The 115343-nt window shown below is 61.3% G+C and carries 96 protein-coding genes, 2 tRNA genes and 1 pseudogene (1 of these 99 running past the window's edge); 50 read left to right on the top strand and 49 right to left on the bottom strand.

The window, feature by feature from the left end; genetic code table 11:
* Positions 1–515 precede the first annotated feature (515 nt).
* From ACNAZA_RS08560 to ACNAZA_RS08590, 7 genes are all read right to left on the bottom strand, one after another.
* A complete protein-coding gene (locus ACNAZA_RS08560) occupies positions 516–1607 on the bottom strand; it encodes a ribonucleotide-diphosphate reductase subunit beta (protein WP_415796111.1) in 1092 nt (363 codons plus the stop codon).
* Between the two features lie 209 nt (positions 1608–1816).
* Positions 1817–4732, bottom strand: a complete 2916-nt coding sequence (locus tag ACNAZA_RS08565; RefSeq protein ID WP_415796112.1) for a ribonucleoside-diphosphate reductase subunit alpha — start codon at positions 4730–4732, stop codon at positions 1817–1819.
* 622 nt (positions 4733–5354) lie between these two features.
* Entirely contained in the window at positions 5355–5960 is a 606-nt protein-coding gene (gene ampD / locus ACNAZA_RS08570; RefSeq protein WP_415796113.1) for a 1,6-anhydro-N-acetylmuramyl-L-alanine amidase AmpD, read from the bottom strand.
* Positions 5941–7464: a sigma-54-dependent transcriptional regulator gene (locus tag ACNAZA_RS08575; protein ID WP_415796388.1), complete on the bottom strand. Its 1524-nt coding sequence runs from the start codon at positions 7462–7464 to the stop codon at positions 5941–5943. The genes ampD and ACNAZA_RS08575 overlap by 20 nt, the downstream gene beginning before the upstream one ends.
* A gap of 47 nt (positions 7465–7511) precedes the next feature.
* Positions 7512–9254 (bottom strand): sensor histidine kinase, encoded by a 1743-nt coding sequence (locus tag ACNAZA_RS08580; protein ID WP_415796389.1) that lies wholly within the window; start codon positions 9252–9254, stop codon positions 7512–7514.
* A gap of 38 nt (positions 9255–9292) precedes the next feature.
* Entirely contained in the window at positions 9293–9529 is a 237-nt protein-coding gene (locus ACNAZA_RS08585) for a PP0621 family protein (protein WP_415796115.1), read from the bottom strand.
* Positions 9526–10338: a cytochrome C assembly family protein gene (locus tag ACNAZA_RS08590; protein ID WP_415796117.1), complete on the bottom strand. Its 813-nt coding sequence runs from the start codon at positions 10336–10338 to the stop codon at positions 9526–9528. Before ACNAZA_RS08590 ends, ACNAZA_RS08585 begins: the two co-directional genes overlap by 4 nt.
* A 425-nt stretch (positions 10339–10763) precedes the next feature.
* Here ACNAZA_RS08590 and ffh point away from each other — a divergent pair, with 425 nt between their 5' ends.
* Both ffh and ACNAZA_RS08600 read left to right on the top strand, forming a co-directional pair.
* Positions 10764–12152 (top strand): signal recognition particle protein, encoded by a 1389-nt coding sequence (gene ffh / locus ACNAZA_RS08595; RefSeq protein ID WP_415796118.1) that lies wholly within the window; start codon positions 10764–10766, stop codon positions 12150–12152.
* Between the two features lie 261 nt (positions 12153–12413).
* On the top strand, positions 12414–12968 hold the full coding sequence (locus ACNAZA_RS08600; RefSeq protein WP_415796119.1) for a C40 family peptidase: 555 nt from the start codon (positions 12414–12416) through the stop codon (positions 12966–12968).
* Positions 12969–13057: 89 nt separating this feature from the next.
* On the opposite strand, the gene ACNAZA_RS08605 is transcribed toward ACNAZA_RS08600, so the two are convergent.
* The 9 genes from ACNAZA_RS08605 to modA all read right to left on the bottom strand — a co-directional run bounded on the left by ACNAZA_RS08605 (position 13058) and on the right by modA (position 23202).
* Entirely contained in the window at positions 13058–13777 is a 720-nt protein-coding gene (locus tag ACNAZA_RS08605; protein WP_415796120.1) for a DUF1266 domain-containing protein, read from the bottom strand.
* Positions 13774–14976, bottom strand: a complete 1203-nt coding sequence (locus ACNAZA_RS08610; RefSeq protein WP_415796121.1) for a hypothetical protein — start codon at positions 14974–14976, stop codon at positions 13774–13776. The genes ACNAZA_RS08605 and ACNAZA_RS08610 overlap by 4 nt, the downstream gene beginning before the upstream one ends.
* Positions 14958–17294, bottom strand: a complete 2337-nt coding sequence (locus tag ACNAZA_RS08615) for a hypothetical protein (RefSeq protein ID WP_415796123.1) — start codon at positions 17292–17294, stop codon at positions 14958–14960. Before ACNAZA_RS08615 ends, ACNAZA_RS08610 begins: the two co-directional genes overlap by 19 nt.
* Before the next feature lie 231 nt (positions 17295–17525).
* Positions 17526–18854 carry a tRNA (N6-isopentenyl adenosine(37)-C2)-methylthiotransferase MiaB gene (miaB, locus tag ACNAZA_RS08620; RefSeq protein WP_120971471.1) on the bottom strand — a complete coding sequence of 443 codons (1329 nt, stop codon included), beginning with the start codon at positions 18852–18854 and terminating at the stop codon, positions 17526–17528.
* Between the two features lie 149 nt (positions 18855–19003).
* The gene (locus ACNAZA_RS08625; RefSeq protein WP_415796124.1) at positions 19004–19411 is read right to left on the bottom strand and encodes a hypothetical protein; all 408 of its coding nucleotides are present in this window, start codon (positions 19409–19411) and stop codon (positions 19004–19006) included.
* An 88-nt stretch (positions 19412–19499) separates the two neighbouring features.
* Positions 19500–20393 carry a formate dehydrogenase accessory sulfurtransferase FdhD gene (fdhD, locus tag ACNAZA_RS08630; protein ID WP_415796125.1) on the bottom strand — a complete coding sequence of 298 codons (894 nt, stop codon included), beginning with the start codon at positions 20391–20393 and terminating at the stop codon, positions 19500–19502.
* Between the two features lie 33 nt (positions 20394–20426).
* Positions 20427–21512 carry a molybdenum ABC transporter ATP-binding protein gene (gene modC, locus ACNAZA_RS08635; RefSeq protein WP_415796126.1) on the bottom strand — a complete coding sequence of 362 codons (1086 nt, stop codon included), beginning with the start codon at positions 21510–21512 and terminating at the stop codon, positions 20427–20429.
* 94 nt (positions 21513–21606) lie between these two features.
* On the bottom strand, positions 21607–22275 hold the full coding sequence (gene modB / locus ACNAZA_RS08640) for a molybdate ABC transporter permease subunit (RefSeq protein WP_120971891.1): 669 nt from the start codon (positions 22273–22275) through the stop codon (positions 21607–21609).
* A 120-nt stretch (positions 22276–22395) separates the two neighbouring features.
* Positions 22396–23202, bottom strand: a complete 807-nt coding sequence (modA, locus tag ACNAZA_RS08645; protein ID WP_415796128.1) for a molybdate ABC transporter substrate-binding protein — start codon at positions 23200–23202, stop codon at positions 22396–22398.
* A 96-nt stretch (positions 23203–23298) separates the two neighbouring features.
* Here modA and ACNAZA_RS08650 point away from each other — a divergent pair, with 96 nt between their 5' ends.
* The gene (locus ACNAZA_RS08650; RefSeq protein ID WP_415796129.1) at positions 23299–24162 is read left to right on the top strand and encodes a TOBE domain-containing protein; all 864 of its coding nucleotides are present in this window, start codon (positions 23299–23301) and stop codon (positions 24160–24162) included.
* Positions 24163–24236: 74 nt separating this feature from the next.
* Here the strand turns inward: ACNAZA_RS08650 and ACNAZA_RS08655 are convergent, their stop codons facing one another.
* Positions 24237–25238, bottom strand: a complete 1002-nt coding sequence (locus ACNAZA_RS08655; RefSeq protein ID WP_415796131.1) for a Bug family tripartite tricarboxylate transporter substrate binding protein — start codon at positions 25236–25238, stop codon at positions 24237–24239.
* Between the two features lie 47 nt (positions 25239–25285).
* Positions 25286–26914: a benzoylformate decarboxylase gene (gene mdlC, locus ACNAZA_RS08660; protein WP_415796133.1), complete on the bottom strand. Its 1629-nt coding sequence runs from the start codon at positions 26912–26914 to the stop codon at positions 25286–25288.
* Between the two features lie 110 nt (positions 26915–27024).
* Here mdlC and ACNAZA_RS08665 point away from each other — a divergent pair, with 110 nt between their 5' ends.
* Positions 27025–27930, top strand: a complete 906-nt coding sequence (locus tag ACNAZA_RS08665; RefSeq protein WP_415796135.1) for a LysR family transcriptional regulator — start codon at positions 27025–27027, stop codon at positions 27928–27930.
* Between the two features lie 73 nt (positions 27931–28003).
* Here the strand turns inward: ACNAZA_RS08665 and ACNAZA_RS08670 are convergent, their stop codons facing one another.
* The 7 genes from ACNAZA_RS08670 to ACNAZA_RS08700 all read right to left on the bottom strand — a co-directional run bounded on the left by ACNAZA_RS08670 (position 28004) and on the right by ACNAZA_RS08700 (position 34678).
* Positions 28004–29173, bottom strand: coding sequence for an MFS transporter (locus ACNAZA_RS08670; protein WP_415796390.1), 1170 nt, complete (start codon positions 29171–29173; stop codon positions 28004–28006).
* Between the two features lie 353 nt (positions 29174–29526).
* Positions 29527–29603, bottom strand: a tRNA-Met gene (locus tag ACNAZA_RS08675).
* 124 nt (positions 29604–29727) lie between these two features.
* A tRNA-Met gene (locus ACNAZA_RS08680) sits at positions 29728–29804 on the bottom strand.
* A 24-nt stretch (positions 29805–29828) separates the two neighbouring features.
* A complete protein-coding gene (locus ACNAZA_RS08685) occupies positions 29829–30608 on the bottom strand; it encodes an enoyl-CoA hydratase (RefSeq protein WP_415796136.1) in 780 nt (259 codons plus the stop codon).
* A gap of 106 nt (positions 30609–30714) precedes the next feature.
* Entirely contained in the window at positions 30715–32568 is a 1854-nt protein-coding gene (locus ACNAZA_RS08690) for a M61 family metallopeptidase (protein ID WP_415796137.1), read from the bottom strand.
* A gap of 108 nt (positions 32569–32676) precedes the next feature.
* A complete protein-coding gene (locus ACNAZA_RS08695) occupies positions 32677–33381 on the bottom strand; it encodes a DsbC family protein (RefSeq protein ID WP_415796138.1) in 705 nt (234 codons plus the stop codon).
* Positions 33382–33538: 157 nt separating this feature from the next.
* On the bottom strand, positions 33539–34678 hold the full coding sequence (locus ACNAZA_RS08700) for an FAD-dependent monooxygenase (protein ID WP_415796391.1): 1140 nt from the start codon (positions 34676–34678) through the stop codon (positions 33539–33541).
* 151 nt (positions 34679–34829) lie between these two features.
* Between ACNAZA_RS08700 and ACNAZA_RS08705 the strand changes: the two genes are divergently transcribed.
* The 6 genes from ACNAZA_RS08705 to ACNAZA_RS08730 all read left to right on the top strand — a co-directional run bounded on the left by ACNAZA_RS08705 (position 34830) and on the right by ACNAZA_RS08730 (position 40974).
* Entirely contained in the window at positions 34830–35717 is an 888-nt protein-coding gene (locus ACNAZA_RS08705) for an MOSC domain-containing protein (RefSeq protein WP_415796139.1), read from the top strand.
* Positions 35718–35971: 254 nt separating this feature from the next.
* Positions 35972–37066 (top strand): redox-regulated ATPase YchF, encoded by a 1095-nt coding sequence (ychF, locus tag ACNAZA_RS08710; protein WP_415796141.1) that lies wholly within the window; start codon positions 35972–35974, stop codon positions 37064–37066.
* Between the two features lie 10 nt (positions 37067–37076).
* On the top strand, positions 37077–38015 hold the full coding sequence (locus ACNAZA_RS08715) for an NUDIX hydrolase (protein WP_415796142.1): 939 nt from the start codon (positions 37077–37079) through the stop codon (positions 38013–38015).
* Between the two features lie 118 nt (positions 38016–38133).
* Entirely contained in the window at positions 38134–39006 is an 873-nt protein-coding gene (nadC, locus tag ACNAZA_RS08720; RefSeq protein WP_415796143.1) for a carboxylating nicotinate-nucleotide diphosphorylase, read from the top strand.
* Positions 39007–39139: 133 nt separating this feature from the next.
* Positions 39140–40138: a tripartite tricarboxylate transporter substrate binding protein gene (locus ACNAZA_RS08725; protein ID WP_415796144.1), complete on the top strand. Its 999-nt coding sequence runs from the start codon at positions 39140–39142 to the stop codon at positions 40136–40138.
* Between the two features lie 101 nt (positions 40139–40239).
* The gene (locus ACNAZA_RS08730; RefSeq protein WP_415796145.1) at positions 40240–40974 is read left to right on the top strand and encodes a hypothetical protein; all 735 of its coding nucleotides are present in this window, start codon (positions 40240–40242) and stop codon (positions 40972–40974) included.
* A 7-nt stretch (positions 40975–40981) separates the two neighbouring features.
* Here ACNAZA_RS08730 and ACNAZA_RS08735 read toward each other — a convergent pair whose 3' ends face one another.
* Positions 40982–41509, bottom strand: a complete 528-nt coding sequence (locus ACNAZA_RS08735) for a YqaA family protein (protein ID WP_415796146.1) — start codon at positions 41507–41509, stop codon at positions 40982–40984.
* A gap of 241 nt (positions 41510–41750) precedes the next feature.
* On the opposite strand from ACNAZA_RS08735, the gene ACNAZA_RS08740 reads away from it, so the two are divergent.
* From ACNAZA_RS08740 to ACNAZA_RS08775, 8 genes are all read left to right on the top strand, one after another.
* Positions 41751–42425 (top strand): M15 family metallopeptidase, encoded by a 675-nt coding sequence (locus tag ACNAZA_RS08740; protein WP_415796148.1) that lies wholly within the window; start codon positions 41751–41753, stop codon positions 42423–42425.
* A 145-nt stretch (positions 42426–42570) separates the two neighbouring features.
* Entirely contained in the window at positions 42571–43635 is a 1065-nt protein-coding gene (gene dusB / locus ACNAZA_RS08745) for a tRNA dihydrouridine synthase DusB (protein ID WP_415796149.1), read from the top strand.
* Positions 43632–43865, top strand: a complete 234-nt coding sequence (locus ACNAZA_RS08750; RefSeq protein WP_066477459.1) for a Fis family transcriptional regulator — start codon at positions 43632–43634, stop codon at positions 43863–43865. Before dusB ends, ACNAZA_RS08750 begins: the two co-directional genes overlap by 4 nt.
* A gap of 107 nt (positions 43866–43972) precedes the next feature.
* The gene (gene purH / locus ACNAZA_RS08755) at positions 43973–45571 is read left to right on the top strand and encodes a bifunctional phosphoribosylaminoimidazolecarboxamide formyltransferase/IMP cyclohydrolase (RefSeq protein WP_415796151.1); all 1599 of its coding nucleotides are present in this window, start codon (positions 43973–43975) and stop codon (positions 45569–45571) included.
* Between the two features lie 164 nt (positions 45572–45735).
* Complete coding sequence (locus ACNAZA_RS08760) at positions 45736–46179, top strand: c-type cytochrome (protein ID WP_415796152.1); 444 nt, start codon at positions 45736–45738, stop codon at positions 46177–46179.
* 111 nt (positions 46180–46290) lie between these two features.
* Entirely contained in the window at positions 46291–46941 is a 651-nt protein-coding gene (locus tag ACNAZA_RS08765; protein WP_415796154.1) for a phosphatase PAP2 family protein, read from the top strand.
* A 379-nt stretch (positions 46942–47320) separates the two neighbouring features.
* A complete protein-coding gene (locus ACNAZA_RS08770) occupies positions 47321–48721 on the top strand; it encodes an amino acid permease (RefSeq protein ID WP_415796155.1) in 1401 nt (466 codons plus the stop codon).
* 115 nt (positions 48722–48836) lie between these two features.
* Positions 48837–49442: a DNA-3-methyladenine glycosylase I gene (locus tag ACNAZA_RS08775; protein ID WP_415796156.1), complete on the top strand. Its 606-nt coding sequence runs from the start codon at positions 48837–48839 to the stop codon at positions 49440–49442.
* On the opposite strand, the gene ACNAZA_RS08780 is transcribed toward ACNAZA_RS08775, so the two are convergent.
* The gene (locus ACNAZA_RS08780; RefSeq protein ID WP_415796158.1) at positions 49443–50717 is read right to left on the bottom strand and encodes a Zn-dependent hydrolase; all 1275 of its coding nucleotides are present in this window, start codon (positions 50715–50717) and stop codon (positions 49443–49445) included.
* 48 nt (positions 50718–50765) lie between these two features.
* Here ACNAZA_RS08780 and ACNAZA_RS08785 point away from each other — a divergent pair, with 48 nt between their 5' ends.
* Positions 50766–51692, top strand: a complete 927-nt coding sequence (locus ACNAZA_RS08785) for a LysR family transcriptional regulator (protein WP_415796159.1) — start codon at positions 50766–50768, stop codon at positions 51690–51692.
* 57 nt (positions 51693–51749) lie between these two features.
* On the opposite strand, the gene hemL is transcribed toward ACNAZA_RS08785, so the two are convergent.
* Complete coding sequence (gene hemL, locus ACNAZA_RS08790) at positions 51750–53054, bottom strand: glutamate-1-semialdehyde 2,1-aminomutase (RefSeq protein WP_415796160.1); 1305 nt, start codon at positions 53052–53054, stop codon at positions 51750–51752.
* Entirely contained in the window at positions 53038–54000 is a 963-nt protein-coding gene (gene thiD / locus ACNAZA_RS08795; protein WP_415796161.1) for a bifunctional hydroxymethylpyrimidine kinase/phosphomethylpyrimidine kinase, read from the bottom strand. The genes hemL and thiD overlap by 17 nt, the downstream gene beginning before the upstream one ends.
* A 115-nt stretch (positions 54001–54115) precedes the next feature.
* On the opposite strand from thiD, the gene ACNAZA_RS08800 reads away from it, so the two are divergent.
* The 6 genes from ACNAZA_RS08800 to ACNAZA_RS08825 are packed head-to-tail and all read left to right on the top strand — an operon-like array spanning position 54116 to position 64549.
* On the top strand, positions 54116–54268 hold the full coding sequence (locus tag ACNAZA_RS08800) for a rubredoxin (protein ID WP_120971885.1): 153 nt from the start codon (positions 54116–54118) through the stop codon (positions 54266–54268).
* A gap of 50 nt (positions 54269–54318) precedes the next feature.
* Complete coding sequence (locus ACNAZA_RS08805; protein WP_415796162.1) at positions 54319–54723, top strand: response regulator; 405 nt, start codon at positions 54319–54321, stop codon at positions 54721–54723.
* On the top strand, positions 54723–55085 hold the full coding sequence (locus tag ACNAZA_RS08810) for a response regulator (protein WP_120971444.1): 363 nt from the start codon (positions 54723–54725) through the stop codon (positions 55083–55085). The genes ACNAZA_RS08805 and ACNAZA_RS08810 overlap by 1 nt, the downstream gene beginning before the upstream one ends.
* A gap of 15 nt (positions 55086–55100) precedes the next feature.
* A complete protein-coding gene (locus ACNAZA_RS08815; RefSeq protein WP_415796164.1) occupies positions 55101–55628 on the top strand; it encodes a chemotaxis protein CheW in 528 nt (175 codons plus the stop codon).
* Positions 55629–55647: 19 nt separating this feature from the next.
* Positions 55648–57876: a methyl-accepting chemotaxis protein gene (locus tag ACNAZA_RS08820; RefSeq protein ID WP_415796166.1), complete on the top strand. Its 2229-nt coding sequence runs from the start codon at positions 55648–55650 to the stop codon at positions 57874–57876.
* Between the two features lie 46 nt (positions 57877–57922).
* Positions 57923–64549 carry a hybrid sensor histidine kinase/response regulator gene (locus tag ACNAZA_RS08825; RefSeq protein WP_415796167.1) on the top strand — a complete coding sequence of 2209 codons (6627 nt, stop codon included), beginning with the start codon at positions 57923–57925 and terminating at the stop codon, positions 64547–64549.
* Positions 64550–64651: 102 nt separating this feature from the next.
* Here ACNAZA_RS08825 and ACNAZA_RS08830 read toward each other — a convergent pair whose 3' ends face one another.
* Complete coding sequence (locus ACNAZA_RS08830; RefSeq protein ID WP_415796168.1) at positions 64652–66154, bottom strand: cryptochrome/photolyase family protein; 1503 nt, start codon at positions 66152–66154, stop codon at positions 64652–64654.
* A gap of 23 nt (positions 66155–66177) precedes the next feature.
* On the opposite strand from ACNAZA_RS08830, the gene ACNAZA_RS08835 reads away from it, so the two are divergent.
* The 6 genes from ACNAZA_RS08835 (at position 66178) to ACNAZA_RS08860 (ending at position 71191) form a co-directional block, all read left to right on the top strand.
* Positions 66178–66777, top strand: a complete 600-nt coding sequence (locus ACNAZA_RS08835; protein WP_120971439.1) for a YqgE/AlgH family protein — start codon at positions 66178–66180, stop codon at positions 66775–66777.
* Positions 66774–67286: a Holliday junction resolvase RuvX gene (gene ruvX, locus ACNAZA_RS08840; RefSeq protein WP_415796169.1), complete on the top strand. Its 513-nt coding sequence runs from the start codon at positions 66774–66776 to the stop codon at positions 67284–67286. The genes ACNAZA_RS08835 and ruvX overlap by 4 nt, the downstream gene beginning before the upstream one ends.
* Positions 67283–67813 (top strand): bifunctional pyr operon transcriptional regulator/uracil phosphoribosyltransferase PyrR, encoded by a 531-nt coding sequence (gene pyrR, locus ACNAZA_RS08845; RefSeq protein ID WP_120971437.1) that lies wholly within the window; start codon positions 67283–67285, stop codon positions 67811–67813. The genes ruvX and pyrR overlap by 4 nt, the downstream gene beginning before the upstream one ends.
* Positions 67814–67815: 2 nt before the next feature.
* Positions 67816–68778: an aspartate carbamoyltransferase catalytic subunit gene (locus ACNAZA_RS08850; protein ID WP_120971436.1), complete on the top strand. Its 963-nt coding sequence runs from the start codon at positions 67816–67818 to the stop codon at positions 68776–68778.
* 223 nt (positions 68779–69001) lie between these two features.
* Complete coding sequence (locus ACNAZA_RS08855; RefSeq protein WP_415796170.1) at positions 69002–70300, top strand: dihydroorotase; 1299 nt, start codon at positions 69002–69004, stop codon at positions 70298–70300.
* Between the two features lie 129 nt (positions 70301–70429).
* Positions 70430–71191: a lysophospholipid acyltransferase family protein gene (locus ACNAZA_RS08860; protein ID WP_415796171.1), complete on the top strand. Its 762-nt coding sequence runs from the start codon at positions 70430–70432 to the stop codon at positions 71189–71191.
* 39 nt (positions 71192–71230) lie between these two features.
* On the opposite strand, the gene ACNAZA_RS08865 is transcribed toward ACNAZA_RS08860, so the two are convergent.
* Positions 71231–72244: a Bug family tripartite tricarboxylate transporter substrate binding protein gene (locus tag ACNAZA_RS08865; RefSeq protein WP_415796172.1), complete on the bottom strand. Its 1014-nt coding sequence runs from the start codon at positions 72242–72244 to the stop codon at positions 71231–71233.
* Positions 72245–72380: 136 nt separating this feature from the next.
* On the opposite strand from ACNAZA_RS08865, the gene ACNAZA_RS08870 reads away from it, so the two are divergent.
* The 12 genes from ACNAZA_RS08870 to ACNAZA_RS08925 all read left to right on the top strand — a co-directional run bounded on the left by ACNAZA_RS08870 (position 72381) and on the right by ACNAZA_RS08925 (position 87787).
* Positions 72381–73286, top strand: a complete 906-nt coding sequence (locus ACNAZA_RS08870; protein ID WP_415796174.1) for a LysR family transcriptional regulator — start codon at positions 72381–72383, stop codon at positions 73284–73286.
* A 111-nt stretch (positions 73287–73397) separates the two neighbouring features.
* On the top strand, positions 73398–74783 hold the full coding sequence (locus ACNAZA_RS08875) for an 8-oxoguanine deaminase (RefSeq protein WP_415796176.1): 1386 nt from the start codon (positions 73398–73400) through the stop codon (positions 74781–74783).
* 92 nt (positions 74784–74875) lie between these two features.
* Positions 74876–76189, top strand: a complete 1314-nt coding sequence (locus ACNAZA_RS08880; RefSeq protein WP_415796177.1) for a nucleobase:cation symporter-2 family protein — start codon at positions 74876–74878, stop codon at positions 76187–76189.
* Between the two features lie 49 nt (positions 76190–76238).
* Positions 76239–76625, top strand: a complete 387-nt coding sequence (gene arsC / locus ACNAZA_RS08885) for an arsenate reductase (glutaredoxin) (RefSeq protein ID WP_415796178.1) — start codon at positions 76239–76241, stop codon at positions 76623–76625.
* A gap of 207 nt (positions 76626–76832) precedes the next feature.
* A complete protein-coding gene (locus ACNAZA_RS08890; protein WP_415796180.1) occupies positions 76833–78365 on the top strand; it encodes a Do family serine endopeptidase in 1533 nt (510 codons plus the stop codon).
* A gap of 386 nt (positions 78366–78751) precedes the next feature.
* Positions 78752–80320, top strand: coding sequence for a phosphatase domain-containing protein (locus ACNAZA_RS08895; protein WP_415796181.1), 1569 nt, complete (start codon positions 78752–78754; stop codon positions 80318–80320).
* 31 nt (positions 80321–80351) lie between these two features.
* Positions 80352–80756 carry a hypothetical protein gene (locus ACNAZA_RS08900; RefSeq protein ID WP_120971427.1) on the top strand — a complete coding sequence of 135 codons (405 nt, stop codon included), beginning with the start codon at positions 80352–80354 and terminating at the stop codon, positions 80754–80756.
* Between the two features lie 109 nt (positions 80757–80865).
* Positions 80866–81525 carry a response regulator gene (locus ACNAZA_RS08905; protein ID WP_415796182.1) on the top strand — a complete coding sequence of 220 codons (660 nt, stop codon included), beginning with the start codon at positions 80866–80868 and terminating at the stop codon, positions 81523–81525.
* Positions 81522–82907, top strand: a complete 1386-nt coding sequence (locus tag ACNAZA_RS08910) for an ATP-binding protein (RefSeq protein WP_415796184.1) — start codon at positions 81522–81524, stop codon at positions 82905–82907. The genes ACNAZA_RS08905 and ACNAZA_RS08910 overlap by 4 nt, the downstream gene beginning before the upstream one ends.
* Positions 82908–83082: 175 nt before the next feature.
* Positions 83083–84111: a GGDEF domain-containing protein gene (locus ACNAZA_RS08915; protein WP_415796186.1), complete on the top strand. Its 1029-nt coding sequence runs from the start codon at positions 83083–83085 to the stop codon at positions 84109–84111.
* 338 nt (positions 84112–84449) lie between these two features.
* On the top strand, positions 84450–86018 hold the full coding sequence (locus ACNAZA_RS08920) for an EAL domain-containing protein (RefSeq protein ID WP_415796188.1): 1569 nt from the start codon (positions 84450–84452) through the stop codon (positions 86016–86018).
* A 299-nt stretch (positions 86019–86317) separates the two neighbouring features.
* Positions 86318–87787: a sensor domain-containing diguanylate cyclase gene (locus tag ACNAZA_RS08925; RefSeq protein ID WP_415796189.1), complete on the top strand. Its 1470-nt coding sequence runs from the start codon at positions 86318–86320 to the stop codon at positions 87785–87787.
* A 217-nt stretch (positions 87788–88004) separates the two neighbouring features.
* On the opposite strand, the gene ACNAZA_RS08930 is transcribed toward ACNAZA_RS08925, so the two are convergent.
* The 11 genes from ACNAZA_RS08930 to ACNAZA_RS08980 form a co-directional block, all read right to left on the bottom strand.
* Positions 88005–88757 (bottom strand): SDR family oxidoreductase, encoded by a 753-nt coding sequence (locus ACNAZA_RS08930; RefSeq protein WP_415796191.1) that lies wholly within the window; start codon positions 88755–88757, stop codon positions 88005–88007.
* A gap of 15 nt (positions 88758–88772) precedes the next feature.
* Positions 88773–90209, bottom strand: coding sequence for an aldehyde dehydrogenase family protein (locus tag ACNAZA_RS08935; RefSeq protein WP_415796193.1), 1437 nt, complete (start codon positions 90207–90209; stop codon positions 88773–88775).
* Between the two features lie 108 nt (positions 90210–90317).
* The gene (locus ACNAZA_RS08940; protein WP_415796194.1) at positions 90318–91409 is read right to left on the bottom strand and encodes an isopenicillin N synthase family dioxygenase; all 1092 of its coding nucleotides are present in this window, start codon (positions 91407–91409) and stop codon (positions 90318–90320) included.
* A gap of 80 nt (positions 91410–91489) precedes the next feature.
* Complete coding sequence (locus tag ACNAZA_RS08945) at positions 91490–92743, bottom strand: ABC transporter substrate-binding protein (RefSeq protein ID WP_415796196.1); 1254 nt, start codon at positions 92741–92743, stop codon at positions 91490–91492.
* Between the two features lie 36 nt (positions 92744–92779).
* The gene (locus ACNAZA_RS08950; RefSeq protein WP_415796198.1) at positions 92780–93085 is read right to left on the bottom strand and encodes a hypothetical protein; all 306 of its coding nucleotides are present in this window, start codon (positions 93083–93085) and stop codon (positions 92780–92782) included.
* On the bottom strand, positions 93086–94051 hold the full coding sequence (locus ACNAZA_RS08955; RefSeq protein WP_415796200.1) for a Bug family tripartite tricarboxylate transporter substrate binding protein: 966 nt from the start codon (positions 94049–94051) through the stop codon (positions 93086–93088).
* Positions 94045–94983 carry an ArgK/MeaB family GTPase gene (locus tag ACNAZA_RS08960; protein ID WP_415796201.1) on the bottom strand — a complete coding sequence of 313 codons (939 nt, stop codon included), beginning with the start codon at positions 94981–94983 and terminating at the stop codon, positions 94045–94047. Before ACNAZA_RS08960 ends, ACNAZA_RS08955 begins: the two co-directional genes overlap by 7 nt.
* Positions 94977–96107: a CaiB/BaiF CoA transferase family protein gene (locus ACNAZA_RS08965; protein WP_415796203.1), complete on the bottom strand. Its 1131-nt coding sequence runs from the start codon at positions 96105–96107 to the stop codon at positions 94977–94979. The genes ACNAZA_RS08960 and ACNAZA_RS08965 overlap by 7 nt, the downstream gene beginning before the upstream one ends.
* On the bottom strand, positions 96104–96520 hold the full coding sequence (locus ACNAZA_RS08970; protein WP_415796204.1) for a cobalamin B12-binding domain-containing protein: 417 nt from the start codon (positions 96518–96520) through the stop codon (positions 96104–96106). The genes ACNAZA_RS08965 and ACNAZA_RS08970 overlap by 4 nt, the downstream gene beginning before the upstream one ends.
* Positions 96517–98139: an acyl-CoA mutase large subunit family protein gene (locus ACNAZA_RS08975; RefSeq protein ID WP_415796205.1), complete on the bottom strand. Its 1623-nt coding sequence runs from the start codon at positions 98137–98139 to the stop codon at positions 96517–96519. Before ACNAZA_RS08975 ends, ACNAZA_RS08970 begins: the two co-directional genes overlap by 4 nt.
* Positions 98136–98915, bottom strand: coding sequence for an enoyl-CoA hydratase/isomerase family protein (locus ACNAZA_RS08980; protein WP_415796207.1), 780 nt, complete (start codon positions 98913–98915; stop codon positions 98136–98138). The genes ACNAZA_RS08975 and ACNAZA_RS08980 overlap by 4 nt, the downstream gene beginning before the upstream one ends.
* A gap of 181 nt (positions 98916–99096) precedes the next feature.
* Here ACNAZA_RS08980 and ACNAZA_RS08985 point away from each other — a divergent pair, with 181 nt between their 5' ends.
* On the top strand, positions 99097–99849 hold the full coding sequence (locus ACNAZA_RS08985) for an IclR family transcriptional regulator (protein ID WP_415796208.1): 753 nt from the start codon (positions 99097–99099) through the stop codon (positions 99847–99849).
* Positions 99850–100556: 707 nt separating this feature from the next.
* Here ACNAZA_RS08985 and ACNAZA_RS08990 read toward each other — a convergent pair.
* Positions 100557–101448: IS3 family transposase (locus ACNAZA_RS08990; RefSeq protein WP_415796210.1), on the bottom strand; the 892-nt coding region annotated here is incomplete at its 5' end.
* Position 101449: 1 nt separating this feature from the next.
* Positions 101450–101645: pseudogene (locus ACNAZA_RS08995) on the bottom strand (transposase); the annotation flags it as partial.
* 260 nt (positions 101646–101905) lie between these two features.
* Here ACNAZA_RS08995 and ACNAZA_RS09000 point away from each other — a divergent pair.
* From ACNAZA_RS09000 to ACNAZA_RS09010, 3 genes are all read left to right on the top strand, one after another.
* Entirely contained in the window at positions 101906–102328 is a 423-nt protein-coding gene (locus tag ACNAZA_RS09000) for a DUF5990 family protein (protein ID WP_415796392.1), read from the top strand.
* A 527-nt stretch (positions 102329–102855) separates the two neighbouring features.
* Entirely contained in the window at positions 102856–103863 is a 1008-nt protein-coding gene (locus ACNAZA_RS09005) for a GGDEF domain-containing protein (protein ID WP_415796212.1), read from the top strand.
* 398 nt (positions 103864–104261) lie between these two features.
* Positions 104262–105257: a porin gene (locus tag ACNAZA_RS09010; RefSeq protein ID WP_415796214.1), complete on the top strand. Its 996-nt coding sequence runs from the start codon at positions 104262–104264 to the stop codon at positions 105255–105257.
* Positions 105258–105439: 182 nt separating this feature from the next.
* On the opposite strand, the gene ACNAZA_RS09015 is transcribed toward ACNAZA_RS09010, so the two are convergent.
* The 3 genes from ACNAZA_RS09015 to ACNAZA_RS09025 all read right to left on the bottom strand — a co-directional run bounded on the left by ACNAZA_RS09015 (position 105440) and on the right by ACNAZA_RS09025 (position 109599).
* Complete coding sequence (locus tag ACNAZA_RS09015; RefSeq protein ID WP_415796216.1) at positions 105440–107728, bottom strand: Orn/Lys/Arg family decarboxylase; 2289 nt, start codon at positions 107726–107728, stop codon at positions 105440–105442.
* Positions 107729–107777: 49 nt separating this feature from the next.
* The gene (gene potE, locus ACNAZA_RS09020) at positions 107778–109115 is read right to left on the bottom strand and encodes a putrescine-ornithine antiporter (RefSeq protein WP_415796218.1); all 1338 of its coding nucleotides are present in this window, start codon (positions 109113–109115) and stop codon (positions 107778–107780) included.
* Positions 109116–109263: 148 nt separating this feature from the next.
* The gene (locus tag ACNAZA_RS09025) at positions 109264–109599 is read right to left on the bottom strand and encodes a hypothetical protein (RefSeq protein ID WP_415796220.1); all 336 of its coding nucleotides are present in this window, start codon (positions 109597–109599) and stop codon (positions 109264–109266) included.
* Between the two features lie 103 nt (positions 109600–109702).
* Between ACNAZA_RS09025 and ACNAZA_RS09030 the strand changes: the two genes are divergently transcribed.
* Together ACNAZA_RS09030 and ACNAZA_RS09035 are read left to right on the top strand one after the other, a co-directional pair.
* Positions 109703–109936 (top strand): putative hemolysin, encoded by a 234-nt coding sequence (locus ACNAZA_RS09030; protein ID WP_415796222.1) that lies wholly within the window; start codon positions 109703–109705, stop codon positions 109934–109936.
* Between the two features lie 377 nt (positions 109937–110313).
* Positions 110314–110589: a hypothetical protein gene (locus tag ACNAZA_RS09035; protein ID WP_415796224.1), complete on the top strand. Its 276-nt coding sequence runs from the start codon at positions 110314–110316 to the stop codon at positions 110587–110589.
* A 589-nt stretch (positions 110590–111178) separates the two neighbouring features.
* Here ACNAZA_RS09035 and ACNAZA_RS09040 read toward each other — a convergent pair.
* Complete coding sequence (locus tag ACNAZA_RS09040) at positions 111179–114334, bottom strand: multidrug efflux RND transporter permease subunit (RefSeq protein WP_415796226.1); 3156 nt, start codon at positions 114332–114334, stop codon at positions 111179–111181.
* Between the two features lie 413 nt (positions 114335–114747).
* On the opposite strand from ACNAZA_RS09040, the gene ACNAZA_RS09045 reads away from it, so the two are divergent.
* On the top strand, positions 114748–115107 hold the full coding sequence (locus tag ACNAZA_RS09045) for a hypothetical protein (RefSeq protein WP_415796227.1): 360 nt from the start codon (positions 114748–114750) through the stop codon (positions 115105–115107).
* Between the two features lie 77 nt (positions 115108–115184).
* Here the strand turns inward: ACNAZA_RS09045 and ACNAZA_RS09050 are convergent, their stop codons facing one another.
* Positions 115185–115343: the end of an alpha/beta hydrolase gene (locus ACNAZA_RS09050; RefSeq protein WP_415796229.1), read on the bottom strand. Its footprint extends 534 nt past the window's final position; 159 of the gene's 693 nt are visible here — the last part of the coding sequence; the start codon falls outside the window, past its right edge; its stop codon occupies positions 115185–115187.

Consider the following 115343-nt stretch of genomic DNA (forward strand, 5'->3'; position numbering starts at 1 on the left):
CTTGGGAGCAGGAGCAGGAGCAGCNGCCTTGGCGGNCACAGNCTTGGTCGCAGCCTTCTTGGGAGCAGGAGCAGGAGCAGCAGCCTTGGCAGTCACAGTCTTGGTTGCAGCCTTCTTGGGGGCAGGAGCAGCAGCCTTGGCGGCCACAGTCTTGGTCGCAGCCTTCTTGGGCGCGGCGGCCTTGACGGCCGTGGTCTTGGTTGCAGCCTTCTTGGGCGCAGCGGCCTTCACGGGTGCAGCCTTCTTCACGGCTTCAGTCTTGGGCGCGGCCGCCTTTTTTACAGACACTTTTTTCTCGGTCGTGGCCTTGGCGGCCGTCTTCTTCGCAGTTGCCATCATTTTCTCCTTAGTTGATTTGCATAAAACGCTTCGCAACTTTTCAGCTGAGAAGCGATTCAAGGCGATGTGGAGTGACGCATCGCAATGAACACGGATCCGCTTCAACCTCAATACGCATTTTTAGTAGCAATGAAGTGAAGCAAGTCATGACTCGCATTGTGCCTGCTAAGAAGCAATTAATCCCAAGAAAGTGCGCCTCCGGTCTGATACTCGATCACTCGTGTCTCAAAGAAGTTACGTTCTTTCTTCAAATCGATCATTTCGCTCATCCAGGGGAAGGGATTTTCTTCGCCAGGAAAGAGTTCTTCCAAACCAATTTGTGTGGCACGGCGGTTGGCGATGTAGCGCAGATAGCCCTTGAACATCGACGCATTCATGCCGAGCACGCCGCGTGGCATGGTGTCTTCTGCGTACTGATATTCGAGCTCCACGGCCTTGCGGAACAGCGCATTGATTTCTTGCTTGAACTCGGCAGTCCACAGGTGCGGATTTTCGAGCTTGAGCTGGTTGATCAAATCGATGCCGAAATTGCAGTGCATGGATTCGTCGCGCAGGATGTACTGGTACTGCTCGGCCGCACCCGTCATCTTGTTCTGACGACCCAAGGCCAGAATTTGCGTGAAGCCCACGTAGAAGAACAGACCTTCCATCAGGCAGGCAAAAACAATCAGGCTCTTGAGCAGGGTCTGGTCGGTTTCGGGGGTGCCGGTGTGGAAGTTGGGGTCCATGATCGCCTCGATGTAAGGGATCAGGAACTCGTCCTTGTCGCGGATGGATTTGACTTCGTTGTAGGCGTTGAAGATTTCCGATTCATCCAGGCCCAGCGATTCCACGATGTACTGGTAGGCGTGGGTGTGAATGGCTTCTTCAAAGGCCTGGCGCAGCAGGAACTGGCGGCATTCAGGCGCGGTGATGTGGCGGTAGGTGCCCAGCACGATGTTGTTGGCAGCCAGAGAGTCGGCCGTCACGAAAAAGCCGAGGTTGCGCTTGACGATGCGGCGCTCGTCTTCGGTCAAACCATTGGGGTCCTTCCACAACGCGATGTCGCGCGTCATGTTCACTTCCTGGGGCATCCAGTGGTTGGCGCAGGTGGCCAGATACTTTTCCCAGGCCCACTTGTACTTGAACGGAACCAGCTGGTTCACATCGGTCTTGGCGTTGATGATGCGCTTGTCTGCGGCATTCACGCGCTTGTGGGTGCTGGTGGCCGCGCCGGCTTCGGCGCTGGCAGCGGAAGGGGCGAAGGTGTCGTCGTCAAAGCTCAGCATTTGGGTATTCCTTATTGGAAAAAGCTGGGTGCATTGCAATCGACATCCAGCTTTTCAATCATTTATTGATGGAGCGGCGCCTCTCAAATATTGGCGCACTCTAAAGCGAGAGACACCGAGGAAGCGCCGCCGCGCACCGAGGGTGTCGTCCCCCTCCCGCGTAGCGAGAGAGGGGGAAGGCGCCTAAGCGCCTCAGGGGGTGTTGCCAGTTACTGGCAGGCTTCGCAGCCTGGGTCGTCAATCGCGCAGAACTTGATGTCCGTGGCGGGAGCCTGGGCACGTGCAGCGGCAGCGGCGGCTTCCAGTGCACTCACTGCTGGCTTGGCAGCGGGGGCCGCGGCAGCCGGAGCGGCGGAGGACACTGCGTTCAGCGTGCGGCTTTGAACCGTCGATTTTTCAATCTGGGTCGCGCTGGTGGTGCGCAGATAGTAGGTGGTCTTGAGACCACGCTGCCATGCCAGCATATAGGTGTCGTTGAGCTTCTTGCCCGATGCGCCGGCCATGTAGATGTTCAGGCTCTGGGCCTGGTCAATCCACTTCTGGCGACGTGCAGCGGCTTCCACCAGCCATTGGGGTTCCACTTCAAACGCGGTGGCGTACAGGCTCTTGATCTCTTCGGGCACGCGGTCGATGGCACGCAGCGAGCCATCAAAGTGCTTGAGGTCCATGACCATGACGTCATCCCACAGACCCAGGCGCTTCAGGTCACGCACCAGATACTGGTTGATGACGGTGAATTCGCCGGACAGGTTGGACTTCACGGAAAGGTTGCCGAACGAAGGCTCGATCGACGCATCCACACCCACGATGTTGGAGATGGTGGCCGTAGGCGCAATCGCCACGCAGTTGCTGTTGCGCATGCCGTCCTTGGAGATCTTGGCGCGCAGAGCATCCCAGTCCAGCTGAGCCGAGCGGTCCACTTCCACATAGCCGCCGCGGGCTTTTTCCAGCAGGTTCAGGGTGTCCAGAGGCAGGATGCCCTGATCCCACAGCGAGCCCTTGAAGGTGGAATAAGTGCCACGCTCCTTGGACAGCTCGGTCGAAGCCCAGTAGGCGTAGTAGCAGATCGCTTCCATGGCCTGGTCGGCAAACTCGACAGCGCCGTCGCTGGCATAGGCCGTGCGCATTTCGTACAGCGAGTCCTGGAAGCCCATCAGGCCCAGGCCCACGGGGCGGTGGCGCAGATTGGAGTCCTTGGCCTTTTGTACGGCGTAGTAGTTGATGTCGATCACGTTGTCGAGCATGCGCATGGCCGTGGTCACGGTCTTGCGCAGCTTGTCATGGTCGAGTTTGCCGTCCTTGATGTGCTGAACCAGATTCACGGAGCCCAGGTTGCAGACCGCGGTTTCGGTGTCGCTGGTGTTCAGTGTGATCTCGGTGCACAGATTGGACGAGTGAACCACGCCCACGTGCTGCTGGGGCGAGCGGATGTTGCAAGGGTCCTTGAAGGTGATCCAGGGGTGGCCGGTCTCGAACAGCATCGAGAGCATCTTGCGCCACATGTCGGTGGCAGGAACCGTTTTGTGCAGCTTGAGCTCGCCCTTGGCGGCCTTGGCTTCGTAGGCGGTGTAAGCCTTTTCGAATTCGGCGCCGAACAGGTCGTGCAGATCGGGAACGTCGGAAGGCGAGAACAGGGTCCACTGGCCTTTTTCCAACACGCGCTTCATGAACAGGTCTGGAATCCAGTTGGCCGTGTTCATGTCGTGGGTGCGGCGGCGGTCATCGCCGGTGTTCTTGCGCAGTTCCAGGAATTCTTCGATGTCCAGGTGCCACGATTCCAGATAGGTGCAGACGGCGCCCTTGCGCTTGCCGCCCTGGTTCACGGCCACGGCCGTGTCGTTGACGACCTTCAGGAAGGGGACCACGCCTTGCGATTCGCCGTTGGTGCCCTTGATGCGGGCACCCAGAGAACGCACGCGCGTCCAGTCATTGCCCAGGCCGCCGGCAAACTTGGACAGCAGAGCGTTTTCCTTGATGGCGTCGTAAATGCCGCCCAGGTCGTCTGGCACGGTGGTCAGATAGCAGCTCGACAGCTGCGAGCGCAGCGTGCCGCTGTTGAACAGCGTGGGCGTGGACGACATGAAGTCGAAAGAGCTCAGCAGTTCATAGAACTCGATAGCACGGGCGTTACGATCCTGTTCATTGAGCGCCAGGCCCATGGCCACGCGCATGAAGAAGGACTGGGGCAGCTCGATGCGTGTCTTGCGTACGTGCAGGAAGTAGCGGTCATACAGCGTCTGTAGACCCAGGTAGTCGAACTGCTGGTCTCGCTCGGCCTTCAGGGCAGCGCCCAGGCGGGGCAGGTCGTACTGGAGCAGTTCGGGGTTGAGCAGCTCGTTGTCCACGCCGTTTTGCACAAAGCCGGGGAAGTACTCGGCATAGGCCGCTGGCATTTCCTCGGGTTGCACGTCGCGGCCCATGACTTCGCGCACGATGGTGTGCAGCAGCAGGCGGGCGGTGACATAGGTGTAGTCGGGGTCTTTCTCGATCAGCGTGCGGGCTGCGAGGATGGAAGCCTTGTACACCTCGGCCAGGGGCACGCCGTCATAGAGGTTGCGCAGCGTCTCGGCGACGATGGGGGCAGCCTGGATGTCGGCATTGAGGTTGCGGCAGGCCGACTCGATCAGTGCCAGCATGCGCTGCTGGTCCAGGGGCACGCGCTGGCCGTTGTCCATCACATGCAGCGAGGGCGCGGGAGCGGCGGCGGCAATGGCGGCGGCTTCGGCAGCCTTCTTTTGCTCGGCACGTTCCTGGTTGCGGCGATCACGGTACAGCACATAGGCGCGGGCCACATCGTGGTGACCACCGCGCATCAGGCCCAGTTCGACCTGATCTTGAATGTCTTCAATATGGAAGGTGCCGCCTTCGGGGCGCGAGCGCAGCAGGGCGCGCACCACGGCTTCGGTCAATTCATTGACGGTATCGCGCACGCTGGCGGATGCAGCGCCCTGGGCCCCGCGCACGGCCAGGAAGGCCTTGGTCAGGGCGATGGCGATCTTCTGAGGGGCAAAAGGCACTACGTCGCCGTTGCGGCGAATGATTTGGTAGTTGTCAGCAGTCGCAAAGGATGCGTTTGCGGCGCCAGTTTGCGCGGCAGAAGACAGGGGATTCAGCACTTCTTGCATAAGTTTCCTCTGGATCGAAATGTGGATAAGGCAGGCAGCGGCCTGCACAGGTGGCAGGCCCTCAAGGAGACGGATCAGCGCTTCGGTTTACACATGGTTTGCACAGGGTGTGCACAACTTGTAAACACTAGATATGGGGTCTGAGGCGCTTTCAAACACTACCGGTAGTGTATCGCTGTTGAATTGAACAGGGTGGCTGAATGCTTGAAATCACCGTGATTCATGGCACTCCGACGCCGCTGGTGAGCACCCAATTACGGCTGCAACCCCCCGTATTTCCGTGCTTTGCGGCGCTTGGCGGCCTGGCTGGAAAATTTGTAAAAAATTCATGTGTTTGCATCAGGCGACAGGCTAGGCCAAGACGCTATTGACAGTACGGAGAATGCCGGTGAATCCGACCGTAAAGCGAAGAGCATGCTAAGGGCGAGTAGCTGTTCGCCCGCATGGCAGGCATGCTGGAATGCATAAAAGATAGCGGCAAGCGCAAGTTATGAAACAGGTTTGGACTTTCTTTACCTTGAATCCAAAGAAATAAAAGTGTTACGTGCTCCTGATTCAAGAGTGCTGTTGGCTTCGCGACTGCGTGTTCAGGCCGTGTTTCTGGCCTGTTGATGCTGCGGGCCTAGACCTGGGAGGGGAATTCCCAGGCGCTGGTCGCTTGGCCCACATGCAGGCTTTGCTGCAATCGCTGCCAGTCAAAGCCGCTGCCCGGATCCTGTTTGCGGCCCGGGGCTATGTGCTCGTGGCCGGCGATATGGCGCACGGGATAGTGTGCGCCTATGGCCTGGCACAGACTATTCAGGGCCCCGTACTGCGCAGCTTCAAACGTCAGGCCTTCCAGGCCCTCCAGCTCTATGCCGATGGAGTCGTCGTTGCAGCGCTCGCGCCCGCGCCATTGGGAGACGCCTGCGTGCCAGGCACGGTCGTCGCAGCTGACGAACTGCCAGATCTCGCCAAGCCGGGTGATAAAGAAGTGCGAGGACACTTCCAGGCCGCGAATGCCCTGGTAGTAAGGGTGGGCGTCCCAGTCAAGCTGGTTGGTGAAGAGCTGCTGCACGGCGCCTGTGCCGTACTGGCCGGGAGGCAGGCTGATCGAGTGCAGCACCACCAGATCAATGTCGGCCCCCGGCGGGCGCAAGCCGTAGTTGGGTGAAGGCAGGTGGCGAGCGGTGTCTAGCCAGCCTTTTTTCCAGCGGCCGGACGAGGACTTATGGATTGCTGCGGTCATGGTCCGGGCTTTCGGAGTCGCCGCGTACGCCATCGCCGGGCAAGCTGATGCCCAGGCGCTCGATGCGGTAGCGGATTTGTCTCAGGCTGATGCCCAGTTTGGCGGCCGTGGCCGTGCGGTTGAAGCCGTGGTCCTGCAAGGCGCGCTCCAAAATAGCGCGCTCCTGGTTGTCCAGCCACGACTGCAGATCGTCAGGCAGCTCGTCGGATGCGGGTTCAAGCGAAGCAGGAGGCGTTGTGGCCGTGGCCACGCCCGGAGGCGGCGGCGGGGTAAAGCCGTTGGCGGCTGGCTGTGTACCGCTTTTCTCGGGAGAGGTTGCCATTTCGGCCGCTGCAGAGGCCAGGGCTTGCTCGGGAATGCGCAGCGGCCCTTCGTCGCCCAGGGCAATGGCGCGGTGCAGCACGTTCTCCAGTTCGCGTACATTGCCTGGTAAGGGAAGCTGGGCGATCTGGGCCAGGCTGGTGGCATCCAGCTCGGGCTCGGGCATCTGGGATTCGCGGGCCAGCCGCGTCAGCAAAGTGCGGCACAGGGCCGGCAGGTCTTCGCGGCGCTCGCGCAGCGGCGGCAGCGCAATCTCGATCACATTGAGCCGGTAGTACAAATCCTGGCGAAAGCGCCCGCTTTGCACATCGGCAGCCAGATCGCGGTGGGTGGCGCTGACGATGCGCACGTCCACCGCCTCCTCCTGGGTGCTGCCCAGAGGGCGAACCTTGCGCTCCTGTATGGCGCGCAGCAACTTGGCCTGCATGGCCAGCGGAAGATCGCCAATTTCATCGAGAAACAGGGTGCCGCCCTGGCCGGCCTGAAAGTAGCCTGGTCTGTCCTGGGTGGCGCCGGTATAAGAGCCTTTGCGGGCGCCAAAGAATTCGGCCTCCAGCAGGTTCTCAGGAATGGCGCCGCAGTTCACGGCAATCAAGGGGCCCTGGCTGCGTTGGCTGCAGGCATGCAAGGCCTGGGCCGCCAGTTCCTTGCCGGTACCCGATTCCCCGTGAATCAGCACGGGAGCCATGCCCTTGGCCACCTTGGCAATGCGTTGCTTGACGGACTGCATCAGTGCCGAGGAGCCGACCAGCGCCAGCAGTGCATCGCCGCCAGCGACAGTGCCGGTATTGGTCGTGTTTGTGGCGGCAGGGGCGGCACCCGGCGGCGGTACGGCGCCAATGCCTTGCACGGCCGAGGCCACGACCTGGCGAAACTGGCGCAGATCCACCGGTTTGGTCAGGTAGTCAAATGCACCGGCGCGCAGCGCTTCCACCGCGTTTTCGGCCGAGCCGTAGGCGGTGATGACGATGCAGCGTTCGCGGCGCTGCTGTTCACGCAGCTCCAGCAGCAGCTCCATGCCGCTGCCGTCAGGCAGGCGCATGTCGGAGATCAGCACATCGAAGCGGCGCGACTGCAGCTGCTCGCGTGCTTCCTGCACGCAGGCGGCGGTTTCCACACGGTAACCTTCCCTCAGCAAGGTCAGCTCGTACAGAGTGCGCAAATCAGGTTCGTCATCGACCACAAGAATCGATGCGCTGGCAGAGGTGGTGGAAATAGAGGTCACAGGGCTTAGACCACAATCAAATCGAACAGGGACTGCGCATTGGCAGGCCCTACGCTGCTGCTGAATACCACGGTGAAGGCATTGCCTTCCTGCATGCCTTGCGGTGTGGGCCGGGGTAGTCGCTGATAGCTGATGGTGGCACCGTAGCGCTGGCACAGCTCACGGCAGATATAAAGGCCCAGGCCGCTGGAGCGGCTCTGGGAAGAGAAGAACGGTTCGAACAAATGCCGCAGCACGCTGCTCTCAAGCGGTGCGCCATCGCTCCAGACCTGCAGCCAGCTTTGCTCTGCCGTGGCAGGGATGAAGGCGCTGACGCCATGCCCGCTGACAATTTGCAGGCTGTGTGCCTGCTGCGCATGGCTGCGGTGGCGTTGGGCATTGTCCAGCAAATTGACCAGCACACGGCGCAGATGCTCCTCGTCAAAGTTCACGACCTGCGCGGGGGCAGCCAGATGGAGCTGCAGCAGAGGTTGCTGCGAGGCCTGGCTTTGCCATTCGCGGCAAGTCTGCGCCGCATGGCGATCCAGCGCCAGCGGCGGGGTCTGGGCCAGAGCATCTTCCTGCTGCACGCGGGCAATATTCAGGATTTCCTCTGCAATGCGGTTGAGCCGCTCGGCATTCTGATTGACGATGTTGCACAGCTGCTGCGCCCCTGGCTGGCCGGCCAGGTCTTCCGCCAGCAAGGCATTGGCTTGGACGATGGCGGCCAGAGGGTTGCGAATCTCGTGGGCGACCGCGGCCGACATGCGGCCCATGGAGGCCAGCTTTTCGGTGCGCAGCTGGGCTTCCATCTCTCGCAAATCATGGAGAAACACCACGCACAGCGAGTCTGCGGATTCGGCATCGCTGGCCATCACTTCGGTAATGCGTGTGCGCAGGTGCAGGCCGGTGCGCCCCTGCTGGGGCGTGGCCTGCAGATGCACCGTGGCCGTGAGAGGACTGTTCTGGGCAAAACTCAGTTGCACGGCATCCATCAGCGGTTCCCAGGCGGTTTGGGTCTGCAGCGAAAAGCTGGGCGGATGGGAGGGCAGCAGGCTCAGCAACCGCAACGCTGCCGGATTGGCTTGCTGTACGCGCAGGCTTTGATCGACGACCAGCACGCCGTCAGACAGGTTGCTGATGACCAGGGCGTTGACCTGCTCCTGTGTCTGCGTGCGCAGACGACTGTGCAGGGCGGCTGCCCGTTCGCGGCGCACGCGGCGCGAGAGATCCTGCGTGAGATAGGCCATGCCGAAATAGCCGGCGCAGGTGAAGGCCGTCTGGTAGTAGGCCTGGGTGGCATCGCTGCCCTGACTGGCATGCAGCCATGAAACCATGGCCAGCAAGAGCAGCGTGACGCTGGCGGCCGTGCCCATGGCCAGCAGCATGCTGCCCAGGGCCGATGCAATCAGAATCGGGATGGCGAGCAGCGCCATGTAGTTGAGGTTGCTCGATTGCAGAATCTGCAGCAAGAAAACCGCCGCAATATCCACGCCTATGACGGGTAGCCACTGCAGGCCGGCCGTAGGCGCGGGCAGGTTGCGCGCTGCGGCCCAGCGCATCACCACGGTCAGCGCGAGATAGCCCAGGCACACCAGCCAGACCAGGGGACTGGCCGTGGCTTGCAGCTGAGTGCTCAGGGCCTGAAGCAGGACCAGGGCTGTGGCCAGCAGCACGCGGCCGCTCAGAAAGGCTTGCCAGATGCGGATAAAGGGCGCATTGAGGCTGGCATCGGCCTGCCGCGTAATCGAGACATCCAGCGGAATCATGGTTTGGGCCCATGGCGACTGGGATGAAGGTTGCTCCATCAGCGACGGGCCGCCTGCGCCTGGTGTTCGGCGCTGCAGTAAAAACGGCTTTTTTCGGTCAGCGCCTCGGCGCGCGGCAGGTGCACTCCGCAGTGGGCGCACTCCACCATGTCCTGCGGCGCAGCCAGCTTGCGCCCGGCGGCGGGCTGGGGGCGCTCCATCTGCGCCTTGCGACGCTTGCTGCGCCAGATGCCGACCGCCACGACGATGACCAGGAGAACCAGCAGGAATTTCATGCGCCACGCCCCAGCAGTACTTCAATCACAAAGCGTGAGCCCACATAGGCCAGCAGCAGCAAGAGCGCGCCGGCATACAGCACGCGCACCGCACTTTGGCCGCGCCAGCCAAAGCGCTTGCGCCCGAACAGCAGCACGGCAAACGTGATCCAGGACAGCAGCGAAAACACGGATTTGTGATTCCACACCCAGGCCTTGCCGTACAGCTGTTCGCCAAACAGCCAGCCTGCCGCTAGCGTGGCCGTAAGAACCGCAAAGCCCGCGCTGACGAAGCGGAAAGTCAGGCGCTCCAGGGTCAGCAACGGCAGGCCGCTGTCATGGTCGCCACCTTGGCGCATATTGCGCTCCGCCCGGTTCATCAGGGCCGCATGCACCACGGCGGCGGCAAACAGGCCATAGGAAGCAATGCCCAAAGCCAGGTGCAAGGGCAGCCAGGGCGATGCATCCACATGCAAGGGCTTACCGGGGAATAAAACCGTGAGCAGCACCGCGATGCTGCCCAGCAAGGAAAGCGGCCAGCGCGAGCGTAGCTGCGGGTACAGCTGCTGCTCCACCACATAGACCGTGAGCACCAGCCAGGCGGTGATGGACAGTGCCGGGGCAAAGCCGAAGTGCGGTTCCTGCGCCAGCAGACCCCAGGCCAGCGCCAAACCGTGCAGAGCCCAGGCCACGCGCAGGCTCAGTCTGGCCACTGTTTCCCGAATCCGTTGGGAGGCCAGCGCTGGAATCGCATAGGCAAGGGCTGCGGCGAGCGCCAGAGCCCAGGCGGAAAGACTGGTGCTGGCTGCAGAATAAGGCATGGAGAGCATGCTTTCTATGATAGCTGCGAGGACTCATAGTCGCCTTTTGTGTGCGGGCCAGGCGAGGACTGATTTTTCAATGACGAGCTTGCTGTCTGGGTGTGGGGCCCGCACACGGCTGCGTCTCTGGGATTTGGCCTTGTGCAGAAGGCTTTGTGGGGAAGGCCGATTTCGGCCGCATTCTGGCGGCACGGCTACACCCGCTTGACGGGCTTGCTGCCGGCCATGGTGACCCTTGCACCGATGAAAGCGCCTACTTTGCAAGGGCAGACCACTGAGAAGCAGGGCAGTTGGTAAAATGGAGTGCTTCGGGCGGGCAGGCACTGCTTTTCCTGCCAGCAATGCTGATTGCGGCCCAAGCCGCCCGACCTCGAGTCTTCCGGGACTCACCCAAAGGCGGCAGCACCGTCTACAACTTCAGAACACTTCTGCTTATGGCCTCCGCACTGACCGACAAACTCTCGCGACTCGTCAAGGAGATGCGTGGCCAGGCCCGCATCACCGAATCCAATGTGCAAGACATGCTGCGCGAAGTGCGCATGGCCTTGCTGGAGGCCGACGTGGCCCTGCCCGTGGTGCGCGACTTCATTGCCCGCGTCAAGGAAAAGGCCCTGGGCCAGGAAGTCATCAGCTCGCTGCAGCCCGGCCAGGTGCTGGTGTCCATCGTCAACAAGGAACTCGCTGCCACCATGGGCGAGGGCGTGGCCGACATCAACCTCAACGCCCAGCCGCCCGCCGTCATCCTGATGGCCGGTCTGCAGGGTGCCGGTAAAACGACGACCACCGCCAAGCTGGCCAAGCATCTGATCGAAAAGCGCAAGAAGAAGGTGCTGACGGTCTCGGGCGACGTGTATCGCCCGGCCGCTATCGAGCAGCTCAAGACCGTGACGGCCCAGGCCGGAGCCGAATGGTTCCCGTCTACGCCCGACCAGAAGCCGCGTGATATTGCCGTGGCCGCCCTCGATTACGCAAAACGTCATTTCTTTGACGTGCTGCTGGTCGATACGGCCGGCCGTCTGGCCATCGACGAATTGCTGATGGCAGAAATCAAGGACTTGCACGCTACCTTGAAGCCCGTCGAAACCCTGTTCGTGGTCGATGCCATGCAGGGTCAGGATGCGATCAACACGGCCAAGGCCTTCAAAGAAGCGCTGCCGCTGACCGGCATCGTGCTGACCAAGCTCGACGGTGACTCGCGCGGTGGTGCGGCCCTGTCGGTGCGCCAGATCACGGGTGCGCCCATCAAGTTTGCCGGTGTCTCGGAAAAGCTCGACGGTCTGGAAGTCTTCGATGCCGACCGCCACGCACAGCGCGTGCTGGGCATGGGCGACATCGTGGCCCTGGTCGAGCAGGTCACCAAGGGCGTGGACATGGAAGCCGCGCAGAAGATGGCCGAGAAGCTCAAGAGCGGCGATGGCTTTGACCTCAACGACTTCCTGGCCCAGCTGCAGCAGATGAAGTCCATGGGCGGCCTGTCCACCCTGATGGACAAGCTGCCGGCCGAGCTGGCGGGCAAGGCCGGTGCCGTGGACATGGACAAGGCCGAGCGCGAGATCAAGCGCAAGGAAGGCATCATCTGCTCCATGACGCTCAAGGAGCGCAAGCACCCGGCCCTCATCAAGGCCACACGCAAGAAGCGCATTGCCGACGGCGCCGGCGTGCAGGTGCAGGAAGTCAACCGCCTGCTCAAGGAATTCGAGCAAATGCAGACCATGATGAAGAAGTTCAAGGGCGGCGGTCTAATGAAGATGATGAAGAAGATGGGCGGAATGAAGGGCATGAAAGGCATGATGGGCGGCGGCATGCCAAAGTTGCCCTTTTAACTCCCCCTGAGGCGCTGCGCGCCTTCCTCCTCTCTGCTTCGCGGAAGGGGACGACGCCATCGCCGCAAGGCGGCTCTTGCTCGGCGTCTCTCGCTTGGAGTGCGTTAGTTTAAAAAGTGAGCTGCTAGTGCTTGTTGAATATGGGTTTAGATAGAAAAACTATCTGAAACCTTGAATTAAAAGGTACTAGCCGCTCACTTTTTTGTAAATAAACGCGCTAAGACTGGCTGCTGCTGCAGCTTTCTGAGAACATGCCTTCCCATGAAGCTACAAGATAGGACTTTCGTGGATGGTGCATCGGCCCAATGCTGGGAGCGCCGTTCTGCGCTGGTGCTGGCGGGCTCGCTGCTGGCGGTGCTAGCTGGCTGTTCCACCAAGCCCCGTCCCGCAGCGCAAGCCGGCGGCACGCGTTCGGCCCAGGCGCTCAATCTGGCTGATGATCTGCGCGAACCTCTGCTGGCGCGCACCATGCTGGTGGTCAACACGCCTTATACCTATGGCGGAAATTCCCCCGAAGGCGGCTTTGACTGCAGCGGCCTGATCCAGTGGGCGGTGGGCGGGATCACCGACAGTCGCCTGCCACGCACCACATCGCAGTGGGCACAGGTCAGCAGTCCCGTGCAGGGGCGATCCCTGATGCGCGGCGACTTTGTGTTCTTCAACACCCTGGGCAAGCCCCATTCGCATATGGGCATTTTTGTAGGCAACGGCCAGTTTGTGCACGCGCCGTCTTCTGGCGGCACGGTGCAGCGGGTGCGCATGGACAATGTCTACTTTGCCAAGCGCTTTACCGAGGCGCGCAGCATTTTTTCATGAGGCCGATGCCATAAAGAAAAGGGACTGCGCGGCAGTCTCTTTGTTTTTGATAGCGGATCACGCTTTCATTTCAAACACTTCAGGCCGATTCAAGCCACAAGCTGTGCCGGGTACTCGGTTGGCGGCGCAGGTGGAGCGGCCAGCGGCAGATTCCAGTCCATGGCATGCCAGGGGTGCTTGGCTTCGGTGACCCACTGGGCCACTTCCTCGGGGGTGAAGGCCTTGCCCAGCACATCGGAGCGGCCCTGGGCCTGCCACTGGGCCCGGCCCTGGGCATGGGCCTGGCCGAAGCTCAGCCAGCTGTCAAAGCACTGCTGGGCGCGCTGGGCGTTGAGCATCAGAATGTCCCAGTGCGTCTCTTCGTCCACCCATTCCAGCAAATAGGCGCAGCGCACAAAAAACGTGACCCGGGCGCATGCAAATGCCATGGCGGCGCGAGGATTGTCGCTGCGGTGCAGGCGTTGCAGATCCAGCATGAACCAGCGCTGACGCATGGCATCCGGCAATTGCTGGCGTATCTGCTCGTCGCCAAGATCGGTGCGCAGGCCCAGATGGTGCAGCACCATGGGGCGCAACTGCCTGGCCAGGGCTTCGTCGGCACCATGGAGCTGGCTGGCAAAGCCGCCTTGCATGGCGTGATAGGCCGTGGGATGGGCCAGCGCCAGAGCCCAGTTGCGCTCGGCGCTACCCGCCTGGTAGCTGATCATGTCGCCGCGGTTTTGGGCTACCTTCAGGTTGCTAAAGCCTCTGCGCAGCATCCAGAAGAACCAGGCCAGCAGCAGGCCCAGAAAAATCCACCAGCCACTCATGCCCGGCCTCCTGCACGCAAAGGCCGCTTGCGGGCCAGTTGCAGGGCCTGCTGCAGCGCTGCAGATTTGGGCATGCGCTCTATGACTTCGCCGTCCACGGCGTCCTTGCGGGCCACCACCATCCACTGCATCAGCGGTGTACGCAGAGGAAGCTGGGGCAGCAGATCCGGATGGTGGTTGAGCAGCCACAGCTGCTCGCTCTCGCTGTGCAACTCGGCCACGGTGCACCAGGGCGTCAGCTGCGAGTTCTCGGCCAATATCTCGGGCGGGCGACGCACAATACCCATGGCCAGTGCGTCGTGCGGAGCTTCGCCGTTGAGCTGCAGATGGTTGAGCAGGGCCACCACGTCGGGCGCATAGCGCGCAATCGGCGGGCGGTTTTGCTTGCCCTTGATCTGCTCGATCTGCAGACTGCCGTCTTTTTGCATCATGGCATTGACGGTGATGCGTGGCTGCGCCGAGCCCGTGCGGTAGCTGAACAAGCGCATCTTGCCGGACTCCAGGCCGCTGGCGTAATGCTCGCCATAGCCGCCGTTGAAGTGCTTGCGGTCCGAGAACTGCCCCACGCAATGGCCCATCATCTGGCTCTCATAAGCCATTTCCTGGCGCAACTGCGGACTCTTGGCGTCGAACTCCACAAAGATGCCCAACTGCCCGCGCACAATGCCGTGCACGGCATTCTTGGAATGCTCCAGCCAGCCCGTGCTCTGTTTTTTCTCAAAGGCCAGATGCTCCAGCGTCCAGCGCGCCAGGGCCTGAGGGCAGTTCACGCGCTGCAGCTTGCCTTGCAGCGAAGTGCCTTTGCGGGTGGAGAGAAACTCCACCAAGCGTGTCTCCAGCGCCAGCACCATGGCTGCATCCGGCTCTATCCACCACAGGTCGGGCAGATCAACGCCCATGGCCTTCTTGCCCAGCCGCTCCAGCGCCCAGGCTGGCGGTTCCTGGCGGCCCAGCAGCAGCTGCAAGCCATGTGCATTGGCAATGCGTTGCAGCACGGGGGGCTCGGTCTGCAGATTGCCAATCACATGGCGGTAGAAATGGTTGGCCAGCCAGGCCGAAATCTCGGGCGCATCGCCGCGTGCGGCGCTGCGCTTGGCGATGGCGTCCTTGATGGCCGGTGCGTTGACCACATCGCGGGCCTGATAGGCGCTGGCGGCGGCTGTGTTGGCTTGGGTTTGACTCACCAAAATTTCCACCATGGCTTGCGGCCGGATGCGGCTTGGCCGCTGGCCGCAGCCTCACGTTCGGCCAGCTTGCGTTCGGTGCGCTCAATGCACTCGCGCGATACGCGGCGCTCGCTCTCGTCGCCGTCGCTGTCTTTGTCCAGATAGCTTTGGGCTTGCTGGTGCAGGGCCAGAGCTTCCTCCAGCAGCTCGGGATAGGCTTCCAGTGCGCAGGCCAGCCGGCGCAGCGGGTAGCAGTCCCGCAGGGCAATGACTTCCTGCTGGTGGCTGCGCAGACGTGGCAGCACCAGCTCGGGGCGGGTGCTGGAGAAAAAATCCAGCATAGCCATCAGTGCGGCCAGATAGTCGCGGCGTTCGCTGCGCTGTTCGGTTTCGTCAAGCTCGTGAAACCATTGATCCAGGCGCTCCGTCCAGATGCTGATTTCGTCATCGCGGTCCAGCCGGTACAGCGCGTAAGCGACAGAGGGCAGGTAGCGGGGCGGATCATGGCGGCCATAGCCATGCTCCTGCGCAAAATGCCACAGGCGCTCGGCCTCCATCACCGTCAGGCTGTAGTCCTCCTTGCCAATCGCGCACCACACCAGGCTGTTGTGATGCTCGGCAAACGGGCTGCTGGCCAGGCCTTGGTGGTGCAGCGCAGCGGCTTCGTCGTAGCGATTCTGAAAGCGGTATTTGATCGCCAGGTTGTTGCACAGCATGGAGTACACATGCACATCGGCATCCTTGAAGGCTCCCTGGCCCGTAGACCAGAAGCTCTCAAAGCGTCGCAAGCTTTCTTCGTAGTAGCGCAAGGCCAGCTGGCTGCGCACTTCGCTGGGCGGCAGCTTTTTCTTGCCGCCCAGCAGCGGGGCCAGTTCTTCATCGTGGTCCAGCGTCACCCCGACGGCATAGCACCAATGGGCGCCGTAGGCCTCGGGGAAAGGGCGGGCCAGTGCTTCCTCCAGCGGCAACACGGCAAAGCGCGCTGCCCAGAGCGCGGCCAGCTTGTCGCCGTCGGCCAGATCCGGGCGCTGGCCCACGGATTGCTCGAGCAAGGGCAAGGCTTTTTCCAGCTGGCGCTTGGCGGCATGGCGCATGCCCTGTGTCATGGCGAGCAGGATGTTCTGCGGCTCGCGTGCGCGTACGAAATCCAGGTAGAAATCGGCGTTGCGGCTTGGCATCTTCTCCTGCGCAAACAGATAGTGCATATCGGTATCTGCGTGGACCATGGCCAGAATCAGCGCCCAGGTGATGGCGCGACCGGTGCCGGCATCGACATCGCTGTCAAAGCGCTGCTGAGCCAGCTTACAGGCGGCGACGGCAGAGATGGGGCGGGCGTGCATCACGCTCTCCAGCGCCAGGGCCGCGGCCTCGTCCAGACGGTCGGCCTGCACCAGCCATTCCAGATGCAAGGCGCTGAAAGGATCGCCCTGGTCATCGGTCAGGCTCACGCGCCCCAGCGGGGCCAGCTGCAAAGCGGCTTCCAGCTGGCCTGCCAGCGCACAGGCCTGGGCCTGCAGCCGCACAACCCTGACTTTGCGATGGGCCTTGATGGCTGGCGAGGGCGGCGGGTTTTCCGTGCGCTGCAATTGCTGCTCGCAGGCCATGAGCAGCGAAGGCAGACTGGCCGTGGCAACGGGCAGGGCGCGGTCGGCCAGTTCCATCCATTGCTCAAAGTCCACCTCCTGCTCGGGGGCGGCATCGCGCAGCGTCTGGATGGCGTTTTGCACATGGCCGGTGGCTGCGCCGGCATTGCCGCGTTTCTGGGCCAGCTCGGCCTTGCGCACCAGGGCCATGGCATCGCCATGGGCCAGATGAGCCTCGTTGTCCGGGTTGGCGCGTTCGCGGGCGCGGTGCAGATCCACGCCCAGCTCGGCAATGTCCCAGGCCTGGGCTTCGTCGGTCATCCACTGCCAGCCGTGCCAGTAGCGATCGGTATCGATGTCCGCCGGCAGCTGGGCAATGGCCTGGGCTGCGGGTAGGAGCAACGCAATGGCCGATGCCTTGTCAAAGCCCAGACGGCTCTGGATATCGCTGAGCGCAATGCGCACCTGTGCATCGGCCGGGCGACGCTCGTCGGACTGCAAGGCGTTTTGGCGATGCGTCTGCAAAAAACGATTGGCAATCTCGGGCTTGTCCAGCATCAGCCAGAAATCGTGCACGCGCTCCAGATCATTGACATTGGCGGGGGCAAAACTCTGCTGCTCCATCAACTCTGCGGCAGCCGCCATGCGGTCCTCGCGATTGATGGCGGACTGGTCTTCGTCGTAATCGTTGAGCAGCTCGTGGGCCTGGTCGATAAAGGCGTGCAGGGCATCGCCCTGCAGAACGGCTGCATTGCTGGGTTGGTTCATGGTGTCCTGATCAGGAAGCGCGAGGCCATCGCAGGCATGGCAAGGCCTCAACAGGCCTTCATACTATCTGTGGATTTTTGCCGATATTTCGTTGGTAACGGTGTTTAACCTTCTGTTACTTGCGCAGTTCGGGTCTTGACAGAACGCAAAAAGCCTGACGGAGAAGACTCCCCGTCAGGCTTGTAGATGGGCGCTTGCGCGCCGGTGCGACGAAGCGCAGAAAGTGGGCGCTCAGTCCTTGAGCACAACCTCGCCGCGCAGCGTGTAGGCCTTGGCTTCGGTAATTTTGACATCGACCAGCTGGCCGATCAGGCGTTCGTTGCCGGGGAAGTTGACCACGCGGTTGCATTCGGTGCGGCCCATCAGCTCGCTGCCGTCGCGTTTGCTCAGGCCTTCGACCAGCAAACGCTGCACGGTGCCCAGGCGTTCTTCGCTGATTTCCTTGATGTTGTTGTTGATCACGGCCTGCAGCTCATGCAGGCGGCGCAGCTTGACTTCGTGCGGCGTGTCGTCGTGCAGATTGGCAGCGGGCGTGCCGGGGCGGGGGCTGAAGATGAAGCTGAACGAGTTGTCAAAGCGCACATCGTGGATGAGCTTCATCATCTTCTGGAAGTCTTCTTCCGTCTCGCCGGGAAAACCCACGATGAAGTCGCTGCTCATGGCCAGATCCGGGCGGATGGCGCGCAGCTTGCGAATCGTGCTCTTGTATTCCATAGCCGTGTAGCCGCGCTTCATGGCCATCAGAATCTTGTCCGAGCCGTGCTGCACGGGCAGGTGCAGATGGCTGACCAGCTTGGGCAGCTTGGCGTAGGCTTCGATCAGGCGTGGCGTGAACTCGTTGGGGTGGCTGGTGGTGTAGCGTATGCGTTCGATGCCGGGGATTTCGGACACGTATTCCAGCAGCAGGGCGAAGTCGGCAATCTCGGCCGTGTCGCCCATCTTGCCCAGATAGGCGTTGACGTTCTGGCCCAGCAGCGTGACTTCCTTGACGCCCTGGTCGGCCAGACCGGCCACTTCCACCAGCACGTCTTCAAACGGACGACTGACTTCTTCGCCGCGCGTATAGGGCACGACGCAGTAGCTGCAGTACTTGGAGCAGCCTTCCATGATGGAGACAAAGGCCGAAGCGCCTTCGACACGGGCGGGCGGCAGGTGGTCGAACTTCTCGATCTCGGGGAAGGAGATATCGACCTGGGGCTTGGCCTTGGCCGCGCGGGCGTTCAACAGATCGGGCAGGCGGTGCAGGGTTTGCGGGCCGAAGACCACGTCCACATAGGGCGCACGCTTGATGATTTCTTCGCCTTCCTGGCTGGCCACGCAGCCGCCCACGCCGATCAGCACGCCTTTTTCCTTGAGGTGCTTGATGCGGCCCAGATCGCTGAACACTTTCTCTTGCGCCTTCTCGCGCACCGAGCAGGTGTTGAACAGGATCAGGTCGGCTTCTTCCACGTCCTGCGTGGGCTCATAGCCCTGGGCGGCGCCCAGCACGTCGGCCATCTTGTCCGAGTCGTACTCGTTCATCTGGCAGCCAAAGGTTTTGATGAAGACTTTTTTGCTCATGGGGAATACTCGTTGTCGCTGCAGCCGGTGGCGGCTGCAATCACGAAAGTCATAGCAGCTAGCGCATGCCTGAATTTGGTTTTAATGGATAAATGCCATGAACTGATTACGCAGCGTGCGCAAGCAGCTCCTCAATCCGTAGTGACAGCCTAGCTGCCGAAGATGCGCATCAGCCCGGTTTTGGGCTGGATGGGCTTGTACTTCTCGATCTCGGCCGGGGTCAGAATCCAGGCCGTGTGCAGGCCCAGGGTCTGGGGTTCGATCACATAGCCGACCAGCATTTTCTGGCCCACGTAGTTGTGGGCGAAAACAATGGTTCGCTCCTGGCTGAACAGGCGAAAGCCGGGCGTGGTGCGAACAGCCTGGCCGTTGATGGCGACTTCAGGAAAGTTGGTGACCGTCAGCTCGCCAAATAAGGCTGTGGGCGGAAAGTTGCGCGGCTCGTTGGAGGGCAGGCCCTGGGCCATGGCCGTCAGGCTGCCGGTGGCGGCCGCAGCCAGCAAGCCGGCGGCCAACAGGCGGCGGCCCGAGAAGAGAGCGGAGGTGCAGCGGTTCATGGTGTTTATCCAGGGGCTGGGTTCAGTGCAGACGGCGTCCGCACAGCAGCTGCGATTTTACGGACTTGGAGGCTGGGCAGGGGCGTGCTCAAGCTTTATCGCTGTCAGGTAGTGCGTGACCGCCCGGCGCATACAGGACCGCCTGCGGCGGGCGGCACAGGCCCCAGAAGCGCAAGCCCGTCAGCTCGGCCATGCGCACGCCCATGGCTGTGGGGGCCGAGATGGTGGCCAGCGCTGCCACGCCCAGCTTGGCGCATTTGCGCACCAGCTCGTGGCTGCCGCGGCTGGACAGCACCACAAAGCCCGGCTCGCTCAAGCGCGCAGTGCGCGCCAGGCGGCCCAGCAGCTTGTCCAGGGCGTTGTGGCGGCCCACGTCTTCCAGTACTTCGTGCAGCCGACCATCGAGCGTGGCCCAGCCGGCGGCGTGGATGGCGCCGGCCTGGGCATTGAGAATTTGTTTGGCCGCCAGCGCATCGATGGCGCTACAAACCGTTGTCACATCCACCTGGACCAGCCAGTCATGTGCGGGCAGGGGCGAAAAGTCCAGATCCAGTGCGGCAAAGCTTTCCACACCGCAGACGCCGCAGCCGGTGCGCCCTGTCATGCTGCGGCGGTGGTCCTTGAGGCGGGCAAAGCAGCGCGATGAAATCTCCAGCTGTACCTGCATGCCATCCATGCCGGCAGGCAGGCCGGCTGCTGCGGCAGCCACGGGCGTGACCTCGATGCCATAGCAGTCGGCAGCGCTGTCCAGAATGCCTTCGCTGAGTGCAAAACCCAGGGCAAAGTCTTCCAGATCCAGCGGCGTGCCCATCATCACGGCGTGGGAGATGCCGTTGAAAACCAGGGCAATCGGCACCTCGCTGGCCAGCACGCGATCCTGCGCCAGCGGCTCTTGCTGCAGCTGGTGGCGCTGCACGGCAAAGTGGCTGATTGCGGGGATGTGCGGCGGCGGGGTGCAGGCGCTGGGACTGGTGTCGGTCATGACTGCCATTATCGATTCAGCCCGCCGCAGTCTTCAATCCAGCAAGGCCATGCCCTTGATCTGGGCGAAGACCTGCTTGCCCGCCTGCAGCTGCAGTGCCTTGCAGGAGTGTCTGGTGATTCGGGCCAGCAGCCGGGCCGAGCCTTTTTGCAGCGACACCATGACCTGGCCCGGACCGTCCTCGCGCAGGTCCAGTACTTGGCAGGGCAGGATGTTGAGAATGCTGCTGCCTTCGGCGCGCGTCAGGCTCAGGCTGACATCGCGGGCTTGCACGCGCAGTTGCACCTGGCTGCCTATGGGCCTGGGGCGTGCCATGACCAATTGCAGCTGGCCGCCGTCAAAGCTCAGCGTGCTCAGGTAGTCGACCATGTCGTGGGTCTGCACGGTGGCATGGATCACGCTGGAGGCCAGATCGCCTTGTGTCAGCGGCAGATCCAGGCGGGAGAGCAAAGCGGTCAGCGGGCCTTGGGCCACCACCCGGCCGCTTTCGAGTAGCACCAGGTGCTGGGCCAGGCGCGCCACCTCGTCCATGGAGTGGCTGACATAGACGATGGGAATCTGCAGATGGCGCTGCAACTGTTCCAGATAGGGCAATACCTCGGCCTTGCGCTGGGCATCGAGTGCGGCCAGCGGCTCGTCCATCAGCAGCACCTGGGGACTGGTGGCCAGCGCCCGGGCAATCGCCACGCGCTGTCGCTCTCCGCCAGACAGCGTGGCCGGCATGCGATCCATCAGATGGCCTATGCCCAGCAGCTCCACGGCCCGTTCCTTGGAGACCTGGCGGCGCTCTACCGGCGTACGCTTCATCCCGTAGTCGATGTTTTTCTGCACCGACAAATGCGCAAACAGGCTGGCTTCCTGAAATACATAGCCCAGCGCCCGCTGGTACGTGGGCAGCCAATGGCCGCTGGCGTCGTCTTGCCACAGGGCCTCATTGACGGCAACCCGGCCCAGGGCGCGCTCCAGCCCGGCCAGGCTGCGCAGGCAGCTGGTCTTGCCGCAGCCGGAGGGGCCGAACAAGGCGGTCACGCCCTGGCCCGGCAGTTCCAGATCGACATTCAGTTCGAAGTCTGTGCGTTGCAATTGCAGGCGGGCGGCGATGAAGGGGGAGGTGCTCATGTGCGACGCTTTCTTTTGCCGCCGGGCCGCCCCAAGGCAAATAGCGGCCCCCTTGGGGGGCAGCGGCTACACGTGAGTAGAGCAAGCGTGGGGATCATTTTTTGGGCTGCAGCCAGTTCAGCGCCAGCAGCACGATAAAGGAGAACACCACCATGCCGGCCGCCAGCAGGTGGGCGTGGCCGTACTCCATGGCTTCCACATGGTCGTAGATCTGTACCGAGACCACGCGCGTCACGCCGGGGATGTTGCCGCCCAGCATCAGCACCACGCCAAATTCGCCCACGGTGTGGGCAAAGGTCAGCACGGCGGCGGTGATGAAACCGGGCTTGGCCAGCGGCAGGGCTACGGTCAGAAATCGGTCCAGCGGGCTGGCACCCAGGCTGGCGGCCGCTTCCATGGGGCGTGTACCAAGGGCTTCAAAGGCGCGCTGCAACGGCTGGACGGTGAATGGCATGGAATAGATCAGCGAGCCGACCACCAGCCCGGCAAAGGTGAAGGGCAGGTTGCCAATGCCCAGCGATTGGGTGAGTTGACCGATCGGACCATGGGGGCCCATGGTGACCAGCAGATAAAAGCCGATCACCGTGGGCGGCAGCACCAGGGGCAGGGCGACCACGGCGCCAATCGGTCCGGCCCAGCGCGAGCGCGTGTGGGCCAGCCACCAGGCCAGGGGCGTGCACAGCAGCATCAGCAGCACGGTGGTGACGCTGGCAAGTTTGAGCGTGAGCCAGATGGCGGCGTAGTCTTCGGCGGTCAGTTGCATGAAACCCAAAAAAAGAACCCCTGACCGTGCCAGCTTAGCCCAGCACCGCCAAGGGAAGAGCGAAATCTTTGCGGCCTGGTTTGAGGCAGAAAACTGCCTCAAACCCTTTTATTGCAAGCGTCAGAAGCTATAACCGTAGGAGCGGATGATTTCCTGTGCCTTGGGGCTGCGCAGGTACTTCATGAGTGCCGAGGCGGCTTCGTTGTCCTTGGCGCTGTTGAGCACAATCGCGTCCTGGCGGATGGGCTCGTGCATATTGGCCGGCACTTGCCAGGCCGAGCCTTCGCGGATCTTGCCGTTTTCCATGACTTGCGACAAAGCCACAAAGCCCAGCTGCGCATTGCCCGTGGCGGCGAACTGGTAGGTCTGGGCAATGTTCTCGCCCATGACGACCTTGGGCTGCACTTGCGAGGTCAGGTTCAGCTTGTTCAGAACTTCCATGGCTGCCGTGCCATAGGGTGCGAGCTTGGGGTTGGCAATCGCGATGTGCTTGTAATCGCCGGTTTTCAGGACGGCGCCCTTGTCATCCACATAGCCGGCCTTGGGGCTCCACAGCACCAGGGTGCCGATGGCATAGGTAAAGCGCGAATCGGCCAGGCCCTTGCCTTCCTTGGCAATCTTCTCGGGCGTTGTGTCGTCGGCGGCCAGCAGGATGCCGAAGGGCGCGCCATTGTTGATCTGGGCGTAGAACTTGCCGGTGGCGCCAAAAGACAGCTCGGCCTTGTGGCCGGTGTCCTTTTCAAACTCGGTGGCAATCTTCTTCATGGGGGCGGTGAAGTTGGCCGCCACGGCCACGGCCACCTCGGCCGCTTGCGCCTGCACGGACCACAAGCCCAGCACGGCCGAACTGGTCACGGTCGCGATCACGGCCGCAGAGCGTGCCAGTTGAAAGGAAAAACGCGAGGCAGGCAGAGCAGTCTGGGTCATGGAAATTTCGCTATTCATAAATGGAATAACGAGTGTAATCTTTTTTAATGCTCAAGGGCCAGCGAGGAAAATCCAAGGCAGGGCATGATGGCGCCCATGTCAGAAAAAGAATTTCACGAACAAGAGCAGCGCGAGACTTTTGACGCTGCCGGTCTGTCCAGCAATTCGCTGTCTCAGGCTTTGGGCTACGACATTGCCGACCGGCGCATCGCCATCCTGCGCGGCATAGCGCACAGCGGCTCCATCTCCCAGGCCGCACGCGATGTGGGCGTGAGCTACAAGGCCGCATGGCAGGCCATTGATACCCTGACCAACTTGGCGGGCGTGCCCCTGGTGGAGCGCAGCGTGGGCGGCGCCGGTGGCGGCGGCGCACAGATCACGGCGGCCGGCGAATCCCTGCTGGCCACGGCCGAGACAATGGAGCGCATGCGCGCCGAAGTGCTGCAGCGCGTGCAAAGCGGGCAGAGCCCGGGCGACGCGCCTGCGGTGGTGAATCTGGGTCTGATGACCAGCATGCGCAACCAGTGGCCCTGCACCGTGCTCAAGGTCGAATCCCTGGGCGCCCAGATCCGCATGTGGCTGCGCCCTGCGGGTGAGACCGAAACGCAGTGGAGCATTGCCGCCCGCATCACCCCCGAGAGCTATGAGCTGCTGGGCCTGGCGCCCGGCGTTCCGGTGCTGGCGCTGTGCAAGGCCACGGCCGTCAAGGTTTTCAAAGGGCAGGAACGCCCCATGGCCGCCACGCAGGCCATCAATCTCTGGCCCGCACAGGTGCAGCGCGTGACGCGCGGCGCGGCATCGCTGGCCGATGAACCGGTGGCCTGTGACGAAGCCGTGTGCCGCCTGACTTGGGGCGCGCAGATTGTGGGCTTTGCCCCGGCCCAGAGCGGGCTGGATGCGCAAGACAGCGTCTGGCTGGAAGTGCCGGAAGCTGCCGTGGTGGTGGCGGTGACGGCATAAAAAACGCCGCCGACCCGTAGCGGGCGCGGCGGCGAAAAGGGAGGAATCTAAGAGGAAAGATTCCCTGAGGGTCCTCAATCGACCTTGAGTCCGATTTCCTTGATCAGCGGCGCAAAGCGCGCACGCTCCTTGGCGTGGTGGTCCACAAACTCCTGGCGGCCCATGCGCGGCTCGGGTGTGGCGCCCAGTCCTTGAATCACGTCGATCACATTCTTTTGTTCCAGCGCCTTGAGCACGCTGGCGCGCACGGCTTCCACCACGGGGGCGGGCGTGCCGGCCGGGGCGTAGATGCCGAACAGCGTATCGGCATCAAAACCGGGCAAGCCGCTTTCGGCCAGTGTGGGCACCTTGGGATAGAGGGGCGAGCGCTGCGGGCTGCCAATGGCCAGCAGCTTGAGCTTGCCGGCTTCCACCTGCTTGAGGCCGGGGCCTGGATCAAACCAGTACTGCAACTGGCCGCTGAGCACATCGGTCAGTGCCGGGCCGGCGCCTTTGTAGGGAACATGGGTGGCCTCGACCTTGGCAGCACGCTTGAACATTTCACCGGCCAGATGGGGCGAGCTGCCGGGGCCGGGCGAGCCATAGGACAGTTTGCCGGCATAGGCCTGCAGGTGTTTGACGAACTCGCCCACATTGCTGACCGGCACCGAGGGATTGGTCTCCAGGAACACATGGACGCGGGCCACAGCGGCCACGGGAATCAGGTCTTTTTCCGGGTTGAAGGGCAGCTTGCTGTAGATCAGCGGATTGATGCTGATGCCACCGCCCGAGCTCAGCAGCAGCGTGTAGCCGTCCTTGGGGGAGCGCACGGTTTCGCCGATGCCGATATTGCCGTTGGCTCCGGGCTTGTTGTCCACCACCACCGACTGGCCCAGGGCCTGGCTCATGGTGGGGGCGATTGCCCGGCCCATCACATCGGCGGCACCGCCGGGGGCGAAGTTCACCACCAGGCGGATGGGGCGCTCCGGCCATTTGTCATTGGCCAGGGCCGGGGCGGTGATGGCGCTGCAAAACAGGGCAGGAATGGCGGCCAGGCCCATGCGGCGCAGGCGGTTGATCGGCGGCATTTTTGCCATGAGGTCTGTCTCCTTGAGTGTTTTTATGTCGTTCGTCTAAGGGCGCGTCAGGCCACTTCCACTTCCACCACGATGGGGCGGGGGTGGGCAATGGCGGCCTGCAGGGCCAGGGCCAGCTGCGATGCATCCTCCACATGCATGCCGTCGCAGCCGTGGCCCTTGGCTAGGGCGACAAAGTTGATATCCGGCAGCTCCGTGCCTTCCACCTTCTCGCCGTCCCGGTAGCCAAAGACTTTGGAAAAATCCTGCAGCGCGGCATAGCGGCGGTTCTTGAGAATCACAAAGGTGATGGGCAGGCGCAGATTGGCGGCGCTCCACAAGGCCTGAATGGCGTACATGGCCGAGCCATCGCCGATTACTGCTATTACTTTTTTCTCGGGCTTGGCCAGGGCCACGCCCACGGCGGCGGGCATGCTGTGGCCCAGGCCGCCGCTGCACATGGTGAAGAAAGTCTCGCTGTGAAAAATCGGCAGATAGCTTTGAATCGTGGGCCGCGAGCTGGGCGCCTCTTCCACGATGATGCTCAGCGGATCACGCACGCTGGCCAGGGTGTGCATGGCAAAGGCAACCGACATGCGTTCACCCGCCGCCGGAGCCGCAGGCACGGGCGCGGTAGGCTTGCGGGCCGGCGCTTGGCGCTGGGTGATGTGCGGGCGGGCCAGCAGTTCCTGCACGCCCAGGCGGATATTGCCCACGGCGGCCGTGCCCACGGGGGCCCAGGCGGCAATGGCCGGGTCTTCAATCAGCTGAAACAGCTCAGAGCCTGCGGGAATAAAGGGGCCGGCGCCTTCCACGTGGTAGGTGAAAGCGGCAGCACCCACGGCAAAAATCGCATCGTGTGCGCCCAGCAACTCCACCATGCGCTCGCGCATGGCAGGCAGAAAGCCGGCAAACAGCGGGTGATCTTCGGGAAAGCTGCAGCGCCCGCTCATGGGAGCCACAAACACACGGGCCTGGTGGCGCTCGGCCAGGGCCACCACCTCATCCCAGGCCTGGCCACGATCCACGGCGGCGCCCACCACCAAAGCGGGAGATCGTGCAGCGTCCAGCGCATCGCCGATCAGGCTCAGGGTGTGCGGGTTGGCTCGGGCCTCGAAGCCCACATGGCGCAAGGTGATGGGCTCGCAGGGCTTGTCCCAGTCATCGGCAGGAATCGAGACAAACACCGGGCCGCGTGGCTCCTGCATTGCGATGTAGTAGGCGCGGGCCAGAGCCTGGGGCACGTCTTCGGCGCGGGCCGGCTCGCAGCTCCACTTCACATAGGGCTTGGGCAGCTCGGCGGCATCGCGCGAGTGCAAAAACGGATCGAACTGCAGCAGCGAGCGGGCCTGCTGGCCCGCCGTGATGATCATGGGGGTGCGGTTCTTGAAGGCCGTGAAGATATTGGCCATGGCATGGCCCACGCCTGCGGCCGAATGCAGATTCACAAAACTGGCCTGGCGTGTGGCCTGTGCATAACCATCGGCCATGCCCACGACCACGGCTTCCTGCAGGCCCAGCTCGTACGAGAAATCCTCGGGATAGTCGCGAAACAGCGGCAGCTCGGTAGAGCCCGGGTTGCCGAAAATACGGGTCATGCCCAGCTCGCGCAGCATAGCAATCACGGCGTGGCGCACGGTATGGTTTGGCTGTTCGGCTTGTGCCAGGGCGGTTTGGTGGGAGGTGGTGACTTGCAAAACAATCGTCCTGTTGGGAACTGAGAGGGGAGCTCAAGCGCTTGGGCGTCATCTTGCAGGGCGGCATAATTTCCAGCAATTGAATAAAACATCTAAGAGATATTCGTTTTATGGATATATCAGGCCTGGATCTCAATCTGCTGCGCGTGTTTGACGTGGTGTTTCGCCATGGCAGCGTCAGCCGTGCCGCACAGGAGCTGGGCATGTCCCAGCCGGCGGCCAGCCAGGCGGTGACGCGGCTGCGTCAGTTGCTGGGCGATCCCTTGTTTGAGCGCATGCACGGCGGCGTAAGGCCCACGCCGCGTGCCGAGCGGTTGGCGCTGGCAGTGCGCGCCGCCCTGGCCACGCTGGAAGTGGCGCTGGCCGAGGCCCATGCCTTTGAGCCGCAGCAGGCGCAAAAGCGTTTTCGCATTCATCTCAGCGATATTGGCGAGGCGCGGTTCTTGCCGCCGCTGATGTGGGCGCTGCGCGAGCAGGCTCCCCATGTACAGCTGGAGACCTTGCCCATGGCCATGACCGAGATTGCCGATGCGCTGGATCGCGGCTCGCTGGATATCGCCATCGGTTTTCTGCCCGGGGTGACGGGCACGCAACAAACCGTGCTGCTGTCGGATCACTATGCGGTGCTGCTGCGCAAAGAGCACCCGGTGCTGCAGGTGTTGCAAGACGGGCGGCTCAGCCCGGAAAATCTGCGGTCGCTGGAGTTTGTGGCCGTACGCTCCCATTCCGAAACCTTGCGCATTTTGCAGGCGCTGGATCTGCAGCAGCAGATACGGCTGTCAGCGGCCCATTTCATGGCCGTGCCCTCCATCGTGCGCCAGACGGATCTGGCCGTGATCATGCCGGCCGAGATTGCCGATACCTTTGAGCGCCAGGGCGGCTATGCGGTGGTGCAGGCCGATCTGCCGGCAAGCGCGTTCGATGTCTCGCTGCATTGGAGCTGGCGCTTTGCGCAGGAGCCGGCCAACCAGTGGCTGCGATCGCTGGTGGTCGAAGTTTTCAGGCAGCGGGCTTGAGGACTTGGCATAAAAAAAGCGCCAAAGCTTTTTAAAGCTCTGGCGCTTGATGCATCAGCAGTAGCTGCTATGTTTATTGAAGTTCCTTGCCCTTGAGCTCGGGAATCAGAAAGGCCGTGGCAATCATGTCCAGCACATAGATGGCGGCCAGCAGGGCGATGGCCACCTGAAAGGAGTAGGCCATGGCGATTGCACCCACCACCACCGGGCCAAAGCCACCCACGGCGCGGCCGATGTTGAACAGCACGTTCTGTGCGGTGGCGCGGGCTGCGGTGGGGTAGGCCTCGCTGATGACGGCGCCATAGCCGCCCATCATGCCGTTGACGCACAGGCCCATGATGGCGCCCACCCACAGCATGGCCGTGGGGTCGGTCAGCTGGGAATAGGCCAGTACCGAGATCACCGAGCCGACCTGGAAGATCAGGAAGGTGGGCTTGCGGCCGATGCGGTCGGCCAATTGGCCGAAGACCCAGATGCCGACGGACATGCCGATGATGGTGACCGCCGTCCACATTGAGGACTTGGTCAGGCTGAAGCCCATTTGCTTGGACAGAAAGCTGGGCATCCAGATCATGATGCCGTAGTAGCCGAAGTTCTGCACCGAGGTCAGCACGATCACGCCCAGGCTGACCTTGAGCGTGGCTTTGTCCTTGACCAGCAGCTTCAGGCAATGCAGGGCCGAGGGCTGCTCTTTCTTGTTGCGGGCCACGAACACTTCGGGCTCGTGCAGCTTGTTGCGTATGACCCAGGCCACGATGGCGGGAATCACGCCCACGAGGAACATGCCGCGCCAGCCGATCAGGGGCAGCAGCAGCGGGGTCAGCAGGGCTGCACCCAGCACGCCCACTTGCCAGCCCAGCGCTACATAGGACGAGACGCGGGCACGGTGGCGGGCCGGCCAGGCTTCGGCGGCCAAGGCCATGCCGATGCCGAACTCGCCACCCAGGCCTATGCCGGCAATGGTGCGGTAAATCAGCAAGTCCCAATAGCCTTGGGCAAAAGCGCACAGGCCGGTGAAGACGGCAAACAGCACGATGGTCCAGGTCAGCACGCGGATGCGGCCGTAGCGGTCGCTGAGCATGCCGAACACAATGCCGCCGAACACGGCGCCGATCAGCGTCCAGGTCACCAGCGAGCCGGCCTGGCCGGGAGTGAGGTTCAGGTCTGCAGAGATGGCCGAGAGCATGAAGCCCAGAATCAGCAGGTCAAAGCCGTCCATGGCGTAGCCGACGGCCGAGCCCATGAGTGCCTTCCAGCTGTATCCGTCGACTTGTGTTGGGGCGCTGCCAGCTTGTGCGGCGCCATGGGTGTTTGAGGTCACGGGATCATCCTTGAGCGAGAGATCAGGACGTTTTCCGGTGCCCATCGGCAAGCTGCAGAAAAAGCGCAGCCCTCACTGGTGGGATGACCAGTGCGCGGGCACGCTGCGCGCGTGCAGCATCCTTGGGGTGCAAGGGGCACGAGAAAGAGTCCTGAAGGGGAGGGGTGAGAGAGCGGGAGCAGGGCATCGCCGCTGCGCAACAGGCAGAGCGGTGGCCATGCGGCCTCTGTAAAAAGCGAAAAGCCCCAAGAGCGTGAGCGCTTGGGGCTTGAATTTGGTGGTCGTAGCGGGACTCGAACCTGCGACATCAGCATTATGAATGCTGCGCTCTAACCAACTGAGCTATACGACCGACAGTCCGGTATTCTAATGCCAAAAATTCAGCTTTTCAGCCAAAGTCAGAATTTTTTGATGTGATCAAAAAGATCGGACATGAAAAAACCGCAGTGTTCATCAGAGCACTGCGGTTTTCTGTTTGGTGGTCGAGGCGGGACTTGAACCTGCGACATCAGCATTATGAATGCTGCGCTCTAACCAACTGAGCTACACGACCTGGAGCCAGCGATTATATACCAAATTACTGGTGGGTGAAATGGGCTGGGCGCTTGTTGACGAAGGCGTCCATGCCTTCCTTCTGATCCTGCGTGGCAAACAGCGCGTGGAACAGGCGACGTTCGAACATCACGCCATCCGACAGGCTGCTTTCAAATGCGCGGTTCACGGACTCCTTGGCCGCCATGACGGCCAGTTGCGAGAAGCCGCTGATGATGATGGCTGCGCCCAGGGCTTCTTCCATCATCTTGTCCAGCGGCACCACGCGGCTGACCAGACCGGCGCGCTCGGCTTCCGTGGCATCCATCATGCGGGCGGTCAGCGTCATGTCCATGGCCTTGGCTTTGCCCACGGCGCGGGGCAGGCGCTGCGTGCCGCCGGCGCCGGGAATCACGCCCAGCTTGATTTCGGGCTGGCCGAACTTGGCGTTGTCGGCGGCGATGATGAAGTCGCACATCATGGCCAGCTCGCAGCCGCCGCCCAGGGCGAAGCCGCTGACGGCGGCAATCACGGGCTTGCGAATGCTGCGAATGGTTTCCCAGTTGCGGGTGATGTAGTCGCCGCCGTAGGCGTCGGCAAAGCTGTACTGGGCCATGGCGCCGATGTCGGCACCGGCGGCAAAGGCTTTTTCGCTGCCGTTGATGATCATGCAGCCAATGCTTTTATCGGCGTCGAACTTCTTCAGGGCATCGCCCAGCTCGTTCATCAGCTGGTCGTTCAAGGCGTTGAGCTGCTTGGGGCGGTTCAAGGTGATGATGCCGACCTTGTCCGCTTCAACGCGCACTTCAATGGTTTCGTATGCCAAGGTTGTCTCCTGAGGGTGTTCTGAAGGTTTGGGTTGCAGATGCCAAGAATAACTGCTGTTGCCGCACAGATGCCAGGGTGCCCGGGCCGCTGTACGGCGATCGGCGTCAGGCCGCAACAGCTGCCACAGCGGCAACTGGGGCGGCTGAGCCGCTCAGCCAAAGCTCGCAAGCGGCCTTGTCGCTCACTTCCAGGCCCAGGTTGCTGATGGGCGCGGCTGGCGCATTGGCGCTATTTGCATCCTCGGCGACGGGTTTTGCCGGCTGCGGCTCCAGGGCCAGCTGCAGTGTCAGAATCTGCTTGTCGCGTGCCACCCAGGCGGTGACCTGATTCGCGTCGCCGGCGTAGAGCAGCAAATCGTCCAGTTTGGCGATGCGCCAGCGCTGCTCCTGGGCCTCGACGGCCAGCCATTCGTCGCCGGCCATCATGCCGGCCTGCTCGGCCAGACCGCCGCGTAGCACGGTCTTGACCTGCACGCTATGGTTTTCCTGAACGCGCAGGCCCAGCTTCTGCGCCAGCTGCGCAGGTTCGGCCTTGGCCTTGATGCCGTGCTTGGCCAGCAGCTCGGCCAGCGGCAGATCGTCTGTGCCATGCACCCATTGCAGCAGCTGCTGGGCCAATGACACGCCGGTCAGCTCGCTGACCACGGCCACCACGTCGGCTTCGGTCATGGGGCCGCCATCGCAGCGCTGCCACAGCCCGCGCATCACATCGTCCAGCGACGCGCCGTGCTGGCGCAGGCTCAGGTCAAGGCACAGGGCGACCAGCGAGCCCTTGGTGTAGTAGCTCACGGTGTGGTTGGCCGTGTTCTCGTCCTGGCGGTAGTACTTGACCCAGGCGTCAAAGCTGGCCTCGGCCACCGATTGCAGCTGGCGTCCCGGCGTCTGCAGCACCTGGTTGATGGTGCGGGTGATGAGCTTGAGGTATTGGGCGCTGTCGATCAGCCCTGCGCGGCGCAGGAACAGGTCGTCGTAATAGCTGGTGAAGCCCTCGAAGAACCACAGCAGCTCGGTGTAGTTTTCCTGTTCGTAGTCATAGCGGGCGAATTCGCCAGGGCGCAGGCGTTTGACGTTCCAGGTGTGAAAGTACTCGTGGCTGATCAGACCCAGCAGCGTGGTGTAACCCTCGCTGGCCTTGGCTTGGCCGGGGCCGGTGTGTTTTCGCGGCAGATCGCTGCGGCCGCAGATCAGGGCGGTGGAGTTGCGATGCTCCAGTCCGCCATAGCCGTCGTCCACCACATTGAGCATGAAGACATAGCGCTCCATGGGCGGGCGGCTGCCATCGGCATGCCAGAAGGCAATTTCCGCTTCGCAGATTTTCTGGGTGTCAGCCAGCAGGCGCCGACCGTCAAAGCTGGGGGCGGCTCCTGCCACCACAAATTCATGCGGCACGCCGCCGGCCACAAATTCACCGCGCCAGAACCTGCCCATCTCGACGGGGCAGTCCACCAGCTCGTCGTAATGGGCTGCGGTATAGAGGCCAAAGCCCTGGCCGTCTACCTGGGCGGCCGCGAGGCCGGTGGCTACTTGCCAGTCTTGCGTGGCGGGGCTGCTCAGCAGCTCCAGCGCATGGGGGTTGTGCTCCTGGCCGTGCACGCGCAGGCACAGGCTGGTGCCGTTGAAAAAGCCGCGGCGGCGGTCCAGCCAGGCGGTGCGTACCGAGGTGTCATATGCGCAAACTTGATAGCTGATAGTGCAGACTGTATCTGCGTTGCAGCCGATTTTCCATTGATTCTTGCTCAGCTGTTCGACAGCGATGGGCTGGCCGCTCTGCGTGGCGCTCAGTGCTTGCAGGTTCTTGGAAAACTCGCGCACCAGATAACTGCCGGGAATCCAGACCGGTAGCGACAGCAGCTGCCCGGCTGCCGGGTGTTCCAGATGCAGGGTGACATCAAAAATATGAGCGTCCACCGCGCTGGCCTGCACGGTATAGCGAATCAAAGAGGCGGGGGCAACAGCCATGGCGGCTCCAAAAAAGAGGCCAGGGCATTGCACGGCCTGTGCTGCCCCGGCCAGGGTTCGCTTGATGCGACCGAGCGCCAAAGCGCCCAGAGGTGAATGGTGTCCAGCTTACTTGGCGGCCAGGTGCTTTTCCACTTCAGCAGCCGAGATGGCTCCGGGAACGCGCACATTGTTGGCAAAGATGATGGTGGGCGTGCCCGTGATCTTGTATTTGCGGCCGAATGCCACGTTGCGCTGAATGGCGGCAGGATCGCACTGGGCCGCGGGAGCGTTCTTGCTGTTGAGCATTTGCTCATGCCAGGCCTTGGCCGGGTCCTTGGCGCACCAGATATTGCGCGACTTGTCGGCCGAGTCCGGACTCAGGATAGGGTAGAGAAAGAGGTAGATCGTGACGTTGTCCACGCTCTGCATGTCTTTTTCAAAGCGCTTGCAGTAACCGCAGTTAGGGTCTTCGAACACGGCCATCTTGCGCTCGCCCTTGCCGTGCACGATGGTGATGGCGTCCTTGAGCGGCAATTGCTTGAAATCGACCGCCGTCAGCTGGTTCATGCGGTCTTCGGTCAGATTGCGTCTGGCCTTGGTGTCGATCAGCTCGCCCTGGATCAGATAGTTGCCCTTGGCATCGGTGTAGAAGATGTCGGTGCCTACGCGGACCTCGTACAGACCGGCCATGGGGGTGGAGCGCACCTCATCGATCTTCTCGAGCTGGGGAATGCGCTCGGTCAGCGTCTTTTTGAGATTGGCATCCTGGGCATGCACGCTCAGGCCGAAGGTCAGGCTGGCGGTGGCCAGCAGGCAGGCAACAAGTTTCATAGAGCAAGTATGGGGCCGCGCTGGGCACGGCCGACCTTAGGTATTTCTTATTTCTGCCGCCCAGGCCCGGGTGAATCCAGGGCCTGGGCGGCAGGGCATGCGCTTTGGAGTGGCTTGGGGCCCAAGGGTTCCCCGGATCGACCGGGGAGGCCAGGGCTCAGAGCAGACCCATGGCCTGTTTGGCCATCCAGGACTTGAGCGGGCCGCTGCGCTCGAAACCCTTCATGCCCCAGTTGCGCAGCATTTGCATGGGCACTTCGGGGCGGGCAAACAGCTGCTGCAGGCCGTCCATGGCCAGACCCATGGGGGCCAAAGCAGCCTTGCGCTCGCGTTCGTATTGGCGCAGCAGTTTGGTGTCTGCCGTGCTGCGCCAATAGTCGCGCTCCTGCAGCACGCGGGCCAGCGTCTGTGCGTCGGCCAGGCCCAGGTTCAAGCCCTGTCCTGCCAGCGGGTGCACGTTATGGGCGGCGTCGCCGGCCAGCACCCAGCTGCGCGGGGTGCGTGAGGCATCCATCTGGGTACCGCACCAGCGGTCGGCCACGGCCTGCTGCAGCGGCCAGGCGGCGCGCGGGGCAATTTCCTGCAGCTCGCCCAGGGCGTATTGGCTGATGGTCTGCAGGCGCACGGCAAAAGTCTCTTCGTCGCTGTGCAGCCACTCTTGCACCAGGCTTTGTTGCAAGGACCAGACCACGGCCACCTCGTTGCCTTCGGGGCCGGCCAGAGGCAGCAAGGCCAGAATGCCTTCGGGCGTGAACCACTGGCGCGCAATGCCGCCGTGGGGCAGTTCACAGCGCAGGCGGGTGGCAATCGCACTCTGGGAATAAGGGGTGACGGAAAAATCCACGCCGAACTCGGCACGCGTGCTGCTGGCGCGGCCTTCGCAGATGGCGGTCAGCGCTGCGGGCACGGGCTCTTTGACGATTTCCACCTGGGGCTGGTAGCGCACGGCTTCGGCCAGGCGCTGCTCCAGAGCGGGAACATCCACAATCCAGGCCAGCGCCTCCACCTCTTGCGAGGCCGCATCGAATTGCACCTGGCCGTCCAGATCGCCAAACACCTGCATGCCGGTCACCGGCGTGGCGTGCTCGTCATCTGGCCAGCAACGCAGGGACTCCAGCACCGTCTTGGAGCTGGCATTGAGAGCATAGGCCCGTACATCCCGTCCCTGGGCGTTGCGCTCTGCCGGTGCGACCAGTGCCACACGCAGGCGATCACGCGCCAGCAAAAGAGCCAAGGTCCGGCCCACAATGCCGGCTCCACGAATACATACATCAAAGGTTTGCGCCATGTCCGGCATTGTAGGAGGCGTGAGCCGGGCCTGTGTTCCTCGCGGATTGACCATTTTCGGGGTCCATCACCTGCATCAACTATGCTGTTGATAGCAGCTTGCGCTTGATGGGTAAGCGCTACAGGTCAAAATTGCTCCAACTTATCCGCACCTTCCTGCCATGACCGATACCAGTTACGACGTCCAAGGCCAGATCGCCCAGCTCTGGATTTACCCTGTCAAATCCTGCGCCGGCATTGCGGTGCAGCAGGCGCAGCTGAGCCGCCATGGCCTGCAATGGGACAGGCACTGGATGGTGGTGGACGGGCAGGGAGAATTCCTCACCCAGCGCACGCACCCGCGCATGGCGCTGATTCGCCCCGAAATCGGTACCGATCATTTGCGGCTCCACTTTCCGGGGCTGGATGCGCTGCAGCTGCCTTTGACAGCCCAAGGCGGCAAGCGCCGGGCCAGAGTCTGGAAGGATGTGGTGGACGCCTGGGATCTGGGCGAATGGGCGCAGCCGGCCAGTCAGTGGTTGAGTGCTGCGCTGCAGACCGATGCCCAACTGGTGCGCTTTGACCCGGAGCAACCCCGGCAAGCCAGCGAGCGCTGGGTAGGGCAGGACGATGCACCCACGCACTTTGCCGATGGCTACCCCTTGCTGGTGTTGAGCCAGGCCGCAGTGGACGAACTCAACGAGCGGCTGGAGCAGCAGGCCGAACCGGCCGTCGATGCCAGGCGTTTCAGGCCCAATATCGTGATTTCCGGTCTGGAGGCTCATGACGAAGACCGGGTGGAGTTGCTGCATCTGCTGGAGAGCGCGGGAGTCAGCCTGCGCCCTTGCAAGCCCTGCACACGCTGCCCCATTCCCGATATCGATCCCGATAGCGCCGTACCCGGCACGGCCGTGGGGCAGCTCATTCGCGGATACCGCCAGGATCCACGGGTGGAGGGTGCTATTACTTTTGGTATGAATGCCCTGGTGCTGGGCTTGCCGCCGGGCCGGGCGGCCACAGCCACTTTGCAGCTGGGTCAGTCTGTGGCCGGAAATTTGCGCTTCGATTGAGCCTCTGTTCAGGCGTTTTTGACCTCTCACGTCGCTCTCGCCGCTCAAGGTCTGATTCCGCCGCGCGCCTGCAGAGATTCGAGCCTCATTACAATCGGCATAGATTTCAGTGACAAAACCAGAATCCGACTCTGCAAACAGAGCGCGTCTGCGTCACATCTCTCCAGAACACCGAACACGCCTCAATGCGGATCGGGCACTTCGGCCACGATGGTGTGGTGCCAGGTAGTGCATTGATATCAAAGGAAATTTCCATGAGCCTCAAATGCGGCATCGTGGGCCTGCCCAATGTGGGCAAGTCCACTCTTTTCAACGCCCTGACCAAGGCCGGCATCGCCGCCGAGAACTATCCCTTCTGCACGATCGAGCCCAATACCGGCGTGGTGGAAGTGCCCGATCCGCGTCTGGATCAGCTGTCCGAGATCGTCAAGCCCGAGCGCATTGTTCCCGCCATCGTGGAATTTGTGGACATCGCGGGTCTGGTGGCGGGTGCCTCTCAGGGTGAAGGTCTGGGTAACCAGTTCCTGGCCCATATCCGCGAAACCGACGCCATCGTCAACGTGGTGCGCTGCTTTGAAGACCCCAACGTGATTCACGTGGCCAACAAGGTGGACCCGATTGCCGATATCGAAGTCATTCAGACCGAGCTGTGCCTGGCTGACATGTCCACAGTGGAAAAGGCAATTCATCGCTATAACAAGGCCGCTCGCTCAGGCACTGACAAGGATGCGGCCAAGATAGTTGCTCTGCTCACCCAGATTCAGACTGCGCTGAACGAAGGCAAGCCTGCTCGCACCGTGCCAGTCTCCAAGGAAGACGCTCCTTTGATCAAGCAGTTCTGCCTGATCACCGCCAAGCCCGCCATGTTTGTGGGTAACGTCTCGGAAGACGGCTTCGAGAACAACCCGCTGCTCGACCAGCTCAAGGCCTACGCCGAAGCCCAGGGTGCCCCTGTGGTCGCCGTCTGCGCCAAGATCGAGGCCGAAATGTCCGAGATGGAAGACGAAGACCGCGACATGTTCTTGGAAGAGTTGGGCTTGGAAGAGCCTGGCCTGAACCGCGTGATTCGTGCTGGCTTCAAGCTGCTGGGTCTGCAAACCTACTTCACCGCTGGCGTGAAGGAAGTGCGTGCCTGGACCGTGCCCATCGGCGCCACCGCCCCTCAAGCCGCTGGAGTGATCCACGGCGATTTCGAGCGCGGCTTCATTCGTGCCCAGACCATTGCCTTTGACGACTTCATCGCTTTCAAGGGCGAGCAAGGCGCCAAGGATGCCGGCAAGATGCGTGCCGAAGGCAAGGAATACATCGTCAAGGACGGCGATGTGCTGAACTTCCTGTTCAACGTCTAAGCGGCAGCCTTTGAACGAGACCGAGCAGCACTCCGTGCAGGCTGACCTGGTGGCGGTGCTGGTTGCCGTCACCGCCGGTCAGCCGCGCATTCTGACGACCAGGGCGGGGGTGACGCTGCCTGCCGGTCCGTTCACCTCCAACCACCGCTCGCTGCAGGTCAGCCTGCGTGCCTGGGTGGAGAAGCAAACCCATCATCCCCTGGGGTTTGTGGAGCAGCTCTATACCTTTGCCGACCGCGATCGTTCGCAGGAGCTGGGGGTGCGCGCCATCTCCATCAGCTATCTGGCCCTGACCTGCGAACTCGATGACAACGGCCATGCCCAGCCGGGCTGGCAGGACTGGTATCGTTACTTTCCCTGGGAAGACTGGCGTTCGGGGGCGCCCGAGGTCATTGATGGACAGATTGCTCCGGTGCTCAGACACTGGTGTGAAAGTGCTTCAGATTCTGTAGCTGCATACGAACGTCAGCAAAGGGCTGCATTGACTTTTGGTCTGGATGGCCATGAGTGGAACGAAGAACTGGTGCTGCAGCGCTATGAGTTGCTGTTCGAAGCCGGTCTGGTGCAGGAAGCCTGGCGCGACGGGGTGAGTGCGCCCGAAGGTGCGGTGCTGGTGGGCACGGCCATGAGCAACGACCATCGCCGCATTCTGGCCACCGGCATAGCCAGGCTGCGCGCCAAGATCAAGTACCGGCCCGTGGTGTTCGAGCTCATGCCCGACGAGTTCTCGCTGCTGCAACTGCAGCAGACCGTCGAAGCTCTGGCAGGCCGGGGCCTGCACAAGCAGAACTTTCGCCGCCTGATCGAGCAGCAGGCACTGGTGGAGGAAACCGGGCAGATGACGGCCACCGGCGCCGGCCGCCCGGCCAAGCTGTTTCGCTTCCGCCGCAATGTGATGCTCGAACGAGCGATTGCTGGCAACAAGCTGCCATTGGCCAGATCCCACTGATTTTTGATTTCGCAGACGGAACTGGCTTGACGGGGTTAATGCTCAGGTTTAGCATAAATGAGTCTGCGCGATGGCTTGAAAGCGAATCGCGCTTTTTATTTCTATACCAATACTCAAAATGAGCATTATCGAGACTGCCGCCCTGCCTGTTCCGCCTCTGCCGGATGTGATGCTGGAGCCGCTGGTGCGCATGGCTTTGCTGGAAGACCTGGGCCGTGCCGGCGACCTGACGACGGACACCATCGTGCCCGCAGACGCCACGAACGAGTTGCGTTTGATGGCGCGTCAGGAGGGCGTGCTGGCCGGGCTGGACCTGGCGCGTCTGGCCTTCACTCTGATGGACGGGCGCATGGAGTTTCAGGTCAGCCGCCAGGACGGCACCGTGCTGGAGCCGGGCATGGAGATCGCCCGCATCCGCGGCAAGAGCCGCGCCATTCTCACGGCCGAGCGCACGGCGCTGAACTATCTGTGCCATCTGAGCGGCGTGGCCTCGGCCACGCATTCGATTGCCGAGGCCATCAAGGGTTTCGGCACGCGGGTGACCTGCACGCGCAAGACCATGCCGGGCCTGCGCTCGCTGCAAAAGTACGCCGTGCGCGTGGGCGGCGGGAGCAACCACCGCTTTGGACTCGATGATGCCGTGCTGATCAAGGACAACCATATTGCTCTGGCCGGCGACGTGGCCACCGCCGTGGCCCGTGCCCGTGCCGGCGTGGGTCATATGGTCAAAATCGAGCTGGAGGTGGACACGCTGGTCCAGCTCGAGGTGGCGCTGCAGCTGGGTGTGGATGTGGTGCTGCTGGACAATATGAGCCTGGACGATTTGCGCACCGCCGTCGGCATGTGCAAGGGCAGGGCGATTACCGAAGCCTCGGGCCGTATCACGCCCGAGACTGCGGCTGCAGTGGCTGCGACGGGAGTGGACCAGATCGCCGTGGGCTGGTTGACCCACAGTGCGCGCGTGCTGGATATCGGACTGGACGCTGGATGAGTTCCCCCCTGAGCGGCTTTGCCGCTTCCCCCAAGGGGGACGACGCCCTCGCTGCGAGGCGGCGGGGCCGCCCAGGCTCTTGCTCGGCATCTTTGGCGTGCGCTCTGCCTTTGCATGTCCTGTGGTGTAGCTGATGAAGACTTTTCTTAAACATCGCCGTAGCTGGGCTGTGCTGGCAGCTGCCGCAATCGCAACCGCCGCCGCAGGCCTGTGGCAGGCCAGCACGGGCAAGGCTGCCATGCGGTTTGAAAAGCCCATCACCATCGTGGTGACCTTTCCGCCCGGAGGCGGCACGGATTTGCTGGCCCGCAAGCTGGGGGCGGAGCTGCAGCAGCGCATAGGCCAGACGGTGGTGGTGGAAAACCGCCCCGGTGCCAGCGGCAATATCGGCGCGCGCCAGGTGGCGGAGTCTGCGGGGGACGGCAGCACGCTGCTGATGGTCAACAGCACGTTTGCCATCAACCCCGGCGTGTACCAGCATCTGGATTTCGATCCGCGCAAGGACTTCAAACCGGTGATCAATGTGGGCACGATTGCCTCGGTGCTGGTCGTGCCCCAGCAAAGCGAGGTGCATACGCTGGCCGATGCATTGAAGCTGGCTTCGCCTGCGTCGCCTTTGGCGTTTGCCAGCTGCGGCAACGGCACGCCCCAGCATATGGCCGGTGAGTTGCTGGCCCAGGTCAGTCATGTCAGCTTGCAGCATGTGCCCTACAAGGGCTGCGGACCTGCCATCACGGCGGTGGCTGCCGGGCAACTGCCATTGGGTGTGGTCACGGTCAGCAGTGCCGGGCCCTTGATGCAAGCCGGGCGTGTGCGTGCAGTAGCCATCAGCTCAGCCGGACGGCTGGCGCAATGGCCGCAGCTGGCCACCGTGGCCGAGCAGGGTATGGCGGGCTATGCGCTCGAGCAATGGCATGGGCTGCTGGCCCCGGCCGCCACGCCGGATGCCGTGGTGCAGCAGTTGCATCAGGTGCTCAGCGAGATCGTCAGCCAGCCCCAGATGCAGCAATCCCTACAGGATCAAGGCTATAGTCCGGTGCGCGAAAGCGCGGAGCAGTTTGCCCAGTTGATTGCTGCCGATATGGATCGCTATGCGGCTTTGGCCACCCAGCTCAAGCTCAGGGTGGACTGATGCAAAACGGCCACCGTCCTGCTCGCGCTGGTCTTGCTGTCATGACGCAACGATAGATTGACTCCAGCTGCTGGCAGTCAGCACCTGCAAGGAGTCTCACCATGTTTTTGATTGCAAACCGCCCAGGCTGGCAGCCACTCCGCGCCTGCCTCGCGGCCGCTTTGGGCGGCCTGGGCTTGCTGATGGGAGGGGTTGCCCAAGCCGCCCGACCCATGATTACCGACGATGCACGCATTGTGGACGCCAAGGCCTGCCAGCTGGAGAGCTGGGTCAAGCACCCCAAAGGGCATGCCGAGTTCTGGGCTCTGCCGGCCTGCAATTTCAGCGGCAATCTGGAGCTGACCGTGGGCGGTGCGCTCACCCGCATGGACGGGGGCACGCGCACCAGCGCCCAGTTGCTGCAGGGCAAAACACTGCTCAAGCCTCTGGAGTCCAATGGCTGGGGTGTGGCGCTGGCGCTTGGCATGTCGCGCGATCCGCGTCGTGAGGCGGGTGGCGGGCACGATATGTATGCCTATATGCCGGTGAGCTTTGCCTTCAGGGATGACCGTCTGCTGGTGCATACCAATGTGGGCTGGCTCAGAGAACAGGGCAGCCGCGGCCAGCATCTGACCTGGGGATTGTCGACCGAGGCACAGTTGCAGCAACACACCTGGCTGATCGCCGAGACCTTTGGCCAAGGCGGGGGCAAACCTTTCATGCAGGTCGGTTTGCGCTACTGGCTGGTGCCCGACAAGGTGCAGATCGATGCCACCTATGGCAACCGCGTGGGTGAAGGGCGCCAGCGCTGGTTCTCTCTGGGCTTGCGCCTGCTGTCCTTGCCGTTTTTGCCTTGAAAATGTTTCAGAAAATACGCAGGAACAGCTGTTGCAGACCGGCCGTCATCAGAAAGTAGCGCAAGAACTTGCCCACCGCCATATAGGCCACGCAAGGCCAAAAGGGCAGGCGCAGCCAGCCCGCCACGGCGCACAAGGGGTCGCCTACGATGGGCAGCCAGCTCAGCAGGCAGGTCTTGGCCCCGTACTTGCGCAGCCAGCTGCGGGCGATGCGATGCCAGCGGGACTGCTGGCGCAGGCTTTTCTGCGCCGGAGCGCCGTCTTGCCGATGGCGCAGCTTGCGGGCCTTGCTCCAGGCCTGTTGGGCGCCCAGGCCCATCCACCAGCTGATGGCGCCGCCAATGGTGTTGCCCGCCGTGGCGACCAGGATGGCCGGCCAGAACAGCGCCGGGTTGGCCGAGACCAGGGCCGCTACCAGCGGCTCGGAACCCAGGGGCAGCAAGGTGGCTGAAATAAGGGCGACGATGAAGACCGTGCTCAGCCCCAGTTCGGGCAGCGACAGCCATTGCAGCAACTGATGTATCCAGACTTCCATACGGCTGTCAGTGTAGGCGGGGTTCAATTCCCTCACGCCCGGGGTTGGGCGGGCTGCACCTTGCTGTATCGTGTTACATCTGAATGCGTATGCTGGAAATTTTTGACAGCAAACCAAGTAAAGCCAACAGGAGTCATCAATGGTGTTGATTGCGGGAAGGACGGGAGTGCTGGGTAAGGCGCTTGTGGCTGTTTCTGCTTTTATTTTGATAGCCGGATGTGCCCATAGGGCGGTGACTACAGTGCAAAAACGGCCCGAAACCTCGGTGGATCTGGTGGCCCTGGCCACGCTGGCCCCGGGCGTGCGCCAGGACGTACGCTATGTAGGGCCGCACAACTTCATGGGCCGCCCCGTGGCCGGCTACGAAAGCGCCCAGTGCTGGCTGAGCCGCCCTGCCGCGCAATCACTGGCTGCCGTGCAGAAAGAGCTGGCCGCCAGCGGGCTGGCGCTCAAGGTCTATGACTGCTACAGGCCGCAGAAGGCGGTCAACGACTTTGTGCGCTGGGGCAAAGACCTGGCGGATCAGAAGAACCGGGACATGTATTACCCCCGGGTGCCCAAATCCGAGCTGTTCAAGCGCGGCTATATCGCTGAAAAGTCGGGCCACAGCCGGGCCAGCACGGCCGATCTGACGCTGATGGTGGTGGACGCCATGCGCGCCAGCCAACAGGTGCGCGGTCCGCTGGCCGACGGTATCGATGTGGACATGGGCACGCCGTTCGACCTGTTCGACGAGCAATCCCACACCGAGCACCGAGGGCAATCGCCCGATGTGCGGCACAACCGTCTGTGGCTGCGCAGCCTGATGCAGCGCCACGGCTGGCGCAATCTGCCCGAGGAGTGGTGGCATTACACCCTGGTCAACGAACCCTATCCGGACCAGTATTTCGACCTGCCAGTACGCAAGCTGCAGTAGGCACCGCACAGATAGTGATTCGCAGTGCAGGGGGATGCACTCTGTTGGCTATTGCTGAAAATTTGGGCAGGTATAATTCAGCCCTCTTTTCTTGCTCCCGGCTGCGCCTTTGCTTCATGCTGCGCGCGGCCTTCGACCCCAACTCATGCCTGCTCTGCACATTGGTCATATCCCATTGGCAAACCGCTTGTTTGTCGCGCCCATGGCGGGTGTGACGGACAGGCCGTTTCGCCAGTTGTGCAAGGCCTTGGGGGCGGGTTATGCGGTCAGCGAGATGGTGACATCGCGTAAAGACCTGTGGAACAGCCTGAAAACCAGCCGCCGAGCCAACCATGAAGGCGAGCCCGGACCGATTTCCGTGCAGATCGCCGGGACCGAAGCGGCCATGATGGCCGAGGCGGCCGTCTACAACATCGAGCGCGGTGCGCAAATCATCGACATCAACATGGGCTGCCCCGCCAAGAAGGTCTGCAACAAATGGGCGGGTTCCGCCCTGATGCAGAACGAGCCCCTGGCCGTGGAGATCGCCCGCGCCGTGGTGGAGGCTGCACGCCCCTACAACGTGCCGGTGACCTTGAAGATGCGCACCGGCTGGTGCGACGAGCACAAGAATGCGGTGCTGCTGGCCCGCCAGTTCGAGGACGTGGGCATCCAGATGCTCACGGTTCACGGCCGCACCCGCGAGCAGGGCTACAAAGGTTTTGCCGAGTACGACACGATTGCTGCCGTCAAACAGGCTGTAAGCGTGCCCGTGGTGGCCAACGGCGATATCACCAGCCCCGAAAAGGCCAGGGACGTGCTAGCTTACACGGGCGCGGACGCCATCATGGTCGGCCGTGCAGCGCAGGGCAGGCCCTGGATCTTTCGCGAGATAGCCCATTTTCTGGCCACGGGCGAGCATATGGCCCCGCCGCTGGTGGCGGAGCTGCGCCGTTTGCTGCTGGAGCATTTGCAAGATCACTACAGCCTCTACGGCGAAGGCACAGGCGTACGCAGTGCGCGCAAGCACATTGCCTGGTATTTGCGCAGCCTGCCGGGGGGCGAAGAATTTCGAAAACACATCAACACAATTGAGGACTGCGCGGTGCAATGGCAGGCCGTAGCCGATTTTCTGGATGCCCTGGGGCAGCAGATGGATCGGATACCGGCGGCCACGGCAGGTGTCCGACAAGACGCCGAGCTGGATGAACCCGCAGGAATAAGTGCATGAGCAACCAGAATTTAGAACAATGCGTTCGCGACAGCCTGGAGGGCTACTTTCGCGATTTGGATGGCGAGACGCCTGCCAATGTTTATGACATGGTGATCCGTCTGGTCGAAAAACCGCTGCTGGACGTGGTGATGAGCCACGCCGACAACAACCAGTCGCGTGCCGCCGAATGGCTGGGCCTGAACCGCAACACCTTGCGCAAAAAGCTGGTCGATCACCAGATGCTGTGAGCGCAAGCCAGGATTCACGCGATACAGATACTCCCAAATTAATAGCTGCAAGCGCATTACCTACCTGCACTTGCGGCTTGTTTTATTCCAAACCTTGATTGACGCCCATGAAAGCTCTGATCTCCGTCTCTGACAAGACCGGTATCGTCGAATTTGCCCAAGCCCTGCACGCCCTGGGCGTGCAGCTGTTGTCCACCGGCGGCACGGCCAAGCTGCTGGCCGACAAGGGCCTGCCCGTGACCGAAGTGGCTGAAGTCACCAAGTTCCCCGAGATGCTGGACGGCCGCGTCAAGACCCTGCACCCCATGGTGCACGGCGGCCTGCTGGCCCGTCGCGAGCTGCCCGAGCACATGGCTGCGCTCAAGGAACACGGCATCGAGACCATCGATCTGCTGGTGGTCAACCTCTACCCCTTTGAAGCCACCGTGGCCAAGGCCGGTTGCACGCTGGCCGACGCCATCGAGAACATCGACATCGGCGGCCCTGCCATGGTGCGCTCCGCTGCCAAGAACTGGAAAGACGTGGGCGTGCTGACCGCAGCCGACCAGTACGACGCCGTGCTGGCCGAGCTGAAGTCCGCCGGCAAGCTGTCCAACAAGCTGCGTTTCGAGCTGTCGGTGGCTGCGTTCAACCGCATCAGCCAGTACGACGGCGCCATCAGCGACTACCTGTCGTCGGTCAAGTTCGAAGACGAAAAGCTGTCTGAAGAATACGTGCCCGAGCGCAACCTGTTTTCGGCCCAGGCCAACAGCCAGTTCGTCAAGATCCAAGACCTGCGCTACGGTGAAAACAGCCACCAGCAAGCCGCCTGGTACCGCGATCTGTACCCCGCTCCCGGCTCGCTGGCCACCGGCGTGCAGCTGCAAGGCAAGGAACTGAGCTACAACAATATTGCCGATGCCGATGCGGCCTGGGAATGTGTGAAGAGCTTTGAGGTGCCTGCCTGCGTCATCGTCAAGCATGCCAACCCCTGTGGCGTGGCCGTGGGCGCCAACGCCTTCGAAGCTTATTCCAAGGCCTTCCAGACCGACCCCACCAGTGCGTTCGGCGGCATCATCGCCTTCAACCGCCCCGTGGACAAGGCCGCTGCCGAAGCTGTTTCCAAGCAGTTCGTCGAAGTGCTGATGGCTCCCGAGTTCAGCGCCGAAGCGCTGGAGATCTTCAAGTCCAAGGTCAATGTGCGTCTGATGACGATCGCCTTGCCTGCCGGCGGCGCCACCGACTGGGACAATGGCCGCAACGCCATCGAATCCAAGCGCATCGGTTCGGGCCTGCTGCTGCAGACTTCCGACAACCATGAGCTGACTCTGGCCGACCTGAAGGTGGTGACCGTCAAGCAACCGACCCAGGAAGAGCTGCAAGACCTGCTGTTTGCCTGGAACGTGGCCAAGTTCGTCAAGTCCAACGCCATCGTGTTCTGCAAGAACGGCATGACCATGGGCGTGGGCGCCGGTCAGATGTCGCGCCTGGACTCGGCTCGCATTGCCTCCATCAAGGCTGAAGCGGCCAAGCTGTCGCTGCAGAACACCGTCGTGGCGTCGGATGCCTTCTTCCCCTTCCGCGACGGTCTGGATGTGGTGGTCGATGCGGGCGCAACCTGCGTGGCCCAGCCCGGCGGTTCCATGCGCGACCAGGAAGTGATCGACGCGGCCAACGAACGTGGCGTGGCCATGGTCTTCACCGGCGTGCGCCATTTCAGGCACTAAGCAACACACCCCCTGAGGCGCTTTGCGCCTTCCCCCTCTCTCGCTGCGCGGGAGGGGGACGATGCCATCGCTGCGGGGCGGCCCTTGCTTGGCATCTCTGACCTGGATTGCGCCATTTTTTGGCGCAGCGCCCAGTTCGCAAAGCAGGGCATGGATGACAAGGTATGACTGATCCTATCGACGACGAAGAAAACTACCCGCCCAAACCGCGCTGGATTGGCTGGCTGATCGGGCTGGTCATGCTGGCCGCGGCGCTGGGTGTGGCCAATATCGGCTGGCGCATCATGCGGGTCAGCATGGCTGAGCAGGCGGCAGACGCACTGGTGCAAAGCCATCCTGAGCTGGCTGCTGGCAAGAAACTGGTGGAACAGTCCGACTGCATGCGTTGCCATGGCTGGGATCGCAAGTTTGTGGGCCCGGCTTTTGTGAGCATTGCCGAAAAATACCGTGATCGCGCGGATGCCGAGACTTATCTGGCCGACAAGATTCGCGGCGGCAGCGTGGGCGTCTGGGGCAATGTCATCATGCCGCGCCACCCGCAGATCAGCGAAGAGCAGTCTTTGCAGATGGCGCGATGGTTGCTGCTGGTGGAGCCTGCCGCCAAATAGGGCGATTTGCTGCGCTTCGCTTGAAGACCCAAGGCCTGTAGCGCATTGCTGCAGGCCTTTTTTACGGGGTTGCCTGCACGGCTGGCAGGCCGTGTTTGCATAATGGCCCCGATGCTTCCGTCCCCGCCTTTTTCCAAATCGTCGCCTGCGGCCAAAGGCCGTGGCCTGCTGTTCTGGGCGATTTGCACCATGGTGGTGTTCTACGCCATCTATCCGGCCAGCAACTGGCTGGCATCGCAGCAGCTGCTGCGGCATGACTTCATCACCCCCTGGGATGGACTGATTCCGTTGGTGCCGGAGTTCATCTGGGTCTATTTTTCCTTTTTCATCTTCATTCTTTTGCCCATCTGGCTGGTCGATGCCCGGGAGGTGGATGCGCTGGGCAAGCGCCAGGTCACGGCGACGGTGATTTGCGGCCTGGTGTTCGCTCTGTTTCCGGCCAATCTGGCTTTTGAGCGGGTGGTGCCCGATGTCGAGCCTTACCGCAGCATCTTCACGCTGATGTTCGCGGTGGACAAGCCGCACAATCTGCTGCCCTCTTTGCACATCGTCTACACCGTGGCCACGGGCCTGGCCATGGTGCGCACCCAGTGGGCACGCGGCCGCCACGGCTTGTGTGTGTTTTTGCTGGTCTGGGGGCTGGCGATTTGCGCCTCCACCCTGCTGGTGCATCAGCACCATATTCTCGATGTGCTCACGGCCATGCTGCTGGTTGCCTTGCTGCAATGGCTGATAAAGGGCCCCAGACCGGCGGGCCGCTGATTCCCCCGCTGCGCTGCCGATTATTGGGGAAATTCAGCGTTTCCTGCATCAGTGGCCGCTTACTCGCAGTTCAGCAGCGCAGCAAAGGCTGTGTGAGCAGTCTTCTTCAGGCATGGGGCCTACCTAGCTTGTTCACGAAGCTGCTGCACTCCGGAATGCACAAAACATGCGGCTATGGCGGGAAAGCCGCAGATAAGCTGCAAGCCGCCGGTGGAAACCCTAGGATTCATTTTTGACAAAACTTTCGGGGCAAGTGGCGGCCGCAGGCGGCTGCTGTAGCGCCCCGTCAACCTGCATGCAGTGGCTTAAAACGAAAACAATTGAACAGGCTCTGGCCGATTCCGATGAGCCGGGACGACAACTCGAACGCAGTTTGGGCGTGTTTGATCTGATGATCCTCGGCGTGGCCGTAGCCGTGGGGGCGGGCATCTTCTCGGTAGGGGCACGCGCGGCGGGCAGCTTTGCCGGACCGGCGGTGATCTTCTCCTTCATCCTGGCTGCCGCCACCTGTGCCGTGGCCACCATGTGCTATGCGGAGTTCGCCTCCAGCGTGCCGGTCACCGGCAGCGCCTATACCTATACCTATCTGACGCTGGGCGAGGGCCTGGCCTGGATAATTGGCTGGAATCTGCTGCTGGAGATGATCTCTGCCGGTGCCGTGATCGCCAAGTACTGGGGCATTTATCTGTCCACCATTTTCTCCACCGCCGGCCTTGATGTGCCCAGCACCATTTATCTGGGGCCGGTGGCCATGGAATGGGGGCCGTTCGTCATCGTGGCCGTTTTCACCGCGCTGCTGATGCGCGGCACCAAGGCCTCGGCCCAGGTCAACAATGTGTTCACGCTGATCAAGATCGCCATCACGCTGTTTGTGATCGTGGTCGGCTTCACCTATATGGACGTGAAGAACTTCACACCGTTTGTGCCGCCGGCCCAGCCTCCCGCCATCGGCCACGGCGTGACGGGCGACGTCTGGGGTCAGCCCATGCTGGCCTGGCTGTTTGGCGCGCAACCCAGCCAGTACGGTTGGCTGGGCGTGATCTCCGGTGCTTCTCTGGTGTTCTTTGCCTTTATCGGTTTCGATGTGGTCGCCACCTCGGCCGAAGAAGTCAAAGAGCCGCAAAAGACCTTGCCGCGCGGCATTTTCGGCGGTCTGGCCCTGGTGACCTTGCTCTACATCCTGGTCACGCTGGCGCTGACGGGCATGGTGCCCTATAGCGAACTGGCCAAGGCCGAGAACCCCTCGCTGGCCACCGCTTTCATCAGCGTGGGTGCCAACTGGGCCGCACAGGTGATTGCCGTGGGCGTGCTGATGGGCCTGACTACCGTGGTCATGGTGCTGCTGATGGGCTCGGCCCGCGTGCTGCTGGCCTTGTGCCGCGACGGCCTGCTGCCGCGCAGCTGGAGCGTGACCTCGGCCACGCGCAAGACGCCGGTGCGCCTGCAGCTGCTGGTGGGCGTGGTGATTGCCGTGCTGGCAGGCTTTACCAAGGTGGAGCTGCTGGAGGAGATGATCAACATCGGCACGCTGTCGGCCTTTGTGCTGGTCAGCATAGGCATTCTGGTGCTGCGCAAAAAACGCCCCGATCTGCAAAGCGGCTACCGCGTGCCCCTGGTGCCCTTGGTGCCGGTGGCCTCGGCCCTGCTGTGCACCTATCTGATGCTGAATCTGACCACGCTGACCTGGCTGCGCTTCATGGGCTGGATGGCCATAGGCGTGCTGATCTATCTGGCCTACGGCATGCGCCACTCACGTCTGGCGCATTCCGATAAGCGATAAACGATTCCAAGTGATTTATGCCTGAATCCCAATGAATTCAGGCGCTATCAGCTATCAAATCAAAAGCCCTGCAGATGCTGTTCTGCGGGGCTTTTTGTTTGGCTAAAGTGCACCCATGTCGCACACACTTCCTTCTGCAGACGGGCAGGACCGCTGCTTCTGGTGCCATGGATCGCCCCTGTATGTGCACTACCACGACCATGAATGGGGTTTTCCGGTGACCGAGGACAGACGGCTGTTTGAAAAGCTCAGCCTCGAAGGCTTTCAGGCGGGCTTGAGCTGGTACACGATTTTGGCCAAGCGCGAGAACTTTCGGGCCGGATTTGCCAACTTCGACTTTCATCAAGTCGCCCAATTCGGCCCGGCCGATGTGGAGCGCCTGGTGCAGGATGCCGGCATCGTGCGCCATCGCGGCAAGATCGAGGCTGTGATCAACAATGCCCAGCGCGCTATCGAAATGGTGGACAAAGAAGGCTCGCTAGCCGCCTTCTTCTGGCGCAACCAGCCAGCCGCGCCATCGACGGGTGCCGAAGTGCCGGCGCAGACGGCCGAGTCTCAAGCGCTGTCTAAGGAACTGAAAAAGCGCGGCTGGAAGTTCGTCGGCCCCACCACGGTCTATGCCTTTATGCAGGCCATGGGCATGGTCAATGACCACGCCCCCGGCTGCGTTACGCGCGCCCAGGTGGAACAGGCGCGCAAGAATTTCCAGCGGCCGCAGTGACTAGCCCGGCTGGCGGTCCAGCTCCAGCAGCGTGGCGGCCAGCACCTGGGTGCCGGCCAGTACCTGCTCGGGTGAGGCCCATTCCACGGCGCTGTGGCTTCGCCCTTCCAGGCAGGGGATGAAGATCATGCCCGAGGGGCCGGTGTGCGCGATATACATGGCATCGTGGCCGGCGCCGCTGGGCATGCGGCGGCAGCCCAGACCCAGGCGCTGAGCGGCGCGCTCCACGGCGGCCGTGACCAGCGGGGCACAGGGCACGGGGTCCACATGGGTGCGGGGCTCCACGCGCCACTGCACGCCCAGTCGCTCAATGGCCGGGCTGCAGCGCCGCTCCAGCACTTCCCAGAATTCCTTGAGCACGGGCGCGTGGTTGCTGCGCACTTCCAGCGTCAGCTCCACCTGGCCGGGCACGGTGTTGCTGGCATTGGGCGAGACCGCCATGCGCCCCACCGTGGCCACCACATAGTGGGGCGTGCTGCGGCTCCACTGGCGAGCCAGGCGCTGGGCTTGGCGGATCACGCAGGCGGCGGCCACCAGGGCGTCGCTGCGTTCGTCCATGGGCGTGGTGCCTGCATGGTCGGGTCGGCCTTCGAAGAACAGCTGGGCCCGGCGTATGCCCACGATGTCGGTGACTGCGCCTATGGCCAGGCCTTCGCGCTCCAGCATGGGGCCTTGCTCTATGTGCAGCTCCACAAAGGCGGCGAAACCGTCCTGGCGGCGGTCGGCTTCGGCCAGCGCCTCGGGGCGGGCGCCCAGGCGTTGCAGGGCCTGGCCCAGGGTGTCGCCCTGGCCGTCGCTGGCGGCCAGCATGTCGGGGCTGAGCATTCCGGCCATGGCGCGGCTGCCCACGCAGGAGATACCGTAGTCGCTGGGTTCCTCGCAGAGAAAGTCTATGACCTCGAACGGGTGCTCCAGCGTGATATTGGCGTCGTTCAGCGCGTGCGCCACTTCCAGTCCGGCCAGCACGCCGAGGATGCCGTCGAAGCGCCCACCGGCATTCACGGTGTCGGTGTGCGAGCCCGTGGCCAGGGGCTTGAGTTCGTTGCGCCGGCCGGGGCGGCGGCCGATCAGATTGCCGGCGGCATCCAGGTGCACCTGCAGGCCGGCAGCTTCAAAGGCTTCGCGCAGCCAGGCGCGTGCGGCCGTGTACTCGGGGCTGAAGGCGCGGCGCGTCCAGGCGATGTCGGCTCGGGTGAAGGTGGAGAGTTCTTCCAGGCGGCGCCACAGGCGCGCGCCGTCAATGGGAGGGAGCTTGGAGCGTTCGGCAGTATTCATGGCCTAATCTTCGCCTGTGTATCACCACAAGAGAATCTTTGACTGCTTATGCAAAGCATTAGTGGAACTTTGGCCAATGCCCCCAGCCTGGGCTTGCTGCGTAGCTTTTGCCTGGTCGTGCAGGAAGGCAGTTTTTCGCAGGCAGCCGAGTTGATGGAGTTGTCCCAGCCTGCGGTCAGCCTGCAACTGCGCCAGCTGGAGCGCCATCTGGGCACGCGGCTGATTGAGCGCGTGGGGCGCCGTGCCGTGCCCACGGCCGCCGGCCGGGCTCTGCTGGAGCAGTTGCCGGCGGTGACTCTGGCACTGGAAGGGCTGGAGCAGGCGCTGGGCGCGCATGTGCGTGACGTCAGTGGTCAGGTGCGCATAGGCACGGGTCTGACGGTCTGTCTGTATCTGCTGCCTGCTGCGCTGCGCCAGGTGCGTGCCCAGTATCCGGGCATCGATATCGTGGTGGTGACGGGCAATACCGAGGAATGCGTGCGCCGGGTGGAAGACAACAGCCTGGATCTGGCGCTGGTGACCTTGCCGGTGAACCGGCGCGCTTTGCTGGCCACACCGGTGCTGCGCGATGAGCTGGTGGCCGTGGGACGGCCGGGCTTGCTGGGCTCAGGTGCTGCAGTGACGGCTGCCCAGCTGCGTCCGCTGCCGCAGCTGGCGCTGCAGAAATCCGCCAGCACCCGTGGTGTGGTCGATGCCTGGCTGCGTGGCGGTGGCGAGACGCCGCGTCTGCAGATGGAACTGGACAGCGTGGAAGCGCTCAAGGAAATGGCTGCCATCGGCCTGGGCTATGCGGTGCTGCCGCGCATGGCAATGCAGGGGCGCGGTGCACGTGAGGATCTGGAGCTGCGCTCCCTGGCCCCGCGACTGGAGCGTACCCTGGCCATGGTGTTGCGCAAGGACAAGCCCCTGAGTCGCGCCTTGTCCGTGGTCTGCCAGAGCATCCAGTCGCATGGCGCAGCCTGGGAGCAGGCATGACTTCCCTGAAAGCAAAACGCCGGGACATTCCCGGCGTTTTGAACAGAGTTCAGGGGCTCAGAGTGTCTTGAACACTTCGCGCGCCGCCTCGATGGTGCGGTCTATATCGTCGTCCGTATGGGCGGCGCTGACAAAACCGGCTTCGTACAGTGCGGGCGCAAAGTAGTGGCCGCGCTCGAGCATGCCGTGAAAGAACTTGTTGAAGACCTTGCCGTCGGTCTTCATGACTTCGGCATAGGTGCTGGGCAGCTGGGGCAGGAAATAAAAGCCGAACAGGCCTCCTTGCCAGTCCACGCTGAAGGGCACGCCGGCAGCATTGGCTTCGGACTTGAGGCCTTGCATCAGATGGCCGGTCTTCAGGTGCAGATCGGTGTGAAAGCCGGGGCGGCTGATCAGCTCCAGCGTCTTCAGACCGCAGGCCGTGGCAATCGGGTTGCCCGACAAGGTGCCGGCCTGATAGACCGGGCCCAGGGGCGAAAGTTTTTCCATAATTTCGCGGCGGGCGCCAAAGGCTGCCATGGGCATGCCGCCGCCGATCACCTTGCCCATGACCGTGATGTCGGGGGCAAAGCCGGCGATTTCCTTGGCGTACACGCTTTGCGCACCGCCCAGGGCCACGCGGAAACCCGTCATCACCTCGTCGTAAATCATCAGCGCGCCGTGTTCACGGGTCAGCTCGCGGATGCGACAGGTGAATTCCACCGAAGCGCGCACAAAGTTCATATTGCCGGCAATCGGCTCCATGATCACGCAGGCAATGGAATTGCCGATCTTGGCAAAAGCTTCTTCGAGCTGGGCGACGTCGTTGTACTCCAGCACGATGGTGTCTTTGGCCACATCGGCGGGCACGCCGGCCGACGAAGACGCGCCAAAGGTGGCTAGGCCCGAGCCGGCCTTGACCAGCAGTGCATCGGCATGGCCGTGGTAGCAGCCGTTGAACTTGATGATGGTGTTGCGGCCCGTGAAACCGCGCGCCAGGCGCAGGGCGCTCATGCCGGCCTCGGTGCCCGAACTGACCATGCGCACCATGTCCATGGAGGGCATGAGGGCGCGGATTTTTTCGGCCAGCACCACTTCGCGCTCGGTAGGCGCGCCGTAACTAAAGCCTTCAAGCACGGCTTTTTGCACGGCTTCCACCACTTCGGGGTGACCGTGGCCCAGGATCATGGGGCCCCAGCTGCCGATGTAGTCGGTGAATTGCTGCTGGTTCTGGTCCCAGAAATAGGCACCTTGAGCGCGCTGCACAAAGCGGGGCGTGCCGCCCACGGCCGCAAAAGCGCGTACGGGAGAGTTCACGCCGCCAGGAATCACCTGCTTGGCGCGTTCGAACAAGGCAATATTCAGATCAGTGTTTTGTGTCATGAGAGGGCATCACAAAGCCTTCGATGGGCTTGGTGGCAGATTCGTTATCGGTGTCGCCGGAGGCCGCGGCGTCTTCATCGTCTTCGTCGGGCTGGGCCCAGAACAGGCGATCGGGAATGTAGTGGCCCATGCCGGGTCTGAAGCCTGCATCCAGGCTGTGGTCCAGGTACTCCAGCGCTTCCAGCGTGGCTACGCCCAGATCGTTGCCGGTCGCAATCAAGGCGGTAAGCGCCGCCGACAGCGTATCACCGGCACCGGTGAACGTGGCTTCGAACATTTCGTATTTGCTGTTGCCCAGAACGGCCTGGGCAGTACTCAGGATGTTGTCGACGAACTGGTCGGGCAGGGGTATGCCCGTGACCAGGACGTAAGGCACTTCCAGTGCTTCAGCCGCCATGGCAATGTCGCGCGCCGTGGGGGAGCGGCTGTTGCTCCAGTCAGGCAGCAGCCAGCGCCACAGGGTGTTGTGGTTTCCAACCAACACCGAGGTTTGAGGCAGGACAAGTTCCTTGAATGCATCCAGGTACTGGTCGAGCTTGTCTTCCTCCCACCAGGACAGATCGGGCATGTAGCTGACGATGGGAATTTCTGGGTAGTCCGAAGAAATTTCGGCAATGGCGGCCAGATTGCCCGGGCTGCCCACAAAGCCGACCTTGATGGCTGCGACCGGAATGTCTTCCAGCACGGCACGGGCCTGCTCGGTGACAGCCTCGTCATCCAGGGGGAAGTATTCATACACCCGGGCGGTGTCGCGCGCATAGGCACCTGTTACCACCGGTAGTGGGTGCCCACCTACGCAGGAAATGGTGGAGATGTCCGCAGACAGGCCGCCAGCACCGCTGGGGTCGCTGCTGTTGAAAACCAGCACGCAGATAGGACTCGCTTCGGTTTCTGCGGTATCCGAAGTGGAAGAGGGGGTAGGTGTTTGGGGGGTGTTCAGTGCCATGGCTCACCCCAGTGTGCACCCGGGATAGCAAGGGTGAAGGCCGGGGTTATGACTAGATACAATCGTTGCATTCTATGTGAAGGCCCTATAAGCTGTGACCGACCCTAAAACTTGGATGTGTTTGATCTGTGGATGGCTTTATGACGAGGCGCAAGGCTGCCCCGAACATGGCATCCCGCCGAATACGCGCTGGGAAGACGTGCCCATGAACTGGACATGCCCTGAGTGCAGCGCCAGAAAAGAAGATTTTGAGATGGTGGAAATCTGAGTGCTTTTGCCGCTCGATATTCCAAGGCCTAATTCGGGAGGAGATTCACAGTGACAGCATCCAGTGCGCCCTTGCGGGTTCTGGTGGTCGATGACAGCAATACCATCCGCCGCAGTGCCGAGATTTTCCTCAAGCAGGGCGGTTACGAAGTTTTGCTGGCTGACGACGGTTTCGACGCTCTTTCCAAGGTCAACGATTACCAGCCGCAGCTCATTTTCTGCGACATTCTGATGCCCAAGCTCGATGGCTATCAGACCTGCGCCATCATCAAGCGCAATGCACGCTTCTCCAGCACTCCAATTGTCATGCTCTCATCCAAGGACGGCGTGTTTGACAAGGCACGCGGTCGCATGGTGGGCTGCCAAGACTATCTGACCAAACCTTTTACCAAAGATCAACTGCTGCAGGCTGTGGAACAGTTTGGCCAGCAAACCGCAGGTGTGGGAGCCGCGTGATGCCTATTCAAAAAGTACTGGTCGTAGACGACTCCAAGACCGAGCTGATGTTTCTCACGGACCTGCTGCAAAGACAGGGCTTGCAGGTGCGCACCGCCGAAAACGGCGAAGAGGCCATGAAGCGCCTGGCCGAAGACAAGCCCGATCTGATCTTGATGGACGTGGTCATGCCGGGTCAGAACGGCTTTCAGCTGACCCGCTCCATCTCGCGCGATCCGCTGTTCGCCGATGTGCCCATTCTCATGTGCACCAGCAAGAACCAGGAAACCGACCGCGTCTGGGGGATGCGCCAGGGTGCGCGCGGCTACATCACCAAGCCGGTGGATGCAGCCGAGCTGCAAGCCAAGATCGCAGCGCTGTAAAGGCTGCGTCTGCCCATGGCGAACCGCGAAGCCCTCCGAGATCTCCAATCCCGTCTGGCAGGCCGCCTGCAGGCAGCACGTAGCGAAAGCGTGACGGTCGCTGCCTGGCTGGCCGTGCAGGCCGGCGGCCGTGACTACCTGCTGCCCTTGAGTCAGGCTGGGGAAATTTTCCCGTGGACGGGCGTTCAGCCCGTGCCCTATACCCAGAACTGGTTTCTGGGGATTGCCAATCTGCGCGGAACCCTGGCGGGTGTCGTGGATCTGGCCCTGCTGCTCAACCATGGCCGCTCCCGCAGCGAGCAGGAATTATCCGAAACCAGCTTGCTGGCATTCAACACCGCTTTGGAGGTGAATGCCGCCTTGCTGGTGGATCAGCTTCAGGGTCTGCGCGGCGCAGACGCCTTTGTCCAAAGCGAGCCGGCACCGGCTCGTTCTCCGAGCTTTTTTGGCTCCGTCCACATCGATAGCACAGGCCGCCGTTGGCAAGAGCTGCAGTTGCAGCGCCTGTCGCAAACCGCCAAGTTTTTGAGCATTCGTGCTTAAGGTTTCTGGAAGCAGCGCTATGTCTTTTGCACAACGATTCACCCAGTGGTTCCAACGCAAGTCTGATCGATCAGGCACGGGTGCTGACAACAGCATGCTTGGCGATACCGTGGCCCAGGACATGTATTCGCTGGATACCACCTTGGGAATGCGCAGCGGCGATGCGGTGCTGCCAACCCAGGAACAGGTCACGCTGCCGCTGCTGGGCAAGGCGCCGGTTCCCAGGCATCAGCGCACGCTGTTCACCTTGCTGGGTCTGTCGGTGCTGGTGCTGGTGGTCGTGGCGGCATGGATGCTGCGCTCGGCCAACAACTCCAACCAGCAGCTGGCTGCCACCGGCCAGGCCTTGATGCAGTCCCAGCGTCTGGCCAAATCGGTCTCCCAAGCCATGACGGGTGCCGAAGCGGCTTTTGCCGACGTGAAAGACAGCGCTGGCGTGCTGGCGCGCAATGTGCGCGCCCTGTCCTCGGGCGATCCCGAACTGGGCGTGAATGCCGTGGGTGCCGACCTGCAAGCCACGATGGACAGCATCACCCCACTGATGGAGCGGGCCGAAAAAAGCGCCGCTCTGATCATGGGGCAGCAAAAAATCCTGACTCAGGTCGGTGAGGCGTTGCGCACCATCAACCGCCAATCGTCGGACCTGTTGGAAACCGCTGAAACCATCTCCTCGCTGAAGCTGCAGCAAGGTGCGGGCGCCGCTGAGATTGCGGCCGCGGGCCAGCTGGTGATGTTGACCCAGCGTATTGCCAAGTCGGCCAATGAGTTCCAGACCCTGGAAGGCGTGAGCCCCGAGGCTGTGTTCCTGCTGGGCAAGGATTTGAACTCCTTCAAGGAAATCTCCGAAGGCCTGCTGGACGGCAATGCCGAGCTGCGCCTGGCGCCCAGCCGTGACGAGCAGATTCGCGAGCAGCTGCAAACCCTGATCAAGCAGTACGACGAGACGCGTGCCCAGGCCAGCGCCATTTTGGGCAATCTGCAAGGCCTGGTCTCGGCGCGTGAAGCGCAGACGGCTATCAACAACGATAGCGAACCGCTGCGCCGTCAACTGGAAGAGCTGCAGACCGCTTTGCAAGGCGGCGCGGGTGCCAGCGTCTGGCAACTGGCCGTGTTGGCCCTGGCGGTTCTGGTGGCCGTGTTGTGCGGCATAGGAATCTCCCGCGTGCAGCTGATGGACAGCCGTGCACGCCAGCAACTGGCCGAACGCCACCAGATCGACGCCCGCTCTCAGGAGCAGGAGGCCAAGCGCATCAACGATGCCAACCAGGCCGCCATTTTGCGTTTGATGAACGAGCTGCAGTCGGTGGCCGAAGGCGATCTGACCCAGGAAGCCACGGTGACCGAAGACATCACGGGGGCCATTGCCGACTCGGTGAACTACACGGTGGAAGAATTGCGCGCTCTGGTGGGTTCGGTGCAGAACACGGCCACCCGGGTGGCTCAGACCACGGCCGAGGTGGATGCCAACTCCACCGAGCTGCTGGCCGCATCGAACGAGCAACTGCACGAGATTCGTGAAACCGGTCAGTCGATTCTGGAGATGGCCGGCCGCATCAATGATGTGTCGGCACAGGCGCAGCAATCGGCCCAGGTGGCCCGTCAATCGCTGCAGGCTGCCGACTCCGGCTTGAAGGCCGTGCAAAACGCCATCGGTGGCATGAACTCCATTCGCGACCAGATTCAGGACACTTCCAAGCGGATCAAGCGCCTGGGTGAATCGTCCCAGGAAATTGGTGAAATTACCGAACTGATTTCCGACATTACCGAGCAGACCAACGTACTGGCCCTGAACGCCGCCATCCAGGCTGCTTCGGCCGGTGAAGCGGGTCGCGGTTTCTCGGTGGTGGCGGAAGAAGTGCAGCGCCTGGCCGAACGCTCGGCAGACGCTACGCGCCAGATTGCGGCGCTGGTGAAAGCCATTCAGACCGACACCCAGGATGCGGTGGCCGCCATGGAGCGCTCCACCCAGGGTGTGGTGGACGGCGCGCGCCTGTCCGACTCCGCCGGCACCGCGCTGTCCGAAATCGACAGCGTGTCGCGCCGACTGGCCGAGCTGATCGAACAGATTTCCTCCTCTACCTCGCGCGAAGCCGCGCAGGCCAATGATGTGGCTGAGAATATTCAGCACATTTTTGCGGTGACGGAGCAGACGGGTGAAGGTACGCGCAGCACGGCACAACAGGTGCGTGAGTTGTCCCACATGGCCGAAGAACTGCGCCAGTCGGTGGCACGATTCAAGATCGTCTGAGTACCTATCAACACATACGAGCCCTGACGGGTCAAGGGAATTGAGCATGTCCGTGGTAGACGACTCGCCAATCCGTGCAGTGATGACTGCACCTGCAGAGCAGGACCTGGGGCCCCTGGCCTGGGTGCTTGATGAGCTGCGCAAGTCGCTGGAAGCTGCGAACAAGGCGGTAGGCCGATTTGTCCGGGACGCGGACGCGGCCCGTGTGGCCGATCTGGAGACGCTGGACACTTCGGCCCTGCGCATTGCGCGCCAGCAGTTGCACCAGGCTTGCGGTGCGCTGGAAATGGTGGGCCTGGGCGCTCCGGCCCAGATCATGCGCAGCATGGAGGATGCGGTCAACCGCTTCATACAGCGTCCCGAGCTGTGCACGGCCGAGGCGGCTGCCACGCTGGAGCGCACGCATTTTGCGCTGATGGAATTTCTGGAAACCATGCTGGCTGGCAAAGAAGTGTCGGCCGTGGCCTTGTTTCCCCAGTACCGTGAAGTGGCGACGCTGGCCGGCAATGACAAAGTGCATCCCGGCGATCTATGGCCTGCAGAGCGCCGGGCGCGCGAACCCGACTGGGTGGGCGCCATGCCCGCAGCGTTGGAATACGGCCCCGCAGCCCGCGCCTTGTTCGATGGCGTGGTGCTGCGCCTGATCAAGAGTGAAGACCGCGAAGCCTCGGCGCAAATGCGCGACCTGTGCCTGCGCCTTGCCGCCGGCAAGCTCGAGGACGTGACGGCGCGCAGCTTCTGGAAGATTGCAGCTGCCTTTTTCGATGCTCAGGCACATGGCCTGATCGCGGTCGATCTCTATGTCAAGCGCATGGCCTCGCGCGTGCTCATGCAATACGCCTCCATGGCCAAGGGCGACAGCCTGCCGCCGGCGCGGCTGCTGCAAGACCTGATGTTCTTCTGTGCCCAGGCCAAGCCGCGCGAGCGCTCCGGTGAGGTGCTCAAGGCGGTTCAGCAGGCCTACTCCATGGACGGCATGCCCCAGGTGGATTACCAGGTGGCGCGCTTTGGCCGCCATGATCCGGCCGTGCTGATTCTGGCGCGCAAGCGCATTGCGGCCGTGGCCGACACCTGGTCGGCTCTGGCCGGTGGCGAGCGCGGCAAGATCAAACTGACGGTGGAACAGTTCGGCCAGGTGGCCGAATCCCTGGTCAAGCTGCAGCCCGCCAGCCAGGGCCTGGCCCGGACCCTGATTCGCGTGGCGGAAACCGTGGACCGCATCGGTCAGCCGCCACCGGCCGAGCTGGCCATGGAAGTGGCGACGGCCGTGCTCTATCTGCAAGCCGTTTTTGCCACCTTCAACCTGGATGAGAAGGCCCAGGCCAGCCAGTTCAGCAGCCTGGTGTACCGGCTGGATGCTGCCTTGCAAGGCGCTCCTGCCCAGCCGCTGGAGCCCTGGATGGAAGAGCTGTTCCGCCAGGCCAGCGATGACCAGACCATGGGTTCGGTGGTGGGCGAATTGCGCTCCACCCTGGGCGAGTCTGAACGGCAGCTGGATATGTATTTCCGCAATCCCGCAGATACCAGCGTGCTGGCGGCCGTGCCTCACCAGATGTCGCAAATGCGCGGCGTGCTCTCGGTGCTGGGCTTTGATCAGGCTGCGTTTGGCATGCAGCGCATGCGCGAGAAGGTCGAGCAGCTGATCCTGGGTGAAGTCCGGGAGGAGCAGCGCGCTCAGGCCTTCGAGAAACTGGGCAACAGCCTGGGCGCCATGGGTTTTCTCATCGACATGCTCAGCTACCAGCGCAATATGGCGCGCAAGCTGTTCATCTATGACGAGGAAGCCGACGAGTTGCGCGTTCTCATGGGACGCAATCGCAACCGCAGCAGCGAGCCTTTCAAGCCCACGGTGGATATCTCCACCGAAGACTCTGCTCCCGAAATACCAGCGCAGACCGCTGTATCTGTCACTGTTCCAGAGCCATTTGCACCTGAAGTGCATGTCGCAGTTGCGGAACAAGCTATTGATTCCGTAGTGACAACGACAGCAGCAGACCCCGTGGCTGCCGAACCCATGACGGCGGTTTTGCCGGTTGAAGAACTTCAGCCGCCAGCCGCTCCCGTGGACGTAGATCTGGGGCAGATGCCGGATGCCGCTGTGGCCGAAAGCCTGGCGCCTTCCTTGCCGGCTCCCGCTCCGGTGAGCGAGCCTGCGCCCGATGCGCTGGGCGATGCCATGGCCCAGGTGTTTGCCGGCATGCATCAAAGCACGGCCGCCCAGCCCGAGGCGCAAGAGCCGTTGGCGGCATTGGATCTGGATCTTTCCGCGTCGCCATCGCCGGTGCAGGCTGTGCCCGACTTCGAAGTGCCGGCCTTCGTGGAGCCGGCGCTGAGTGTGCAGGAACTCGATGGCGAAGATGAGCTGCTGTTCATCTTCCTAGAAGAGGCCCGTGAAGTCGTGGAAAACGGCTTGCATGCCTTGCGTGTGCTGGAGGAGCAAGCCGGCAGCCTGAGCGAGCAAACTACGCTGCGCCGCGCGTTTCACACGCTCAAGGGCAGTTCGCGCATGGTGGGGCTGGATGAATTCGGCGAAGCCGGCTGGGCTCTGGAGCAAATGCTCAATGCCTGGCTGGCCGAGCAGAAGCCTATGCCCGCTCCCATGCGCGCTCTGGCCGTCGATGCTCTCAAGGCTTTTGCGGCCTGGGCGCAGGATCTGGAAGCGCGTCAGGCCGAGCACTGGTCTGCCACGCCATTTCGCGCCGCCGCCGATGCCATGCGTCTGACCGGCCAACGCGCCGATGTTGCGCTGATGCCGCGCCGCGCACGCAGGCCAGAGGCCATAGAAGAGTTTGCGCCGTTGGCTCCCGAAGCTGAGGCCCTCGATACGGCGGCGCCAGCAGCTCCTGCAGAACCACAGGCCTCCGCTGAACCCGCAGCTTCCGCTGAGCTGGGCTGGATGCTGGAGCTGCCTGAAGAAGACCAACCCGAAGGCAAGCCCGAGGAAAGGTCCGAGAACAGGCCCACAGAAGCCGCCGCCGAAGCGCTGCTGCCTGTGCAGAGCCATGAGCCGCATGCCTTTCTGCCCGCGCTGGACTTTGATGTCTTTCTTCCCGCGTCTGCCGAGGCACCGCTGCAGCAGCCCGGTGGCGCAGAAGAGACGGCAGATGCAGCGGTTGGTGAGGTGCCGGCCAGCCCCGATGAGGCGCAGGAGCTGGACTTTGCCGATTTCGAAATCGCCATGCGCGAGAGCGAGCTGGCGGCCCTGGATGCACACGCGCCCGTAGTCGAGCCCGAACCCGAATCGGCGCCCGAGCCCGAGCCAGAGACGCTCATTGAGCAAGCGCTTGAGAGCGCGCCGCAGCTGCTGCTGCAAGCGGCGCCGGCCGTGGATTTTGCGGACTTCGAAGTTTCTGAGACGGAGCCTGCCGCCAAGCGCACGCCTATCGCTGAAATCGATATGGCGCCGGAAGTGCCAGAGCAACCCACGCCGGAGCAACCCGCCGCGCCAGAGGACGATTACAAGCATATCGACGGGCTGCGCATCAGCACGCCGCTGTACAACGTCTACCTCCACGAGGCCGACGAGTGGTCCGAGCGCCTGCGGGCCGTGCTGCAGCAGTGGAGCCTGGACCTGAGCCAGCCCGTGCCCGAGGATGCCGTGGCTTTGGCTCATTCGCTGGCCGGCAGCTCAGGCACCGTGGGCTTCAAGCCGCTGTCCGAACTGGCGCGTCTGCTGGAGCACACGCTGCAGCATCTGCAGTCCCAGGGCTTCGCCACGCAGCTGCAGGCCAGCTGCTGCGTCAACGCGTCGGAAGAGATTCGTCGCCTGCTGCACCAGTTCGCCGCAGGTTTTCTGAAGACGGCGCAGCCCTCGATAGCCGAAGAGCTGCAGGCCTTGCTGGCGCAAAGCCTGGAGTTGACCGAGGTTCCGCCAGCACTCGAAGTCAGCGAGCTGGATCTCAGTGCCCGCGACTGGTCGGATCTGCTGACCGATTTGCCCGCCAAGACCGTGGATCCGCTGGATCTGCCGCTGGACTTCGCGGCGCAAACGCTTGAAAGCGCCGAGCCTCAGGCCGCCGATCCTGTTCTCGATACCGGCGCGCAAACACCCGAGTTGCCCCAGGCGCCTGCCGTGTACTCGGCCATGCCGCGGCCCGTGGGCGCCGAGCAGGAAGCCGATCTGCAGCGCCGCATCGATGCGGCGATTGCCCTGGCCGTCCATGCCGAGACCGACGATGACGAGATCGATGTGCTCGATCAGGTCGATCCCGATCTCTTCCCTATCTTCGAGGAAGAGGCCGTCGATCTGCTGCCCAAGCTGGGCGCAGCTCTGCGCCGCTGGCATGCACGCCCCTTGCTGGACGATGCCCGCAAGGAAACCTTGCGCGCCTTGCACACCCTCAAGGGCAGCGCCCGCCTGGCAGGTGCCATGCGCATGGGCGAGATGGCGCACCGGCTGGAGTCGGCCGTGGAGCGCGTGGATGGCGACAAACCCAGCGCCGAAAGCATTGATCCCTTGCTGGCCCGCTTTGATGCCCTGCAAGCCAGCTTCGATGTGCTGCGCGTGGCGGGCGAGCAGGACGCAGAGCCGCCGCTGGACCGGATTGACGATGCCGTGATTCAGGCGCCGCTGCATCTGGCCGCAGAAAGCGCTGCGACGGCTGCCGCTCAAGCGCAGAGCGTTCCTGCCGATGCCGCTACTGCCAGCAGTGAAAGCGTTGAGGCCGAGCCCCAGGCTTTCGCTTTCGATGACGAGCTGGATGCGCAGGCCGCAGCGTCTGCGGCCGCGCCGCGCGTCGCATCGCAGCAGACGGTGCGCGTGCGTGCCCAGTTGCTGGACCGCCTGATCTCCCAGGCCGGTGAGGTCTTGATTGCCCGCTCGCGTGTGGATTCACGCCTGGCCCAGGCCCGCGCTTCGCTGGGCGATCTGACGCTCAATCTGGAACGCCTGCGCAGCCAGCTGCGCGATATTGAGGTGCAGGCCGAGAGCCAGATGCAGTCGCGTCTGGCCCTGTCCAAGGATTCGGCCGCCGGCTTTGATCCGCTGGAGTTCGACCGTTTCACTCGCGTGCAGGAGCTGACTCGCATGATGGCGGAGTCGGTCAACGACGTGGCCACCGTGCAGCGCAATCTGCAACGCGACATGATTGCGGCGGAAGACGATCTGGTGGCCCAGGGCCGTCAGGCGCGCGATCTGCAGCGCGATCTGCTGCGCACGCGCATGGTGGAGTTCGAATCTCTGGCCGAGCGCCTGTATGCCGTGGTGCGCCAGACCTCCAAGGAGATGGGCAAGCAGGTGCGCCTGAACATTCTGGGCGGCACCATCGAAATGGACCGTGGCATGCTAGAGCGCATGATGCCGGCCTTCGAGCACCTGCTGCGCAACTGCGTGGCGCACGGCATCGAATCGCCCGAGCAGCGCCAGGCCGCAGGCAAGTCCGCCGTGGGCACCATCGAAATCATTCTGAGCCAGGAGCGCAACGATGTGGCGCTGTCGGTGGAAGACGACGGTGCCGGTCTGAACCTGGAAAGCATTCGCAGCAAGGCCATCAGCCAGAATCTCTGGGCCGCCGATCAGCACATGGGCATGGAGGACGCGGGCCGCCTGATCTTCGAGTCGGGCTTCAGCACGGCCACCGAGATCACCGGCGTGGCCGGGCGCGGCATTGGCATGGACGTGGTGCGCTCCGAAGTCAATGCGCTGGGCGGGCGCATAGAAACCCATTCCGAAGCCGGCCGCGGCAGCGCCTTCCGTCTGGTCTTGCCGCTGACCACGGCCGTGACCCAGGTGGTCATGCTGCGCGTGGGCAAGATGAGTGTGGGCGTGCCTGCCAGTCTGGTGGAAATCGTACGCCGCACGCCGCTGGATGCGCTGGGCCAGGCCTATCAAACCCAGGCGTTCCACGACGGCAGCGAAGTCATGCCGTTTTACTGGGCCGGTGCGCTGTGGCAATCGTCTTTGCGCAGCGAGGAGGCCGTAGGCCGTACCCGCCCCGTGCTGATTGTGCGCAGCGCCTCGCAGCGCATTGCCCTGCATGTGGATGAGGTGCTGGGCAACCAGGAAGTGGTGATCAAGAACCTGGGTCCTCAGCTGGCGCGTCTGCCCGGCCTGACCGGCATGTCCGTGCTGCCTTCGGGTGCCGTGGTGCAGATCTACAACCCGGTGGCCCTGGCCAATGTGTATGGCGATCAGGTGCGCGCTCTGGCGGCCAAGGCCGAGCAGGCTGCAGCCGAAGGTTTGCAGGCATTGCCCGCTGCTGCGGGCGCGCTGCTGACGGGCGATGCTCAGGCCTCGGTGCCTCTGGTGCTGGTGGTCGATGACTCGATTACCGTGCGCCGTGTGACCCAGCGCCTGCTGCAGCGCGAAGGCTACCGCGTGGCCCTGGCGGCCGACGGACTGCAGGCCATCGAAGTGCTGCAGGACGAGCGCCCCACGGTGGTGCTGTCGGACATCGAAATGCCGCGCATGGACGGTTTCGATCTGCTGCGCAATATCCGCGCGGACCAGCGACTGAAAGGCATGCCGGTGATCATGATCACCTCGCGCATTGCCCAAAAGCATCGCGAGATGGCGGCGCAGCTGGGCGCCAACCACTATCTGGGCAAGCCTTATGCCGACGAGGAACTGCTGGGCCTGATTCAGCACTACGCCTTGCAACGCAGCGGCCCGGCGCCCGAAAGCCAGCCTTTGCACGGTGGCACGACTGGCCGTACGCCGGCCGTGGACGACTGAGTTTTCTCTAGAAAACAAGGAGCGGCTTGCGCCGGTCTTGATTGGGTTTCAGATTGAATAAATTCTGAAACCTATGAAAGACAAGCGCAGGCCGCTTCTTTTTCAGGAGTCCTGATCGGAGCTGCTTTTGACCACGGCATAGCGGGCCAGCGTTTTTTCACGCGCTGCGGCGTGGTCCACCACAGGGTAGGGGTAGTGCTGGCCCAGGCGGATGCCGGCTTCGGCCAGCTCGATGGGCTTGGCCAGCCAGGGTGCATGGCGCAGCTTGGCGGGCAGGGCGGCGACTTCGGGCACGTAGCGGGCAATGAACTGGCCCTGGGCATCGAACTTCTGGCTTTGCGTGACCGGGTTGAAGATGCGAAACCAGGGCTGGGCGTCGCAGCCCGTCGATGCCGCCCACTGCCAGCCGCCGTTGTTGGCTGCCAGATCAAAGTCGTTGAGCTTCTCGGCAAAATAGGCCTCGCCGCGCCGCCAGTCCAGGCCCAGATCCTTGACCAGAAAGCTGGCCGTGACCATGCGCAGCCGGTTGTGCATATAGCCCGAGGTGTTGAGCTGGCGCATGGCGGCATCGACCAGGGGGTAGCCGGTGCGGCCTTCACACCAGGCGCTGAACAAGGCGTCGGCCTCGGGGCCGCTCTCCCATTCAATGGCGTCATAAGCGGGCTTGAAGCTGCGCTCGGTGACATGCGGATGGTGGGCCAGAATCTGAAAATAGAAATCGCGCCAGATCAGCTCGGACAGCCAGGTGGCCGCGCCTTCGCGGGCCTGAGGCGGCCAGTCCTCGTTGTGGGCGGCTTCATAGGCGATGCGCGCCAGCTCGCGTATCGATACCGTGCCAAAGCGCAGATGCACGCTGAGGTAGCTGGGGCCTTTGAGCGCGGGAAAGTCGCGCGCCGCCTGGTATTTGGGCAGGCGCGGCAGAAAGTCGGCCAGCAGCTGCCGGGCGCCGCTGACGCCGGTGGGCAGGCGCAGGCCGTCCAGCGTGCCGGCGGCAAAGCCCAGCTCGGCCGCGCTGGGCACGGGGCGCGTGTCTGCCTCGGGCCGGGCCGCCAGCTTGGCGCCCAGATGGCGCTCGCTGGGGTAGCTGGACAGATAAAACGGCGTGATCTTGCGCAGCCAGGCGTTCTTGTAGGGCGTGAAGACGGAAAACGGCGACAGGCTTTGCGTCAGCACCTCGTCGCGGCCGAAGATGCGGTGGTCTTTGCTGGGCAGAAAGTTCACCTGCTGGGCGCGCAGCTGGCGGCGCACGCCGGCATCGCGGGCCAGGGCCTGGGGTTCGTCATCGTCATTGCAGAACACCGCCTGCGCGCCCAGTTCACGGGCCAGGGCGGGAATGATGTCCTGGGCCAGCCCCCGGCGCACGATCAGGCCGACATCGCTGCGACCGCTGCTGCTGCGCAGGCTCTGGTCCAGCTCGGCCAGGCTCTGGCAGATGAACTCCACGCGGCGGTCTGCACGCGGCAGAGACGCGAGAATGCTGTCGTCAAGCACAAAAACGCAATAAAGCTGTGCGCACTGGCGCAAAGCGTCATAAAGCGCGGCATTGTCGGCCAGGCGCAGATCGCGTCGGAACCAAACCAAGCCCACAGGGTAAGAAGGAGACATAGATCGCCGGTAAAATCGCTGACATGTCTGAAGAATCTGCGCCTATCAATTTGACGCACCACTTCCTGATCGCCATGCCCGGATTGGAAGATGAGTCGTTTTCGCGCAGCGTGGTCTACCTGTGCGAACACAGCGAGCGTGGAGCGCTCGGTCTGATTATCAACAAACCTTCCAGTCTCAGTCTGGAAGGCTTACTCAAAAAGGTGGACCTGGGTCTCAAACGCGAGGATTTGCGCAACGAGCAGGTCTATACCGGCGGCCCGGTGCAAACCGACCGAGGTTTTGTACTGCACGAGCCCATGGTGATCGAGGGCGCGGCGGCGGACGAATCGGCCTATGCCTCGACCATGACCATCCCTGGCGGGCTGGAGATGACCACTTCCAAGGACGTGCTCGAAGCCCTGTCCGATGGCGCAGGCCCCAAGCGGCTGCTGGTCACGCTGGGCTATGCCTCCTGGGACGAAGGCCAGCTGGAATCCGAAATCGGCGAGAACGCCTGGTTGACGGTGGCGGCCGACCCCATGGTGATTTTTGACACCCCGGTGGAGCAGCGCTATGACCGCGCCCTGGGCCTGCTGGGTTTGCAGCGCTGGATGCTGTCGCCCGAATCCGGACGTGCATGACTGATATTTCCTCTTCCCACAAGGCCGCCGATGCGGCCTTTTCATCGGCCGACGGATCGACGCAGGCATCGGGTGTGGCGCCAGCCGCAGCCCCCGTGCCCAGCCAGCCCGAGGTTCCCGCGCACTTTCAACAATTTCTGGCTTTTGACTTTGGCACCAAGCGCACAGGCTGCGCTTCGGGCAACCGGGTGCTGGGCGGGGCCAATCCCCTGCCCACCATCAAGGCCGAAGCTGCAGAGGCGCGCCTGGCGGCGGTGGACAAACTGGTGCGCGAGTGGCAGCCCAATGCGCTGGTGATCGGCGTGCCCTATCACCCCGATGGTGCTGCGCACGAGAACACGGCGCGGGCCTTGAAGTTTGGCCGCCAGCTGAGGAGCCGCTGCAAGCTGCCGGTCTATGAAGTGGACGAACGCTACAGCACGACCGAAGCCCTGGCCGGCGGCGCGCGTGACGCCGATGCGGCTTCGGCCTGCATTATTTTGGAACAGTTTTTGAGGAGTCTTCCATGAGTGAAACCATTGCAGGAAACCAGTCGGGACAAGGTAGCCTGATTCTGGATGCCGAAGCCTTGTACGGCGAATTGCTGCGTGGTGTGCAGCGCCTCATGGGGCCCCAGACGCGTCTGGCCGGCATCACCTCGGGCGGCGCCTGGCTGGTGGAGCGCCTGCACAAGGATCTGAATCTGCAAGGCAAGCCTGCCGTGCTCTCGTCCTCGCTGCACCGCGACGATTTCGCCCAGCGCGGCATGAGCACCAGCGCGCAGACGCAGATCGACTTTGACGTCAACGGCGCCGATATCCTGGTGCTGGACGATGTGCTCTACACCGGCCGCACCGTGCGCGCCGTGCTCAACGAACTTTATGACTACGGCCGGCCCGCTTGCGTGCGCCTGGCCGTTTTGGTGGACCGGGGTGGGCGCGAGTTGCCCTTCCAGGCCGACTTTGCCGCAGCGCGCGTGGTGCTGCCGGCCGACCGTCTGCTGTCGCTGGCACGCGACGAAGGCGGTGTTTTCCACTTTCGCATCCAAGAGGCCTGATCGTGCTGTACAAGCGCAACCCCCAACTGAACAAGAACGGCGAGCTGATCCACCTGCTCTCCACCGAAGGCCTGTCCAAGGACATCCTGACCCACATCCTCGACACCGCCGGCAACTTCGTCAGCGTCAACGACCGTGAAGTCAAGAAGGTGCCCTTGCTGCGCGGCAAGAGCGTGTTCAATCTGTTCTTTGAAAACAGCACACGTACCCGCACCACCTTCGACATCGCCGCCAAGCGTCTGTCGGCCGACGTGTTCAATCTCGATATCGCGCGCAGCTCGGCCAGCAAGGGTGAGACCCTGCTGGACACCATTGACAACCTCTCGGCCATGGCGGCCGATATCTTTGTCGTGCGTCACAGCGAATCGGGTGCGCCTTATCTGATCGCCAAGCATGTGGCACCCCATGTCCACGTGGTCAATGCCGGTGACGGTCGCCATGCCCACCCCACCCAGGGGCTGCTGGACATGTACACCATCCGCCACTACAAAAAGGATTTCTCCAATCTGCGCGTGGCCATCGTGGGCGACGTGCTGCACTCGCGTGTGGCGCGCTCCGACATTCACGCCCTGACCACGCTGGGCGCGGCCGAAGTGCGCGTGGTCGGCCCGCGCACGCTGGTGCCTTCGGACATGGCCAGCATGGGCGTGCGCGTCTTCCACAACCTGGAAGAAGGCATCAAGGACTGCGATGTCATCATCATGCTGCGCCTGCAAAACGAACGCATGAGCGGCGCGCTCCTGCCTTCCAGCCAGGAGTATTTCAAGAGCTTCGGCCTGACGCCCGAGAAGCTGCAGCTTGCCAAGCCCGATGCCATCGTCATGCACCCCGGCCCCATCAACCGCGGCGTGGAAATCGCCTCGGAAGTGGTGGATGGGCCGCAGGCCGTGATCCTCTCGCAGGTGACTTTCGGCATCGCCGTGCGCATGGCCGTGATGTCGATCGTGGCGGGTAACGAAGCCTGATGGAGCATCAGGCCATCCCCCTGAGCGGCTGCGCCGCTTCCCCCTTCTCTCGCAGCGCTGCTGCGGGAAGGGGGACGACGCCCGCGCCGCGAGGCGGCTCTTGCTCGGCGTCTCATTCGACAGCTGGCCGGTACACAGGGCAGGGTGGCATTGGGTTCAATATGTTTTTTGTAGCTGCTAGCGCTTGTGTGGCAAGGGCTGGTAGCCAATTTGGTGCCAAACCATGAAGATTCTGATTCGCAATGGCCGGGTGATGGACCCGGCACGAGGTTTTGACCAGCAGGCCGATATCGCCATCGATGGCAGCGTGATCGCCGCCATCGGCATGGTGCCCGATGGTTTTGTGGCCGAGCGTGAAATCGATGCCAAGGGCTGCTGGGTGCTGCCCGGTCTGGTCGATCTGGCCATGCGCCTGCGCGAGCCCGGCTACGAGCACGAAGGCATGTTGCAGTCCGAAATGGCGGCTGCCGTGGCCGGCGGCGTGACCAGCCTGGTCTGCCCGCCCGATACCGATCCCGTGCTCGACGAGCAGGGCCTTGTGGAAATGCTCAAGCTGCGTGCCGACAAGCAGCACAAGGCGCGGCTGTTCCCCATGGGTGCGCTGACCATAGGTCTGAAGGGCGAGACGCTGACCGAGATGGCCGAGCTGACCGAATCGGGCTGCGTGGCTTTTGGCCAGGCCGATGTGCCGCTGTCCAGCATCACCACGCTCAGCCGCGCGCTGAGCTACGCCAACACCTTTGGCTATGCCGTGTGGCTGCGCCCGCAGGACAAGGACCTGGGCAAGGGCGTGGCCGCCAGCGGCGCCCTGGCCACCCGCATGGGTCTGGCCGGCGTGTCCGTGGCGGCGGAGACGATTGCGCTGCACACCATCTTCGAGCTGGTTCGTGGCTCGCAGACCCGAGTCCACCTGTGCCGCATCTCCAGCGCCGCAGGCGTGGAGCTGGTGCGCCGCGCCAAGGCCGAAGGCCTGAACGTGACGGCCGACGTGTCCATCAACTCGCTGCTGCTGACCGAAAACGATATCGGCTACTTCGACAGCAGCGCCCGTGTGGTGCCCGTGCTGCGTCAGCAGCGTGATCGCGATGCCCTGTCTGCCGCTTTGGCCGACGGCACCATCGACGCCCTGGTCTCCGACCACACCCCCGTGGATGAAGACGAAAAAGCCCTGCCGTTTGCCGAGTCCGAGCCCGGCGCCACCGGCGTGGAGCTGCTGCTGTCCGTGGCCGTCAAATGGAGCCGCGACCATGGCGTGCCTCTGAACCGTGCCTTGCAGGCCGTGACGGCATCGCCCGTGGCGGTGCTGGGTGCCGCCTTGGGCGAGCAGCAAGCGCAGCTAGGCCTGCTGCAAGAGGGCGGCGTGGCCGATCTGTGCATTGTCGATCCCGCTTCCGAATGGACGGTGGAGCCCAAGGCGCTGCTGAGCCAGGGCAAGAGCACGCCGTTTGGTGGCTACGAACTGCCGGCCCGCGTGCGCTACACACTGGTCGATGGACAGATCGCTTTCGAGCGGGCGGCTTAAGCCGCTGCTGGGCCGCAAAAAAAGCATCAGCTTGGGCTAGGGCGGTGCGGCGAGCTTTGGCCTGCGCCGCCTGCCCCGGGCCTGCCGAGATTTTGAGCGTCAGTCGGGAACGAGGAATTCTTGCTAACCATGGCTAACGGCTTGTACAAAATCAAAAACAGTTTGCGCGCCGTCTGGCGCGGTCTGCGTCTGCTGGCCCATGTCGCCAAGGGCGCATGGATTGTGGCCTTCCGCTTTCCGCAGCTGCACTACTGGCAGCAGCATGAGCATGTGCAGGCCTGGGCCGCCACCTTGATGGTGCGCGCTGGGGTGCAGCTGCAGATCGAAGGGCAGCCACCCACCAAAGGCCCGGTGCTGCTGGTCAGCAATCACATTTCCTGGTTGGACATTCCGCTGCTGCATGCGGCGCGCCACTGCCGCTTCATCTCCAAATCCGACGTCAAGGGCTGGCCCATCATCGGCACGCTGGCCACAGCAGCCGGCACGCTCTACATACAGCGCAGCTCACGGCGCGATGCCATGCGCATGATCACGGCCATGGAAGAGGCTTTCAAGCGTGGCGAAATTCTGGCCGTCTTCCCCGAAGGCACGACGGGTGACGGTCGCGAGCTGCTGTCGTTTCACTCCAACCTGCTGCAGGCGGCCGTGCAGGTCGATGCCCAGGTACAGCCCGTGGGTCTGCGCTTTGTCGATGGAAAAACCGGCGAGCCCAGCTATGCCGCCACCTATGTGGGCGATGAAACCCTGCTGGGTTCCATCTGGCGCGTGCTCAGTGCCGAGCAGCTGATGGCCGTGGTGCATTACGGCGAGCCACAGCAGGCCCAGGGGCGCGACCGGCGTGTCTGGGCCAAGGATTTGCACGCCGAGGTGGACAGGCTGCGCAAAGCTTGAGTCGGCTCCTGTGGAGCGCAGCAACCTGGCACGAGCGACTTACAGCGACATCTTGCTGTCCACAATCACCTTGCGCCAGCGCTGCAAGTCCTTGGCAATCAGGTCGGCAAACACCTTGGGCGTGCTGGGCATGGGCTGGGCACCTTCGCTTTGCAGGCGCTCCAGAATGGCCGAGCTCTTGAGCGAGGCATTGATCTGGGCGTTGATCTTGTCCACCACATCGATAGGCATCTGGGCCGGGCCCACCACGCCATACCACTGGTCGGCCTCAAAGCCGCTCAAGCCGGGCAAACCGGTCTCGGCCACCGTGGGCACATTGGGCAAGGCGGCAATGCGCTGAGGCGAGGACACGGCAATCGCCTTGATCTGCCCGGAGCGAATCTGCGCCAGCACCGCCGGCACGCCGGTGAACAGCGCCTGCACCTGACCGGCCACCAGATCGTTGACGGCCGGTGCCGTGCCCTTGTAGGGCACATGCTGAAGATTCAAGCCGGCCTGCAGGGCCAGATAGGCCATGGTCATATGGGCGGCACTGCCGTTGCCGCCCGAGCTGTAGTTCACGCTGCCGGGTCTGGCCTTGGCATAGGCGATGAACGAGGCCAGATCGTTGACGGGTACGGAGGGGTGAACCACCAGCACATTGGGCACGCGCGCCACCCAGGCCAGGGGGGTGAAACTCTTGATCGGGTCGTAAGGCAGCTTGGGGTAGAGCGTGGGCGTGACCGCCAGCGTGCCCACATGGCCCATGAGCAGGGTATAGCCGTCGGCAGCGGCCTTGGCCACGCGGTCTGCGCCAATGCTGCCGCCGGCACCCGCCACGTTTTCCGGCACCACACTCTGGCCCCAGGCCGTGGTCAGCTCATGGCCGATGGCACGGCCCAGAATGTCGGCCGAGCCGCCGGGGGTGAACGGAATCACCATGCGGATGGCCTTGTGGGGATAGCTCGCTTTTTGCGCAGCAGCCAGGCCAGGCAGGCCTGCAAGGCTAGGCAGCGCTGTGGCACCTGCCCATTGCGCCCACTGCCTGCGGGTCAGATGTTGAAACGAAGTCATGGCCAGTCTCCTTGTTTTGTCTTGTTAATAGTCTAGGGATGAGGCCCGAAAAAGCCAGAGCGCAGCGCTCATAGCTGATATGTCTTATGCGCTGGCCCTACCACTGCATCCAGCGAAACCGGGTACGCTTGCCGCCATGCATTCCCGAGTTTTGCGTTACTTCGATGAAGTCGTTCGCCGTGGCTCCATACGCAAAGCGGCGGAGTATCTGCACGTGGCTCCTACCGCCGTCAACCGGCAAATTCTGGACCTGGAGGCCGAGCTGGGTGCGCCGCTGTTCGAGCGCATCAGCAATCGCCTGCGTCTGACGCCTCTGGGGGAAATGGTGCTGGCCCATGTGCGCCAGACCCTGCGCGAGCACGAGGCACTGCGCGAAAGAATCGAAGACTTCAAAGGCGCAAGGCGCGGCCATATCGGCATTGCGGCCACCACCGGGCTGGCGGCTTCGCTGATGCCCTCGCTGGTACATGATTTTCGCCAGCGCTATCCGGGCATCACGGTGCGCGTGATCGATATGCCGGTGGCCGAGATTGCGCTGGCGGTCGAGCGTGGCGAGATGGACCTGGGCCTGTGCTACGACCTGCCGCTGCCCAAGACCTTGCGGGTGCTGGCGGCCAGCGAATGGCAGATTGGGGCGGTGGTGCCGCCGGGTCATGCACTGGCAAAACACTCTTCGGTGCTGCTCAGCGAGTGCGTGGGCTACCCGCTGATCCTGCCTGCGCCACCGCTTTCCATTCGCACGCTGCTGGATGCGGCCTTCGCCAGAAACGCCATCGAGGTCACACCGGTGGCCGAGTCCACCTCCATGGCCTTGATTCAACGTCTGGTGGCCATGGGCAGCGGCATCGCCTTGCTCAATCCTCTCGATGTGATGGAGGAGTGCAGCCGCAATGCCCTGCTGTATCTGCCCTTGCGCGATCCCGAACTGCAGCGCCAGGCCTTGGTGCTGATGGCCCGCAGCAAAGGGCAGCTGAGCGCCGCTGCGGAGCTGATGGCGCAAAGCATAGAGGCGGCTCTGGCACGCATGTTTGCCGCGATCTAGCCGGGGTTGATGTACACATTTTGTGTGCATTAGAGGCGGAATTTAGCGCTATCGTGAGTTCACAAGTCTTTCTAGACTGGCCTCCACTTGAACGACAGTGGAAACGCCAAAATGACTTTGATAGCCCTTCATGCCGATGTACTCGTCACCATGGACGAGCAAAGGCGCGAGATCGCCGATGGAGCTCTGGTGGCCGAAGGGGCCGCCATCCAATGGGCCGGCCCCACGGACCAGCTGCCGCAGCAATACCGTGCGCTGATGGAGACCGGCCAGGCCCAGGTGCTCAATATGCGCGGCAAGGTGGTGATTCCCGGCCTGGTCAACACCCATCACCACATGTACCAGAGCCTGACCCGCGCCGTGCCTGCGGCCCAGGATGTGGAGCTGTTTGACTGGCTGGGCAATCTGTACATGTTGTGGTCGCATCTGACGCCGCAGATGGTGCATGCCTCCACGCAGACGGCCATGGCCGAGCTGATGCTGTCGGGCTGCACCACCAGCAGCGACCATCTCTACCTGTTTCCCAATGGCTCGCGTCTGGACGACTCGATTGCTGCGGCCCAGCAGATGGGCATGCGCTTTCATGCAGCGCGGGGCTCCATGAGCCTGGGACGCAGCAAGGGCGGTCTGCCCCCGGATCAGGTGGTGGAGGACGAGGCCTTCATCCTGCGCGACAGCCTGAGGCTGATTCAGCAATACCACGACAGCTCCCGGCACTCCATGCTGCGTGTGGTGCTGGCGCCTTGCTCGCCGTTTTCGGTGACGCGCGAGCTCATGCACCAGTCGGCGCTGCTGGCGCGTGCCCATGGGGTTTCGCTGCATACCCACCTGGCGGAGAACGAGAACGATGTGGCGTTCTCGCGCGAGAAATTCGGGCTGACGCCGGCGCAATACGCAGAGAGCCTGGGCTGGGTGGGGCGCGATGTCTGGCATGCGCATTGCGTCAAGCTCGATGCCGAGGGCATTGCCCTGTTTGCCCGCACCGGCACGGGGGTAGCGCATTGCCCTTGCTCCAATATGCGCCTGGCCTCGGGCATTGCACCCGTGCGCCATATGTGCGATGCCGGCGTGCCCGTGGGGCTGGGCGTGGATGGCAGCGCTTCCAACGACGGCGCTCACATGCTGGGCGAAGTGCGCCAGGCCATGCTGTTGCAGCGCGTGGGCCATGGGCCGGCCGCCATGAGTGCGCGCCAGGCCCTGGAAATCGCCACCCTGGGCGGTGCGCGCGTGCTCAATCGCGACGATATCGGCGCCATCGCCACCGGCATGTCGGCCGATTTCGTGGCCTTCGACATGAACCAGATTGCCTATGCCGGCGCCGGCCACGACCCCGTGGCGGCCCTGGTGTTCTGCACGCCTACCCAGGTGCACACCAGCGTCATCAATGGCCGCGTCGTGATTGCCGATGGGCAGTTGCTGACGGCAGACCTGGAGCAGGTGCTGGGCACGCACAGAACGCTCGCCAGCCAGCTGTTCAAAGCGGCCTACCAAAGCTGAGCAGCGCCAGCCGCTGCCATCTCGTCCATTGAGCCTGAGGGCGCGAGCCCGTCAGGCAAAAACATTCCGATAACAAACCAAGGAGACAGGCAATGGAACATTTGATCTACGGCGTTGAGGATCGCCCACCGCGTTTTTTCACCACGCTGCTGCTGTCGCTGCAGCATTTGCTGGCCGCGCTGGGGGGCATCATCGCGGTGCCGCTGGTGTTTGGCGGAGCGCTCAAGCTGCCGGCCGACCAGATCGTGGCCCTGGTCAACGCGGCCTTGCTGGGCTCGGGGGTGGTGACCATCATCCAGTGCCGGGGCGTGGGGCCTGTGGGCATACGGCTGCCTTGCGTGATGGGCACCAGCTTTGCGTTTGTCGGCGCGGGCATCAGCGTGGGTCTGGAGCACGGCGTGCCCGGCATTCTGGGTTCATCGCTGGTGGGCTCTCTGGTGATGATCGTGGGCAGCTTTTTCATGCCGGTGATCCGCCGCTTCTTTCCGCATACCGTCACCAGCGTGGTCGTCACCATGATCGGTCTGTCGCTGACGCCGGTGGCCGTGGACTGGGCGGCAGGCGGCGTGGGCAGTGCCGGCTATGGCTCGGTGGCCAATCTGGCGGTGGCCGTCTTCGTGCTGTTTCTGGTGATTGGCTTTGTGCAATGGGGCAAGGGCATGATTTCAGCATCGGCCGTGGTGCTGGGCATTGTGTGCGGCTATCTGCTGTGCCTGGCCATGGATTGGATCGATTTCACCCAGGTCAGGCAGGCGGCCTGGTTTGCCATTCCCCAGCCTTTGCACTTCGGCATGAGTTTTCCCCTGTCCGGCGTTGTGGCCATGTCCATCGCCTTTCTGGTCACGATTGTGGAAACCACGGGCACTTTCATGGCTCTGGGTGCTGCCACGCGCACGCCGATTCCCGGCAAGCGCCTGGCCAGCGGCATGTTGTGCGATGGCGTGGGCTCGGCCTTTGCCGCGCTGATGTCCAGCCCGCCGGTCTCCACTTTTGCGCAGAACGTGGGCGTGGTGTCGCTGACCGGCGTGGCCAGCCGCCATGTGGTCATGCTCACCGGGGTGATGCTGCTGTTGGCCGGCTTGTTTCCGGTGCTGGGCGCCTTGGTGGTCACCATTCCCCAGCCGGTTCTGGGTGGCGCAGGCCTGATGATGTTCGCCATGATTGTCTGTGCCGGCGTGCGCATGCTCAGCAGCAGCGAGCAGTCGCGTCGCAGCACGCTGATCATTGCCGTCTCTCTGGGCTGCGGCCTGGCCGTCACCGTCAGGCCCGATCTGCTGGCCAAGATGCCGGCCTTTATCCGCGAGGTGTTTGGCTCAGGCATTACGGTGGGTGCGCTGGTAGCGGTGGCTTTGAATCTGGTGCTGCCGGGTCGCGAGCTGGAAGTGCATGAGGAGGTGGCGGCCTGAACGAGGCTAGCGGCATGGAATTCATGCGTCGGGACACTACACTCGGCGCATGACTACAAGCCACCCCACGGATGCGCCGGTGAATCGCCCCGATATCACCATTTTCCACAACAACCGCTGCAGCAACTCGCGCGGAGCCCTGGCCCTGCTGCGCGACAACGGCATCGAGCCCAATATCGTGGACTACCTTGCCACGCCGCTGACGGCACCCGAACTGGCCGAACTGGTGGCGCATCTGGGCGTGCCTTTGCAGGATTTGCTGCGCACCAAGGAAGCCGCATACCAGGAGCTGGGCCTGGATCAGGCCGGCGTCAGCGACGCGCAGCGGCTGGCTGCGGTTGCCGCGCATCCCGTGCTGCTCAACCGCCCCATCGTGGTCACGCCCAAGGGGGCTGCACTGTGCCGGCCGCCCGAGAAGGTGCTGGCGCTGATCTGAGGCGTTTGCTATTAATGGGAGAGCTGACAGCGCTCTTCCTTCAATGACTTCAGCAAGTTTTTTACTGAAAACAAAGCAGGGATATGCGCAAGGCGCTCATCTCTTTGCTGTGCCAACGAGGCTGACCGCTCCTAAGTCTGGCCTAAGTCTGGGCGTTCAAACTACCTCTCAATAGCACCAGTACGGTGCATTTTTGAAAGGTTTGCCATGAATACGCTTTTGTCTACACCTCGTCGTCTGGTCATGGCTCTGGTGGCCGCCGGAGCGATTGGTGCGCTGGGAGCGACCGGCGCCGGTCTGGTGGGGGCCAGCCGCAGCGATGCCGTCGCTCAGACGGCAGTCTCCTCCTTCAATCAGCCCGCAGCCGGCAATCTGCCCACGCTGACTACACCTAATTTTGCCGAGATCACCGCCCGCAACGGAGCTGCCGTGGTCAATATCAGCGTGGTCGGCACTTCGCGCTCCATGCGCGAGGACACGGCGGATTCCGCCAGCGAGCGCGGCGCGGCGCCGCAGATCAGCCCCGACGACCCCTTCTTTGAATTCTTTCGCCAGTTCGGTCTTCCCGGCATGCCGGGCATGCAAGGCGGCCGAGGCCAAAGACCCGATACGCCGGTGCGCGGTGAGGGCTCGGGCTTTATCGTCTCCAGCGATGGCGTGATTCTCACCAACGCCCATGTGGTGCATGGCGCCAAGGAGGTGACGGTCAAGCTCACCGACCGGCGCGAGTTCAGCGCCAAGGTGCTGGGTGCCGACCCCAAGACCGATGTGGCCGTGCTCAAGATCGAGGCCAGCGGCCTGCCCACCGTCAAGTTGGGCCAGACCAGCCAGCTGCGCGTGGGTGACTGGGTGCTGGCCATCGGCTCGCCCTTTGGTTTTGAAAACAGCGTGACGGCGGGCGTGGTCAGCGCCAAGGGCCGCTCGCTGCCCGATGATTCCTTTGTGCCCTTCCTGCAGACCGACGTGGCCATCAATCCCGGCAACTCGGGCGGTCCGCTGTTCAATGCGCAAGGTGAGGTGGTGGGCATCAACAGCCAGATCTACAGCCGCTCCGGTGGCTACCAGGGCGTGTCGTTTGCGATTCCCATCGAGCTGGCCACGCACGTGCAGCAGCAGATTCAGACCACGGGCAAGGTGCAGCACGCCAAGCTGGGGGTGAGCGTGCAGGAGGTCAATCAGGCGTTTGCCGACTCCTTCAAGCTGCCCAAGCCTGAAGGCGCGCTGGTGGCCAGCGTGGAAAAGAACGGCCCCGCCGCCAAGGCCGGACTGGAGCCCGGCGATGTGGTGCGCAAGGTCGATGGCGTGGCCATTGTGGGCAGCGGCGATCTGCCTGCCTTCATAGGCCAGGCCTTGCCCGGCCAGAAGGTGACGCTGGAAATCTGGCGCAAGGGTGAAGCCAAAACGCTGACCGCCACCCTGGCCGATGCCAGCGACAAGACCGAGCGCTTGGCTCAGGGTGCGCAGGATGCCGACAAGGGCAAGCTGGGCCTGGCGCTGCGCCCGCTGCAGCCTGAGGAGAAAAAGCAGATCGGCGTGGATGCCGGCCTGGTCGTGGCCCAGGCGGGCGGACCCGCTGCTGCCGCCGGCATAGAGGCTGGCGATGTGCTGCTGGCCATCAACGGCGTGCCTGCCGGCAATGTGGAGGCGGTGCGAGCCGCCGTGGCCAAGGCCGACAAGTCCGTGGCCGTGCTGATCTGGCGCGATGGCAACAAGATTTTTGTGCCTGTGCGCCTGGGATAAGCCTGAACACCGGCTTCGCTTGAAGCGTCGTTAATCGCTGGGTTTGAGAATGGATGACACCGATACAGGTTTGTATCGGTGTCATTTTGTTTTATTAAATTTCGTTTGAAAATTCGATTGAAACCAGATTTACATCTGGAAAATAAATCAATAGGTATTCCGAATTAAATAGTCGCGTTTCATTGAGTAACAAAAAATTAAGTATTGATTGCCATAAACTGCCGGGCCTGCGTGTGTGCTTTCTACCTATTTCCTTGATGCCATGAACTGAATGGCCGGCAAGTCGAGGTCTTGGAAAGCGCATCACCGCATCCGGCCGCAAACGATGGCGCACTCATATCAAACGCCATGCTTTCCATCGCGTGGCACCGCGAGGGAGGCTTAATTTGGAACAGGAATCCAGCCTGCAGGCCCACGGCCTGGGGGCATCGTATGGCGCGCGCGTCATCCTGGCGGAGGTGGACTTTGCCCTGCCAAAAACCGGTGTCACGGCCTTGCTGGGGCCGGCAGGCACGGGCAAATCCACACTGCTGCGCACCATGGCGGGACTCAACGCTGGCAACCCGCGCTTTCGTCGCTGGGGTGCGCTGCACTATGCAGGCCAGCCCGTAGACGGGCATCCGGGCTCCGTGCATCCGGCGCAAGCCCTGCCGCGCCTGGTGCAGCAGCAGGCCAGTCTCATGCGTTCGAGCACGCTGCAAGCCTTGATCGAGCCAATGCGCCTGCATCAGCAGCACTCGCCGCTGCAGTGGCGGCAATGGGTACAGGCCCGTTTGCAGGAGTACGGCTTTGCCGAGTTGGTGCCCAAGTTGGATACGCCGATCCTGGAGCTGACGGTCATGCAGCAACGCGCCGTGGCCATTTTGCGCGAAGCCTGGGCCGAGCCTGCCGTGCTCATGCTGGACGAGCCCACGGCAGAACTTGCCGGCTACGAAGCCTTTGTGTTGCTGGAGCTGATTACCCGGGTGGCGCAGCGCAGCTGTGTACTGCTGGTCACCCACCAGCAAAAACATGCGCAGGCGGTGGCGCAGCACATGCTGCTGCTGGCCGGCGGGCGCATTCAGGAGTCCGGCCCCATGGATGGCTTCATGCACGCGCCAGCAACGGCGGCGGGCCGGCAGTTCTTGCGCAGCGGCGGTTGCTCGGTGCCCATGCCGGGTACGCCGGCTGAGCACTTGGCCGACGATGTACAGCCTGCGCCGCCCTTGCCGGCGGCGGCGCTGAAGGCGATTGCCGAATTTGCAGACCTTCAGGCTGTGGCGATGAAGCCTCCTCAAAAAAATGAGCTTGAAGCGCAGAAATTTATTGAGCTGCAGGCAAAAAGAATCATTGAAACCACGGCGGCAGCCGTTCAGGCGCAGGGCAGGGCCGCATCTGCCATGGCGCAGCATGGGTTGGCGGCATTCAAGGCGCGCCCGGTGAGCACCGCCGTGCTGATGGACATGCTGCCGCTGACCGCCGCCGAGCATTCCGTGCCTGCCAGCCGTGGCCCCAGCGGCTTTGCCTGGCTGGTGCCGGGCCGTCTGGCGGGCACGCCCTGGCCCGGCGTGGTGCATGACATGGATCTGGACCTGCAGGCCTTGCGCCGCTGCGGCGTCACCATGCTGATCACGCTGACCGAGAAAGACTTTCCGCAGCCTCCGTTGCAGCGCCACGGGCTGAAGAACTTCCATCTGCCCGTCTATGACCATGAGTCGCCCACCGTCGCGCAGATCCAGATGCTGCTGGCGCGCATGTCTGCAGCCATGCGGCGCGGCGAAGTGCTGGCCGTGCATTGCCTGGCCGGTCTGGGCCGCACCGGCACCGTGCTGGCTGCATGGCTGGTGCGCGAAGGTCTGACCGGCGAGGAGGCGCTGCGCCGCGTACGCCTGATTGACGCGCAATACGTGCAGTCCCAGGCGCAGGAAGCGCTGCTATACGCATACGAAAACGCGCTGCTTGAAAAAATGGCGTGACCGAGATCGAGAAAATGAAAGAGAGAACGTAATGAGTTTGGATGCAGTTTTGAGCCAGGTGGTGCCCACGGTTCCCGAATGTCTGGCTGTGGGTTATGTGGACGCGGGCTCCGGCATGTTGTTGTCCATCCGCACCGTGGATTCTCACCCCCGCGAGGTCATTGATCTGGTGGCAGCGGCGACCGGTGATTTGTTCAACGGTCCCAATGTCTCCATGATCGAGAAGATGTTCAAGCGCTCGCGCGGCCTCAGCGACGACGGCCATCACTATTTTCAGGAAATCATCATCAACAGCGACAACCTGATTCATGTGTTCCTGCGCAGCAAGTCGGTGCCTGACTATGTGGCAGTCTTTGTCTGCCGTCGCACGGCCAATCTGGGCATGGCGCTGACCAAGGCACGCATGGCCATGCCGCAGATCGAAGCCGCGCTTTGATCTGCGGGGCCTAGCGGCTGGGGCGCACATCGCTCGCTATTGCTTGGATGGCGCATGTGGCTACGGGGCTTAACAGACACAAAGGCGCATGGATCGTTATGCTTGGTCCATGCGCCTTTTGCTTGTTGAAGATGACACCATGATTGGCCAGGCCGTGCAGGGCCTGCTGCGCGGTGACGGTTATGCGGTGGATTGGGTGGTCGATGGTCTGCAGGCCGATACGGCTTTGCTGGCCCATGAGTACGATCTGGTGCTGCTGGATCTGGGCCTTCCCAGGCTGGATGGCCTGCAGCTGCTGCGCCAGCTGCGTGCCCGCAAGGACGCCACGCCCGTGCTGGTGGCCACGGCGCGCGATGCCGTCAAGGACAGAGTGGCGGGGCTGGATGCCGGGGCCGACGATTACATCATCAAGCCCTATGACATGGACGAGCTGCTGGCCCGCATCCGCGCCTTGACGCGTCGCGCGGCCGGGCGCATGGAGGCCGTTTATGAGCACGCTGGCGTCATGCTCAACCCCCGCACGCGCGAGGCCACGGTCCAAGGCCAGCCGGTGCTGCTGTCGGGGCGTGAATGGGCGGTGCTTGAGGCCTTGCTGCAGCGCCCGGGCAGCACGCTGTCGCGCCAGCAACTGGAGGACAAACTTTATGGCTGGGGAGATGAAGTCAGCAGCAATGCCATCGAGGTCTATATCCACGGGCTGCGCAAAAAACTGGGGGCCGCACTGGTGCTCAATGTGCGCGGCGTGGGCTATATGGTTCCCAAGCCATGACTGAGCATCGCTCCAACAACGGCCCCATGTCCTGGCGGCGCTGGCTCCCGGGTTCGCTGGGCGCCCGGTTGCTGCTGTTCATTGGCGCAGCCATTGTGTTCACCACCGTGCTGCAAGGTTTTTTTGCCTACCGCAATGCCCTGGTGCAGACCGACTCTCTGTTTGACTATCAGATGCAGCAAACCGCATTTGCGCTGCGCGCAGGCCTGCCTGTGGATGCGCAGGGCAGAACGCAGGGCACGCCGCTGGAAGACGAGAACAAGGACTTCATCGTCCAGGTCTGGACCAACGAAGGTCTGCGCATTTTTGAATCCGCCCTGGGGGCTGCTCTGCCGCAAATGGCGGTGCTGGGCTTTGCCGACGTGCCGGCTCAGGGAACGACTTACCGCGTGTTTTCGCTGCAAACCCGCTCCCAGGTGATACAGATTGCCCAGGACATGCGTGTGCGCCAGACGTTGGCGCGCGATGCGGCGCTGCAAAGCCTTTGGCCCGTAGCCTTGCTTGCCCCTTTGCTGGCGCTGGTCGTGTGGTGGGTGATTCGCAAATCACTGGCTCCCGTGCAGCGCGTGCGAGCCGAGCTGGCAGGGCGCCAACCGCAGGCCCTGGCCCCCGTGGCTGTGCAGGGCTTGCCCGATGAAATTCAGCCCCTGGTGCTGGAGTTCAATCACCTGTTGCAGCGTGTGAGCCAGGCTTTTGAGGCCCAGCAGCATTTTGTGGCCGATGCCGCGCATGAGCTGCGCTCGCCGCTGGCCGCCTTGCAGCTGCAATTACAGGCGCTGCGCCGCGCCACCAGTGAGGCCGAACGCGAGGCCGCGCAAGTCCAGTTGGCCGCCGGTATCGAACGGGCCAAGCGCCTGGTGGAGCAATTGCTGGCTCTGGCCCGGCAAGAAGCCGCACCAGCGGCCGCCGTAGCCGTGGTGGATTTGCGCCAGCTGGCAGAGCAGGCCTTGGCCGATTGCGCAGCGGCCGCACAGGCTGCTGGCTTGGACATGGGCTTGAGCGAAGACCCGCAGTTGCAGGCCGCGTTCTCCATACCCGGTGATGCTCAGGCCCTGGCCATGCTGATGCGCAATTTGCTGGATAACGCCCTCAAATACGTGCCCGCAGGCGGTCAAGTGGATGTGGGCTGGCGTCAGGATGGGCGGGGGAGGGCCTTGGTGGTGGAGGATTCTGGCCCTGGCATTGCTCCTGAAGAACGTGAGCGTGTGGTGCAGCGTTTTGTACGCGGTGAGGGTGCAGGCGGCAAAGCCGGCGGCAGCGGGCTGGGCCTGTCCATTGTTCAGACCATTGCCGAGAGGGCGGGTGCGCAACTGGTGTTGGACCAATCGCCGACTCTGGGCGGCTTGCGGGTACAGATCATCTGGCCCACGCTTGCTGGTTAGGTGCCGGCGGGGTAAATCAAATTCACGCGGCGGGCCTTGGCTTGTCATCCGGCAATGAGGCATGAGTGTTTGAGTCATGGCGCATGAAACCTGAACTGAGCTTGACAGTTTTGTGATTAGAAGAAAATTGAGCGATTCAATTGATCTGTATTGACGCGGCGTTGGAGTAATAAAAATGCAATCCATGGTGCATAGGCTTTCCCAGTCGGTGAGTTCGGCTCAGACTCTGAGCGGTATGACCCGCCCCTTGCTGGAGATACTGGTGGAGCTGACGGATCTGGAGTCCGCCTATCTCACCACCGTTGACGAGGCGCGCGGTGTGCAGAACGTGATCTATTCGCTCAATACCGGCGAACTCAATCTGCCTGAAGGACTGGAAGTGCCCTGGGGAGACACCTTGTGCAAGCGTGCGCTGGATGAGGGGCGCATGTACACCGGCAATGTGGCCGAGTGCTGGGGGGATTCGGGTGCGGCGCGCGAGCTGGGTATTCAGACCTATGTCAGCACGCCGGTGCGTTTTGCCAGCGGCTCGCTTTATGGCACCTTGTGCGCAGCCAGTCGCCGCTCGGCCCAATTGCCGCAAGATGCGGAAAGCGCCTTGCGCCTGTTCGCCAAGATCATTGCCGGTTTTGCCGAGCGCGAGCAGCTGGTGCAATCGCTGCAACAGGCCAACCGGGAGCTGTCGTCGCTGGTGCTGCTGGACGCCCTGACCGGGCTGCCCAACCGCCGCTGTCTGACCGAAGAACTCCAGCGTGTCATCAGCCACTGCCGTCGCAGCCGCGAATGGGTGCTGGTGGGCTTTCTGGATCTGGATCGATTCAAGCAGATCAACGACCAGCATGGTCATGAGGCCGGAGACGCCTTGCTGTGTTCACTGGGCGAGCAGTTGGCTGCATCGGTGCGCAGCAGCGACATGCTGGCCCGCTTTGGCGGCGATGAGTTTGTCATCGTGGGCTCGGGCCCGCAGCTCAGCGACGATGGCGACGCCATCGCCACGGACTTGCAGCAGCGCCTGGCGGCGGCTTCGGCCATCACGGTCTCGCTGTCCGGCGGGCGCGAGCTGATCTACGAAGGCGCCAGCGTGGCCGTGATCAGCCTCTCGCCCGATGAAACCGATGTGGACGATGCCTTGCAGAAGGCCGATGCCGCCATGTACCGCGTCAAGGCTGCCCGCCAGAAACGGGCGGCTACCGCCATGCATTGAAGCCTTGCTGCTTCATCCACCAAGGCCGCAGGGTAAGAGTCTTGCGGCCTTGTGCTTCTCAGCTATGAAAGTGTTGCTATTGTTTTTGAAGTTTGTGCGCACTTCTTTGCAAATCCACTCCTATGTGAAATATTGACAACGGACCGCATCCAGTTGTTGAGTAAGAAATCTCGCTGGCAAGATGAGGGAGAGAAAGAAATTCTCGCAAATCCTTGATTTGAAGGCGGACCCCGGTGGTAGAAGAGCCGAAGCAGGCAGCCCTGCAATGTAGAGAATCACTGCCCGTCTGTGCGCGCAAGGAGATTCGCATGGTCAAGCGTCGAACCAAAATAATGGTCATGGCATGTGTTGGCGCATGGCTGGCCTTTTCCCTGCCTGTTGGCGCGTCGATTTACCTGGCCTGGGTGCAAGGCCATAAAGAGGCCAATGGGCTTTTGGCCCTGGCGACCAGAGGTGTGCTGAATCGATCGGCCGTACTCCGCTTTCAGGCCAATGCGGCGATTGATCAGCTGGTTGCCGAGGATTACGAAGTTCCCTGCTCGGAGGCAGACCTGGAGCGCATGCGTGCAGTGGCCGCTGTATCCAGCTATCTGCAGGGTGTTGGTCGAATTCGCGTCAACCTGCTGGAGTGCTCGACCCTGGGCGGTAGCGAAGCGATAGATATCGGTGCGCCTGACAGAAACTATCCTCTACCGGGAATGCCGCGCTTTTGGGATGCGATCAAGCTGCCTCAAAACCCAGCGCCCATGTTTTCTGTTTTTTCTCGTGCGGGCTATGCGGTCATCTACCTGCCTGAACTGGTGTCAGATGTTGCGGCTTTCCCTGGCATGGCCGTGGGTCAATTTTCTGTCAGTGACCAAAAAATCATTCAATCCATGGGTGAGGTGGATGAAGATTGGATACAGCAATTCAAGGGTGTAGAAACGTTTTTTGAAGATGACCAAGGCCGCTGGGTGAGCATCAAACCCTCTGATCTCGGCACTACCGCTGCGTTTGCCGCCATGCCGCGCGAGCAAGTAAGGTCGTATGTCGATGGTGCGGCAGCCCGCATGATCCCTGTAGGCGTGATCATCGGTGCTCTGCTGGCTCTGGTCGTGCTGTTGCGTGCGCGCTATCAACTCTCGTTTAAAGCGCGTCTGCGTGAGGCCTTGCGGCGCAAGGAGTTTCATATGGTCTATCAGCCTGTGATGGATCTGCGCACCAATCGCTGCGTGGGCGCCGAGGCCTTGATCCGCTGGAGCCCGCCGGATGAGCCGCCTGTGAGTCCGGCCGTTTTTATTCCCGAAGCTGAAAGCCATGGCTTGATCAAGCAGGTTACGGCGCAGGTCATGGAAATGGTCGCGCGCGATTCCGTGGCGCTGCTCACGGCCTATCCAGATACCCATATTGCTATCAATTTTTCAGCCGAAGATCTGCACTCGCCGCAGATGGAAGGTCAGCTGGCGACTCTGCTGCAGCATGCTGGCGCGCAATCGCGCAACATTTTGATAGAAGCGACGGAACGAGGTCTGATGCAACCAGACAAAGCCAAGGGAAGGCTGGTTTCCGTGCGTGCACAGGGCTTTAAAGTCGCCATCGACGACTTTGGCACCGGCAGCTCCAGCCTTTCGTACTTGGCCACTTATGACCTGGACTTGCTGAAGATCGACAAGATGTTCGTAGACTCCTTTGAACAGAACTCTTCGACCTCCAAGGTGGCTTTGCACATCATCGAGATTGCGCGAACCTTGGGGCTTGAGATGATTGCCGAAGGTGTGGAAACCGAGCGCCAGCGAGATACCTTGCGCGCCGCCGGAGTTCAATATGCCCAGGGCTGGCTTTTTGCAAGGCCCATGTCCATGGGGGATCTCATGGGTTTCATGCGTGCCAGCAACGATGTTGCCTCGGTAGCTCCGGAAATCATCTGATTGTGACCTCGGTACCGGTGGGCAATTTCAAGCACTTGCCTTCGGTTTTTTCGCCTGCAATATCTTCAAATTTCAATGAGAGGGACGCTTGTTGAAATGCTTGAACGCCCGCAGCCACCGCATCAATTCATTGGACTTATGTAGTCGTGCCTGACGGTTTTGGCAAGGCACTTGTTGGGTTATTGCTTTGATCCAATGGGCTGTACAAAAGCGTGTTGCTGGGCTGAGACCCTGCGCTCTCGCAAGGCTGAGCGTGTATTTGCCGACAGCGGTAATAATTGCGAGTGGAGGTGTTGTTTGTGACAAATTCACTCGCGGACGGTCTGGACTTTGAGGATATGTTCAACCTTGCCCCTGTATCGCTCTGGATGGAGGATTACAGCGGGCTCAAGCAATTGTTCGATCAGTGGCGAGCGCAGGGGGTCGACGATCTGCTCGCTTTCTTGAAGGACGATCCCGAACGGCTAAGGCGCTGCAGCCAATCCTACAAGGTGCTGCAGGTCAACCAGTACACCCTGGATCTCTTCAAGGCCGCAGACCAGGAGAGCTTGAAAAGTCGTCTGCATGAGGTTTTTCGCGGCGACATGCTCGAGAGCATCGTGAACGAGTTGCTGGCGCTTTGGCAGGGGCAACTGAGTTTCGAGACCCGCTCGGTCAACTATGACCTGGATGGGCGCAGGCTGGATGTGCAGGTCCGCGCCCGTGTGCTGCCAGGTTATGAAGACAGCTGGAGCCGGGTGCTGGTTTCGTTGGAGGATGTGACCGCCGAAGTGCAGGGCACGGCGCAGTTGCAGCAGAGCGAGCAATATGCCCGAGACCTGTTTGAGTACTCGCCGGTATCGCTGTGGGTAGAAGACTTCAGCGTGGTCAAGCGACTGATGGACGAAGTACGTGCACGCGGCATCACCGATTTCCGAACCTTTCTCAAGGTTCATCCGGAGTTCGTGACGCGCTGCATGCAGGAAATCCAGGTGATCGATGTCAATCGTCAGACGTTGAAGATGTTCGGTGCAGAGAACAAGGCGCAATTGCTGCGCAGCCTGTCTCGCATCTTTCGGGGCGAAATGTATGACTCGTTTGCCGAGCAACTGATCGACCTCTGGGATGGAAAGCTGGTGCAGCAACGAGAAGTGGTGAACTACGGCCTGGCAGGCGATGTGCTTCACATTCACCTGGAGTTTTCCATCATGACCAGTCATGCGGAAAACTGGGGCCTAGTGCTGCTGTCACTGGTGGACATCACCGCACGTAAAAAAGCGGAGGCCTATCTGGAGTATCTGGGCAAGCATGATGTGCTGACCCAGCTGCGCAATCGCGCCTTCTATACCGAAGAGTTGAATCGACTGTCCCGCAAAGGCCCGTGGCCCTTGTCCTTGATCGCCATAGACATGAATGGCCTCAAGACCGTCAATGACGAACGGGGGCATGCGGCGGGGGATGCCATGCTGCGGCGCATGGGCGAGGTGCTTGCGAAAGCGGTGGACGCTCCGGCCTGTGCCTGCCGCATTGGCGGAGATGAGTTCATGGTGCTGCTGCCCGGCACGGATGAGCGGGGTGCCATCGCATTGCAGGAGCGCATCCTGTCATTGCTGGAGTTGAACAATCAGTTCTATCCCGGGCACACCATTCATGTGTCCATGGGTCATGCCTGTGGTCATGAGGGATCGCCCGTAGAAGCGATTGTGCAGCGGGCGGATCAAGCCATGTACGCCGAGAAGGCCCGCGCCTACCAGAGCAAGGAGCGCAATCGTCGTTCGAGCACAGAGTGAGCTGCGAAAGGGGAAAAGGCAGCAAAGCTTTGCGCTTCGCAGCCTTTATTTTCTGCGTCGATTACTTTGTGCTGGCTGGGGAGCTTCTGCTGCAGATTTGATGGCAAGACCATGCGCGAGTGCGGCTGCAGCACGGCGGCCTTGGCACAGAGGCATCCGGGATCTGGGTAAATTGGTTTGACAGATGTCTACGCCAAATGCCCAGTCCCTGATGACATTAAATGGATCTGCCTCCGTCAACTGGCAGCTCAATACCCGTGAGAAATGCCGATTGCGGGCTTGCCAGATACAGCGCGGCATTTGCAACATCCGTGGGATCGCACATGCGTCCCATAGGGATGGTGGATACAAAACGTGAGCGGTTTTCTTCGCTGTCAGCCACACCCATAAAGTCCTGCAGCAAGCCTGTTGGCGACATGACGGGGGCAATCAGATTCACGCGAATGCCCAAAGGGGCGAGCTCCACGGCCATCGACTTGGTCATTACTTTGACCGCGCCCTTGGAGCTGTTGTACCAAGTCAGTCCCGGGCGAGGGCGGATGCTGCCGACCGAACCGATGTTGATGATCACGCCGTCCTTGCGCTTTTGCATCAGCGGCACCACGGCGCGGGTCATGTGGTAGATGGATTTCACATTGACGTTGAAGACGCGGTCGAACGTGGCTTCGTCCACTTCCAACATGGGCTGGTTGCGGTGTGTGGTGCCGGCGTTGTTAACCACCACATCCGGCGTGCCGAAGTGGCTTACACACTGCTCCACCATGGCCTGTACCTGTTCGCCTTTGCTTACGTCGCAGGCCACAGCTAAGGCGTTGGCACCCAGCGCTTTGGCCACAAGCTGCGCCGCTTCCAGGCGCAGATCGGCCAGTATCACCTTGGCCCCGGCTTGCACAAAGGCTTTGGCGGTTGCAGCACCGAAGCCGCTGCCTGCGCCCGTGACGATGGCCACTTTATTGGTCAATGCACTCATGTTGTTGTCTCCGGATCATTCGTAGTGTTGAACAATGGTCTTGGTGGTACTCATCTCTTCGAGTGCCATCAAGCCTTTTTCCCTGCCGTATCCGCTTTTCTTCACGCCACCAAATGGCAGCTCCACGCCACCGCCGGCGCCATAGCAGTTGATGAACACCTGCCCGCTGGCAATACGCTGGGCCATGCGCGACTGGCGGCTGCCGTTCTCGGTCCATATGCCGGCGACGAGACCAAACTCTGTGGCATTCGCCAGGAGCACGGCATCTTCTTCGTCGGTGAATGGCATCAGGGCCAGCACCGGGCCGAAAATTTCCTGACAAGCCAGACGGCTGTCGCGGGGCACCGCACCGAACAAGACTGGGGCTACAAAGAAGCCATCATCCGATAGTCCATCAGCCAGGCGACCCTGGGCCAGCAGCGGAATGCCTTGCTGCACGGCTTCGTCGATAAAGGCCTGCACACGCATTTGCTGCTTGGCGCTGATCAGCGGGCCGCAGTCCAGATCCATTTCCGGCGTGCCCACACGCAGAGCGGAAAAGTGTTCGGCCACGGTCTTGACGAACGCGTCATACACTCCCTGCTGCACTAGCAGGCGGCTGCCAGCCGAGCAGGTTTGCCCCGCGTTTTGCACGATAGCGCGCACGATGGCCGGAACAGCTTTGGCCAGATTCGCATCATCAAAAACGATTTGAGGTGACTTTCCTCCCAGCTCCAGCACGCAAGGCACGTGGTGGCGTGCCGTGGCCTGCTGTACCAGCACGCCGGCTTCGGGCGAACCGGTGAAGGTCACAAAATTGACGCCCGGATGTGCGGTGAGCGCGGCGCCGGCCTCGGCACCGTAGCCGGTGACGATGTTCAGTGCTCCGGCAGGAAGTCCCGCTTCCATGGCCAGCTCTGCCAGTTTGAGTGCGCTAAGGCAGGCGTCCTCTGAGGGTTTCACCACCGCAGCATTGCCCATGGCCAGTGCGGGGGCCAGCGTGCGCCCCATCATTTGCGCCGGGTAGTTCCAGGGAATGATGTGGCCGGTCACGCCATGCGGAACGCGCACCACGCTCACGTTATAGCCATTCAGATAAGGGATGGTCTGGCCGTGCACCTTATCGGCTGCTCCCCCGTAAAACTCGAAATAGCGTGCCACGGCCGCCGCATCGGCTCGGGCTACGGCTATCGGCTTGCCGGTATCGCGCGCTTCCAGTTGTGCCAGCTCCTCGCCGTTGGCAACGATGATCTGCGCCAGGCGCTGCAAAATGCGCCCACGCTCGGTGGCAGTGGTTCGCCCCCAGGCACCCTCCATGGCAGCCTGTGCAGCGGCGACAGCCCGGTTCACGTCTTCGGACCGGCCGCGTGCAATGGTGCCAAACGGACGCGCTGTACAAGGATCGACCACATCGATGGTTCCGCCTTCCAGCGCGTCCACCCAATTTCCGTTGATGAGTAACTGGCTCTTCACATTGGCCCCTGGTAATTTGAAAAACGGCTGTCCCGTCCTTGCCCACTACGCACAGCACCTGCGAGGTCTGTATGACACCGGTCGGGCAAAGACGGCGATGCAAGCTGGTCAGCCTTGCGCCATCGCGCGCTCGGGCTCCACTTCCTTCATGAAGTTGGTGTCGTTGTAGTGGTAGAGGTCGTCCAGATAAGGGACAAAGAAGTCGTAGAACGTGCGTGAATCGTACTTTGCCTTCTCGCCGGACTGCACACACTCGGCAATCGGAGCCACGCTGGCGTCGTCATCGGGGTAGAAGAAGAAAGTCATGGCATAGCGCTTGTGCGGCGGGTTGATGACGCGGTGCGGTGTAGCAATGAAATGGTCGTTCGATAGGCGGTTGAGCACTTGGCCGGTGTTAACTATCAGTGCGTCCTTCACGTACTTCACGCTCAGCCATTCTTTGTTGGGCGTCATCACCTGCAAACCTGGAACGGGTGTCATGGGCAGCAGCGTCAGAAAGCTGCCGTCCGAGTGAGGTGCCAGCGCAAACTGCCCTTCTTCCATCTTTTCCTCGGGATGGTAGTAGGCACAACGCTGGTAGTACTCGGGGGTCTGGAACATGCTGTCGAAGTAATCAGCGCGCAGATTCAGTGCGCGGGCATATATCGGCAGAAGCTCCTTGCCCAGCTTTTCCATCGATGTCTGGTATTGGTAGAGCGTGCTCTTGAATGTCGGCAGGCTGCTGGGCCATTGATTCAGACCGCGGTGGCGCACATTGGCCTTGACCTTGGGGTCGTTGGCATCGCGTTCACGCATGAAAAGCCAGGCGGAGTTGGTGTCTTTCTTCGTGTTGAGTGCGATCTTTTCCTTGATGGCAGTCGACTGCAGGATCGAGGACTTCGGCGGCAGATAGCCCTGATGGTGATAGCCCACCCGGTGCTTGTTTTTTTCATCGCCCGATATTTCAAACAGCTGAGCTGTCTGGTGGAACGATTCATCAATCAGCGTCTGGGGAATGCCGTGGTTGATGATAGCGAAAAAGCCCAGATTCTCCTGAATGTGGCGCACATCGGCACCTAACTGCTCCAGTGCTCCAGGAACGCCTGCCAGATAAGGGCCAACGTCCAGAATGGGCAGTTCCTTGGCTTCCACGATGGCTTTGCGCACGGCTTCGGAAGGAGCCGTTGTGTTCTTCAAAAAATTAGGGGTAGTGGTTGTCATCGCTATGTCTCCTGATCTTAGTAATTGCTTGGAAAGGGATGCACTGACTTGTGGGGTGTAGGGAATGACTTTGCTTTGGCTTACCCTCCCACCCAGCTTTTGCATTTGGACTCCGCTTTGGAGGCAAACGCTTGACTGCCCGGAATGACTTGCAGCTCCTTGTAATAGTCCCAAGGCTTCTTGGATTCAGCCGGGCTCTTGACCGCCATCAACCGCAAGTCGTGGACCATTCGGCCATCCTCACGGATGAAGCCATCCGCGGTATACATATCGTCGATTTTTTGTTTTTTTAGCTGCGCCATCACTTGCTCTGATTGATCGGTTCCGGCCGCTTTGACTGCAAGCAGGTACTGCAGTGCGGCGGAGTAGCTGGCAGCCTGCATGCTGGTGGGCATCTTTCTCATCTTGCCTTGGAAGCGCTGAGACCAAGCCCGTGTTTTGTCATTGCTGTCCCAGTACCAGGCTTCAGTCAGGTTGATGCCCTGGGTGAGTTTCAGACCGAGCGAGTGCACATCGGTCAGAAACAGCATCAAGCCGGCAATCTTCATGGACTGGGACACGCCAAACTCATTGGCTGCCTTGATGGAATTGATGGTGTCGCCGCCGCCATTGGCCAGGCCCAGCACCTGGGCGCCCGAGGCTTTGGCCTGCAGCAGGAAGGACGAAAAATCCGAGGCCGAGAGCGGATGGCGCACGCTGCCCATGACTTTGCCGCCATTGGCTTTGACGACCTGGGCGGTCTGGCGCTCCAGAGAATCACCAAAGGCGTAGTCCACCGTAAGAAAGTACCAGCTCTTGCCGCCTTGCTTGCTCATGGCTGAAGCTGTGCCGCGCGCCAGAGCCACGGTGTCGTACAGATAGTGAATGATGTAGGGTGAGCATTCTTCGTTGGTCAGCTGCGCGGCCACGCCGCCAGTGACCATTACGATTTTTTTCTTCTCCGTCGCGACTTTGGCAATCGCCAGGCTGGTGCCCGAGCTGGGGCCGCTGATGATCATATCCACGCCCTGGGTGTCAAACCATTCGCGAGCCCGGGTGGCGGCGGCATCGGCTTTGGCCGAATGGTTGGAGGCAATCACTTCTATTTTTTTGCCAATGACCGTACCGCCGGCATCCGCCACGGCCAATTTCACGGCCTCGGTTATTCCCGGCCCACCCATGTCGGAATACAGTCCAGACATGTCCGCCTGAACCCCAATGCGGATGACGTCGTCCGAGACCTTCGGCTGCGCTGTTGCTGCAGATCCCCACGCAGACAGAATCAGGGCAAGGCCTGTCAGGCAGCCGGGGCTGAAAGACTCACGACGGGCAAAACGCTTTTTGGGTGTCGGCATCAAACTCTCCTTGTTGAAAAGTCGAACTGCAAGCATCTACAGCGCTTGCCTACTTGCGCACTGGCCTCGCATGGCGTACAGCAGCTGCAGCTCCCGCAGACTGGCCGATGCCTTGGCGACGGTCAGGCAGTGATCCCACGACACTGCGTCAATATCCGCACTCAGCTGCACCGCATTCAGCAGCCGGATCAGAGCCAGCTGCTTGTGCCTGTGCTGCACGCTGTGGTGCAGCAGGGAAAGTGCGGCTGTCCTGGCCGTATTCACCTCCGCCGGAGATGCCTGCTTTGCGGTGCCGGCGTGGATGGCTTTTTTGGACAGGCGAATGTGCGTGCGCGTCATCATTCAGTCCAGTCGCGCGCCAGAAGTGCGAACCACCTTGCCCCAGCGCAGGGCATCGGCGCGCAGCTGTTGTCCGAATTCATCGGGTGACGTCGGAAAAGGTTCCGCGCCTTGTGCTTCGAAACTGGCGCTCACCTCGCGGCTGAGCAGCAGATCGTTCACATCGGTGTTGATTTTCATGATGACTTCACGCAGCACACGACCGGGTGCCATCAGACCGAACCAGGGGGCGACGTCAAAATCGGGGAGGCCTGCCTCTGCCACCGTAGGGATCTGTGCAAAGGCTTTGGCACGGCGGGCGCTGGTTACCGCAATCGGACGCAGATTGCCGCTTTTGAGCTGCCCGGCCACGGATGGCAGACTGGTGAAGACCACATCGATCTGGCCGGCCAGCAGGTCTTGCAGCGCCTGCGCCGCCCCGCGGTAAGGAACATGCTCCAGCTTGACCTTGGCACCGGCACTGAACATCTCGCCCAGCAAGTGATTGACCGAGCCGTTGCCGGCGGAACCATAGGTCACGCGCCCATTTTTGGCTGTTCCCACCAACTCCGCCACCGTGTGAAATGGTGCATTGCTGCGTCCCACAATCACGAACGGCAAAGTAGCCAGTGTGGCCACGGCAGCGAAATCTGCCACTGGGTCAAAAGGCAGATTGCGGTACAGCGCACCATTGATGGCCTGGGTGCCCACATAGGTCATTAGCAGCACATGACCGTCGGCGGCGGAGGCGACCACCGCCCCCATGCCGATATTGCCGCCCGCGCCGGGGCGGTTATCCACGATGACGGGCTGCTCCCATTTTTCGCTCAGCTTTTGCGCCATGATCCGCGCCAGCGCATCGGAAGCGCCCCCGGGAGTCTGCGGCACGATGATCCGTACAGGCTTGTCTGGAAAAGCGTGAGCGACCGGAGCTGACAATCCCAGTTGCACACAGGCAGCAGTGAGCAGCAAAAGCATGTTTTTCAGCATGGCGAAGCTTTCTGCATGTCTGCCGCGAACGTTGTTTGCACGGCATCGAGGATGTTCGCCAGCTGTTGCGCAGCAGGCGCTGAGAAAAATTCGGTGTTCTGGCATGCAATGGCATCGCCCAGCCGCCGCTCCAGGTTTCGCTTCAGCCGGTAGCGAGCCCTTTGGGCGTGCAAGGTCTGCTGGTGCCCGCTGGTGCCGGCCAGCCAAGCCTGGTGCTGCTCTACCGCCTGGGCCAGCGCGGTAATGGATTCCGGCTGTGCCGAGGATGTCAACAAAATGGGCGCTACCCACGCATCCGGCGCACGGCGGCTGACGGCAGCGATGCGCCGGATATCGGCCACCATGCGCTGGGCGCCAGGCAAGTCGGCCTTGTTGACCACAAAGATATCGGCCATTTCCATGATTCCGGCCTTCATGGCCTGAACCACGTCACCGCTGTCCGGCAACAGCACCAGCACCAGGGTGTCCACCTGGGCGCGTACCGCGTACTCCGCCTGGCCCACACCAACGGTCTCCAGCAGTACCTCATCGAAGCCATAGGCATCCATCAGGTCGAGCATTTCCGGCAGGTTGTCGGCCAGCCCATCTGTGGTTTTGCGCGAGCCAAGGGAGCGGATGTACAGCTCGTGACTGCCAGCGATATCGTCCATGCGGATGCGGTCGCCCAGGATCGCCCCTCCGCTGTGCGGGCTGCTGGGGTCCACGGCCAACACGCCCAGGCGGGCCCGGGTTTGCAGCCTCAGCATGGCCAGGTGCCCCACCAGCGTGCTCTTTCCGGCACCCGGGGCACCGGTCACTCCGATACGCTGCGCCAGCTTTTCGGGCTGCGACCGCGGCGAGAGCAGGGCGGCGCCTGAGACGTCGGCATTGGCCAGCTTGGTCAGAGCGCGGCCCAGAGATGAGCGATCCAGCGCCGAGTTGTTCATCAGCATGTCACGTCCTTTCCCAGCAGTTCTGCAGCGTGCTCATTGAGCAGCGGCGGCAAGCGGTAGGAAGGAGTGAAGTTGTCGAAGCGGATGGGGCTGGCCACCGCGCTGAGCGGCAGGCTGCCATCGCCCAGAGGCACCACCAGTTCGCGCGAGCGGGCGATGTCGCCCTTGAGCGCCGTATTGAGCGTACCCACTTCGGCCGCAACCACGCCCAGCGGTGCCAGGCGCCGTACCCATTCCGATGCCGGGGCCTGCTGCAGCACCTGCGCAATGGCGGGAACGACTTCTGCGCGGTGCATGCGCCGTGCTGTCATGGTGGCAAAGTGCGGATGCTGCACCCATTGAGGCAGGCCGAGTTCGAGGCAGAAAATTTCCCAGAACTTGTCGTGCGTGATGAACAGCGTCAGCCAGCCATCGGCGGTGGCAAAAATCTGGGCCGGAACCACGTAAGGGTGCGATGAATCAGCCAGTCGCTCGATCGTCTCGCCGGCGTTGAGTGCTGCGCCCGCCAGATAATTGAGCTGCGAGAGCATCACGTCGTACATCGCGACGTCGACTTGGCCGCCTTGTCCTTGCACGATCTTGGCCAGCAGTCCCACTGCGGCAACGAGACCGGCCGAATTGTCTACGGCGGAGTAACCGGCCTTGGTGGGCGGTGCAGAAGGATCGCCTGTGAGGGCCATCACTCCGGTCAGTGCCTGGATGACATAGTCATAGGCAGGATTGTCGGAGTACGGGCCATTCAGGCCGTAGCCGGTGAGCGCCACGCAGACCAGGCGCTCGTTAACGTCTCGCAGGCTTTCATATGTCAGACCCAATTTACGTATGGCCGAAGGCCTGAGGTTGGTGATCAGGGCATGGGAGGTACTGGCCAGATCGGCCAGTGCTTCCTGCCCCCTGGGGCTGGCTAGATCCAGCACCACGCTTTTTTTGCTGCGATTGAGGCTGGCAAAGTAGGCGTTGTGCGGCCCGACATAGTGCGGGCTCACCGAGCGGGCGATGTCACCCTCAGGCGTTTCGATCTTGATGACCTCCGCACCCATATCCGCCAGCATGAGTCCGCAGTAGGGGCCAGCCAGCATGTGGCCGACCTCGATGACGCGGATTCCAGCCAGTGGCGCCGTCATGCCAGGCTTTCGGCCAGAGATGCCACTACGGTGTCCAGCGGCATATCGGCGGTGAACACGGCACTGACACCCAACTGGTGCAGCGAGGCGTGATCTTCAGCGGGTATGGTGCCGCCGACAAACACCTTCACGTCGTGCGCGTTCATCTCGCGTAACTGGGCAATCACATCGGCCACCAGCTCTTTGTGGCTGCCCGAGAGAATGCTCAAGCCCACCGCATCCACCCCTTCGTCAATGGCGACCTGGGCGATCTGTGCTGGGCTGCGGCGCAGGCCGGTGTAGATCACTTCGGCTCCTGCGTTGCGCAAGGTCAGCGCAATGATCTTGGCCCCGATGTCGTGCCCGTCCAGTCCGGGTTTGCCGATCAGGATGCGTTTGGATGCCAATTTGGCAGTGCGTTGTTGCGTGCTCATAAGTTCACCGGCTCCTTGAATTCACCCCATTGCGCTTTGAGGCAATCCGTCATCTCTTCGACCGTGGCGTAAGCGTGGCAGCACTCGACCAGATAGGGCATGACGTTGTCGTCATCCTTGGCAGCCGCAGCGGAAAGGCGGGAGAGAGCGTGTTTGACGGCTGAGTTGTCGCGGGTGTCCATCACATGCTGGTATTTCTCCAGCGCTCGCTGCGCGACAGTGGGATCGAGTGTGAATACCTCGCCCACCTTGATTTCCTCGTTCTCTTTCTTGAAGTGGTTCTGGCCCACCACTACGCTTTTCCCGGCATCCGTGTCGAGCTTGCGCTCCAGCCCGCGCTCAGCCAGACGCATCTGCAGCCAGCCGTCTTCAATGGCTCGCACCACTCCGCCGTAAGCGTCGATTTCATCCATGATGCCGACGATCTGTTCTTCCATGCGGTCGGTGTGCTGCTCAAGGAAGTAGCTGCCGCCCAGAGGGTCCACCGTGCGGCCAATGCCGCTTTCGTAGGCCAGAATCTGCTGTGTGCGTACCGCCAGCTCGGCCGAGGATTCGGTCGGAATCTGGAAGGCCTCATCGAAGGCACAGGTGAAAATGGATTGCGCACCGCCAAAGACGGCGGCCATGGTTTCGACGGCCACGCGCACCACGTTGTTGTAGGGCTGAGGAGCTACCAGAGACGAGCCACCGCAAACCACGCCAAAGCGGAAGTGCTGGGCTTTGGGGTCCTGAACGTCGTAGCGCTCTTTCATCAGGCGGGCCCAGAGACGGCGACCGGCACGGAACTTCGCTATTTCGTCGAAGAAGTCCATGTGCACATAGAAGAAGAAGGACAGGCGCTTGGCGAACTTCTCGACATCGCCGCCGCGGCTGCGCAGCTCATCCACATAGGCCAGGCCGTTGGCCAGGGTGTAGGCCATTTCTTCGGCCGCAGTAGCTCCTGCATCCCGCACATGGGCCCCAGCAATGCTGATCGGATTGAAGCGTGGCGAGAGCTCGTTGGAGTACAGAATGCTGTCGGCAATCAGCCGCATGGACGGGCGCACCGGAAAAATCCAGGTGCCGCGCGCCACGTACTCTTTCAAGATGTCGTTCTGGATCGTGCCGGTGAGCTTGCTGCGCGGTACGCCCTGCTTGTCGGCCACGGCCAGGTACATGGCATAAATGATGGCCGCCGTGCCGTTGATGGTGAACGAGGTGGAAATCTTGGAAAGGTCCAGATCCTTGAACAGAATCTCGGCCTCGCTGAGGTTGGACAGCGAGACGCCTACCTTGCCGATTTCCGGTCGCGCCATGGGGTGCGTGGGATCCAGGCCGCACTGCGTGGGCAGGTCCAGCGCCACCGACAGGCCGGTCTGTCCTTTTTCCAGCAAGAACTTGTATCGCTCATTGGATTCTTCGGCGGTGCCGAAGCCAGAGTACTGGCGTATGGTCCACAGCCTGCCCTGGTAGCCGTCGGGAAAAATACCGCGGGTGAAAGGGTACTCACCGGGCTGGCCTATGCGCTCGGCATCCACCGCTGAGGCATCTACACAGGTCGGCACATCAATGCCGCTAGGGGACGTGGGGTACAGCTGAGGGGGGGCACCCTCAAACCGTAGGATGTCGTCTCGTTTCATTGGTTGCCTTTCGCAAGAAATCGGTCCGATGCACTCCAGTGGTCGTCGTGCAGCCAGGTACGCATGACCTGCTGACGCTCCACGTCGCGCCGCTGTTCGTAGTTCTTGCCGTTGCGCCAGGCGCTGGTCTGGGCTTTGATGGCGCGCAGCACATGGACCGGGCAGGCAAGCATGGGAGCCAGAAACGTTTGCATGTCCTGACCATCCGGGCCGTCGCTGATGAGCTGGTCGGACAGACCCCAGTCGAGGGCCTGCTGCACGCCCACCATTTCGCAGCGCGCCATCATCCGCATGGCGCGGGCGCTACCAATGAGCTGGCACAGATCAGGGCCGCCGCCCCAGGCGCTGCTGATGGCCAGACGTGCCTGGATAAAACCGATGCGGGCGTGTGCTGCCTGCAAGCGCAGATCACAAGCCAGTGCCAGCTCGGCACCGCCGCCGATGGCGTCTCCGTTCAGGTAAGCCAGCACCGGTACGGGGCATTGGCGAATGGCATCGAGTGCACCGCGTGAACGATCGGCCATGGCTTTGGTTGCGGCTTCGTCACGAACATCCGAAAGCTCTAGCAGATCGCCGCCGGCGGCAAAAAATCGTTCACCGGCGCCACGAATCAGCACCAGGCGAGTGTTGGGTAGTGCGCTCTCCTGCACCACCGCCTGAGCCAAGAAGGTGAGCACATGGCCTGCTAGCGCATTGTGTTTGTGGGGCCTGTCAATCGTGATCCATACCACGCCGTTCTCTTCTCGCCCGATGCTGATGTCCTGAATGGCCTGCACTTTGGTATTGCCTCCGTGAAATGTTGTACAGCCATCGTAGGAAGCCTGTTTTTCGAAAACAAGGATGCAAGTTCAGCATTTGGAACAAATTGGGAAATGCCGCATGATTGATCTCATTGCTGTGCAATTTGTTCAGCTGGCTGAATTTCCGTTCTCGCTTGCCCCCATGAAAAGGGAAAACATGACAGCAACGACCGTCACGTCGCTCGATCGCATGATCGATATCTATGAAGTCTTTCAAAGCGGACAGACGCCGCTGTCCCTGACGGAGCTGGCGGAGGCGGCCAACATTCCCAAGAGCACTTGCCACGCCATCGTCAGCACGCTGATTGCGCGTGGCTACCTCTACACGCTCAGCCGACCTCGGGCGCTATACCCGACGCGGCGCATGTTGGATGTGATGCGAGACATCTGTGCCAAAGATCCGTTGGTGGAACGCGCTACGCCGGTGCTGGAGCGCCTGCGCGACGCCACGCGCGAGACCATCATTCTGGGCAAGCGTCAGGCGGATTCGGTGATCTATCTGCAGGTGGTGGAAGGGCTGCATGCCATTCGCTACTCGGCCAAGCCGGGGGAATTCAAGCCTCTGCATTCCAGCTCCATCGGCAAAGCGCTGTTGGGCAGCCTCAAAGAGGCCGAGCTGCGCACTTGGCTGAAAGAGCGCAGGCTCCAGGCAATCACCACAGCAACCAAGGTAGAGCATGAGGTGCTGGTGCAGGACGTGCTGGACAGCCGCAAGCAGGGCTACTTCGTCACGCGTGGGGAGAACGTGAGCGATGTCTGGGCAATAGCAGCCTTTATCAACGTCCACAACGAACCCCTGGCCGTGGCGGTGGCCGGTCCACAGCATCGTCTGGAGAACAATATCGCTGAAATGGCGCAACTGCTGGTCGCCAGTTGCAGCTTTCTGTCGCGACAGCTTGTGCATGACTGAGCAAGTGCTGCAGCCAAACCCCGGGCTAACCATTGCCTTGTAAAAGCCGGGCAGGTCACTGCTAACTGTAGCGACCTCCCATGCATGCGCGTAGGTCAAGGTAATGGATACGTCACTGCAGCATGGTCAAGAGAACTTCTGTTGGGACGCCTCTATGCCTCTATCTGCTTGGCCTGACGCATGCCCATTTGCTGGGCTGATCATCGCTCAAAGAAGCATTTCCGGTGGAGGTAAGGATTCTCGGGTGAAGTACATGGGGTATGGTGAGGAACATAGACCACAAAAGGAATCGCTCAGTGCCAAAACCAAACTACCAATTCGAAAAACGACAGCGTGAGCTAGAGAAGAAAAAAAAGAAGGCCGAGAAGGTTCAGCGCAAGGCTGTAGCTTCCGAGGACGCTCCACAAAATGTTGCGCCCGAGGTACGGACGGAAAACAGGTAGCCAAGGGCGAATGGGTGTGCGGCTGTGTTTTTTGAGAACCTCAGGTACGGTGCTTCGGCCCCATACCTAGCCAGTCAATCAAACACAGTGCCTTGGCATCCGCATATGTCCAGGATTGCCTTCTGGAGCCGTGCTAAAGGGTACAGAGCTGCAGCCATCGCCTGTAGGCTTGCCCAAAACATTTCTCAATAACGTGGATGCTCCGAGCCGCGTTGCCGGCGACGTCCCCCCGTTTTCAGTAGCGCTTGGCTTTGGAGTCCGGGGTTAATTTAAATGGTTTTGGATCAGTCGCTGGGCATAGGCCGCAGGGGTCAATCCGCCAAGTACCTTCTTGGGGCGCTCCTCGTTGTATTCCCGGCGCCAAGCTTCGACGATCGCCCGAGCGTGCGCCAGACTGGTGAACCAATGCTCGTTGAGGCATTCATCGCGGAACCGCCCGTTGAATGATTCGATATAGGCGTTCTGGTTAGGCTTGCCCGGCTCGATCAGGAACAGTTGCACGCCACGCACATGCGCCCAACTCACCATTGCTCGGCCACAGAACTCCTTGCCGTTGTCGGTTCTGATCGCCTTGGACAACCCCCGTGTATTGGCCAACTGCTCCAAGATACGCACCAGTTGGTTGCCGCTCAACGCACGCTCCGCCACGATAGCTACCGCCTCGTGTGTAGCATCATCAATCACGGTCAAGTTCTTGATGCAGCGCCCTTCAGCCGTGCGGTCGAACACAAAGTCCATGGACCACACCTGGTTGGCCTCCGTCGGGCGCTCCAAGGGATGCCGCTCGGCCAGTGCGATCTTTTTGCGCTTGCGCTTCTTCACTTGCAGCCCCGCCTGGGCATACAGGCGATCCACTCGCTTGTGGTTCACCACCTCGCCAGCCTGGCGCAACTTCAGATAGATCATGCCCGCGCCGTAACGTCGATGACGTTGCGCCAAGGCGATGATCTTCTCCCTGAGAATGCAGTTGCGATCCGTCACTGGCTGATAGCGGTAGGCGCTGGGGCTCATGCCAATGACGCGAAGTGCGCGTCGTTCGCTTAGCCCTTGGCCTTTCATGTGGCGCACCAGCTCCCGCCGTGCGGATGCGCTCACCACTTTTTTCTCAAGGCCTCTTTCGTGACCTCGTTCTCCAGCATGGCTTCGGCCAGCAGGCNCTTGAGCCGAACATTCTCGGTTTCCAGCTCCTTGAGTCGTTTGGCATCCGAGACCGTCATGCCGCCGAACTTGCTGCGCCACAGGTAAGCTGGCTTCCGAGAAGCTATGCCTGCGGCACAACTCCGCTACCGGCAGCCCTGATTCAGCCTCCCTCAGGAAGCCAATGATCTGCTCTTCGCTAAATCGCTTTTTCACGTCCAATCTCCTGTCGTTTGGGATTGGACTCCAAGTGCATCTGCTACTCAAATCCGGGGGGACGTCGCAAAGACAGCCTCTTTCGGCATGACTGCAGATTGATGACTTTGAGGACCGCCACCCTTGGCGTCTTGTGTCGTTGCCCGGAGAGGCACTTTCTTCTATTCTTCTCAGCGGAGGACTTTCGGCAGTCGCTGAAGTCCGACGTTAGACAACCGGTTGTTCACATGAGCCAAGCAAATTCCGCACATTCCGTCCGAATGCGAATCCTGGTCGTAGATGCTCCGTCTGAAGTTCGGTTCGCAGTACAACGCGGCAGATCGGATCTGCTCGAGCCTTTGAATGGTCAGCACGAGCCACTTCGATTCGAGTTCTCGCTTCGCCTGGGTTTGCCGCTTTCGACCGGCTCAGTCAACTTCTTGGGTGAATTCGCGCAGGGCCCGTCCTCAGAGCGGTTTGTTTACATCAACTCAGGCACCCTTGCTGGTCAGTCTGGCTCGCGCTGGACGCGTCGTGCCAAGCTGAAGCTCGCGCTTATTCCCCCGGAAGTCGTTGAGACAGTGCTGCACACTGGGGGGATCATTGAGGCCCGCGTTCACGGGACGATGGGAGATGGTGGTCCAGTGTGCGCTTCTGTGAACCCGAATACTGTCGTCTGGGGTGTTGCGTACGATGTTGCCTAGCCATCAATCTGGTCTTACAGATTTTCTTCCAGAATGAGAAAAGCCTGTGGTGGCGGGCGGGGGTGTTGGTGATCAGGCGATTGTTCAGCGTTGGTCTGAGATTCGCGGTAGACAGCATCCGTGCAGTTTCTGGCCGATCAGCAAAGCTGAAACATGAAATCGGGGAGTGCGGTGTGTGCCTAATCTCTGGTGTTTCAGATAGAGCATATGTTTCAATTATCAGAAGAAATCTCTGGGAAATGAACTTTCCAGTGCTACGGTGGTTAACATATTCACGAAATCTCAGTTTGTTTCCAGCAGCCTCCATTTTTGTCACGAAAAGCGTTTGCTTGGAGTGTTTTGCCATCGGCATCAGCAGACCATCACTGATAAAAATCCGAATGCCTAGCAGTAGTCAGCTCTATTTGTTGATAGCACCTGTTTGCATAGCTGCTATAGGTTGCTTGCTAGGGTTATGCTGGATTTTTCAGCGTCGCTCGATTTTTTTGCTATCGACAGCATGCGGATTGGTGCTGACTGGATTTGCAATGGGCTGGCAGAGCGTGCTTCCTAAGACTGATCTGTCCAAGTGGGCCATTTTCACTGGCCCTCTTTATTTGATAGGGGCTTGGCTATGTACTTTGGGCATCGCGCAGAAATTTTCTGTCCCCTCTTATCCCAAAATTGCAGCCGCTGTCGGGCTGGTGGTGCAGGCCGTCCTTTACCAGAATAGTGTTGTTCAGGACAACATTGCCGTTAGAGCGCTCTGGCTGAACATTGGGCTGGGCATCATCCATTTTTTGCCATTTCCAGCGATCTTTTTCAAGAGATCAAACAAGGACCGGTTGGAGACCCTGCTGTACTGGTCATACGCCGTATTTGCCATCTACACCATGTTGCGCCCAGTTATGTTGCTGATACTGGGCTTCACAGAGATCAAGGATATGACTGCCTCCATCTACTGGGTGGCAACGATGCTGGGTTCACTACTTTTCAGTTTGATTCTGTCTGGTCTTTTGCTCGTCGTTGCCATGAGAGATGGCATAGCCGTTTTGAGGGAGGAGCGTAACCATGATGTGCTCACCGGCCTATTAAATAGGCGCGCTTTCTGGGAGCTTGCAGAAAGGCATGCCATTGATCGTAGATTGCAGCCTGTCTCGATTCTGGTGGGAGATATTGATCATTTCAAGCGCGTGAATGATACGTGGGGACATGCGTATGGCGACATTGTGCTTAAGGCGGTTTCTGCCACGATGCTTGAGTGTGTGCGCAGCACTGATCTGGTAACGCGCTTTGGTGGTGAGGAGTTTGTTCTGCTGCTGACCAATTCGGATCTTGAAGATGCCGAGCGAGTAGCTCAACGAATCCGGGAAAAGGTCAGCGAGGGTGGATATGTTTTACCGCAGGGGCAGCGTATCACCATGAGCTTTGGTATTGCGGCACTTGTGCCTGGTGCTGATGTCCGTGAGGTCGTAAACACAGCCGATAAGCAACTGTATAAAGCCAAACAATCAGGGCGGGACCAAGTCGTTGTGGACCAACTGTATGCCGCATGAGATGAGTGAATTTTTCACTCATGCCGCTCAGATTATTTTTTGTGCACCCCTGGGAAAAGCTATTGCGTACTTCAAAACGTGTGGAGGTGCGCGGCCCACGCTATCAGCGGGGATGGCACGGATCAGTTGTGATCTTGTCCCCGTAGTTTCGGAAACCGTCCAGTCGCTACGTTACCCCTTGTGGGTGGGTTCATTTTGCGATTTGCTAGAAGTTGTTGAAGTGTGCGGCAAGCACCGCGTTGAACGCATCATGCAAGAGCACAAGTGGAATGCCCCCAGGTAGGTCGACCGGGGTTGTCTACCTAGTCCATCTGACATCGTCGCCGCTGCGACTTGTCACTTTTGGGGCCGCCATGCACACTAAAAGCAGTGCGTCTATTACGCGTCCTGGAGCCTCTGTGAATCCACCTACTGCCTGGCGACTGGCTTTGACAGGCCTCGCCTCCCTGTCTGCAGCTGCCGCTCAGGCCCAAGCCGGATCGCTGCAAATCTACGGCCGCATCAACGCTTCGATAGAGCGTGTCAAGATCGGCGACCAGCCAGCAGTCTTCGGTTTGCGCGACAACGACTCGCTGTTCGGCTTACGCGGAGAAGAAGATCTGGGCGGAAATTTGCGCGCCGGCTTTGTGCTTGAAGGTGGTGTAGCGGTGGACACCGGTGCCATCAGCAGCAACGGTTTTTTTGGACGCAAAAGCGAAGTCAACCTCAGCGGGCGCTTTGGCATGCTTCGCCTGGGCACAATGATTAGCGAGGCCTACTACGCCACCGCCGACAGAGTGAACCCACACAACTACGACACGGGGGCATCGGCCGATGCCCTGTACGCTTATGTGTCCAATGGCAAGAACCATGTCTCCTGGCGCCTACCTCGCTGGCGGCAGTTGACCGTCGAGATCGGTGCCAGCCTGCCCGAAAAAGCCGCCTCCCCACCCAAGAACGCCTGGGACTTGGCCGCTCAATACGATGTAGGAGACTGGTCGCTTGGCCTGGGCTATGACCAGTGGGGGCCTTCGCGCCAGGCCACGCTACGCGCCAACTACACCATCGGCGCCTGGACCTTTGGGGGCTACCATCAACACAGCCGCAACTGGGATACCGTGCTCTATGCTGTGGACCCCACACGCGGCAGCCACCGCACCACCCGTGTCGCGGCCATGTACACCACCGGGGCCAACGAGCTCCATGTCAATGTTGGCCGCGCGAGCGCAGCCAACCACTTGAGTGAGAGCCAAGCTCTGCAATGGACCCTGGCCTATAACTACAACTTCAGCCAGCGCACCAAGGTCTATACGCTCTACACCCGCATACATAACGACGCACAGGCTAGCTACCGCTCGGGCGAGCCCGGTGTCAGCTTTCATTCCTTCGCCGTAGGCATACGTCAGTTCTTTTGAGCGAGCTGACTCAGTGGCGGCCCCTGATGAGGCGCCTCAATGAGTCAACAGATCCCCCAAGACTCAAATGCGTCATATCAAATCGGAACTTCTACAAAGTTGACCGAAAACACTTGACCGCAACACTGCGCTAGTGGGCAAGAAAAAGCCGCCCTTTGGCGGCTTGGAATTGGGTGGGCTGCTCAGTGCTTGAGTACTTCCACAACATAACGGCGCTGGCCTGTGGCATCTATCTCTACTTCCCGGCCGTGGACATCGGATTCAAAGCCCGGAATCTGAGCATCCTGCTCCTCAGCAATGCGCAGGTAGTTGAAGATGGCATCAGCCTTTTCGTTGTAAAGCTCCCCGGGCATGATCAGCGGAATGCCGGGTGGGTAGGGTACAAGCATGGTCGCAGCAATACGCCCCTTGAGTTTCTTGACCTCGACTTTCTCGACCTCGCCCTTAACCAGCCGGTTGTAGGCTTCTGCGGGGATCATGGCCATATCGGGCTGCTCTACATACATTTCGCGCATGACCTTGGGCACGTTGTGTTGGCGGTTGAACTTATGCAGTCGGTCGCACAGATCGCGCAGGCCGGTGTCTGCATAGACTTGCGGGTGGCTTTCCACCAGGTCGGGCAGTACTAGGCTCAGCGGCGAGTTGGCGGCATAGTGCTGCTTGAAGCTCATGAGCTCGGCCACTAGCGTGCCCCATTTACCCTTGGTAATGCCCATGGAGAACAGCACCAGCAGCGAGTAGAGGTTGGTCTTTTCCACCACGATGCCGCGTGACCAAAGGAACTTGCTGACCACGCTGGCGGGAATGCCTTGCTCGCCCATTTGTCCATCCATCTCCAGGCCCGGCATGGTTAGCGTGACCTTGATAGGGTCGATCATCACAAAGTTGTCGCTCAACTGGTCAAAACCATGCCATTTGCCATCGGGACGCAACTGCCAGTCTTTGGGCTGAGCAGGTGGGATAGGGGTAGAGGTCTTTTGCAGATTCTTGGCCACGATCTCTGGCTGCCAGACTTTGAACCACCAGTCCTTTTTGTCCAGGTCGGATTCGATCTGGAGCATGGCACGGCGAAACGCAAAGGATTCATCGTGCATCTCCTGTATCAGCGACACGCCTGCCTGGCCTTCCATCATCTTCGAGGCGATATCACAGGCGGCAATCACCGGGTAGAGAGGGCTGGTCGAGGTATGCATCATGAAGGCTTCATTGAAGCGCCCCATGTCCAGTTTGTGTTTGCGGCTGTTGCGCACATGAACCATTGATGCCTGGGAGAAGGCCGCCAACAGCTTGTGGGTTGAGTGGGTGGTGAAGACGATGGCGTCCTGCTCGCGCGGCTTGCCCTTGGCCATGCCGTAGTAATGCTCGTAGAAGGGGTGGAAGGCCGCATAGGCATACCAAGCTTCGTCGAAATGCAGGAAATCAACGGCGTTGCCTATCTTCTTGGCAATGCTCTCGGCGTTGTAGCAAAGCCCGTCATAAGTGGAATTAGTGACCACGGCAATGCGCAGCTTGGCACCATTTTTCATGGCTTCGGCAGCCAGCGGACTTTGTGCAATCTTGGCCTGCATGGCCTTGGGCGAGAACTGGTCCTCGCTGATGGGGCCGATGATGCCGTGGGCATTGCGGCTAGGCGAAAAATACACCGGTATGGCACCGGTCATGATCAGCGAGTGCAGCAGAGACTTGTGGCAGTTGCGGTCGACAAAGACCACATCTCCACGGGCCACGGTGCCATGCCACACGATTTTGTTGGCCGTCGAAGTGCCGTTGGTGACAAAGAACGTGTGATCAGAGCCAAAGTTCTTGGCTGCGTCGGTTTCTGCCTGACGAATGGGGCCGGAGTGGTCCAGCAGTGAACCTAACTCAGGTACAGAAATCGACAAATCGCTGCGCAGCGTGTTCTCGCCAAAATACTGGTGAAAGGCGCGTCCTACCGAGGACTTGGTAAAAGCCACGCCACCAGCGTGACCAGGTGTATACCAAGAGTAATTGGATTTGGCTGTGTGCTTGATCAGCGCCTTGAAGAAAGGCGGCAGCAAATGCTCCATGTACTCTTCGGCGGTACGTATGACCTGGCGTGCGATGAAGGCCTTGGTGTCCTCGAACAGATAGAAATAGCCACGGGCATACTTCACTAGATTGGTTGGCACTTTTTCTACAGACCCGCGCTCGCCGTAGAAAAACACCGGCAGCTGAGGATGGCGTGCCAGATTTTGTTCCAGAAGTTGCTGAATTTGCTCAAACTGCTCAGCAGCATCTCGCTCTGCATCAATGGAAATCAGCACGGCCGAGGCCGCCAGATAGGTACGTGTTGCCACCAGCGCGTCGTCCAGCGTGAGGTTCGCCATTACGCGTTGGTTGGAATTTTCCAGCTCTTCCGCTAGGGCGCGAATGATGGTGCCGCGCAGACGGGGAGATTCATACTCGTTGTCGATGATGACGACCGGATAGTCCAATGCTTTGAAATACATAGTCAGGCTCCGTTACAGTGGATTAAGGATGGAAAGGGCTGAAATCGATTCAAGCGAGCTTGCCAGCTGCATCTGCACGTTCTTTGTCTAAACGCAGCATGCGGGTGCTGACAAAGCCGTAGAGAGTGAAGCCGAAGATGGTTGCCACGCCGCCAAGCAGTAGGGCTTCGGAGCCTGAGCTGTAAAGTGCCAGATAGCTGTATGCCGCAGCGACCCACGAGACAATGTTGACGAACAAGGCCTTGCGAGGCTCTACACCGGCCACCTTCTGGATGGTCATCAAGGCAGCCATGGACAACACGTAAGGCACGAGATTGGTGACCACAGCCAAGTTCGTCAGTGTGTCGAATTGCTTGGTGAGATCGGGGCTGATGGTCAGCAAGGCTAGGCCGGTCTGGGCGGCCAGCAAAATCAGCATGGCAACGATAGGGGTACCGGCTTTGTTGACCTTGGCAAAAATGGGCAGAAAGTAGCCCGTGTCGGCCGAGCTTTTGAACACTTGGGCGATGGTGAACTGCCAGCCCAGTAGAGAACCAATGCAGGCCAGCACCATCAGACCCATGATGATTTGTCCGACCAGTGGCGTAAACATGTGGGCAAACACCAGACCAAATGGCGCCGTGGAGGCCGCGAGCTCAGGGTTGGAAACAATGCCGGCCATGACGTTGGTCGAGGCGATGTAGATCACGGCGGCGCCGATCGTGCCGCCAAGCACAGCGATTGGTACGTTTTTCTCGGGGTTTTCAACGGCATCAGAGTTGGCGCAGGCCGACTCCATGCCTAGAAAAGCCCATAGCGTGATGGCCACCGAGGAGCTGGCAGCCTGGAAGTATGACAAGCCATGAGGATTCCAGGCTTCGGCATAGGTGCTTGGACTGAACCAGAACCAACCAAAGGTGGAGACGCCCACTACCGGCAAGATCACGCCCCAGACGGTGACACTGCCGATCTTGCCGGTGATGCCAGCGCCGCCGAAGTTAGCGAATGTCGTGATCCACAGCAGAGCGATCGTCGTCAAGCCAACCCCCATGGGGCTGAGTTTCATGCCGAAAAGCTCAGCCATATAGCCAACGGCCGTGATGCCGATGGCGACATTGGCAATCAACAGTGAGGCTCCGTAGGTGTAATTCACCAGGTAGTTGCCGGAGCGGCCAAACGCGTATTCAGCGTAGCCGCCCATGCCTCCAGATTTGCGGCTCAGCATGCCGCATTGGGCAAAACAATAGGCCAAAGCCAAGGAGCCGGTGGCAGTCACCAGCCAAGACAGAATGGAGATCGCCCCGACTTCTGCCAACTTGGTGGGTAACAGCACAATACCGGACCCCAACATATTGACTACGGTGAGCATGGTGAGCTGCACCACCGTCATTTTTTTGCCTTGTGTCATTTTTCACCTCTTGGACCTCAGTTGAAAAAACCTGGTGGGTTTTAGATAAAGCGGAGCTGAGTGGCGATCTGTGGATCGTGCCTAAGTATCTGCGTCTCTTCAGGCATGGCGGTAAGACGTTCAAAGATAAGAAGCCTTATTGATGCCTTTATTGCTTGAAATCAAACGGTTTCCGTAAAAATTTTGATTTCCCTAGTGCGGAATACACTGAAGTCAATCTATCAAAGTACAACTGCTTTTCAAGAATTGACATTTTCTTCGAGGTTTTTTGCCGATTAGTTGAAATTTCACTTGACTCAGATTTCATTACCAGTGCAGGAAAATAGTGTGATGACGTATCAAGGGTTGAATCGACCCGGCGGCCGGGCATCGCCAGCTGGATTGCCAGGTGAGGGGTGGAGAGCAGCGAGAAGCGGTTGATCTGCTGCGCCGTGTCGACATGGCTTTGTATGCGGCAAAGGTCAGGGTAGAAATCTGGTGGCATTGGCGACCAAGCTTTGAGCGATCTCTAGTTCAAGTGCTACTGCAGTAAGCCAGAAAGAAAAAAGCCTGCTCCGTGGCAAGCGTGGCTTTGATACATTGAGTGCATGAAAAAAGCACTAGGAGCCATAGGGATCGCGATTGCTGTGCTGAGTCTCAACGGCTGTTCTCAGGCCGTTACGTTCAGCATGGGCAATCCGGCCGAGAATCATTGCAGCAAACAAGGCGGCAAACTGCGTACCGAGAAGGGGCAGGGCGGTGAATTTCGTACCTGTGTCTTGTCGGACGGCTCGGCTTTCCAAGAGTGGGTATCGGATCGCAATGCTCCGCCTGCCAAGTAATCAGCGGGGAAAATCGTCCTGGTTTCAGCCGGATATCTTCGCTAGTTATTCGGCAGCGCGCCTCAAATACAGCCAATCTTGCGCAGCCTTCGGCAGCTGCTTGCAGGCTTATTCGATGAATGGGCAGAAGGACGATGGCTTGAGCTTTCTGCGAGATACCTTGATTTTTTTGAATCAAGGGCTGAATGTGATCGTTTCACAAAAAGGCCCGCACAAGGCGGGCCATATATGGGGCGTATCAACGAATTCCTGCGACCCAATCAATCAATGCATTTGAGTGTTTGGCAGGGGCTTCATCTCTTCCCCTAATTGCCGCTTATTGCACTTGCACTGCTGTTGTTCAAAGTTCGGACTCTTGATGGCTTGCCCCATCTGGAGTGGCCAATGCAGGCTGCGGTACTGCCGCTGTGACAGCGGATGTTCAGCTGGGTGAGCCGCATCAAGCACTGGGTGGCTGCTTACTTTTGCTGCTGTGGTTGTTGGCCCGGCTGCTGCTTCTGGCCGGGCTGTTGGGTGTTTGGGTTTTGCTGCTGGTGCTGCTGACCCGGCTGTTTTGCAGGGTTCTGGCCTTGCTGGTTCACTTGGTTCTGTGGGTTGTTTTGTTGCTGCATAGCTACTACTCCTTCAGTTGGGTGAACAGCAAGCCTGGATGACTTGCTGTGAATCTATAGTCCCCCAGTTCTGAAAGTCCCCTGTGTAGGAGAGGGAGGTGCAAGACTGAATTTTGTGATGCAACTGCTCACGACGTAGCAGTGTGATTACGGTTGATATGGAACTTTTGGTATTTCTCACAAAGAGTCACGGTATTCCCAGCTCAAGCAATCGAGTTCTGGCATTCGTTAGGGAAATCGCACATTCCCTGGTTGCGGTCTCATGCTTATGTATAAAAACGAAACCAGATATGAATGCAGCAACAGCTCGGTGAGGTTGTGGGTCTGCCCGCTCTAACATGAAGTGTTTTCACGAAGGAGAACATCATGAAATCGTTGTCCACTCTTGTACTGCTCACCGTCACCGTAGCTTTGGGCGCATGCGATGACAGGACGCCAAAGCCCAAAATGCAGCCTTCAGCGCCAGCGAGCATCGGTGTAGAGACGCCTCATTCGGTGCCCGGGTCGCCAGTGCCGAGTGCGGAACCAGCTCCTGCCAATCCGGTGCCAAGTCCGGGCCCGCTGAAGTAGCTGGCATTACCAAAAGAGCAAGCCTGCGCAGTGGCAGGCTTGCTGTACCTAATTGGCTTTTTTATTGATCGGCCTGCCCATCTTTGGGCTTGGCTATGCGTACTTTGTGCTCCCAAAGGGAAATGACTGCGACGTAGAAAACCGGCACAAAGATCACGCCCACCACCGTGGCCGCCAGCATGCCGCCGATGACGCCGGTGCCTAGCGAGCGCTGGCTGGCAGCGCCGGCACCTGAGGCCAGAACCAGTGGAACAACACTCAGAATAAATGCCAGAGAGGTCATCACAATCGGGCGGAAGCGAAGCTTTGCAGCCTCGGTTGCGGCCTCTATCAAGCTTGCGCCTGACTCTCTGAGACTTTTGGCAAACTCCACAATCAAAATGGCATTCTTCGCGGCCAGACCGACAATGGCAATCAGCCCCACCTTGAAGTAGACGTCGTTCGCCATTGAGGCGCTCAAGGGCAGCAAGTTGACCACCAGCATGGCCGCCACAGAACCCAGGGCACCGATAGGCACGATGAGCATCACGGAAATCGGAATAGTCCAGCTTTCATAGAGCGCAACCAGCACCAGAAACACGGTCAGAATGGCCAGCGCAAACAGCAGGGGAGCTTGTGCACCTGCCTGACGTTGCTGGTAGGACAGTCCGGTCCATTCATATCCCACGCCGCGCGGTAACTCCTTGATGATTGCCTCTACGGTTTCCATCGCTTGGCCGCTGCTGTATCCAGGGTTGACGTCGCCGCTGATGCTGAAGGACAGATAACCGTTGTAACGAGAAATCTGGGATGGCCCATCTACCCAACGCACCGTGGCAAATGCACTCAATGGCACTTGTTCGCCCGAAGCATTGGGCACACGCATGGCAAGCAGGTCATCAGGGTTGGATCGATCCATGGGCTGCGATTGCACGACGACGCGCTCCAGGCGGCCTTTGTTGACGTAGTCGCCGACGATGGCCGACCCGTAGGAAGTCGAAATCGCATTGCTGATGGCATCAAAGCGCACGCCTTGCGCCTCGGCCTTATCGCGGTCTATCTGGATGTTGAGTTGTGACGAGTTCGGCAGCCCTTCCACCATGGCATAGGCAATGGATGGGGATTCTCTCAGCTGAGTCAGAAGCTTGTCGCGTGCCTCGCTCAAGGTGGCAAGGCCCACCCCGCCACGGTCTTGCAGCCGCAGAGCAAAGCCTCCTGCGTTGCCAAGGCCTTCGATGGGCGGTGGGTTGATTGCCATGACCTGCGCGCCATTGTGTGTGCCCAGGGTTTCGTTCAGCAAAGCCGTTTCGACATCAACCGCTTGGTCCGGTCCGCGTTGAGACCAGTCCTTGAGCGTTGGAAACGAGATCGCCGCATTTTCTCCGCTGCCCGCAAAACTCCATCCCACGATGGTGATGGTCTGCTCCACCGCATCTCGCGATGCCAGGTAGCTCTCCAGCTCCGACACCACCGCTTCGGTACGGCTGTACGTCGCGTTAGAAGGCAGTTGCACGTCAACAATGGCATAGCCTTGGTCTTCGTTGGGTACAAAGGCTTCGGGCAGTTGCAGATAGGAAGCCGCCAGAATGGCGACGAGTGCGGCGTACACCGCCACATAGCGCCCGGTCTTGCGCACCATTTTCTGATTCAAGGCATCAAATCGCTGAGTCAGGCGGGCAAAGAAGCGATTGAACCATCCGAAAAATCCACGCTTTTCTTCGTGGTGGCCTTTGGGAATGGGTTTGAGCAAGGTCGCGCACAAGGCGGGGGTGAGCGTCAGTGCCAGGAATCCGGAAAAAAGAATGGATACCGCCAAAGCCAGTGCGAACTGCTGATAAATGATCCCCACCGATCCGGACATAAAACCCAGGGGAAGGAATACGGCGATAAGCACCAGCGTAATGCCCACAATGGCGCCAGACACCTGTTGCATGGCCTTGACCGTCGCATCGCGCGGCGAGAGCCCTTCCTCAACCATCAGGCGCTCCACGTTCTCGACGACCACGATGGCGTCATCCACCAGAATGCCGATGGCCAGCACCATGCCAAACATGGTCATCATGTTGACCGAGAAGCCCAAACCATACATCACGGCAAAGGTGCCCATCAAGCACACGGGCACCACAATCGTCGGTATGAGCGTGTAGCGAATATTTTGCAAGAACAGCCACATCACCAGGAACACCAGAACAATGGCTTCCAGCAGGGTGGCAACCACTTTCTTGATCGCTACTTCCACGAACAGCGAGGTATCGTAAGGAATTGCGAAAGTGACGTCTTGCGGAAAATTGGAGCTCAACTCCTGCAACTTTTGCTTCACAGCCGAGGCCGTGGCTATTGCATTGGCGCCTGGGGCCAGCAACACGGCACCGGCTACGGCGCGTTTGCCATCCAGGCGTGACTCAAAGCTGAAATCCTGGAGATTGCTTTCCATGCGCGCAACATCGGCCAGGCGAACAGAGGAGCCGTCTGCGTTGGCGCGCAGAACTATGTGTCCAAACTCCTCGGGGCTACGCTTGGTGCCTTGCATGGTCAACGTTGCCGTCAACATCTGATCGGTCGCGCTGGGGCGGCTACCGAAGCTACCGGCAGGCACCTGGATGTTTTGTGCCTGAATGGCGGCGCTGACATCGGCAATGGACAGGCCGTATCCGAGCAATTTGGTCGAATCGACCCATACCCGCATCGACGGTTCCGCGCTAAAGAACTGCACCTTGCCAACGCCTGGCAGGCGGCGGATCTCCTTGTTCACATAGCGGGTCGCGTAGTCGGCGAGTTCAACAACGTCCTTGGTGGAGTCTTTGTCTTTGAACGTGAGCGCATAGATCAGCAGAAAGCCTGCGTTGGCTTGCTCGACTTGCAGGCCCAGTTGCCGAACGGCAGCAGGCATTCTGACTTCGGCGTTCTTCAGGCGGTTTTGCACATCGACCTGTGCGAGGTTAGGGTCGGTACCTGGCTTGAAGGTAACGGTCAGTTCTGCCGTGCCACTGGAGCTTGAAGAGCCAAAGTACAGCAGATTTTTGGCGCCGGACAGTTCTTCTTCGATAACGCTGGTGACCGTCTCGGCAATGGTTTGGGCCGAGGCTCCCGGGTACGACGCCATGATGGAGATCTGAGGCGGGGCCACATTGGGAAACTGCGAAACCGAGAGATTGGGTATGGCCAGCAAGCCTGCAAGGCAGATAAAGATGGCAATGACCCAGGCAAACTTGGGTCGACTGATGAAGAAGCGCGACATTGGTACGGACTGGAACAGAGGTGGTGCGGCCGCCCGATAGCGCCCGCACAATTTCGTGTGCAAAGGCTGGGCACTAAGCCTCATCCCTTTGGTGTTCACAAAAAAGCATGTTGATGATACATTTTTGTCTCATTTGATATTTTAAAATGTCATTTGGCGCTTTGTGGTCTCCAGCTATGTCTTACAGGCACAATGGAGCCCATAAGAAATTCATAACTCCTCAGATGACTCTCGAAGATGACAAGTCCTTGGCGGCATTGGCTGTTGCCATGGTTCAAAACCCTCGCGGTACCTACCAGGATCTGGCAGCGGCCGTAGGCGTGAGTCGCGCCACGCTCTACAGGTTTTGTCGTACGCGTGAAGAGCTCATACTGCGTTTGCTTCGGCATAGCTCAAGGCGTTTGACGGACGGCTTGGAAGACGCACAGCTTGAGACAGGAGAGCCCAAGCAAGGGCTTGATCGTCTGATTGAATCTCATCTCAAGCACAAGGAGTTGGTCAGCTTCATCACACAGTACTGGCAGGCCGATTCAGAGCTGGACCCTGAGATGGCGGCAGACTGGAAGCGCAATGAAGAAGCCATTGATGATTTCTTTTTGCGTGGTCAGCGTGCCGGGGTGTTTCGTATCGACATCAGTGCCGCAGCGCTGAACGACACTCTTGTCTGGCTCATCATTGGATTGACGGACTGCGAGCGGCGCGGACGTATCGCGGGTGCTGCTTTGAGGAGCACGATTGCAGATCTGTTTATGGAGGGGGCTCGCGCCGAGTAGCGAGTTGGTAGCTGCTCCCCAATGAAAAGAGCCCACTAAGTGGGCTCTTTTTCGGCAGAAAGGCAGTTTGCGGTTTTTCAGGCCGCGCTTGTGGTGGCTGCCTCATGAATCAGCTTGGCTACCTCGGCCGGGTGCGATGCAAGGGATGCGTGGCTGGCGTCCAGTGTGACAACCTTGCGCGCGTTCAGGCGCGAGGACATGCGAGCCTGGTTTTCCGGTGAAATCATGCGGTCCTG

It is taken from the genome of Comamonas aquatilis, from assembly GCF_965139575.1.
Lineage (GTDB): Bacteria > Pseudomonadota > Gammaproteobacteria > Burkholderiales > Burkholderiaceae_C > Comamonas > Comamonas aquatilis.

Excerpts from the sequence above, each read along its gene's own strand:
- ACNAZA_RS08670 (WP_415796390.1), bottom strand. The coding sequence starts at position 29,173 with ATGGGCTCGGCCGTCGGCTACGCCATGGACGGCTTTGACCTGCTGATT.
- ACNAZA_RS08695 (WP_415796138.1), bottom strand. The coding sequence starts at position 33,381 with ATGAAACTTGTTGCCTGCCTGCTGGCCACCGCCAGCCTGACCTTCGGC.
- purH (WP_415796151.1), top strand. The coding sequence starts at position 43,973 with ATGAAAGCTCTGATCTCCGTCTCTGACAAGACCGGTATCGTCGAATTT.
- ACNAZA_RS08890 (WP_415796180.1), top strand. The coding sequence starts at position 76,833 with ATGAATACGCTTTTGTCTACACCTCGTCGTCTGGTCATGGCTCTGGTG.
- ACNAZA_RS08665 (WP_415796135.1), top strand. The coding sequence starts at position 27,025 with ATGGATATATCAGGCCTGGATCTCAATCTGCTGCGCGTGTTTGACGTG.
- ACNAZA_RS09015 (WP_415796216.1), bottom strand. The coding sequence starts at position 107,728 with ATGTATTTCAAAGCATTGGACTATCCGGTCGTCATCATCGACAACGAG.
- ACNAZA_RS08940 (WP_415796194.1), bottom strand. The coding sequence starts at position 91,409 with ATGACAACCACTACCCCTAATTTTTTGAAGAACACAACGGCTCCTTCC.
- ACNAZA_RS08585 (WP_415796115.1), bottom strand. The coding sequence starts at position 9,529 with ATGAAATTCCTGCTGGTTCTCCTGGTCATCGTCGTGGCGGTCGGCATC.
- ACNAZA_RS08985 (WP_415796208.1), top strand. The coding sequence starts at position 99,097 with ATGACAGCAACGACCGTCACGTCGCTCGATCGCATGATCGATATCTAT.
- ACNAZA_RS08560 (WP_415796111.1), bottom strand. The coding sequence starts at position 1,607 with ATGCTGAGCTTTGACGACGACACCTTCGCCCCTTCCGCTGCCAGCGCC.
- ACNAZA_RS09025 (WP_415796220.1), bottom strand. The coding sequence starts at position 109,599 with ATGCCACCAGATTTCTACCCTGACCTTTGCCGCATACAAAGCCATGTC.
- ACNAZA_RS09005 (WP_415796212.1), top strand. The coding sequence starts at position 102,856 with ATGGGCTGGCAGAGCGTGCTTCCTAAGACTGATCTGTCCAAGTGGGCC.
- ACNAZA_RS08875 (WP_415796176.1), top strand. The coding sequence starts at position 73,398 with ATGACTTTGATAGCCCTTCATGCCGATGTACTCGTCACCATGGACGAG.
- thiD (WP_415796161.1), bottom strand. The coding sequence starts at position 54,000 with ATGGCACTGAACACCCCCCAAACACCTACCCCCTCTTCCACTTCGGAT.
- ACNAZA_RS08590 (WP_415796117.1), bottom strand. The coding sequence starts at position 10,338 with ATGCTCTCCATGCCTTATTCTGCAGCCAGCACCAGTCTTTCCGCCTGG.
- dusB (WP_415796149.1), top strand. The coding sequence starts at position 42,571 with ATGCCTGCTCTGCACATTGGTCATATCCCATTGGCAAACCGCTTGTTT.
- ACNAZA_RS08880 (WP_415796177.1), top strand. The coding sequence starts at position 74,876 with ATGGAACATTTGATCTACGGCGTTGAGGATCGCCCACCGCGTTTTTTC.
- ACNAZA_RS09030 (WP_415796222.1), top strand. The coding sequence starts at position 109,703 with ATGAAAAAAGCACTAGGAGCCATAGGGATCGCGATTGCTGTGCTGAGT.
- ACNAZA_RS08765 (WP_415796154.1), top strand. The coding sequence starts at position 46,291 with ATGCTTCCGTCCCCGCCTTTTTCCAAATCGTCGCCTGCGGCCAAAGGC.
- ruvX (WP_415796169.1), top strand. The coding sequence starts at position 66,774 with ATGACTGATATTTCCTCTTCCCACAAGGCCGCCGATGCGGCCTTTTCA.
- pyrR (WP_120971437.1), top strand. The coding sequence starts at position 67,283 with ATGAGTGAAACCATTGCAGGAAACCAGTCGGGACAAGGTAGCCTGATT.
- ACNAZA_RS08655 (WP_415796131.1), bottom strand. The coding sequence starts at position 25,238 with ATGGCAAAAATGCCGCCGATCAACCGCCTGCGCCGCATGGGCCTGGCC.
- ACNAZA_RS08610 (WP_415796121.1), bottom strand. The coding sequence starts at position 14,976 with ATGGTGGAAATTTTGGTGAGTCAAACCCAAGCCAACACAGCCGCCGCC.
- ACNAZA_RS08905 (WP_415796182.1), top strand. The coding sequence starts at position 80,866 with ATGCGCCTTTTGCTTGTTGAAGATGACACCATGATTGGCCAGGCCGTG.
- ACNAZA_RS08955 (WP_415796200.1), bottom strand. The coding sequence starts at position 94,051 with ATGCTGAAAAACATGCTTTTGCTGCTCACTGCTGCCTGTGTGCAACTG.
- ACNAZA_RS08600 (WP_415796119.1), top strand. The coding sequence starts at position 12,414 with ATGAAGCTACAAGATAGGACTTTCGTGGATGGTGCATCGGCCCAATGC.
- ACNAZA_RS08780 (WP_415796158.1), bottom strand. The coding sequence starts at position 50,717 with ATGAATACTGCCGAACGCTCCAAGCTCCCTCCCATTGACGGCGCGCGC.
- ACNAZA_RS08815 (WP_415796164.1), top strand. The coding sequence starts at position 55,101 with ATGGCGAACCGCGAAGCCCTCCGAGATCTCCAATCCCGTCTGGCAGGC.
- ACNAZA_RS08705 (WP_415796139.1), top strand. The coding sequence starts at position 34,830 with ATGACCGATACCAGTTACGACGTCCAAGGCCAGATCGCCCAGCTCTGG.
- modB (WP_120971891.1), bottom strand. The coding sequence starts at position 22,275 with ATGCAACTGACCGCCGAAGACTACGCCGCCATCTGGCTCACGCTCAAA.
- ACNAZA_RS08690 (WP_415796137.1), bottom strand. The coding sequence starts at position 32,568 with ATGGCTGTTGCCCCCGCCTCTTTGATTCGCTATACCGTGCAGGCCAGC.
- ACNAZA_RS08725 (WP_415796144.1), top strand. The coding sequence starts at position 39,140 with ATGAAGACTTTTCTTAAACATCGCCGTAGCTGGGCTGTGCTGGCAGCT.
- fdhD (WP_415796125.1), bottom strand. The coding sequence starts at position 20,393 with ATGACCGACACCAGTCCCAGCGCCTGCACCCCGCCGCCGCACATCCCC.
- ACNAZA_RS08870 (WP_415796174.1), top strand. The coding sequence starts at position 72,381 with ATGCATTCCCGAGTTTTGCGTTACTTCGATGAAGTCGTTCGCCGTGGC.
- modC (WP_415796126.1), bottom strand. The coding sequence starts at position 21,512 with ATGAGCACCTCCCCCTTCATCGCCGCCCGCCTGCAATTGCAACGCACA.
- ACNAZA_RS08615 (WP_415796123.1), bottom strand. The coding sequence starts at position 17,294 with ATGAACCAACCCAGCAATGCAGCCGTTCTGCAGGGCGATGCCCTGCAC.
- arsC (WP_415796178.1), top strand. The coding sequence starts at position 76,239 with ATGACTACAAGCCACCCCACGGATGCGCCGGTGAATCGCCCCGATATC.
- ACNAZA_RS08865 (WP_415796172.1), bottom strand. The coding sequence starts at position 72,244 with ATGACTTCGTTTCAACATCTGACCCGCAGGCAGTGGGCGCAATGGGCA.
- hemL (WP_415796160.1), bottom strand. The coding sequence starts at position 53,054 with ATGACACAAAACACTGATCTGAATATTGCCTTGTTCGAACGCGCCAAG.
- modA (WP_415796128.1), bottom strand. The coding sequence starts at position 23,202 with ATGACCCAGACTGCTCTGCCTGCCTCGCGTTTTTCCTTTCAACTGGCA.
- ychF (WP_415796141.1), top strand. The coding sequence starts at position 35,972 with ATGAGCCTCAAATGCGGCATCGTGGGCCTGCCCAATGTGGGCAAGTCC.
- ACNAZA_RS08975 (WP_415796205.1), bottom strand. The coding sequence starts at position 98,139 with ATGAAACGAGACGACATCCTACGGTTTGAGGGTGCCCCCCCTCAGCTG.
- ACNAZA_RS08835 (WP_120971439.1), top strand. The coding sequence starts at position 66,178 with ATGTCTGAAGAATCTGCGCCTATCAATTTGACGCACCACTTCCTGATC.
- ACNAZA_RS09000 (WP_415796392.1), top strand. The coding sequence starts at position 101,906 with ATGCGAATCCTGGTCGTAGATGCTCCGTCTGAAGTTCGGTTCGCAGTA.
- ACNAZA_RS08750 (WP_066477459.1), top strand. The coding sequence starts at position 43,632 with ATGAGCAACCAGAATTTAGAACAATGCGTTCGCGACAGCCTGGAGGGC.
- miaB (WP_120971471.1), bottom strand. The coding sequence starts at position 18,854 with ATGAGCAAAAAAGTCTTCATCAAAACCTTTGGCTGCCAGATGAACGAG.
- ACNAZA_RS08760 (WP_415796152.1), top strand. The coding sequence starts at position 45,736 with ATGACTGATCCTATCGACGACGAAGAAAACTACCCGCCCAAACCGCGC.
- ACNAZA_RS08700 (WP_415796391.1), bottom strand. The coding sequence starts at position 34,678 with ATGCCGGACATGGCGCAAACCTTTGATGTATGTATTCGTGGAGCCGGC.
- ACNAZA_RS08950 (WP_415796198.1), bottom strand. The coding sequence starts at position 93,085 with ATGATGACGCGCACGCACATTCGCCTGTCCAAAAAAGCCATCCACGCC.
- ACNAZA_RS08605 (WP_415796120.1), bottom strand. The coding sequence starts at position 13,777 with ATGAGTGGCTGGTGGATTTTTCTGGGCCTGCTGCTGGCCTGGTTCTTC.
- ACNAZA_RS08970 (WP_415796204.1), bottom strand. The coding sequence starts at position 96,520 with ATGAGCACGCAACAACGCACTGCCAAATTGGCATCCAAACGCATCCTG.
- nadC (WP_415796143.1), top strand. The coding sequence starts at position 38,134 with ATGAGCATTATCGAGACTGCCGCCCTGCCTGTTCCGCCTCTGCCGGAT.
- ACNAZA_RS08810 (WP_120971444.1), top strand. The coding sequence starts at position 54,723 with ATGCCTATTCAAAAAGTACTGGTCGTAGACGACTCCAAGACCGAGCTG.
- ACNAZA_RS08860 (WP_415796171.1), top strand. The coding sequence starts at position 70,430 with ATGGCTAACGGCTTGTACAAAATCAAAAACAGTTTGCGCGCCGTCTGG.
- ACNAZA_RS08785 (WP_415796159.1), top strand. The coding sequence starts at position 50,766 with ATGCAAAGCATTAGTGGAACTTTGGCCAATGCCCCCAGCCTGGGCTTG.
- ACNAZA_RS08965 (WP_415796203.1), bottom strand. The coding sequence starts at position 96,107 with ATGACGGCGCCACTGGCTGGAATCCGCGTCATCGAGGTCGGCCACATG.
- ACNAZA_RS08825 (WP_415796167.1), top strand. The coding sequence starts at position 57,923 with ATGTCCGTGGTAGACGACTCGCCAATCCGTGCAGTGATGACTGCACCT.
- ACNAZA_RS08900 (WP_120971427.1), top strand. The coding sequence starts at position 80,352 with ATGAGTTTGGATGCAGTTTTGAGCCAGGTGGTGCCCACGGTTCCCGAA.
- ACNAZA_RS08915 (WP_415796186.1), top strand. The coding sequence starts at position 83,083 with ATGCAATCCATGGTGCATAGGCTTTCCCAGTCGGTGAGTTCGGCTCAG.
- ampD (WP_415796113.1), bottom strand. The coding sequence starts at position 5,960 with ATGACCGCAGCAATCCATAAGTCCTCGTCCGGCCGCTGGAAAAAAGGC.
- ACNAZA_RS08960 (WP_415796201.1), bottom strand. The coding sequence starts at position 94,983 with ATGCTGATGAACAACTCGGCGCTGGATCGCTCATCTCTGGGCCGCGCT.
- ACNAZA_RS08920 (WP_415796188.1), top strand. The coding sequence starts at position 84,450 with ATGGCATGTGTTGGCGCATGGCTGGCCTTTTCCCTGCCTGTTGGCGCG.
- ACNAZA_RS08855 (WP_415796170.1), top strand. The coding sequence starts at position 69,002 with ATGAAGATTCTGATTCGCAATGGCCGGGTGATGGACCCGGCACGAGGT.
- potE (WP_415796218.1), bottom strand. The coding sequence starts at position 109,115 with ATGACACAAGGCAAAAAAATGACGGTGGTGCAGCTCACCATGCTCACC.
- ACNAZA_RS08800 (WP_120971885.1), top strand. The coding sequence starts at position 54,116 with ATGTGTTTGATCTGTGGATGGCTTTATGACGAGGCGCAAGGCTGCCCC.
- ACNAZA_RS08730 (WP_415796145.1), top strand. The coding sequence starts at position 40,240 with ATGTTTTTGATTGCAAACCGCCCAGGCTGGCAGCCACTCCGCGCCTGC.
- ACNAZA_RS08625 (WP_415796124.1), bottom strand. The coding sequence starts at position 19,411 with ATGAACCGCTGCACCTCCGCTCTCTTCTCGGGCCGCCGCCTGTTGGCC.
- ACNAZA_RS08735 (WP_415796146.1), bottom strand. The coding sequence starts at position 41,509 with ATGGAAGTCTGGATACATCAGTTGCTGCAATGGCTGTCGCTGCCCGAA.
- ACNAZA_RS08930 (WP_415796191.1), bottom strand. The coding sequence starts at position 88,757 with ATGAGTGCATTGACCAATAAAGTGGCCATCGTCACGGGCGCAGGCAGC.
- ACNAZA_RS08580 (WP_415796389.1), bottom strand. The coding sequence starts at position 9,254 with ATGATTCCGCTGGATGTCTCGATTACGCGGCAGGCCGATGCCAGCCTC.
- ACNAZA_RS08910 (WP_415796184.1), top strand. The coding sequence starts at position 81,522 with ATGACTGAGCATCGCTCCAACAACGGCCCCATGTCCTGGCGGCGCTGG.
- ACNAZA_RS08775 (WP_415796156.1), top strand. The coding sequence starts at position 48,837 with ATGTCGCACACACTTCCTTCTGCAGACGGGCAGGACCGCTGCTTCTGG.
- ACNAZA_RS09040 (WP_415796226.1), bottom strand. The coding sequence starts at position 114,334 with ATGTCGCGCTTCTTCATCAGTCGACCCAAGTTTGCCTGGGTCATTGCC.
- ACNAZA_RS08565 (WP_415796112.1), bottom strand. The coding sequence starts at position 4,732 with ATGCAAGAAGTGCTGAATCCCCTGTCTTCTGCCGCGCAAACTGGCGCC.
- ACNAZA_RS08830 (WP_415796168.1), bottom strand. The coding sequence starts at position 66,154 with ATGTCTCCTTCTTACCCTGTGGGCTTGGTTTGGTTCCGACGCGATCTG.
- ACNAZA_RS08820 (WP_415796166.1), top strand. The coding sequence starts at position 55,648 with ATGTCTTTTGCACAACGATTCACCCAGTGGTTCCAACGCAAGTCTGAT.
- ACNAZA_RS08945 (WP_415796196.1), bottom strand. The coding sequence starts at position 92,743 with ATGCCGACACCCAAAAAGCGTTTTGCCCGTCGTGAGTCTTTCAGCCCC.
- ACNAZA_RS08650 (WP_415796129.1), top strand. The coding sequence starts at position 23,299 with ATGTCAGAAAAAGAATTTCACGAACAAGAGCAGCGCGAGACTTTTGAC.
- ffh (WP_415796118.1), top strand. The coding sequence starts at position 10,764 with ATGGCCTCCGCACTGACCGACAAACTCTCGCGACTCGTCAAGGAGATG.